The sequence below is a fragment of the Actinomadura livida genome, assembly GCF_014648675.1.
GTDB lineage: Bacteria > Actinomycetota > Actinomycetes > Streptosporangiales > Streptosporangiaceae > Spirillospora > Spirillospora livida.
The window spans coordinates 204,420-305,076 of the sequence record NZ_BMRO01000010.1 but is presented as its reverse complement, the minus strand read 5'-3'; the positions used below and the strand labels follow the sequence as shown (position 1 = coordinate 305,076).

General features: G+C 73.1%; 78 protein-coding genes and 2 tRNA genes. 35 read left to right on the top strand and 45 right to left on the bottom strand.

The window, feature by feature from the left end; all coding sequences use genetic code 11:
- Nucleotides 1-33 precede the first annotated feature (33 nt).
- Nucleotides 34-1,419 (bottom strand): cystathionine beta-synthase, encoded by a 1,386-nt coding sequence (locus tag IEZ03_RS24675; protein WP_184881188.1) that lies wholly within the window; start codon nt 1,417-1,419, stop codon nt 34-36.
- A gap of 187 nt (nt 1,420-1,606) precedes the next feature.
- Here IEZ03_RS24675 and IEZ03_RS24670 point away from each other — a divergent pair, with 187 nt between their 5' ends.
- From IEZ03_RS24670 to IEZ03_RS24660, 3 genes are all read left to right on the top strand, one after another.
- Nucleotides 1,607-2,566 (top strand): SGNH/GDSL hydrolase family protein, encoded by a 960-nt coding sequence (locus IEZ03_RS24670; protein WP_184881186.1) that lies wholly within the window; start codon nt 1,607-1,609, stop codon nt 2,564-2,566.
- 340 nt (nt 2,567-2,906) lie between these two features.
- Nucleotides 2,907-4,127, top strand: coding sequence for an acetyl-CoA C-acetyltransferase (locus IEZ03_RS24665; RefSeq protein ID WP_184881184.1), 1,221 nt, complete (start codon nt 2,907-2,909; stop codon nt 4,125-4,127).
- Between the two features lie 212 nt (nt 4,128-4,339).
- The gene (locus IEZ03_RS24660; protein WP_131878404.1) at nt 4,340-4,567 is read left to right on the top strand and encodes a DUF4287 domain-containing protein; all 228 of its coding nucleotides are present in this window, start codon (nt 4,340-4,342) and stop codon (nt 4,565-4,567) included.
- Nucleotides 4,568-4,882: 315 nt separating this feature from the next.
- Here the strand turns inward: IEZ03_RS24660 and IEZ03_RS24655 are convergent, their stop codons facing one another.
- The 4 genes from IEZ03_RS24655 to IEZ03_RS24640 all read right to left on the bottom strand — a co-directional run bounded on the left by IEZ03_RS24655 (nt 4,883) and on the right by IEZ03_RS24640 (nt 8,681).
- On the bottom strand, nt 4,883-5,752 hold the full coding sequence (locus IEZ03_RS24655; RefSeq protein ID WP_184881182.1) for a Bax inhibitor-1/YccA family protein: 870 nt from the start codon (nt 5,750-5,752) through the stop codon (nt 4,883-4,885).
- Between the two features lie 94 nt (nt 5,753-5,846).
- Nucleotides 5,847-5,919: transfer RNA gene (locus tag IEZ03_RS24650), tRNA-Leu, on the bottom strand.
- Between the two features lie 17 nt (nt 5,920-5,936).
- On the bottom strand, nt 5,937-7,250 hold the full coding sequence (locus tag IEZ03_RS24645) for a class I SAM-dependent methyltransferase (RefSeq protein ID WP_184881180.1): 1,314 nt from the start codon (nt 7,248-7,250) through the stop codon (nt 5,937-5,939).
- A gap of 69 nt (nt 7,251-7,319) precedes the next feature.
- The gene (locus tag IEZ03_RS24640) at nt 7,320-8,681 is read right to left on the bottom strand and encodes an NAD(P)/FAD-dependent oxidoreductase (protein WP_184881178.1); all 1,362 of its coding nucleotides are present in this window, start codon (nt 8,679-8,681) and stop codon (nt 7,320-7,322) included.
- A gap of 233 nt (nt 8,682-8,914) precedes the next feature.
- Between IEZ03_RS24640 and IEZ03_RS24635 the strand changes: the two genes are divergently transcribed.
- The gene (locus tag IEZ03_RS24635; RefSeq protein WP_184881175.1) at nt 8,915-9,661 is read left to right on the top strand and encodes a DUF4232 domain-containing protein; all 747 of its coding nucleotides are present in this window, start codon (nt 8,915-8,917) and stop codon (nt 9,659-9,661) included.
- Nucleotides 9,662-9,699: 38 nt separating this feature from the next.
- Here IEZ03_RS24635 and IEZ03_RS24630 read toward each other — a convergent pair whose 3' ends face one another.
- The gene (locus IEZ03_RS24630) at nt 9,700-10,527 is read right to left on the bottom strand and encodes a uracil-DNA glycosylase (RefSeq protein ID WP_184881173.1); all 828 of its coding nucleotides are present in this window, start codon (nt 10,525-10,527) and stop codon (nt 9,700-9,702) included.
- A gap of 139 nt (nt 10,528-10,666) precedes the next feature.
- Between IEZ03_RS24630 and IEZ03_RS24625 the strand changes: the two genes are divergently transcribed.
- A complete protein-coding gene (locus IEZ03_RS24625) occupies nt 10,667-11,464 on the top strand; it encodes a DUF2510 domain-containing protein (RefSeq protein WP_184881171.1) in 798 nt (265 codons plus the stop codon).
- Between the two features lie 17 nt (nt 11,465-11,481).
- On the opposite strand, the gene IEZ03_RS24620 is transcribed toward IEZ03_RS24625, so the two are convergent.
- The 4 genes from IEZ03_RS24620 to eno are packed head-to-tail and all read right to left on the bottom strand — an operon-like array spanning nt 11,482 to nt 14,787.
- The gene (locus IEZ03_RS24620) at nt 11,482-12,429 is read right to left on the bottom strand and encodes a Ppx/GppA phosphatase family protein (RefSeq protein WP_184881169.1); all 948 of its coding nucleotides are present in this window, start codon (nt 12,427-12,429) and stop codon (nt 11,482-11,484) included.
- Complete coding sequence (locus IEZ03_RS24615; protein WP_184881167.1) at nt 12,426-13,019, bottom strand: DUF501 domain-containing protein; 594 nt, start codon at nt 13,017-13,019, stop codon at nt 12,426-12,428. Before IEZ03_RS24615 ends, IEZ03_RS24620 begins: the two co-directional genes overlap by 4 nt.
- A 23-nt stretch (nt 13,020-13,042) precedes the next feature.
- On the bottom strand, nt 13,043-13,504 hold the full coding sequence (locus tag IEZ03_RS24610) for a septum formation initiator family protein (RefSeq protein WP_229808541.1): 462 nt from the start codon (nt 13,502-13,504) through the stop codon (nt 13,043-13,045).
- The gene (eno, locus tag IEZ03_RS24605; RefSeq protein ID WP_184881165.1) at nt 13,504-14,787 is read right to left on the bottom strand and encodes a phosphopyruvate hydratase; all 1,284 of its coding nucleotides are present in this window, start codon (nt 14,785-14,787) and stop codon (nt 13,504-13,506) included. The genes IEZ03_RS24610 and eno overlap by 1 nt, the downstream gene beginning before the upstream one ends.
- A 236-nt stretch (nt 14,788-15,023) precedes the next feature.
- Here eno and IEZ03_RS24600 point away from each other — a divergent pair, with 236 nt between their 5' ends.
- The gene (locus tag IEZ03_RS24600) at nt 15,024-15,962 is read left to right on the top strand and encodes a sulfite exporter TauE/SafE family protein (protein ID WP_184881163.1); all 939 of its coding nucleotides are present in this window, start codon (nt 15,024-15,026) and stop codon (nt 15,960-15,962) included.
- Nucleotides 15,963-16,101: 139 nt separating this feature from the next.
- Nucleotides 16,102-17,517, top strand: a complete 1,416-nt coding sequence (locus IEZ03_RS24595) for a sensor histidine kinase (protein WP_184881161.1) — start codon at nt 16,102-16,104, stop codon at nt 17,515-17,517.
- A 36-nt stretch (nt 17,518-17,553) separates the two neighbouring features.
- Here IEZ03_RS24595 and IEZ03_RS24590 read toward each other — a convergent pair whose 3' ends face one another.
- The 6 genes from IEZ03_RS24590 to mfd all read right to left on the bottom strand — a co-directional run bounded on the left by IEZ03_RS24590 (nt 17,554) and on the right by mfd (nt 26,785).
- The gene (locus tag IEZ03_RS24590) at nt 17,554-17,781 is read right to left on the bottom strand and encodes a hypothetical protein (RefSeq protein WP_184881159.1); all 228 of its coding nucleotides are present in this window, start codon (nt 17,779-17,781) and stop codon (nt 17,554-17,556) included.
- A 56-nt stretch (nt 17,782-17,837) separates the two neighbouring features.
- Nucleotides 17,838-18,782, bottom strand: a complete 945-nt coding sequence (locus tag IEZ03_RS24585; RefSeq protein WP_184881157.1) for an NADP-dependent oxidoreductase — start codon at nt 18,780-18,782, stop codon at nt 17,838-17,840.
- Nucleotides 18,783-18,861: 79 nt separating this feature from the next.
- Nucleotides 18,862-21,366, bottom strand: a complete 2,505-nt coding sequence (locus IEZ03_RS24580) for a penicillin-binding protein (RefSeq protein WP_229808540.1) — start codon at nt 21,364-21,366, stop codon at nt 18,862-18,864.
- An 82-nt stretch (nt 21,367-21,448) separates the two neighbouring features.
- Nucleotides 21,449-22,483, bottom strand: coding sequence for a nucleoside triphosphate pyrophosphohydrolase (gene mazG / locus IEZ03_RS24575; RefSeq protein WP_184881155.1), 1,035 nt, complete (start codon nt 22,481-22,483; stop codon nt 21,449-21,451).
- Nucleotides 22,484-22,488: 5 nt separating this feature from the next.
- The gene (locus tag IEZ03_RS24570) at nt 22,489-23,145 is read right to left on the bottom strand and encodes a hypothetical protein (RefSeq protein ID WP_184881153.1); all 657 of its coding nucleotides are present in this window, start codon (nt 23,143-23,145) and stop codon (nt 22,489-22,491) included.
- Nucleotides 23,146-23,191: 46 nt separating this feature from the next.
- Nucleotides 23,192-26,785: a transcription-repair coupling factor gene (gene mfd, locus IEZ03_RS24565; RefSeq protein WP_184881151.1), complete on the bottom strand. Its 3,594-nt coding sequence runs from the start codon at nt 26,783-26,785 to the stop codon at nt 23,192-23,194.
- Nucleotides 26,786-27,011: 226 nt separating this feature from the next.
- On the opposite strand from mfd, the gene IEZ03_RS38135 reads away from it, so the two are divergent.
- The 6 genes from IEZ03_RS38135 (at nt 27,012) to IEZ03_RS24535 (ending at nt 34,661) form a co-directional block, all read left to right on the top strand.
- Nucleotides 27,012-27,983, top strand: coding sequence for a class I SAM-dependent methyltransferase (locus IEZ03_RS38135; RefSeq protein ID WP_229808539.1), 972 nt, complete (start codon nt 27,012-27,014; stop codon nt 27,981-27,983).
- A gap of 118 nt (nt 27,984-28,101) precedes the next feature.
- Entirely contained in the window at nt 28,102-29,676 is a 1,575-nt protein-coding gene (gene cysC / locus IEZ03_RS24555) for an adenylyl-sulfate kinase (RefSeq protein ID WP_184881149.1), read from the top strand.
- Nucleotides 29,677-29,821: 145 nt separating this feature from the next.
- Nucleotides 29,822-30,799: a sulfite exporter TauE/SafE family protein gene (locus tag IEZ03_RS24550; protein WP_184881147.1), complete on the top strand. Its 978-nt coding sequence runs from the start codon at nt 29,822-29,824 to the stop codon at nt 30,797-30,799.
- On the top strand, nt 30,777-31,595 hold the full coding sequence (locus IEZ03_RS24545; protein WP_184881145.1) for a WecB/TagA/CpsF family glycosyltransferase: 819 nt from the start codon (nt 30,777-30,779) through the stop codon (nt 31,593-31,595). The genes IEZ03_RS24550 and IEZ03_RS24545 overlap by 23 nt, the downstream gene beginning before the upstream one ends.
- A gap of 167 nt (nt 31,596-31,762) precedes the next feature.
- A complete protein-coding gene (locus tag IEZ03_RS24540) occupies nt 31,763-32,974 on the top strand; it encodes a hypothetical protein (RefSeq protein ID WP_229808538.1) in 1,212 nt (403 codons plus the stop codon).
- 76 nt (nt 32,975-33,050) lie between these two features.
- A complete protein-coding gene (locus IEZ03_RS24535) occupies nt 33,051-34,661 on the top strand; it encodes a CBM96 family carbohydrate-binding protein (protein ID WP_184881141.1) in 1,611 nt (536 codons plus the stop codon).
- A 107-nt stretch (nt 34,662-34,768) separates the two neighbouring features.
- On the opposite strand, the gene IEZ03_RS24525 is transcribed toward IEZ03_RS24535, so the two are convergent.
- Nucleotides 34,769-38,503, bottom strand: coding sequence for a PKD domain-containing protein (locus tag IEZ03_RS24525; RefSeq protein ID WP_229808537.1), 3,735 nt, complete (start codon nt 38,501-38,503; stop codon nt 34,769-34,771).
- 424 nt (nt 38,504-38,927) lie between these two features.
- Between IEZ03_RS24525 and IEZ03_RS24520 the strand changes: the two genes are divergently transcribed.
- The 8 genes from IEZ03_RS24520 (at nt 38,928) to IEZ03_RS24485 (ending at nt 50,589) form a co-directional block, all read left to right on the top strand.
- On the top strand, nt 38,928-40,316 hold the full coding sequence (locus tag IEZ03_RS24520; protein ID WP_184890376.1) for a hypothetical protein: 1,389 nt from the start codon (nt 38,928-38,930) through the stop codon (nt 40,314-40,316).
- The gene (locus IEZ03_RS24515; RefSeq protein WP_184881138.1) at nt 40,313-41,551 is read left to right on the top strand and encodes a protein kinase family protein; all 1,239 of its coding nucleotides are present in this window, start codon (nt 40,313-40,315) and stop codon (nt 41,549-41,551) included. The genes IEZ03_RS24520 and IEZ03_RS24515 overlap by 4 nt, the downstream gene beginning before the upstream one ends.
- Nucleotides 41,548-42,447, top strand: coding sequence for a sulfotransferase domain-containing protein (locus IEZ03_RS24510; protein WP_184881136.1), 900 nt, complete (start codon nt 41,548-41,550; stop codon nt 42,445-42,447). The genes IEZ03_RS24515 and IEZ03_RS24510 overlap by 4 nt, the downstream gene beginning before the upstream one ends.
- A 6-nt stretch (nt 42,448-42,453) precedes the next feature.
- A complete protein-coding gene (locus IEZ03_RS24505; RefSeq protein ID WP_184881134.1) occupies nt 42,454-43,929 on the top strand; it encodes a GumC domain-containing protein in 1,476 nt (491 codons plus the stop codon).
- A gap of 89 nt (nt 43,930-44,018) precedes the next feature.
- Nucleotides 44,019-46,289 carry a tyrosine-protein kinase domain-containing protein gene (locus IEZ03_RS24500; RefSeq protein ID WP_189241234.1) on the top strand — a complete coding sequence of 757 codons (2,271 nt, stop codon included), beginning with the start codon at nt 44,019-44,021 and terminating at the stop codon, nt 46,287-46,289.
- Nucleotides 46,276-47,940, top strand: coding sequence for an MATE family efflux transporter (locus IEZ03_RS24495; protein WP_189241233.1), 1,665 nt, complete (start codon nt 46,276-46,278; stop codon nt 47,938-47,940). The genes IEZ03_RS24500 and IEZ03_RS24495 overlap by 14 nt, the downstream gene beginning before the upstream one ends.
- Nucleotides 47,927-49,258 (top strand): ParB N-terminal domain-containing protein, encoded by a 1,332-nt coding sequence (locus IEZ03_RS24490; protein WP_229808536.1) that lies wholly within the window; start codon nt 47,927-47,929, stop codon nt 49,256-49,258. Before IEZ03_RS24495 ends, IEZ03_RS24490 begins: the two co-directional genes overlap by 14 nt.
- Entirely contained in the window at nt 49,255-50,589 is a 1,335-nt protein-coding gene (locus IEZ03_RS24485; RefSeq protein ID WP_184881127.1) for an RCC1 domain-containing protein, read from the top strand. The genes IEZ03_RS24490 and IEZ03_RS24485 overlap by 4 nt, the downstream gene beginning before the upstream one ends.
- A gap of 3 nt (nt 50,590-50,592) precedes the next feature.
- On the opposite strand, the gene IEZ03_RS24480 is transcribed toward IEZ03_RS24485, so the two are convergent.
- The 11 genes from IEZ03_RS24480 to IEZ03_RS24430 all read right to left on the bottom strand — a co-directional run bounded on the left by IEZ03_RS24480 (nt 50,593) and on the right by IEZ03_RS24430 (nt 62,583).
- Nucleotides 50,593-51,495: a hypothetical protein gene (locus IEZ03_RS24480; protein ID WP_184881125.1), complete on the bottom strand. Its 903-nt coding sequence runs from the start codon at nt 51,493-51,495 to the stop codon at nt 50,593-50,595.
- Nucleotides 51,496-51,589: 94 nt separating this feature from the next.
- Nucleotides 51,590-52,486, bottom strand: a complete 897-nt coding sequence (locus IEZ03_RS24475; protein ID WP_184881124.1) for a glycosyltransferase family 2 protein — start codon at nt 52,484-52,486, stop codon at nt 51,590-51,592.
- A gap of 87 nt (nt 52,487-52,573) precedes the next feature.
- Nucleotides 52,574-53,836 carry a sulfate adenylyltransferase subunit 1 gene (locus tag IEZ03_RS24470; RefSeq protein ID WP_184890374.1) on the bottom strand — a complete coding sequence of 421 codons (1,263 nt, stop codon included), beginning with the start codon at nt 53,834-53,836 and terminating at the stop codon, nt 52,574-52,576.
- 62 nt (nt 53,837-53,898) lie between these two features.
- Nucleotides 53,899-54,816, bottom strand: coding sequence for a sulfate adenylyltransferase subunit CysD (cysD, locus tag IEZ03_RS24465; RefSeq protein ID WP_184881122.1), 918 nt, complete (start codon nt 54,814-54,816; stop codon nt 53,899-53,901).
- A 117-nt stretch (nt 54,817-54,933) separates the two neighbouring features.
- Nucleotides 54,934-55,890: a 3'(2'),5'-bisphosphate nucleotidase CysQ gene (locus tag IEZ03_RS24460; protein WP_132051972.1), complete on the bottom strand. Its 957-nt coding sequence runs from the start codon at nt 55,888-55,890 to the stop codon at nt 54,934-54,936.
- 104 nt (nt 55,891-55,994) lie between these two features.
- Nucleotides 55,995-57,470 (bottom strand): sugar transferase, encoded by a 1,476-nt coding sequence (locus tag IEZ03_RS24455; protein WP_184881120.1) that lies wholly within the window; start codon nt 57,468-57,470, stop codon nt 55,995-55,997.
- 254 nt (nt 57,471-57,724) lie between these two features.
- On the bottom strand, nt 57,725-58,294 hold the full coding sequence (pth, locus tag IEZ03_RS24450; RefSeq protein ID WP_373293676.1) for an aminoacyl-tRNA hydrolase: 570 nt from the start codon (nt 58,292-58,294) through the stop codon (nt 57,725-57,727).
- A 109-nt stretch (nt 58,295-58,403) separates the two neighbouring features.
- The gene (locus IEZ03_RS24445) at nt 58,404-59,024 is read right to left on the bottom strand and encodes a 50S ribosomal protein L25/general stress protein Ctc (RefSeq protein WP_184881117.1); all 621 of its coding nucleotides are present in this window, start codon (nt 59,022-59,024) and stop codon (nt 58,404-58,406) included.
- 759 nt (nt 59,025-59,783) lie between these two features.
- A complete protein-coding gene (locus IEZ03_RS24440) occupies nt 59,784-60,764 on the bottom strand; it encodes a ribose-phosphate diphosphokinase (RefSeq protein ID WP_184881115.1) in 981 nt (326 codons plus the stop codon).
- 141 nt (nt 60,765-60,905) lie between these two features.
- The gene (gene glmU, locus IEZ03_RS24435) at nt 60,906-62,345 is read right to left on the bottom strand and encodes a bifunctional UDP-N-acetylglucosamine diphosphorylase/glucosamine-1-phosphate N-acetyltransferase GlmU (RefSeq protein ID WP_268248557.1); all 1,440 of its coding nucleotides are present in this window, start codon (nt 62,343-62,345) and stop codon (nt 60,906-60,908) included.
- Nucleotides 62,346-62,511: 166 nt separating this feature from the next.
- Nucleotides 62,512-62,583: transfer RNA gene (locus tag IEZ03_RS24430), tRNA-Gln, on the bottom strand.
- Between the two features lie 431 nt (nt 62,584-63,014).
- On the opposite strand from IEZ03_RS24430, the gene IEZ03_RS24425 reads away from it, so the two are divergent.
- The 4 genes from IEZ03_RS24425 (at nt 63,015) to IEZ03_RS24410 (ending at nt 66,547) form a co-directional block, all read left to right on the top strand.
- Entirely contained in the window at nt 63,015-63,968 is a 954-nt protein-coding gene (locus tag IEZ03_RS24425; RefSeq protein ID WP_184881112.1) for an acyl-CoA desaturase, read from the top strand.
- A 53-nt stretch (nt 63,969-64,021) separates the two neighbouring features.
- A complete protein-coding gene (locus tag IEZ03_RS24420) occupies nt 64,022-64,768 on the top strand; it encodes a TetR/AcrR family transcriptional regulator (protein ID WP_184881110.1) in 747 nt (248 codons plus the stop codon).
- A 409-nt stretch (nt 64,769-65,177) separates the two neighbouring features.
- Nucleotides 65,178-65,990 (top strand): patatin-like phospholipase family protein, encoded by an 813-nt coding sequence (locus IEZ03_RS24415; RefSeq protein ID WP_184881108.1) that lies wholly within the window; start codon nt 65,178-65,180, stop codon nt 65,988-65,990.
- A 53-nt stretch (nt 65,991-66,043) separates the two neighbouring features.
- Nucleotides 66,044-66,547, top strand: coding sequence for a MarR family winged helix-turn-helix transcriptional regulator (locus tag IEZ03_RS24410; RefSeq protein ID WP_184881106.1), 504 nt, complete (start codon nt 66,044-66,046; stop codon nt 66,545-66,547).
- Between the two features lie 3 nt (nt 66,548-66,550).
- Here the strand turns inward: IEZ03_RS24410 and IEZ03_RS24405 are convergent, their stop codons facing one another.
- From IEZ03_RS24405 to IEZ03_RS24370, 8 genes are all read right to left on the bottom strand, one after another.
- Entirely contained in the window at nt 66,551-67,678 is a 1,128-nt protein-coding gene (locus tag IEZ03_RS24405) for an amidase (protein ID WP_184881104.1), read from the bottom strand.
- Nucleotides 67,679-67,697: 19 nt separating this feature from the next.
- Nucleotides 67,698-69,506 (bottom strand): ABC-F family ATP-binding cassette domain-containing protein, encoded by a 1,809-nt coding sequence (locus tag IEZ03_RS24400; RefSeq protein WP_184881102.1) that lies wholly within the window; start codon nt 69,504-69,506, stop codon nt 67,698-67,700.
- A 46-nt stretch (nt 69,507-69,552) separates the two neighbouring features.
- Nucleotides 69,553-69,729, bottom strand: coding sequence for a hypothetical protein (locus IEZ03_RS24395; RefSeq protein ID WP_165966247.1), 177 nt, complete (start codon nt 69,727-69,729; stop codon nt 69,553-69,555).
- Nucleotides 69,729-69,899 carry a hypothetical protein gene (locus IEZ03_RS24390; protein ID WP_184881100.1) on the bottom strand — a complete coding sequence of 57 codons (171 nt, stop codon included), beginning with the start codon at nt 69,897-69,899 and terminating at the stop codon, nt 69,729-69,731. Before IEZ03_RS24390 ends, IEZ03_RS24395 begins: the two co-directional genes overlap by 1 nt.
- Before the next feature lie 94 nt (nt 69,900-69,993).
- Entirely contained in the window at nt 69,994-70,914 is a 921-nt protein-coding gene (locus IEZ03_RS24385) for a 4-(cytidine 5'-diphospho)-2-C-methyl-D-erythritol kinase (protein WP_373293677.1), read from the bottom strand.
- Between the two features lie 151 nt (nt 70,915-71,065).
- On the bottom strand, nt 71,066-72,178 hold the full coding sequence (locus IEZ03_RS24380; RefSeq protein WP_229808535.1) for a glycoside hydrolase family 26 protein: 1,113 nt from the start codon (nt 72,176-72,178) through the stop codon (nt 71,066-71,068).
- A 66-nt stretch (nt 72,179-72,244) separates the two neighbouring features.
- Nucleotides 72,245-73,126: a 16S rRNA (adenine(1518)-N(6)/adenine(1519)-N(6))-dimethyltransferase RsmA gene (gene rsmA / locus IEZ03_RS24375; RefSeq protein WP_184881096.1), complete on the bottom strand. Its 882-nt coding sequence runs from the start codon at nt 73,124-73,126 to the stop codon at nt 72,245-72,247.
- Nucleotides 73,127-73,143: 17 nt separating this feature from the next.
- Nucleotides 73,144-74,043: a resuscitation-promoting factor gene (locus IEZ03_RS24370; RefSeq protein ID WP_229808534.1), complete on the bottom strand. Its 900-nt coding sequence runs from the start codon at nt 74,041-74,043 to the stop codon at nt 73,144-73,146.
- A gap of 98 nt (nt 74,044-74,141) precedes the next feature.
- Here IEZ03_RS24370 and IEZ03_RS24365 point away from each other — a divergent pair, with 98 nt between their 5' ends.
- Nucleotides 74,142-75,128 (top strand): hypothetical protein, encoded by a 987-nt coding sequence (locus IEZ03_RS24365; RefSeq protein WP_184881094.1) that lies wholly within the window; start codon nt 74,142-74,144, stop codon nt 75,126-75,128.
- Between the two features lie 13 nt (nt 75,129-75,141).
- Here the strand turns inward: IEZ03_RS24365 and IEZ03_RS24360 are convergent, their stop codons facing one another.
- Nucleotides 75,142-75,966: a TatD family hydrolase gene (locus IEZ03_RS24360; RefSeq protein WP_184881092.1), complete on the bottom strand. Its 825-nt coding sequence runs from the start codon at nt 75,964-75,966 to the stop codon at nt 75,142-75,144.
- Nucleotides 75,963-77,765 carry a methionine--tRNA ligase gene (metG, locus tag IEZ03_RS24355; protein ID WP_184881090.1) on the bottom strand — a complete coding sequence of 601 codons (1,803 nt, stop codon included), beginning with the start codon at nt 77,763-77,765 and terminating at the stop codon, nt 75,963-75,965. The genes IEZ03_RS24360 and metG overlap by 4 nt, the downstream gene beginning before the upstream one ends.
- A gap of 115 nt (nt 77,766-77,880) precedes the next feature.
- On the opposite strand from metG, the gene IEZ03_RS24350 reads away from it, so the two are divergent.
- Nucleotides 77,881-79,542 carry an ArnT family glycosyltransferase gene (locus IEZ03_RS24350; protein ID WP_184881088.1) on the top strand — a complete coding sequence of 554 codons (1,662 nt, stop codon included), beginning with the start codon at nt 77,881-77,883 and terminating at the stop codon, nt 79,540-79,542.
- Nucleotides 79,543-79,545: 3 nt separating this feature from the next.
- Here the strand turns inward: IEZ03_RS24350 and IEZ03_RS24345 are convergent, their stop codons facing one another.
- Both IEZ03_RS24345 and IEZ03_RS24340 read right to left on the bottom strand, forming a co-directional pair.
- Nucleotides 79,546-81,372: a hypothetical protein gene (locus tag IEZ03_RS24345; protein WP_184881086.1), complete on the bottom strand. Its 1,827-nt coding sequence runs from the start codon at nt 81,370-81,372 to the stop codon at nt 79,546-79,548.
- 82 nt (nt 81,373-81,454) lie between these two features.
- Nucleotides 81,455-82,759 carry a glycosyltransferase family 2 protein gene (locus IEZ03_RS24340; protein ID WP_229808533.1) on the bottom strand — a complete coding sequence of 435 codons (1,305 nt, stop codon included), beginning with the start codon at nt 82,757-82,759 and terminating at the stop codon, nt 81,455-81,457.
- Nucleotides 82,760-83,073: 314 nt separating this feature from the next.
- On the opposite strand from IEZ03_RS24340, the gene IEZ03_RS24335 reads away from it, so the two are divergent.
- Nucleotides 83,074-84,804 carry a glycosyltransferase family 39 protein gene (locus tag IEZ03_RS24335; RefSeq protein ID WP_229808532.1) on the top strand — a complete coding sequence of 577 codons (1,731 nt, stop codon included), beginning with the start codon at nt 83,074-83,076 and terminating at the stop codon, nt 84,802-84,804.
- 7 nt (nt 84,805-84,811) lie between these two features.
- Here the strand turns inward: IEZ03_RS24335 and IEZ03_RS24330 are convergent, their stop codons facing one another.
- Together IEZ03_RS24330 and rsmI are read right to left on the bottom strand one after the other, a co-directional pair.
- Complete coding sequence (locus tag IEZ03_RS24330) at nt 84,812-85,114, bottom strand: hypothetical protein (RefSeq protein WP_184881084.1); 303 nt, start codon at nt 85,112-85,114, stop codon at nt 84,812-84,814.
- Between the two features lie 83 nt (nt 85,115-85,197).
- Nucleotides 85,198-86,073 (bottom strand): 16S rRNA (cytidine(1402)-2'-O)-methyltransferase, encoded by an 876-nt coding sequence (gene rsmI / locus IEZ03_RS24325; RefSeq protein WP_184881082.1) that lies wholly within the window; start codon nt 86,071-86,073, stop codon nt 85,198-85,200.
- A 192-nt stretch (nt 86,074-86,265) separates the two neighbouring features.
- Between rsmI and IEZ03_RS24320 the strand changes: the two genes are divergently transcribed.
- Entirely contained in the window at nt 86,266-87,930 is a 1,665-nt protein-coding gene (locus IEZ03_RS24320) for a dolichyl-phosphate-mannose--protein mannosyltransferase (protein ID WP_184881080.1), read from the top strand.
- Between the two features lie 9 nt (nt 87,931-87,939).
- Here IEZ03_RS24320 and IEZ03_RS24315 read toward each other — a convergent pair whose 3' ends face one another.
- The gene (locus IEZ03_RS24315; protein ID WP_184881078.1) at nt 87,940-89,139 is read right to left on the bottom strand and encodes an MFS transporter; all 1,200 of its coding nucleotides are present in this window, start codon (nt 89,137-89,139) and stop codon (nt 87,940-87,942) included.
- Between the two features lie 111 nt (nt 89,140-89,250).
- Between IEZ03_RS24315 and IEZ03_RS24310 the strand changes: the two genes are divergently transcribed.
- The 3 genes from IEZ03_RS24310 to bla are packed head-to-tail and all read left to right on the top strand — an operon-like array spanning nt 89,251 to nt 92,350.
- Complete coding sequence (locus IEZ03_RS24310; RefSeq protein WP_184881076.1) at nt 89,251-90,252, top strand: LacI family DNA-binding transcriptional regulator; 1,002 nt, start codon at nt 89,251-89,253, stop codon at nt 90,250-90,252.
- 38 nt (nt 90,253-90,290) lie between these two features.
- Nucleotides 90,291-91,343 (top strand): magnesium transporter CorA family protein, encoded by a 1,053-nt coding sequence (locus IEZ03_RS24305; RefSeq protein WP_184881074.1) that lies wholly within the window; start codon nt 90,291-90,293, stop codon nt 91,341-91,343.
- Nucleotides 91,344-91,387: 44 nt separating this feature from the next.
- Complete coding sequence (gene bla, locus IEZ03_RS24300; RefSeq protein WP_184881072.1) at nt 91,388-92,350, top strand: class A beta-lactamase; 963 nt, start codon at nt 91,388-91,390, stop codon at nt 92,348-92,350.
- A 105-nt stretch (nt 92,351-92,455) separates the two neighbouring features.
- On the opposite strand, the gene IEZ03_RS24295 is transcribed toward bla, so the two are convergent.
- Entirely contained in the window at nt 92,456-94,105 is a 1,650-nt protein-coding gene (locus IEZ03_RS24295; RefSeq protein ID WP_184881070.1) for a penicillin-binding transpeptidase domain-containing protein, read from the bottom strand.
- Between the two features lie 93 nt (nt 94,106-94,198).
- On the opposite strand from IEZ03_RS24295, the gene IEZ03_RS24290 reads away from it, so the two are divergent.
- The 3 genes from IEZ03_RS24290 to IEZ03_RS24280 all read left to right on the top strand — a co-directional run bounded on the left by IEZ03_RS24290 (nt 94,199) and on the right by IEZ03_RS24280 (nt 99,116).
- Nucleotides 94,199-95,179 (top strand): LysR family transcriptional regulator, encoded by a 981-nt coding sequence (locus IEZ03_RS24290; protein ID WP_246487528.1) that lies wholly within the window; start codon nt 94,199-94,201, stop codon nt 95,177-95,179.
- A 50-nt stretch (nt 95,180-95,229) separates the two neighbouring features.
- Entirely contained in the window at nt 95,230-96,174 is a 945-nt protein-coding gene (locus IEZ03_RS24285) for a serine hydrolase (protein ID WP_184881066.1), read from the top strand.
- Nucleotides 96,175-96,302: 128 nt separating this feature from the next.
- Nucleotides 96,303-99,116: an AAA family ATPase gene (locus IEZ03_RS24280; RefSeq protein ID WP_184881064.1), complete on the top strand. Its 2,814-nt coding sequence runs from the start codon at nt 96,303-96,305 to the stop codon at nt 99,114-99,116.
- Nucleotides 99,117-99,165: 49 nt separating this feature from the next.
- On the opposite strand, the gene IEZ03_RS24275 is transcribed toward IEZ03_RS24280, so the two are convergent.
- Nucleotides 99,166-100,455 (bottom strand): amidase, encoded by a 1,290-nt coding sequence (locus tag IEZ03_RS24275; protein ID WP_221480576.1) that lies wholly within the window; start codon nt 100,453-100,455, stop codon nt 99,166-99,168.
- Nucleotides 100,456-100,657 lie beyond the last annotated feature (202 nt).

Sequence of the window (100,657 nt, the reverse complement as noted above, 5' to 3'; positions counted from 1 at the left end):
CCGGCGCCTCCCTTCTTTTGCGTCCCTACTGCGTCAGCTGGCGGCGGACAGGAAGGCGAGGAGGTCCTGGCGGGTGACGAGGCCCTTGGGCTTGCCGTCCACGAGCACCACGGCCGCGCCCGACTTCTGGAGCACGCCCACCGCCTCGCTCACCGGCTCCCCGGAACCGAGCGTCGGCAGCGGCGGGGACATGTGCCGCTCGACGGGCTCGGCCAGCTTGCCGCGCTCGCCGACGAGGATGTCGAGCAGGTCCCGCTCCCGCACCGAGCCGACCACCTCGGCGGCCATGACCGGCGGCTCCTCCTTCATCACCGGAAGCTGCGACACCTCGTACTCCCGCATGATCGAGATCGCGGTCTCCACGCTCTCGTGCGGGTGGACGTGCACGAACTCCGGCAGCGTCCGGCCCTTGCGGGTGAGCACCTCGCCCACCCGGGCCTCCTCGGTGGACGGGATGAGGAACCCGTAGTCCGCCATCCACTCGTCGTTGAAGATCTTGGTGAGGTAGCCGCGGCCGCCGTCCGGCAGCAGCACCACGATCACCGCGTCCGGCTCGGCCCGCGCGGCGACGCGCAGCGCGGCGACGACCGCCATCCCGCAGGACCCGCCGACCAGCATCGCCTCCTCGCGGGCCAGCCGCCGGGTCATGTTGAACGAGTCCTTGTCGGACACCGCGATGATCTCGTCGCAGATGTCGCGGTCGTAGGTCTCGGGCCAGATGTCCTCGCCGACGCCCTCGACCAGGTAGGGCCGGCCGGTCCCGCCGGAGTACACCGAGCCCTCGGGGTCCGCGCCGATGATCTGCACCCGGCCGCCGGAGACCTCCTTGAGGTACCGGCCGGTGCCGCTGATGGTGCCGCCGGTGCCGATGCCCGCCACGAAGTGCGTGACGCGCCCCTCGGTCTGCTCCCAGATCTCCGGCCCGGTGGTCTCGTAGTGCGACCGCGGGTTCTCCTGGTTGGTGTACTGGTTCGGCTTCCACGCGCCTGGGATCTCCGCGGCCAGCCGGTCCGACACCGAGTAGTACGAGTCGGGGTGCTCGGGCGACACCGCCGACGGGCAGACCACGACCTCCGCGCCGTACGCGCGCAGCACGTCGATCTTGTCCCTGGCGACCTTGTCCGGGCAGACGAAGACGCAGCGGTAGCCGCGCTCCTGCGCGACGATGGCGAGCCCGACCCCGGTGTTGCCGGACGTCGGCTCGACGATCGTCCCGTTCGGCCGCAGCTCGCCGGAGCGCTCGGCGGCGTCGATCATCCGCACCGCGATGCGGTCCTTCACCGAGCCGCCGGGGTTGAAGTACTCCACCTTGGCGAGCACCTGCGGCCGGCCGCCGGCCGTGCCCCCGTCGATCACCTTGCGCAGCCGAACGAGGGGGGTGTTGCCCATCAGTTCGACGAGCGAGTCGTGTACGTGCACCGCGACATCCTTGTCGGTCAGTATGCCGATCTGAGCGTTGCGCCCCTGGTCGGCCCGCGTTTCGCGCGGGTTTCCGTGGACGCGGGTCCGGTTGGACACCCGCTTCGACGTTAGCCGAGAGCGGAGGCGGCAGGCATCAACACCTGGGGCTGGGGGTAGGAACTTAATCACGGAGGGTCAGCGACGCATGTGGAGAGCATTCACGGCACGCCGCATCGCGGCGGCCGCGGCGTACGGCGGCGGCGGCATCACGGCCCTCGGCGGCCTCACCTTCGGGCTCGTCGTGGCGGAGGCCAAGCTCGCCCGCCGGCTGATCACCGCGACGCCGGGCGCCGACCCCCCGGTCGCCGACGGGCTCTACGGCGGGACGCACGGCGGCGCCCCGCTGTCCCTCGTCATGCTCGGCGACTCGACCGCCGCCGGGCTCGGCGTGCACCGCCCGGACGAGACGCCCGCCGCGCTGCTGGCCACCGGCCTGTCGGCGATCGCGGACCGGCCGGTCCGGCTGACCAACGTGGCCCGCTCCGGGTCCCGCTCGCACGCGCTGTCCGGCCAGGTCGACCGGGCCCTGCAGACCCGGCCCGACCTCGCCGTCATCATGATCGGCGGCAACGACGTGACGGGGCGCGTGCCGCCCGCCGAGTCCGTCCGCCATCTCGGCTACGCGGTCGAGCGGCTCCGCGCCGCGGGCAGCGAGGTCGTGGTCGGCACCTGCCCCGACCTCGGCACCGTCAAGCCGCTGATGCAGCCGCTCCGGTACATCGCCCGCCGCGCCAGCCGCCAGCTCGCCGCCGCCCAGACCATCGCGGTGGTGGAACGCGGCGCCCGCTCGGTGTCGCTCGGCGATCTGCTCGGCCGCGAGTTCTCCGCCGACCCGCGCTCGATGTTCAGCGAGGACCGCTACCACCCGTCCGCCCGGGGGTACGCGTCCGCGTGCGCCGCCGTCCTGCCGTCGATGGCGTCCGCGCTGGGCCTGGAACCCGAGGTGGCCGACCGGCCGGCCGACATCCTGCCGGTCTACCTGGCCGCGGCCGAGGCCGCGGAGCAGTCCGGCACCGAGGTCCGCAAGGCCCCCACCGGCCGCCGGGCGACGCTCCTGCCCCGGCGCCAGCCACCGGAACCGGACCCCGAGAAGGCCAGGACCTGACCCTGGAGGCGCCTGGGGCCGACCGCTGAGAAGAACCGGGGCTCGTCCGGTCACCGGTGACGAGCCCCGGCCGTTCTCCATGCCTGCCGGGCCGGCCATCGCCCGCGCAAGCGGCGGCCGGACCGGCGGCGCGTGGAGTCCAGGGTCGGGCACCGGCCGCCCGCCCGCATGGGGCCGATGTCACCATCGGACCGGGATTCCGCAGGTCTGTGTATCAGCCGACCACCGGTCTCACCGTCAGGACTGGGCAGGGGCACATGTACGGAGACGCGGGCGGGCGGTTAGATTTGCGGGTAACCGGTGAGTAACACCGCACGGCCGCTGAGACAGGAGACCCGCAATGCCCGAGGCAGTCATCGTCGCCACCGCGCGCTCGCCGATCGGACGCGCCTTCAAGGGGTCGCTGAAGGACATGCGGCCCGACGACCTCACGGTCCAGATGGTCACCGCCGCGATGGCCCAGGTCCCGCAGCTGGATCCGAGCCAGATCGACGACCTGCTGCTCGGCTGCGGGCTGCCCGGCGGCGAGCAGGGGTACAACATGGGCCGGGTCGTGTCCGTCCTGATGGGCTGGGACAACGTGCCCGGGGCGACCATCACCCGGTACTGCTCGTCCTCCCTGCAGACGTCCCGGATGGCGCTGCACGCGATCCGCTCGGGAGAGGCCGACGTCATCGTGTCGGCGGGCGTCGAGACCGTGAGCCGCTTCGCCAAGGGCAGCAGCGACGGCCTTCCCGACACGCAGAACCCCAAGTTCGACGAGGCGCAGGCACGCACCGCCAAGGCGGGCGAGGGCGGCGCGCCCGTGTGGCGCGACCCCCGCGAGGACGGCGCCCTGCCCGACATCTACATCGCGATGGGCCAGACCGCCGAGAACGTCGCCGGGCTGCGCGGGATCAGCCGGCAGGCGCAGGACGAGTTCGGCGTCCGCTCGCAGAACCTCGCCGAGAAGGCCCTGGCCAACGGGTTCTGGGAGAAGGACATCACCCCGGTGACGCTCCCGGACGGCTCCGTCGTGTCCAAGGACGACGGCCCGCGGCCCGGCACGACGTACGAGAAGGTCTCGCAGCTGCAGCCGGTGTTCCGGCCGGACGGGACGGTCACCGCCGGGAACTGCTGCCCGCTGAACGACGGCGCCGCCGCGGTCGTCATCATGAGCGACACCAAGGCCGCCGAGCTCGGCATCACCCCGCTGGCCCGCATCGTGTCGACCGGCGTCACCGGCCTGTCCGCCGAGATCATGGGCCTCGGCCCGGTGGAGGCGTCGCGGCGCGCGCTGGCGCTGGCCGGCATGACCATCGACGACATCGACCTCGTGGAGATCAACGAGGCGTTCGCCGCGCAGGTGCTGCCGTCCGCCGAGGACCTTGGCATCGACCTCGACAAGCTGAACGTCAACGGCGGCGCGATCGCCGTCGGCCACCCGTTCGGGATGACCGGCGCCCGGATCACCTCCACGCTCGTCAACGGCCTCAAGTTCCACGACAAGCAGTTCGGGCTGGAGACGATGTGCGTGGGCGGCGGCCAGGGCATGGCGATGATCCTGGAGCGCCTTTCCTGACGTCCTCCGGGCCGCTCGCAGGTGGTCCGTACGAATTTCCGCCGCGCGCAGCGCGGGACGGCCTTCGTGCGGGCCACCTGCGCGTTTCCGGGGATCATCCCCGTTATCGATGATCTACGTTACGTCATGGATAGGTCGGCGTTAGGGGGTTGTCACGTGCGGGTTCCTGTTGCAGAGTCAGCAGGAAGAGCCCCGCGACCTGGAGGTGCCAATTGTCACTGAACCACTCGCCGGAGACGCACAGCAAGCTGATCGCCCGCATTCCGCAAGTCACAGGACGTGACATCCCCGAGTGGTTCACCGCCATCGAGAACGGCCCGTCGTTCACCCGCTGCGAGGAACGGAGCCACTGGCTGGCCGAGGAGCACAACCTCTCCCACGGCTACGCCTCGGCACTGGTGCGCGAACACGAGCGCACCCGCCGCGCACGGCACTACTGAGCACCCGGTACTACTGAGCACCCTCGTCCCGCCCGCCGCCGGGCATCCGGCGCGGCGCCGCGGACGAACCAGCCGACCGGGCCCGCCCGCCGACCGGCCGATCCGCCGGGGCTGAGGACGGCCCGCCAGCAGAACTTCATACCGTCTCACCGGACGTGGCGGGATCCCGCCAACGGACGCCCCCGCAGTCGTGCCGCCGATCCGCGCCACGACCCTGGCGCAGAGATCCCGCACAGATCAGCCCCACGCCGTCCGGCGTGGGGCTGATCAATGTCGAGCACGCGAGCGCGTGACCTGACCGGGAAGCGCTGCCGGCTAGTCCCTGCCCGCGTAGAGGTAGCTGAGCAGGCGGAGCATCTCCAGGTAGATCCAGACGAGGCTCAGCACGAGGCCGAACGCGCAGTACCAGGCGAACTTCTCGGGGGCCTGGACGCGGATGCCCTCCTCGATGGAGTCGAAGTCCAGCAGGAGGAAGAAGCAGCCGACGAGGATCGCGACGACGCTGAACACGTAGGCGAGCGGGTTGCCGGGGTCGCGGATGCCGAGCCCGTCGTCGCTGCCGAACATGTACATCACCATGTTGATCAGCATGAGCGCGAGCAGCGCGCCGCCGGCCGCGATGGTGAACTTGACGAGCTTGGGCGTGACCCGCACGATGCGCAGCGCGTACACGGCGAGCGTGGCGGCGAACGCCAGGGCCGTGCCGATCACGGCCTGGAACACCACGCCGTGGTACAGGTCGTTGTAGGCGTGGCTGATGATGCCGACCAGCACGCCGTACACCGCGGCGAACGCCAGCACCATCGGCGCGTTGGCCTTGCGGCCGAACGTGATGAACGCCCAGATCCCGATCTGGGCGATGAGCGCCACGACGAGGACCGGGACGGTGAGGCTCGGCGGCACGAGCACCCACGCCGCCGCCGCCGTGAGCACCAGCGTGAACAGGGTCATGAAGCCGCGGACGACGACGTCGTCCATGGTCATTGGCCTGGTGGGGGCGGGCGGCGCGTAGCCCGGCCCCTGACCCGCGTACGGCGGGGCTCCGTATCCGGGGGCGCCGTATCCGGCTGCGCCCTGACCGGGTGCGCCGTACGCCGGCGCGCCGTAACCGGGCGCGCCGTATGCCGCACCTCCGGCCCGCTGGTTGAAGGCGTTGCCCCGGAACGCCGGGTTCCTGCTCTCCATAGAGCCCTCCACTTCGGCCGACCTGGCCGTCCAGTCTATGCGGGGACGGCTCTGTGTGATCAGCCGGACCTGCCGAGCGTCGGGGAGACGTCAGTGCCCCTGGTCGGACTCGAACCGACACGATGGCTCTTTTAGGGAGCCCGCCTCTGCCATTGGGCTACAGGGGCGGCGTCATCATATCGAGTCAGGGACCGGTCACGGTGGGTCCCGCGGACCGGAGTGCACCCCCCAGACCACCCGAAAACCGGCGTTTCACATGGATCTCATACCGGCCGATCCGGCCGTTCTCGCAGGCCAGCGCGGACGCGGCCAGGTAGAGCAGCCAGACCCGCGCGCGACCGGGTCCGGCCAGCTCCGCGCATTCGTCCCAGTGGTGCTGTAGGCCCGTGGCCCAGGCCCGGAGGGTGCGCGCGTGGTCCTCACGCAGAGTGGTCACGGCCAGCACCTCGAGGCCCGCGTCGTCGAGTTCGTCGGCGAGCGCGCCGAGCCGCCGGGGCTCGGCGCCGTCCGGGACCAGGTAGCCGGCGGTGATCGCGCGCCGCCCGCCGTGCGGGGCGGAACCGCCGGTCGACTCCTCCAGGACGAGCCGGCCGCCGGGCGCGAGCAGGCCGGCCAGCCGGGACGCCGGACGGCCGACGGACGCCGCGTCCGCCAGCCCGACGATCGCGTCGTAGGGGCCGTCGCCCGCCATGGCCAGGTCCCGGCCGCGGGCCTCGACGGCGGCGCCGGCCGCGGCGGCCGCCGTGCGCACGCGCTCGGCCTGCTCGGGCGTGCGGGCCAGGGCGACGACCCGGGCGCCGTGCCGGAGGGCGGCGTGCAGGGCGAACGCGCCCCAGCCGCAGTTCAGGTCGAGGATCCGGGCGCCCGGGAACAGCCCGAGCCGCTCGGCGAGGGTCTCGTGGGCGGCTGACTGGGCCGTGTCAAGGTCGGTGGCCCCGGCCCATCGCCCGGTGCCGTGCGCCAGCCCGTCCCCGAAGAGCCTGGCGAAGAAAGCGGTCGGCTCCCCCAGCGGGGCGGCGTCCCCGTTCCCGCGCTCCTCGGGCGGCGCCTTCGGCTCGGGGCCGACGGCGCCGAGGGTGACGGCGGTGCGCACGATGTCGCGCTTGTCGTCCCCGCTCAGCCGGATCGGCCCGTCGCCGGCGCCCATCACCCGCTGGACGGCGTCGAGCGCCGCGAAGACGTCCCCCTCGATGTCCAGCTCACCGGCGACGTAGGCCCGGACGAAGCCCAGCTCGCCGGGCTTCCACAGCAGCCGGCGCAGCGCCCGCCGGTGCCGGACCACGTACGCGGGGGCGGCGGCCGGGCCGATGGCGCTGCCGTCCCAGGCGCGGACCCGGATCGGCAGGTCGTCCGCGCTCGCCCGCTCCTCGCCCAGCATGATCTTGGTGAGCAGCGGGACCAGCCGGGCGGCGACGCCCGCCGCGCCGGCGGCCGCCTCCGGGGCCGGCGCGGACGGCTCCGCCCGCGTGTCGTTCCAGGTGGCGTCTCCGTCGTGCATGGTGAGGGCGCCTCCTCCGCGGGCGATGCCGCCCGGTCACGCGGTCACGGTTCCCACGGTTCGCACGGGTCACACGTCCTGGCGCCGGCCGGCCGCGAGCTCGAACTCGAACCGCGGCGCCTCCAGCTCGCCGAGCGAGACGATCTCGCGCCGGAAGAAGGAGGCGAGCGTCCAGTCGACGGTGATCCGGAACTTGCGGTTGACGGTCGGCATCCGAGAAAGATGGTAAGTGCGGTGCATGAACCAGGCGGGGAGCCCGCGCAGCTTGATCCCGTAGACGTTCGCCACGCCTTTGTGCAGGCCGAGGCTCGCCACCGAGCCGACGTAGCTGTGCGCGTACGGCTTTCGCGGCTTCCCGCGCACATCCGCCACGATGTTGTCACCGAGACGCTTGGCCTGCCTGACCGCGTGCTGGGCGTTCGGTGCCGTGAAGTCGCCGGTGTCGGTGAGGTCGGGGACGGCGGCGTTGTCGCCCGCCGCGTAGACGTGCTCCAGCCCCTCGACGGTCAGCTCGGCGGTCGTCCGGATGCGTCCCTTCTCGTCCAGCGGCAGGTCGGTCCGCTTGAGGACGGGGTGCGGTTTCACGCCGGCCGTCCACACGAGCGTCCCGGCGTCGAACTCCTCGCCGTCGCTGAGCACGATGTGCCGGCCTTCGGCGGACTTGAGGAGCGTCTCCATCTTCACCTCGATGCCGCGGCGGCGCAGCGCCTCGGCGGTCCAGCGGCCCATCTCCGGCCCCACCTCGGGCAGGATCCGGGCGGTCGCCTCGACCATCAGCCAGCGCATCTCCCCGGGGTCGATCGACGGGTACCACCTGCAGGCGTCCCGCGCCATGTCCTCCAGCTCGGCCATGGCCTCGACGCCCGCGAACCCGGCGCCGACGAACACGAACGTCAGCGCCCGCCTCCTGACCTCCTCGTCGTCCGGGTTGGACGCGGCGATGTCGAGCTGGTGCAGGACGTGGTTGCGGAGGAAGATCGCCTCTTCGATGGTCTTGAACCCGATCCCGCACTCGGCGAGGCCGGGGATCGGCAGCGTCCGCGAGATCGAGCCGAGGGCGACCACGAGCATGTCGTAGCCGATCTCCCGCTCCGGGACCCCGGCGGTCCTGGTGCCCGCGGGCTGGACCGAGACCCGCCGGGCGGCGTGGTCGATCCGCGTGACGTAGCCGTTCATGATGCGGCAGCGCCGGAGGACCTTCCGGAGCGACACCACGACATGGCGCGGCTCCAGGTTCCCGGCCGCCGCCTCGGGGAGGAACGGCTGGTAGGTCATGTACGACTGGGGGTCGATCACGGTGACGGCCACGTCGCCGCGGCGCAGCTCCGCGCGCAGCTTCTTCTGCAGCCGCAGTGCCGTGTACATGCCGACGTACCCGCCGCCGATGATCACGATGTGCTTCGCGGAGTCCGTGGAGCGTTGGGAAGGCATGTCCGGAGCGATACCCGGATATGTGGCCCGCTCACCACTTCGCCCGTTTCATGAACTTCATCGACGGGCCCGGCATCTCACCGGATGTATCACCAGAAAGACGGTGGGACAGGGCCGGACGGGGGCGTCAAGCGGCCCGGAACGGCGCGGCCGGTGGGGGACCGGCCCGCCGCCGGGTCGCTCGGCCAGGCCCTGCCCCGCCGTCCGCTGGTCTCAACGGGGGAAGGGCGAGCATGGGGACTCCGCTGCCGAAGATCATCTGGGGGCCGCTGGCCGCCGCCGCGGTCGCCACCGCGCTCGCGGGATGCGGCCCGGCCGAGAACGCCGGTCCCGCCGCGGCCGAGGCCGGCGGCCCGGCGCCGCCGGCCGGCTCGACGACCGCCGGCGCCCCCGGCTCGGGCACGGGCACGGAGCCCGGCTCTCCCGGGACGGGAGCGCCCTCGGGCACGCCGTCGGCCGTCGACGCGCCCACCACCGGCCCCCCTGGCGGCGGGAAGGCCGGCGGCCCGGGCGGTGAGGCGCCCGCCGGCGAGGCGCCCGGGGTCGCCGGAGCCGGTGCCGGAGGGCCGCGCTGCACCGGCGCCATGCTGAGCGCGAGCCTCATCAACAGGTACTTCATCGAGACGAACCGCTACGTGACGCTGGTCCTGACCAACACGTCCGGGACGACCTGCACGGTCCGCGGCTGGTCCGATCTCCAGCTGGTCAACGCCGCAGGGCTCGTCCACACGAACGTCCTGCGCCACGGCACGCCGCAGACGGTCACCCTTCCCAGCGGGGGCCGGGCCTACGAGCGGTTGTACTGGACGTCGGAAACGGCCGCGGACGAGGGCGTCCCGTGCCGGCCCACCGCGAACGCCCTGAAGATCGTCCCGCCGGACGAGACCCGGCAGCTGGAGGCGCCCTGGCTTTACGGCGCGGTCTGCCAGCACGGCGACATCTCGCTCACTCCCCTGACGGCGAACCCGACGGGCGGCTGAGCCGATGACGTGCGCTCGCGCGGCTCCCCGAGACCGCGTCAGACACGGCCGTAGTCGCGGGCGCGGGTGAGGACGGTGTCGAGCATGTCCTCGGTGACGCGGCCGGTGAAGGTGTTCTGCTGGCTCGGGTGGTAGCAGCCGAGCAGCAGCACCGGTTCGCGGTGGGCCGCCGAGGGCGGCGGCACCAGCTCGGCCTCGGCGCCGTGGCCGAACTTCGGCCTGGGCCGCGGCACCCCGTAGCCCGCCTGCTTCAGGGCCGGCCACACGCCCTGCCAGGCGAAGCCGCCGAGGCACACGATGCAGCGGACGCTCGGCGCGACCATCTCGACCTCGCGGGCCAGCCACGGCAGGCAGGTCGTGCGCTCCAGCGGCGTCGGCTTGTTGTCGGGCGGCGCGCAGCGGACCGTCGCCGCCATCCGGGCGCCGATCAGCCGCTGCCCGTCGCCCGCGTGCACGCTGGTCGGCAGGGCCGCGAGGCCCACCCGGTGCAGCGACGCGAACAGCCAGTCGCCCGACCGGTCGCCGGTGAAGATCCGGCCGGTGCGGTTGCCGCCGTGCGCGGCGGGGGCGAGCCCCACGATCAGGACCCGCGGCTCCGCCGCGCCCCATCCGGCGATGGGCCGGCCCCAGTACTCCTCGTCCGCGAACGCCCTGCGCCGCTGGACGGCGACCTTCTCCCGCCACTCCACCAGGCGGTCGCAGGCACGGCACACCGACTGCCGGGCGGACAGCTCGTCCAGGTCCGGCGCCTTGGCGGCCAGCTCGACGACGTCGCCGGTGCCGTGGGCGACGGGGGTGTCCGGGGCGGCGGGGTCCTCCGGCCACCCGGAGCCGGGCGGCACGAAGGGGGCGTTGGCGGTCGGCATACCACCGATCGTCGCACGCCACGGGCGGTGGCCGGGTTCCGCCCATACCTCTGCTTTACCGGGCCGTATCGGTACGATGCGTTCGCCGGTCGGGGAGGCGGGTGTCCGGCGGACGCCGAGGGCGAAGCGGAGGCAGGCAGTGTCGCAACCGGGCTGGTATCCAGACCCCTACGGCACGGGCAGCCTGCGCTGGTGGGACGGGCAGAGCTGGACCGAGCGCCTCAACCCCGAGCCGGCCCGCCCGCCGCGGGTGCGGCTGCCCAGGCCGGAGCGGCCGGCGCACGAGGAGCAGGCCCCGGCGGCGACCTACGCCGCCCCGCACGTCCAGCGGGCGAGCTGGGGCTCGCGGCCCGCGGTCCAGCCGCTCGGCGTGCTGGTCCACGGCCTCCACCTGCACGCCGACGACCAGATCGTCGCCTACGGGAACACCTCGCTGGCCTGGCCGCACGTGGAGTGGGTGGCGTACTGGGCGGCGCGGCGACCGGCCGGATCCGGCCAGGGCCCGGGCACCCAGTGGATCTTCCAGGCGGGCCGGTACCCGTTTCGCTCCGGCCCCCGCGTCGAGGTCGTCATCGAACCCGACGCCCTGTCCCCCGCCGCGATGGCCCCCGGCCCGGGGCAGGGCGAGCCGGAGCAGGTGTGGGGGCGGCTGATCCAGCTGTGCCAGGAGTACGCCGAGCCGCGGCTCGTGGCCGAGCTCGCCGGACGGGTCCGGGCGGGCGAGTCGATCGACGTGGCGCAGGGCCTGACGTTCCATCCGGGCGGCGTCCGCGGCAACCGGGTGTCGCTGAGCTGGTCGGCCATCGCGGGCGCGACCGTGGACAGCGGCCGGGTGTGGATCCAGCAGGCCAGCAGCTCCTCGCCGATCCTCTACGTCCCGCAGCAGAACCCGAACGCGGTCCTGATCCCGGCGCTGCTGGCCCGGCTCAGGGGATGAGGCGCTGAGCGGGCGGGTCAGAGCAGGGACCAGGCGATTCCGTCCAGGATGTCGCGCTCGCTGACGACGACCGCGCCGAACCCGTACTCCCGCATGATCCGATCCAGGATCAGCGCGCCCGCGCCGATCACGTCGACGCGCCCCGGGTGCATGACGGGGATCTCGGCGCGTTCGGCGCGGGTGGCGTGCAGCAGCCGCCGCGTCACCTCGTGCACCTGGGTGGCGGTGACCCGCGACAGGTGGATGCGGTCCGAGTCGTACTCGGGGAGGTCGAGCGCGATCCCGGCGACCGTGGTGACCGACCCGGCGAGGCCGACGAGCGTGCGCGCCTCGTCCACCGGGACGGCCTCGCGGACGGAGGCGAGCGCCGCGTCGATGTCGGCGGCGGCGCCGGAGATCTGCAGCGGCGTCGGCGGGTCGTCGCGCAGATGCCGCTCGGTCATCCGGACGCAGCCGATGTCGGTGGAGCGCGAGGCGTCGGCCGACGAGCTGCCGAGCACGAACTCGGTGGAGCCGCCGCCGATGTCGACCACCAGGTAGGGGCGGGCGGGGCGCAGCGCGGCCAGTTCCCGGGTGGCGCCGGCGAACGACAGCTCGGCCTCCTCGTCCCCGCTGATCACCTCGGGGACGACGCCGAAGATGTCGACGACGCCGCTGACGAAGTCGGCCCGGTTCTCCGCGTCGCGGGTCGCACTGGTCGCCACGACCCGCGTCTTGACCGGGCCGTGCCCGGCCCGCGCGCCGTGCCGCTCGATCAGGTCGGCGTACCCGCGCATCGCGGTGAACGTCCGCTCCAGCGCGGCGGGCGACAGCCGCCCGGTCTCGTCGACGCCCTCGCCGAGCCGGACGATCTCCATCCGGCGCTCGACGTCGGTCAGCGTCCCGCCGCCCTCGCCGGGCGCGATGTCGGCGATCAGGAGGCGGACGGAGTTGGTGCCGCAGTCGACGGCCGCGACGCGCGTCACCGGGCCTCCCCCTCGCCGCCGGTGCCGGCGGCGTCGTCAGTGTCGGCGGTGTCGGCGGTGTCGGCGGTGTCCGGCCGGACGCAGGGGCCGGACCGCCACCACTCCGCAAGCGCCTCCAGGCCCTCCCGCCCGAACGGGTTGACGCCGGGAACCGCCAGCTCGTGGGCGATGAGGGCGTGCAGGCACTTGACCCGCTCGGGCATGCCGCCCGCGCTCTGCATGCCCGCCGGCAGCGGCTCGACGCCCTCGTCGCGGGCGGCCTCGTCGCGGCGGCGCAGGTAGTCCTCGTGGGCCGCGGTGTAGGCGGCCCTCAGCTTCGGGTCGCCGGCGAGCCGGTCCTGCATCTCGCGCATGACACCGCTTCCCTCCAGGGTCCCGATGGCCGAGGCGGCCTTCGGGCAGGTCAGGTAGAACAGCGTGGGAAAGGGCGTCCCGTCCGGGAGCCTCGGGGCCGTCTCGATCACGGCGGGCAGCCCGCACGGGCAGCGGCTCGCCACCGCGCGCACGCCGCGCGGCTCCCGCCCGAGCTGGGCCGCGACCGCCGCCCTGTCAGCGTCCGCCACCGCGGCCCGGTCACCTGCTTCCTTCATCTGCGTCCCCACCCGCGGACGGGTCAGCGCGGCCTGTCGGCCGCCTCCACCGACCGCCACAGCGTCTCGTACCACGGCGGCCTGCTCGTCGGGCCGCCCTTCTGCGCCTGCCGGCCGCCGTCCCCGCCACCGTCCAGCACGATGTAGCACTTTACGGCAGGACGGCAGTAATGGAGTCTTCGCGTCGCCTCACGCTCAATGTACGACTTGTCGCCAAGTTGCTGCTTGCGTTGGGCGAGAATCTCCACCTGCCGGCGGGCCACCGCCTCCTTCTGCCGGAGCTCGGCGATCTCCTGCCGCTGCGCGATGTACTCCCGGACCGGATAGGCCAGGCTCAGCGCGATCGCGCAGACCACCACGGCGAGGATGGCGGCACGGCTGGTCAGCGCCGGGTTGCCCCGGCGCATGCCGTCCGGCCGGCCGTCCTCGCCGTCCGCGGGGCCGTCGTGGGGCCCGTCGGCGCGGCGGTCGTCGCCCCGCGCCATCAGCCCTGCGCGTCGAAGCGCGGGAACGCGGCGGCGCCGGCGTAGCGGGCGGCGTCGTCCAGCAGCTCCTCGATGCGCAGCAGCTGGTTGTACTTGGCGACCCGGTCGCTGCGCGCGGGGGCACCGGTCTTGATCTGGCCGCAGTTGGTCGCGACGGCCAGGTCGGCGATCGTGGTGTCCTCGGTCTCGCCGGACCGGTGGCTCATCATGCAGCGGTACCCGCTGGTCTGCGCGAGCGAGACCGCGTCGAGCGTCTCGCTCAGCGTGCCGATCTGGTTGACCTTGACCAGCAGGGCGTTGGCGGCGCGGGACTTGATGCCGCGGTCCAGGCGCTCGGGGTTGGTGACGAACAGGTCGTCGCCGACGATCTGGACGCGGTCGCCGACCGCGGCGGTGAGGCCCTCCCAGCCGGTCCAGTCCTCCTCGTCGAGGGGGTCCTCGATGGAGACCAGGGGGTACTCGCTGATCAGCTCGCCGTAGTAGGCGGCCATGTCGTCGGCGGTCCGCTCGACGCCCTCGAACGTGTACCGGCCGTCGGCGTGGAACTCGGTGGCGGCGACGTCCAGGGCGAGCGCGATGTCGCGGCCGGGGGTGAAGCCCGCATTGCGGATCGCCTCCATGATGAGGTCGAGCGCGTCGCGGTTGCTCGGCAGCTCGGGGGCGAACCCGCCCTCGTCGCCGAGCCCGGTGTTCAGGCCCTTGGACTTCAGCACCGACTTCAGCGCGTGGTAGGTCTCGGCACCCCAGCGCAGCGCCTCGGCGAAGGTCGCCGCGCCGATCGGCGCGACCATGAACTCCTGGATGTCGACGTTGGTGTCGGCGTGCGCGCCGCCGTTCAGGATGTTCATCATCGGGACGGGCAGCAGATGCGCGTTCGGGCCGCCCACGTAGCGGAACAGCGGCAGGCCCGCGGAGTCGGCGGCGGCCTTGGCGACCGCCAGGCTGACGCCGAGGATCGCGTTGGCGCCGAGGGCCGACTTGGCGGGCGTGCCGTCGAGGTCGATGAGCAGCTGGTCGATCAGCCGCTGGTCGGAGGCCGGGTACCCGACGAGCTTCTCGTCGATGGTCTCGTTGACGCTCTTGACCGCGTCCCGGACGCCCTTGCCCCCGTAGCGCTCCCCGCCGTCGCGCAGCTCGACGGCCTCGAACTGGCCGGTGGAGGCTCCGCTCGGCACGGCGGCGTGCGCCTCGGTCCCATCGGCGAGCAGGACCTCGACCTCGACGGTCGGATTGCCGCGGGAGTCGAGGATCTCCCGGGCGAGTACGGCCTCGATCGACGACACGGGGAACCCCCTGGTGGTGCGAGTGGTCTGTTTTCAGCGGTCTCGTGCGAGCACCGAGCCTATCCGCGCGGCCCGCGCGCCGCTCATCGGGCACGCCCGTTGCCCGGATTCGCCGCGAAGTTCCCCCGGCCGGCCGGCGGCGACTTGACGTGCACAATCCCTACATTGTCTACTAAACAAGTATCTGAACCTGATTAGTAGGAAATCCCTCCTCCTGCACCTCCCGAGGTGAACCCGTGCGAAAACTCGTCCTGCTCGCCCTTGTCGGCCTGGGCGCCCAGCTCGTCGACGGCAGTCTGGGCATGGCCTACGGCGTCACCTCGACGACGCTGCTGCTCGCCATCGGCACCAACCCGGCCGCCGCGTCCGCCACCGTCCACCTGGCCGAGATCGGGACCACGCTGGCCTCGGGCGCCTCCCACTGGAAGTTCGGCAACGTCGACTGGGGCGTCGTCGCCAAGATCGGCGTCCCCGGCAGCGTCGGCGCGTTCGCCGGCGCCACGTTCCTGTCCGGGCTCTCCACCGAGGCCGCCGGGCCGGTGATGGCGATCATCCTGCTGACGCTCGGCACCTACATCCTGGTCCGCTTCACCCTCCGGGGGATCCGCACCGACCGGCTCGGCAGCCCGCTGCGCAAGCGGTTCCTCGGCCCGCTCGGCCTCGTCGCGGGCTTCGTCGACTCCACCGGCGGCGGCGGATGGGGGCCCGTCGGCACCCCGGCCATCCTGGCCAGCGGCCGCCTGGAGCCCCGCAAGACCATCGGCTCCATCGACACCAGCGAGTTCCTCATCGCCGTGTCCGCCAGCATCGGCTTCATCATCGGCATCGGCTCCGAGGGGGTCAACTTCACCTGGGTGGCCGCGCTGCTGATCGGCGGGCTGATCGCGGCCCCGATCGCCGCCTGGCTCGTCCGGCACATCCCGCCGCGCGTCCTCGGCAGCGCGGTCGGCGGGGTCATCATCCTCACCAACACCCGCACGCTGCTGCGCAGCGACTGGATCGACGCCTCGGACGGCGTCCGGTGGATCTTCTACGTCTTCATCTACGCGATCTGGGCGGCGGCGCTGACCTACTCGATCCGGCGGCACCTGGCCGAGCGCGTCACCGAGTCGCCCGAAGACGAGGGCGGCAGCACCCCCGACGCCGGGAAGGCCGCCGCCCCCACCGCCACCTGAGGCACCACCTGACGCGCCGTCACCGGCGCGCACACCCCTCATCGTCCATGCCCGGCGGGGGCCGGGCATGGACGATCCTTTACCCGCCACCCACGGTCGTGTTTGCCCCGTTCCGGCAAGAAACCTCGGGAACCTGCAAATGCGTCCCCGGGAGGTCGTCATACGTGTCCGGCCCAGGACGGCGGGCCTGAGCCGCCGGATCTGGCGGGCGGTGCTGCGTCACCCGGAGATCCGCATCCGGGTGACGATCACGTCCGGGCTCGTCGCCCTGATCCTCTCGACGGTGCTGTGCGTCGTGCTGCTGTTCATGGTCAGGCAGCAGGCGGTCAGCGACACCGTGGTGGAGATGGCGCGCGAGGGGCGCAAGACCGCGACGCTGATCGCCACCGGTCGCCTGACGGACCGGATCGCCGCGCCCGACGGCAGTCTCCAGCAAGTGGTGGACCTGAACGGCCGCGTGCTCGCAGCCACGCCGGAGATGGCGGGGCGGCAGCCGGTCCGGTTCCCGCCGCCCGAGTCGACCGACGACCGCCGGGACGGCCGGAGCTGCGAGGTCGACGCGCCCGGCGGGGAGTGCTTCATCATCGTCGAGTACCGCGTGGGCTTCGGCCGGGGCGCGGTGTTCGTCTTCGTGCTGGAACCCGTGCCGAGCCTGCTTCCGCGGCCGCTGCCGGCGGCCCTGTTCATCCTCGGCGTCCCGGTCGTCACCGGCCTGGTCGCCTTCGCGACGTGGGTGGCGGCGAGCCGCGCGCTCCGGCCGGTCGACGCGATCCGCCGGGAACTGGACGAGATCACCGCCACCGACCTGGAGCGCCGGGTGCCGCAGCCGCCCCGCCGCGACGAGGTGGGGCTGCTCGCCGAGAGCATCAACGCGACCCTCGACCGGCTGGAGAAGGCGGTCGCGCGGCAGCGCGGGTTCGTCACCGACGTCTCGCACGAGCTGCGCAGCCCGCTCGCCGCGCTCCGGATGGAGCTGGAGCTGGCGCTGTCGGCGCCCGACGACACCGCCCCGCAGGAGACGATGCAGGCCATCCTGGACAACACCGACCGGCTCACCGCGGTGGTGGACGACCTGCTCGCACTGGCCCGCCTGGAGGCCGACCGGAACTTCGAGCGCGAGCCGGTGGACCTCACCGAGCTGACGGACCAGGAGGTGCTGACCCGTCCCCGGCGCACCCAGGTGACGGTCCTGTCGGAGGGATCGGTGACGGTCAGGGGCGGCCGCAACGAGCTGGCGCGCCTGCTGCGGAACCTGATCGACAACGCCGACCGGCACGCCGCCCGCGAGGTGACCGTGGTCCTGCGCCCGGAACCGCCCGCCACCGCGGTGGTCGAGGTCATCGACGACGGCAACGGCATCCCGCCCGAGGACCGCGAGCGGGTGTTCGAGCGCTTCACCCGGCTCGCGCAGGGCCGGCACCGCGACGCCGGCGGGACCGGCCTCGGATTGGCGATCTCGCGCGACATCGCCGAGGCGCACCGCGGCACGCTGGTGCTCACCGACCGCCCCGACGGCCAGCCCGGCGCCCGCTTCGTCCTGCGGCTGCCCCAGTGACCCGTGCCCGGCCCGCCCGCCGCGCCCGCGGGTGGGTCAGGACATGCCGAGCCGGCCGCGGAGGCGCTCGCGCTCGGACTCCAGGAGCTCGATCTGGCCCTCCAGTTCCTGGCGGGCGGCCAGGTACTGGCCGGAGTCCACGAAGTCGGTCGGGTCGTCGGACGGCGAGGGAAGCTCGGCGCGGAGCCGGTCGAGGGTCTCGTCGATCTCGCGGAGCCGGTCCCGCCCCTCGTCGTCGCCGACCTGGTTCATGCTCTGGTTCATAGGTCCTCCTTGCGGTGGCATGCCCGCGATTTTGCGGTCCTCACCCGCGCGGGGGCTCAGATGCGGATCACGGTCTTGCCGCGCGCGCCGCCGGCCCGGCTGTCGGCGAGCGCCTCCGGCGCGTCCGCCAGCGGGACCTCGCGCTCGATCGACACGCGCAGCTCGCCCGCGTCGATGAGGTCGGACAGCCGCTCCAGCATCTCGGCCGACGGCTCGGTCTCGAGGTTGATCCCGCGCAGGCCCCGGGCCTCCATCGCGTCCGGGTTCACCGACCACGTGGTGCTGACGTAGACCCCGCCGGGCCGGAGCATCTGCGCGATGCCCTCGGTGGCGCCGGTGTCGCTGACCACGTCGAGGACGGCGTCGATCCCGTCCGTGTGGACGCCGAGGACCTGCCGGTTGAGGTCGTCCTCGGTGTGGTCGACGGTCTCGTCCGCGCCGAGGCGCCGCATCGTCCCGGCCATGTCGTCCCGGGCGGTCGCGATGACCTTGGCGCCCTCGCGGGCGGCGAGCTGGACCAGGCCCTGCCCGACGCCGCCGGTCGCCCCCACGACGAGGACCGTATGCCCCGCGTCGATCTCGGCGGCCTCCACCATGGCGAGCGCGGTCATGCTCGCGGTCGGCACCGCCGCGGCCTGCGTGTACAGCATGCCCTCCGGCATCCTGGCGACCGGCCCGTCGTCGCGGGCGAGGGCGTACTCGGCGAAGGAGCCGAGGCCCCGGTCCACCTGGTCGAAGCATCCGTAGACCTGCTCGCCGTGGCGGAGCCGGGTGACGCCCTCGCCGACGTCGTCGACGACCCCGGCGCCGTCCCGGCCGAGGATCAGCGGGAACGGCGCGTCGGTGGAGTCCTTGAACATCCCGTCGGCGATCTTCCAGTCGATCGGATTGAGCCCGGCCGCGATCATCTTCACGAGGATCTCACCCGGTCCCGGCTCCGGGCGCGGCAGGTTCATCAGCGCCGGCGTGGCGCCGTATTCGGACACGGCGATGGCATGCATGACGTTTCGTCCCCCGATATTTCAACAACACCCCGCCGTTGATCTACCCGGGCTGCGGACGATCACACAGGTCAGCGCACTACGCGGGGGCCTGGCCGGCCGGATCGCCGGGTAGCGGGGGCAAAGTGGGGGTGTTCGTCGGCAGCGGGATGCCCGGCGGCCGGGTCGGGGGCCGCGGCGGGCGGTCCTCGTCGTCGTCCGCGCCGCCGCGCCCGGGGCCGCTGCTGACGCGGAGCGTGATCGTCGTCCCGGGTTCCACCGAGCCGGGGCCGGGCGACATCTCGGCCACGGTCCCCCGCTCGTACCGGCGGGACCTGACGCGCTCACCGACGCGGGCGGTGAAACCGGCGGCGCGGAGCTTGGCGACGGCCTCGTCGAGGCTCATGCCGCGCACGTCGGGCACCTTGACGCGGTCCTCGCCCGAGCCGCGGCTGAAGTAGAAGGACGGCGGCCGGTGGAACGAGGTCGCGTCCGTGCCCCGCAGCGCGCCGAGCATGCTCTGCTGCCAGATCGGCGCGGGGATCGTCGCCCCGAACACCGAGCCGTAGCAGCGGCCGTCCAGGCACAGGCTCGTCATCGGGTGCTTGTAGCCGCCGCGCGGGTCGCCGACCCACACGGCCGCGGCGAGGTCCGGGGTGTAGCCGGCGAACCAGGCCGCGGAGAAGTTGTCGACGGTGCCGGTCTTGCCGGCGGCGTCGCGGCCGAGCCCCATGCCGCGCGCCGTGCCCTTGGTCAGGACGCCGCTCAGGATGTGGTTGACGGCGTCCGCCACGCCCCGGTCGATCACCTGCTCGCACTTGCGCGGCGGGACCTTCAGCTTCTCACCGGACGCGTCGGTGATCGACTTGATGGCGATCGGCTCGCAGTACTCGCCGCGGGCGCCGAAGGCCGCGTAGGCCGCCGCCAGGCGGAGCGGGGAGACGGCGTTGAACCCGAGCGTGAACGACGGGAACTGCTCCAGCGGCTTGCCGTTCGCCTGGCGCATCCCGAGCCGCTCGGCCATCTTGACGGTGTCGCAGAGGCCGACCTCCTTCTGCAGCGCCAGGAAGTAGGTGTTCACGGAGTGCTGGGTGCCGGTGACGAGGCTGAAGCTCCGGCCGCCCTCGCCGTCGGCGGCGTTGCCCAGCGACGCCGTCGGGTCGCCGACGTTCTCGCCGTCGCAGTTGCGGAAGCCGACCGGCGTGTACTTCTCCGGCGCCATCAGCCGGCTGCCGAACGGCATGCCCTCGTCCAGGGCTGCGGCCAGGGTGAACGCCTTGAACGTGGACCCGGCCTGCATCCCGATGCTGGATCCGTGGCCGGCGTCGGCGGCGAAGTTGATCCAGGTCTTGCCGCGCTCCTCGTCCGGGCCGAGCTCGCGGCCCACGACCAGCGCCTTGATCTCACCGGTGCCGGGCTCCACCATCGCCTCGGCGGCGGCCTTGTGCGCGGAGTTCTTGGCCGGGACGTAGGAGAGCACGGCCTTCCGCGCGGCCTTCTGCGCCCTGCGGTCCAGGGTGGTGCGGATGGTGAGCCCGCCCCGCTTGAGCAGTTCCTCCCGCTCCTTCACGGTCTCGCCGAAGACCTTGTTGGCGAGGATCTCGCGCTGCACGTAGTCGCAGAAGAACGGCGCCTCGCTGGCCACGCAGCCGCTGCGCATGTTCTGGATGTCCAGCTCGATGGGCAGCTTCTTGGTCTTCTCCGCCTCCGCGTAGCCGATCATGCCGAGTTCGGCCATCCGGTTCAGCACGACGTTGCGGCGCTGCAGGGCCGCGCCGGCGTGCTGGGTCGGGTCGTAGGCGTAGGGGTAGCGGATGACGCCGGCGAGCAGCGTCGCCTCGGCGAGGTCCAGCTCGGAGGCGTGCTTGGAGAAGTAGTGCCGGGACGCGGCCTCGATGCCGTAGGCGCCGTCGCCGTAGTAGGCGATGTTCAGGTAGCGGCGCAGGATCTCGTCCTTGGGGAACCGCTTCTCGATCGCGATCGCGTACCGCAGCTCGCGGATCTTGCGCGCCGCGGAGATCTCCTTCGCCGCCTCGCGCTCCTCGGTGGAGTCGGCCTGGGTGAGCAGCAGGTTCTTCACGTACTGCTGGGTGATGCCGGAGCCGCCCTGCGTCACCTCGCCGCTGCTGACGTTGCTGGCGAGCGCCCGCAGGGTGCCCTGCACGTCGATGGCGCCGTGCTCGTAGAACCGGCTGTCCTCGATCGCGAGCACGGCCTTCCGCACAACCGGCGCGATCTTCTCCAGCGGGACGTCCACCCGGTTCTGGTAGAAGAACGTGGCGATGGTGCGGCCGTCCTCGGACAGGACCCGGGAGCGCTGCGGGACGCCCGCGGTCGAGAGCCCCTCGGGCTCGGTGAGGAACCAGTCCGCGGTGTCGCGGGCGCCGATGCCCGCGGTGCACGCCGCGGGCAGCAGCATCAGGGCGACGAGGAAGCCGGCGAGCCCGCCGAGCGTGCCCAGCCCGCGGACCGCGCGGGCCTTCTCCGCGCGGGTCGTGGACGCGCTGAAGAACCCGCGGGGGCGCCCCGGGCCGTGCACGCGCCCCGGACCGCCGGAAACGTCGTCTCCCGCGTCCGGATCGTCACTTTCAGCCCCAGCCAGCACGCGCTTAGCGTAAACGTGCGCCCCCGGCCGGGCCACCCCATCCCGGATGTCCCGGTTTATAGCACCGTGCCCGGCATGGGAATCAGGCGTGCGGCGCTCGGCGCTCCCAGGATCGGACACGATCCCGGAATACCCTCGATACCGCCCGCAACTCCGCCTCCGGATCGACGCCCCGCTCCGTCGCCTCCCGGACCAGCTCGAAGAGCCGTACGCCCAGCTCACCGCCGGCGGCCGCGGCGCCGGCCGCGTCGTCGGCCGGGACATCGCCCGGGAGATCGGCCGCGAGACCGTCCGCGAGACCGTCCGCGAGTTCGGCCGGGGCCTTCATCCGCCCGGCGCGGCGCTGCAGTTGCGCGGCCAGCGACAGCGCGGGCTGCCCCAGCGGCACGCCGTCGAGCGCCGACGCCTCCGCGCCGCCCTTCTCCGCCCGCTCGGCCGCCTTGATCTGCTCCCAGTTGGCGTTGACCTCGTCGGCGCCGGAGACCGTCACGTCCCCGAAGACGTGCGGATGGCGGCGGACGAGCTTGTCGACGATCGCGCCCGCCACGTCGTCGATGGTGAACTCCGTCCCGTCGTCGCGCTCGGCGGCCACCACCGAGTGGAACGCGACCTGCATCAGCACGTCGCCCAGTTCCTCGCGCAGCGCGCCGTAGTCGCCGGACTCGACGGTGTCGAGGACCTCGTACGCCTCCTCCAGCAGGTACGGGACCAGGGTCGCGTGCGTCTGCTTGCGGTCCCACGGGCATTCGCGGCGCAGCGTGTCCATCACCGAGACGAGGTCGAGCAGCCGCGCGCCGGGCAGGTCGTAGGACCCGTGCAGCACCTCGACGTCGACGGGGTCCTGCACGACCAGGGTGCCGATCTCCCGCATCAGCGGTTCGTCGCCGTCGGGCGCGGCCACCCACAGGACGTCCCGGTCCCGCGCGTCCGCGACCAGCCGGGACGGGTCGGGCTCCGCCACCAGTTCGGGGGCGACGCCCGCGTCGCGCAGGGACGGCAGCAGCGGATGCCCGTCCCGCAGCCGGACGGACGACGCCGACCGCAGCGCGTCCCAGGCGCGCCAGGTCAGCAGTCCCGGCGCCACCCGGTGCGTGGTCGCCAGCAGTGTCAGGCCCATGCGCGTCAGATACCCGAGTCGGGCCTGGACAGCCGCTGCTCGGCCGGGTCGATCTCGAACTTGCCCGGGTCGTAGGTCCCGTAGCGCGGGTTGACCTCGATCTCCATCCCGTCCGCGGTGCGCCGGAACAGCTCGTTCCACTGCTGCCCGGCCCGCTGCGTCGCGGGGTTCATCCGGTCGGTGAAGTCGGCCCCGAACCGCTCCATCACCGCGGACTGCGTGGCGACGAGCCGCGCCAGCTCGCGGGCGCGGTCGCGGGGCAGCCCGCTCGCGAGCGTGATCGACTCGGCCCCGCCCTGCCGGTTCAGGCTCTCCACGGCCCGGTCGACCCGGCCGCCGGTGATCTCGACCCCGGCCGCCTCGGCCACCTCGCGGGCGACCCGGAAGTTGATCAGCAGGGTGAGCGCGCCCCGCACGTCGGACTCGGAGTCGGCGCCGAGCTGCTGGGCCGGGTTCCCCGGGTTCGCGCGCATCTCGTTCGCGACCGGGTCCGCCCGGAACTGCTCGCGCCAGTCGCGGACGTCCTGGCTGAGCTCGGTGACGGTGATGCGGTCGTCGCCGACGAGGGCGGCGGTGCCCGCCTTCGGCGTGCCGCCGCAGCCGGCCAGCGCGCCGGCCGCCGCCACGGCGGCCACCGCGACCTTCACGGACTTACCGAACACGGAAGATTCCCATCTGATCGGTCGGGCTCGGGAGACGCGCCCGACACTACCGCGCGGCGGAGGCTGGTGCGGTCTCCAGGAACAGGGCCTCGACCAGGTCCGTCGCCCAGCGCAGCAGCTCCTGGTCGCGCAGCGGCCGGCCGCCGATCTGCGCGGTCTTCGGCGCGGGCACCAGCAGGGTGTCGGTCGCGGCCTTGAGGATGCTCTTCGGGTACAGCCGCTGCAGCCGGACCTGCTTGGAGTCGGGCAGGTGCACGGGCGAGAACTTGATGAAGTTGCCCTGCACCGTCACGTCGCTGAGCCCGGCCCGCCGCGCCTTCGCCCGGAACCGCGCCACCTCCAGGAGGTTCAGCACCGGCACGGGCAGCGGCCCGAACCGGTCCTTCAGCTCGTCGTGCACGGCGCCGATCTCGTCCTCGGACGTGATCGCGGCGATGCGGCGGTAGGCGTCCAGCCGGAGCCGCTCCCCCGGCACGTACTCGTGCGGCAGGTGCGCGTCGACGGGCAGCTCGACCTTCGTCTCGACGGTCTCGGGCTTCCCGCCGCCCTCCTTCAGCTCCTGGACGGCCTCCCCGACCATCCGGACGTACAGGTCGAACCCGACGCCCGCCACGTGGCCGGACTGCTCGGCGCCCAGGATGTTGCCCGCGCCGCGGATCTCCAGATCCTTCATCGCCACGTACATGCCGGCGCCGATCTCGGTGTGCTGCGCCAGCGTCGACAGCCGCTCGTGCGCGGTCTCGGTCAGCGGCTGCTCCGGCTGGTACAGGAAGTACGCGTACGCCCGCTCCCGGCCGCGCCCGACGCGCCCGCGCAACTGGTGGAGCTGCGACAGCCCGTACATGTCGGCACGGTCGACGATCAGCGTGTTGGCGTTGGGCACGTCCAGCCCGGACTCCACGATCGTCGTCGCGACGAGCACGTCGTAGTTCTTCTCCCAGAAGTCGACCATGACCTTCTCGAGCTCGTGCTCGTTCATCTGGCCGTGCGCGATGCCGATCCGCGCCTCCGGGACGAGGTTCGCCAGGTTCGCCGCGACCTTGTTGATCGAGCGGACCCGGTTGTGCACGAAGAACACCTGGCCCTCGCGCAGCAGCTCGCGGCGTATCGCGGCGGCGATCTGCTTCTCCTCGTACGGGCCGACGAACGTCAGCACGGGGTGCCGCTCCTCCGGCGGGGTCAGGATCGTCGACATCTCCCGGATGCCGGTCAGGCCCATCTCCAGCGTCCGCGGGATCGGGGTCGCCGACATCGCGAGCACGTCCACCTGCGTCCGCAGCCGCTTCAGCTCCTCCTTGTGCTCGACGCCGAACCGCTGCTCCTCGTCGATCACCACCAGGCCGAGGTTCTTGAACCGGGTCTGCGCCGACAGGATGCGGTGGGTGCCGACGACCACGTCGACGGTGCCGTCCGACAGCCCGCGCAGCGTCTCCTCGATCTCCCCGTCGGACTGGAAGCGGCTGATCGGCCTCACCGTGACCGGGAACGCCGCGAACCGCTCGCTGAACGTCGACATGTGCTGCTGCACCAGCAGCGTCGTCGGCACCAGCACCGCGACCTGCCGGCCGTCCTGGACGGCCTTGAACGCGGCGCGCACCGCGATCTCGGTCTTGCCGTAGCCGACGTCGCCGCAGATCAGCCGGTCCATCGGCACGGGCCGCTCCATGTCGGCCTTCACCTCGTCGATGGCGGCGAGCTGGTCGGGGGTCTCCACGTAGGGGAACGCGTCCTCCAGCTCCCGCTGCCACGGGGTGTCGGGGGCGAACGGGTGGCCGGGGCTCGCCATCCGCGCCGAGTACAGCCGGATCAGCTCCCCGGCGATCTGCTTGACGGCCTTGCGGGCGCGGGACTTGGCCTTCTGCCAGTCGGCGCCGCCGAGCCGGTGCAGGCTCGGCGCCTCCCCGCCGACGTACCGGGTCAGCTCCTCCAGCTGGTCGGTCGGGACGAACAGCCGGTCGCTCTTCGCGTACTCCAGGATCAGGTACTCGCGGGTGGCGCCCTGCACCGTCCGGCTGACCATCTCCACGTACCGGCCGACGCCGTGCTGCTCGTGGACGACGTAGTCGCCCGGCTTGAGCTGGAGCGGGTCGATGCCGCCGCGCCGCCGCGACGGCATCCGCCGCGCGTCCTTGGTGGACGACTTCTGCCCGGACAGGTCGGTCTCGGTCAGCACCGCCAGCCCGATCGAGTCCCAGACGAACCCGTTCTCCAGCAGCCCCGTCGCCACCGACACCAGGGACGGCTCGGGCGGCGCGGCGAGGTCGGTGAGCCGCGCGCCGAGGCCCTCCTCGCCGACGAGCTGGACGAGCCGCTCGGCGGGCCCGTGCCCGGCGGTGACCATCACGACGCGCCGGCCGCCGTCGATCCAGCCCTTGAGGTCGCCGAAGACGCGCGTGGTGTCGCCCCGGTACGCCTCCGCCGGCTGCACCCCGAGGTTCAGCGCCTCGCCTTCCTCTTCCAGGGGGGACGACCCCCCTGACCCCCCGGTGCTCGCTTCGCCGCGCATTCCAGGGTTGAGCGCTGTCACGCTCCAGCGCGGCAATCCGAGTTCGGTGCTGTGGGCCCGGACGTCGTCCAGCGAGCGGAACGCGGCGGCGCCGAGGTCGATCGGCGCCTCTCCCCCGGCGGCCGCGTTGACCCAGCTCGCCTCCAGGAACTCCTGGCTCGTCCGGACCAGCTCCGCCGCGCGGGTGCGGATCCGCTCCGGCTCGCACACCAGCAGCGCCGACCCGGCCGGCAGGAGGTCGGTCAGCAGCTCCATCTCGCCGGCGAGCACGGGCGAGAACGCCTCCATGCCCTCGACGGCGTCGCCGTCGGCGATCCGGCCGAGGATCTCGGCGAGCGCCGGGTGCTCCTCGGCGAGCGCCTTCGCCCGCTCCCGCACGGCCGCGGTCAGCGGCAGTTCCCGGCACGGCGGCGCCCACAGCCCGTCCTGCGCCACTTCGAGGGAGCGCTGGTCGGCGGCTTTGAAGTAGCGGATCTCCTCGACCGTGTCGCCCCAGAACTCGACCCGCAGCGGGTGCTCCTCGGTGGGCGGGAAGACGTCCAGGATGCCGCCGCGCACCGCGATCTCGCCGCGCTTCTCCACCAGGTCGACGCGGTGGTACCCGGCGTCCACCAGGTTCCGGACGGCGTCGTCCATGTCGGCGTCCTCGCCGGACACCAGCCGCACCGGCTCCAGGTCGGCCAGCCCGGCCACGATCGGCTGGAGGACCGCGCGGACCGGCGTCACGACGACGTCGAGCGCACCGCCCTTCCCGGCTGCCGCCCCGGCGGCGTCCAGGTGCATCGCGTTCGGGTGGACGAGGCGCCGCAGCACCGCGAGCCGCTGCCCGACGGTGTCGGAGCGCGGCGACAGCTTCTCGTGCGGCAGCGTCTCCCACGCCGGGAAGTGCGCCACCCGGTCCGGGTCGAGCAGGCTCGACAGCGCCGCGGTCAGGTCCTCCGCCTCCCGGCCGGTCGCGGTCACCGCGAGCACCGCGCCGCCGCCGTCCGCGCGGACGCGGCGGCTCAGCGCGGCGGCCAGGATCGGCCAGAGCGAGGGGGGCGCGACGACCTCGGTGTCCACGCGCGCCCCGTCGAGGGCGCGCCGCAGACCGGGGTCGGTGCACGCAAGGTCAACAAGTCCAGAAAGCGTCATTTTCGCCCGCAACTTAGCAATTCACCCCGAGGCAGGGCAGCCCGAAAACCCGGAAATCCCGCGGACCCCGGCACGGCTACCAGAGTACGCGCCCGCGGGCCGCGTCGTTCCGGCGACGGCGCGGCTCATGGACGGGACCAGGGGCGACAACGCAGCGCGACACGGCCGTCACCAAGAACTGGCAAATAGCGGACGGAGTGCGATCGTGCGATTACGCTGCGAAGTTGTGACCGATCTGCGTACACCGCCGGTAAGCGATGGCGATCTCTTCTCCGAACGCGCCCGCCAGTACGCCCTGGAGCGGCCCCTCCAGCGGATCAACGTCCTGGAGGCGGGCTGCGGCTGGGGGACGGGTCTCGACCTGGGCGACCGCGAGCACCACCTCACGGGGGTCGACCTGGAGTCCCCCGAACTGCGCGCCTACACCTGCGAGCGCCCCGACCTGGACGCCTGGCACCTGGGCGACCTGCGCACGGTCCCGCTGCCGCCGCGCTCCTACGACATCGTGCACGCCTCGTACCTCGTCGAGCGCGTCCCGCACGCCGAACTGGTGCTCGACCGGTTCGTCGCGGCGCTGAAGCCCGGCGGGCTGCTGCTCATCCACATGCGCGACCGCAACACCGCCTACGGCTTCCTCGACCGGGCGCTGCCGCGGTGGATGCACGCCTCCGGCCGCCGCCGGAAGCGCCCCCGCCCGCCCCGGGGGGCGCGCGGCGCCCACGCCCGCGTCCCCGCCCCGGGCGGTGAGGGCGCGGCGGGCTCCCCGCCCGGAACCCGCGGCGAGACCCCCGCCGAGACCCGCACCGCGCCCCGCAGTGAGCCCCGTGCCGAGGCCCGTGCCGAGGCCCGTGCCGAGGCCCGTGCCGAGGCCCGTGCCGAGCCCCGTGCCGAGCCCCGTGCCGAGGCCGCGACGCGGCGGCCGCCACGGCCGGTGGTCCGGACGGCCCCGCCCCCCGCGACCTACGACCGGATCGCGTCCCGCGCGGGCATCCAGTGGTACTGCGTGATGCGGGGGCTGGTGATCTCCGAGGAGTACACCTCCCGGCAGGCCATCGACGCGCTCGGGGCCGGAACCGGCCCCGCCGAGCTGCTCTGCCGCCTGGTGTCGGCGGTCAGCCGGGGACGCCTCACCGCGGACCACAGCGAGGTCACCTTCGTGATCCGCAAGCCCGAGAACCGCTTCGCCCGCGTCATCTGAACGGGGCCCGTACGAGGGCCGGAGGTGCGTCCACCCCCGCGGCACAGTATTTTTCCTGCGGAAACTCCAAGCACACAGGACCAGCCCGGCCTCGCGCCGGGCGGGATCGGAGATCGCGGTGACCGCCGACGCCGGCCTTCCCGACACGCTGCGCGACCTGCCCGCCTGGACCCCGGACGCGGTGGAGCTCGCCGACCTGGAGCTGATCCTGGCCGGCGTGTACCGCCCGCTGACCGGGTTCCTCGGCTCGTACGACACCGCCATGGTGATCGCCGGGGGCCGGCTGGCCGACGGCACCCCGTGGCCGGTCCCGGTCACCCTGTCGGTGCCGAAGGAGCTGACCGAGCACGAGCGGATCGTCCTGCAGGACCCGGAGGGCGTGCCGCTCGCCGTGCTGCGGGTCACCGAGGCGTGGCAGGACCCGACGACCCAGGACCTGCGCCTCGCCGGGCCGCTGGAGGCCCTCCGCGCCCCCGCGCACGGCCCCTTCCACAGCCTGCGCCGCCGCCCGGACGAAGTCGGCCCCCACGAGGGCAACGTGCTCACAGAATCCCCCGAGGGGGGACGACCCCCCACACCCCCCGGCAAAGTGCTCACAGAATCCCCCGAGGGGGGACGACCCCCCACACCCCCCGGCAAAGTGCTCGCTGTGGCAACTGGCGAGCCCCTGCACCGCAAGCAGCTCGGCCAGCTCCGGCAGGTCGCCGAGCGGCTCGGCGCCAAGGTGCTCGTACTGCCGCTGCTGGGCGGTGAGCACGACGACTCACTCGTCCGCGCCCTGCTGGCCGTCCGCCGGGAGCTTCCGGACGGCACCCAGATCATCCCGGTCCCGCTGCCCGCGCGCGGCGAGCCGAAGGACCGCGAAGTCCTGCTGCACGCGCACATCGCGGCCGCCTACGGCGCGACCCACCTGCTCGCCGACCGCGAGGTCGAGGGCCCCGCGATCCCGGTCGTCGTGCCCGAGCCGTGGGCCTACGACGCCGACGTGGAGGTGTGGCGGCCGGTCGCGCGGATCGAGCCCGACCACGTCCAGGCGGAGCTCACCCCCGAGCGCCTCGGGGAGCTGCTGGACGCCGGCGAACCCGTCCCCGACTGGTTCACCCCGCCCGCGGTCGCCGCCGAACTCGCGCTCGCGCGTCCCCCGAAGCTGTCGCGCGGCATCACGGTGTTCTTCACCGGCCTGTCCGGCTCCGGGAAGTCCACGGTCGCGCGCGGCCTCGCGGACGCCCTGGTCGAGCGCGGCGGCCGGACGGTGACGCTGCTGGACGGCGACGTCGTGCGGCGGATGCTGTCGGCCGGCCTGACGTTCTCCCGCGCCGACCGGGACCTCAACATCCGGCGGATCGGGTTCGTCGCCGCCGAGATCACCCGGCACGGCGGCACCGCCATCTGCGCGCCGATCGCGCCGTACGCGGCGACCCGCGCGGAGGTGCGCCGGATGGTGTCCGCCGTGGGCGACTTCATCCTCGTGCACGTCGCGACGCCGCTGGAGGAGTGCGAGCGCCGCGACCGCAAGGGCCTGTACGCCAAGGCGCGGGCGGGTCTCATCCCGGAGTTCACCGGCATCTCCGACCCCTACGAGGAGCCGGACGACGCCGATCTGACCCTCGACACGTCCCGGATGCCGCCGGACGAGGCGGTCGGCAAGGTCCTCGACCTCCTGGTCGAGGGCGGCTGGGTGCGGCCCGCGTAGCGGCAGACACCGCGCCGAGCGCCGGTCCCGTCCGGCACAGCCGGTCCGGCACGTCCCGTTTGTGCCTCGCCACCCGGGTTACGGACCCGGAAGTCAGGTGCCCTATCGTGGACGCGTTTCCCTACAAAGCTGGTAGGTCATGCCGATGGACTTCGATTGGACGATGGCGCTGGGCTCGTTCCTCGTCGCCATCATCGTCGGGCTGACCGGCATGGGCGGCGGCGCCCTGATGACGCCGATGCTCGTGACGTTCTTCGGGGTCAGTCCGATGGCCGCCGTGTCCAGCGACCTCGTCGCCGCCGCCGTGATGAAACCCGTAGGCAGCGCCGTCCACTACCGGCAGGGCACGATCAACATGCGGCTCGTCGGGTGGCTCTGCGCGGGCTCGGTCCCCGCCGCGTTCTCCGGCGTCCTGCTCGCGCGGGCGCTCGGCCACGGCGGCCGGGTCGAGGACGTCATCAGCATCGCGATGGGCGTCGCGCTGATGATCGCGGCCGGCGGACTCGTCCTGCGCGCCTACATGTCGCACCGGCGGCGGTCCGACCCGGCGGAGACCGAGGGGGACGGCGCGAAGGCGCCCGAGATCACGGTCCGCCCCGTGCCGACCGTGCTGGTCGGCCTCGTCGGCGGGCTCGTCGTCGGCATCACCTCGGTCGGCTCCGGCTCCCTCATCATCGTCGCGCTGCTCGCCCTCTACCCGGCGCTCAAGGCCAACCAGCTCGTCGGCACCGACCTCCTCCAGGCCGTCCCGCTGGTGTTCGCGGCCGCCATCGGCCACCTGCTCTTCGGCGACTTCCGGATGGAGGTCACCGCCGCCCTGCTCGTCGGCTCCATCCCCGGCGTCTACCTCGGCTCGAAGGTCTCCTCGCGCGCCCCGAGCGCGCTCATCCGCCACTTCCTGGTCCTGGTCCTGGTCGCCTCGTCGCTGAAGATGTTCGGCATGGAGCCCGCCCCCCTCGGGTGGACGCTCCTCGGCCTGCTCACCGCGGCGGCGGCCGGCTGGCTCGTGCTGCGCCTTCGCCGGGCCCGCGGGAGGGATACGCTGCCCTCTCGGGCCGGATCCCCCGTCGGCGCGGGCAGTCCAGGAGGGCAGGACACGAGTGGACCGACGATGGCCGCATGACCGGCCGCATGACCGATGGCCGCATGACACCGTCGACGTCCTGGGCGTGCGGGTCAGCCGCATCGACGTCGCGCAGCTCCGGTCGTTCGTCGCGGCGGCCGTCAAGGAGCGGGCGAAGCTGACGATCACCTTCGCCAACCCGGACTACGTCCGCAAGGCGCAGCGGGACCACGCGCTGCGCGACCTCATGAACGGCTTCGACCTCAACCTCCCCGACGGCTGGGGCGTCGTGCTGGCCGCGAAGGTCTTCGGGCGGCCCGTCCCCGGGCGGATGGCGAACGACGACCTCACCGACGACCTGTTCGGGCAGCCCGCCGAGGAGGGCTGGCGGGTGTTCCTGTTCGGCAACGCCCCGGGCGTCGCGGAGCAGGCCGCCGAGAACGTCCGGAAGTGGTACCCCGGCCTGGCCGTCGCCGGCACGCTGCACGGCCACTGGGCCGACGAGGACGGCCGGCTGCCCGCGAAGACCGCCGAACGGCTCGTCGCCGAGATCAACGACGCGTCCCCGGACGTCCTCCACGTCGGCCTCGGGACGCCCCTCCAGCAGCGGTTCGTCAGCGAGTACCGCGACCGCCTCACCGCGCCGGTGATCCTCACGTGCGGCGCGTACTTCGAGCACCTCGCCGAGCGCCGCGACTACTACCCGGCGTGGGTCCTGAAGCTGCGCGTCGGCTTCCTGTACCGGCTGGCCCGCGAACCGCGCCGGCTCTGGCGCCGCTACACCATCGAACTGGGCTCCTACCTGGCCCGGGTCCTCCTGCACCGCGTCCGGCACGGCAAGAACCCGGCGGCGTGAGGACGTTTCTATCGCGCGACGCTTTCCCCCGAACCGCTGCCTGAAAATCACCCATGTGGTAGGACAAGATGCCATCACCAACCCCGGCCGCACTCCGGAGTACCCCCATGCGCCCCTTCCTCGCTTGTCTCACGGCCACCTCTCTCGCGGCGTTCGCCGTGCCGGCAGTGGCGAGCGCGGCCTCGGCCGACATCGCACAGTCCAAGGTGGTCTCGGACAACCCGGTGAACAACACCCCGCACGTCCTGGACGGCACCGTCCGGACGATCGCCGTCACCGGCACCCTCGTCGTCGTCGGCGGGAACTTCACGGAGGTCCGTGAGGCGGGCAGCGGCAAGCCGGTGCTCAAGCGGAACAACCTGTTCGCCTACGACATGGGCACGGGGAAGATCAGCACGACGTTCGTCCCCAAGGTCGACGGCACCGTCCACGCGCTGCAGGCCGGGACGGGCGGCTGGGTCTACATGGCCGGGACGTTCAAGAACGTCAACGGCAGGAAGACGGGCACCGTCGCCTCGATCCGGGCGACCACGAACCAGGTGCACACCGGCTTCAAGCCCAACGTCAACTACCGCGTCACCACGATGGTGCGGCGCGGCCTCCGGCTCTACGTCGGCGGCTCGTTCACCCAGGCGGGCGGGAAGGCCCGCACCGCCCTCGCGCGGCTCGACGCGCTGACCGGCGCCGCCGACAACGGCTTCGACTTCACCATCACCAAGCCGCGGTCCGGCACCCTCAAGGTCTACCGCCTCGCCGTCGACCCCGCCGACAGCCGGGTGGTGATCAACGGGACGTTCACCCAGGTCAACGGGCAGTCCCGGCACCAGATCGCCATGATCAACACGGGTTCGGGCGCCGCGAAGCTGTCGACCTGGTCCACCCAGCGTTACGCCACCCCCTGCAACCTCTCCGCGTTCGACACCTACATGCGCGGCATGGACTTCTCCCCCGACGGCAAGTACTTCGTGGTCGTCACCACCGGCGGCCCCTACGGCACCAGCCAGCTGTGCGACACCGCCGCCCGCTGGGAGTCCGGCGCCACCGGCGCCGGCCAGGACCCGACCTGGGTCAACTGGACCGGCGGCGACACGCTGCTGTCCACCACGGTCACCGGCGCCGCCGTCTACGTCGGCGGGCACCAGCGCTGGCTCGACAACCCCAAGGGCCGCGACAACCCCGGCCCCGGCGCGGTGTCGCGGCCCGGCATCGGCGCGCTCAACCCGCAGACCGGCAAGGCGCTCGCGTGGAACCCGACGCGGACGCTCGGCCACGGCGTCGAGGCGCTCGTCGCCCACCCGAAGGGCCTGCTCGTCGGCAGCGACACCGACCAGCTCGGCCGCGAGTACCACGGCCGCATCGGGATGTTCCCCTTGGGCTGAGCCCGGTGCGTCCCGTATGAGATAAAGGGACGACGTGCGATAAGGGGCGACGACCAGCCAGTGGAAGGGGCTGCCTGTGCAACAACGCGACCCGTTCCCCGGTGGTCACCACCGGCCCGACGCGCGCCGCTCGCAGCCCGTGCCGCCGGCACGGCGCCGCGGGCGGCGGCGCGGTCCGCGTCCCTCCTTCTACTACACCTCCGCGGGCACCCTCCTGGTCGTCGGCGGCTCGGTCGGCGCGATCGCGCTGAGCGGCCCCGGACCCGACCGCGACGCCCGGACGGCGTCCGCCACCGCCGAGTCCGTCGTTCCCGCGTCGGCCGACACCTACGTGGTACGCGAGATGCCCGGCCGGGGGTTCGGTGACGCGGGGAAGATCACCGCATCGGTCTGGCCCGAGTGGCACACCGAGGCGTACGTGGCGTTCGACGTGCCGCGCAGCGCGTCCCGCATCACCGGGGCCCGCGTCGAACTGACCTTCGACCGGCCGGAGAACCGGCCCGAGGTGGTCGAGCTGCGCTCGGTGACCGGCCCCTGGAGCGAGACCGGGACGTCCTGGAGCAACCGGCCCGCCACAGGCCGCCTCGTCGCGACCGGCACCGCCCGCGGCGACAAGATCTCCTTCGAGGTCGGCTCCGTCGTGAACCGCCCCGGCCGCTACGCGTTCGCCATCACCAACCGGAACGAGTCGTCGGCGGCGTCGGTGCACTCGCGGGAGGCCGCGGACGGCGGGCCCCGCCTCGTGCTGACCACCCGTCCCGGGCGGGCCGCGCCCCCGAGCCCGTCCGCCACCGGGACGCCCGACGCGTCCGGCACCGCCCTGCCGCGGCCCGGCCCAGAGCCGACCTGGCGGGCGCCACGGCCGAGCGCGTCCGCCGAGCCCGCGAAGCGCCCCGGCGACGGCCGGACGCTCTGCGGCATCTCCCTCAATCTCAAGCCGGGCGAGACGTTCCAGCAGGCCCTCGGCCGCCTGGACGGAAGGTACGGCGGGCTGGAGACCGTCCGGCTGTTCTACCGCGGCGTCCCCCCGGCGTGGCCCGGCAACCCCGACATCGGGAAGCGCCCGCCGATCATCTCGTTCAAGCTCGCGCCCGAGGACGTCCTGGCGGGCAAGCACGACGCGGCCATGACCCGCTGGTTCGGCACCGCGCCCCGCGACCGCGACGTCTACTGGGTCTTTTACCACGAGCCCGAGGACAACATCGCCAAGGGCGAGTTCACCGCGGCCGACTACCGCGCCGCCTGGCGCCACCTGCGGGGCCTCGCCGACAAGGCCGGCAACCCGCGGCTGCACGCCACGCTCGTCCTGATGAGCTGGAGCCTCGAGGCGGAGTCCAAGCGCGACTGGCGCGACTACTACCCCGGCCGCGACGTCATCCAGGTCCTCGGGTGGGACACCTACAACCTCGGCTGGAAGAAGGGGCGCTACGACTCCCCCTCCATGATGTACGACCGGGTCGTCGCCCTCAGCAAGGAGGAGGGGCTGCCCTTCGGCGTCGCCGAGACCGGCAGCTACCTCGTCGGCGACGACAACGGCGAGAAGCGCGCCGCCTGGCTCCACGAGACCAACGCCTACCTGAAGAAGCACGGCGCGCTCTGGGTCTCCTACTTCGACCTGGACTGGGAGACGGGCGACTTCCGCCTCCTGGACGCCCCCAGCCGCAAGGCGTGGCAGGACTTCTGCTGAGCCCCGGCCACCGCTGAGCCTCGCTGCTGAGCCGCCTCCACCGCTGACAACGCGAACGTGCCCCGCCGGAAGGTTCCGGCGGGGCACGTTCGCGATCGGGGTCCGCGTCAGCCGCGGGCGAGGATGATCGTCCACATGGCGGCGCGGCTGGACGCGTTGGTCGTCGCCGTCTTGCCGCCGTAGCTGCCGCCGCCGACCGCTTCGCCGCTGTCGACGATGAGGCTGGTGATGCGGCCGCCGCCGGACCCGATGCCGGTGCCGCGGGTCGTGACACCGGCTGGAGCGGTCCACGCGGTGGTGCTGGACGACTTGTCGCCCCAGTACGTCACCGCCCAGGCACCGGCCCCGCCGACCGACGCGTCGGGGCTGGTGTGCTGGGTGACCGCGCTGGAGTCGCTGTCCTTCTCGACCGCCGCGATCGGGTCGGACGTGCTCGTGCCCGCGTATGCCAGCAGCCGGATGTCGGCCTTGGTGTAGCCGCTCAGCCCGATGTTGACCTGCTGCCCGGCGTCGCCCGCCTGCGCCACCCGCTTCCACAGGACGGACGTCGAGCTGCCGACCTCCTGGCTCTCGACCTCCGTCCAGCCCGCGGGCGGCGTCGCCACCTCGTGCTCGGCGCTGTTGAACGTCAGCACCATGATCAGTCCGTCGCCGGGCTGCACCGACGCCGGGATCTGCGCGTAGGCGGTGCTGACGTTGGCGTTGCCGCCCGTGCCGCCGCGGTAGGAGATGCCCGCCGCCTGGGCGGACGCCGCCACGACCTGCTCGGTCGTGACGGCCTCCGCGCCGCGGTCGTCGGTCACCGTGAGCTTCACCGGGTACGTGCCCGGCTCGTCGTAGGCGTGCTGCGGCGTCGCGCCCGTGCCCGTGTGCCCGTCGCCGAACTCCCACGCGTACGACTCGACGTCACCGTCCGGGTCGGTCGAGCCGGACCCGTCGAACGTGCACTCCAGGGCGTCGCAGTCGCTGGTGAAGGCGGCCGTCGGCGCCTGGTTGCCCGCCCCGCCGGCGCCGCGGGCGAGGACGATCGTCCACATGGCGGCGCGGCTGGACGCGTTGGTCGTCGCGGTCTTGCCCCCGTAGTCGCCGGTGGCGACGGCGCCGCCGCTGTCGGCGATCAGGGCGCTGATGCGGCCGCCGCCCGAGCCGACGCCGGTGCCGCGGCTCGTGACACCGGCCGGAGCCGTCCACGCGGTGGTGCTGGACGACTTGTCGCCCCAGTACGTGACCGCCCACGAGCCGCCCGCGGCGACTTCCGCGTTGGGGCTGGTGTGCTCGGTGACGGCAGTGGGGTCGCTGCCCTTGGCGACCGCCGCGATCGGGTCGGACGTGTTGGTGCCGTCGTAGGCCAGCAGCCGGATGTCGGCCTTGGTGTAGCCGCTCAGCCCGATGTTGACCTGCTGCCCGGCGTCCCCTTCCTGGGCGACCCGCTTCCACAGGACGGACGTCGAGCTGCCGACCTCCTGGCTGTCGACCTGCGTCCAGCCGGCGGGCGGCGTCGTCATCGAGTGGTCGCCGCTGCTGTAGGTCAGGATCAGGATCAGTCCGTCGCCGGGCTGCACCGACGCCGGGATCTGCGCGTAGGCGGTGCTGACGTTGGCGTTGCCGCCGACGCCGGCCCGGAAGGCGATGTCGGTCTGGTTCGGCGAGACCGTGATCTCCTGCTCCTTGACGCCCTCGCCGCCGCGGTCGTCGGTCACCGTGAGCTTCACGGTGTAGGTGCCGGGCTCGTCGTAGGTGTGCTGCGGCGTCGCGCCGGTGCCGGTCTCACCGTCGCCGAAGTCCCACGCGTACGACTCGATCGAGCCGTCGGGGTCGGCCGAGCCGGACGCGTCGAACGCGCACTCCAGAGCGTCGCAGTTGCTGGTGAAGGCGGCGTTCGGCTTCTGGTTGGGCGTCCCGGCGAACAGGAACACCGCCCGGCCGCGCCAGTCGGCGGAGCTCACCTCGGTGGAGGACCCGGACGGGACCCCGGCCTCGGAGAACGCGACGCGGTAGAGCCTGCCGTTGCCGTTGTCGACGTAGTAGAGGTGCTGGCCGTCGACGAACATCCCGCCGACGTTGCTCCAGCTCATCCCGGGCAGGTTGCCGACGGCGGTGGACTCCTGCGCGCCGACGACGTTGCTCTCCGGGGTGAACGTCCGGTAGTACAGCGCGGACTGCCCGCGCGTGTAGTAGATCCGGCCGTGCGAGAAGAACATCCCGGTGATGTTGCGGACCTGGCTGTGCCAGGTCGACATGTTGACGAGCTGGTCGGCGGTGTCGATCGCGGTGGGCGCGCCGAGCGTCGCCCCGTCGAAGGAGCGCCGTTGGAACGAGCCGTCCGAGCCGCCGTAGAACAGCTCATTGTTGATCATGAAGGCGCCGCGGGCGGACCGCCAGTCGACGCCGGCGGTGCCGTCGTCGACCTCGGCCCCGGCGGTGGTGCCGTCGAAAGAGCGGTGCTTGAGGTAGTTCTGCGCGCCGAAGCCGGTGCCGCCGGCGTAGTAGACGTTGCCGGGCAGCTCACCGGTGTGGTTCGGCGGGATCGCCTTGCCGCCGGCGAGCGGGAACAGCGCGAGCTTGGGGTGCCACTCGCCGCCGACGTTGTCGGTGTCGCTGCCGATGTAGAGGCCCTCGTCGGTGGCGAGCATGTCGAAGACGCCGACGCCCTTGTCGCGGCCGGGGTTCCAGGAGAACGGCAGGCCGCTGGCGGGGTCGAGCGCGGCGATGCCCTCGCGGGAGACGGCGCCCTCGCCGGCGCGGTCGGCGCGGAAGGGGTTGTTGGCCCAGCGGAAGTGGCCGCCGACGTAGACGGCCGTGTCGGTGATCTCGACGGCGTAGCTGGTGTCGCCGCCGGTGTAGTTCACCCAGGTGGGCTGCTGCCCGGCGCCCGTGGTGGCGCTCTCCCAGCGGACGTGGGTGTCGCACAGTTTGGGCGGCGTGCCGTAGGCGCCGGTCGTCGTCACGACGAAGAACTTGCCGTCCGGCGAGAAGTCGACGTCGCGCATGTAGGTGTCGAACGACTGGGAGCACTGGTCGCCGTAGCGGGTGGTGTCCCAGTTGGCGAGCTGCGCGCTCGCGCCGCTCAGGTCGAGCATGACGATCTGGCGCCGGGTCGCGCCGTTGACCGAGCTGAAGTTCCCGACGCCGACGAGCTTGGAGCCGTCGGGGCTGACGTCCATCTTGTAGACCTGGGTGACGCCGTCGCCGGTCTGGGTTCCGGCGAAGTTCAGGTCGAGGAAGTCGTCGCGCGCGCCGGTCTGCGGGTTCAGGGCGGCGAGGGCGGGCCGGGCGGCGCCGCCGACCGTGCTGAAGGTGCCGGCGGCGTACAGCCGGCCGCCGGCGAGCCGCAGGTCGCGCACCCTGGCGTCGAACTGCGGGTTGAACGAGGTGATCGGCGCGCCGGTCTGCGCGTTGAGCCGCGCGAGCACGAAGTGGCGGACGCCGTTGATCTCGCTGAAGTTGCCGCCGACGTAGAGCGACTGCCCGTCGGGGGCGGCGAGCAGCGCGCTGGCCTCGCCCTGGTTGAGGCTGGGCGCGAAGTCGGGGTCGATGGCGCCGGTGGCGGCGTCGAAGGCGAACAGCCGGTTGCGGGTCAGCGTCGGCTTGCCGCCGCCGGGCTCCTTGACCTGGGTGAAGGAGCCGCCCACGTAGATCTTGCCGCCGATCTTGATGATCGACTTGACGTCGCCGTCCAGGACCTGCGGAGTGTGGTCCGCCGGGTCGTCGCCGACCACGCGGCCGTGGTCGAGCTGCGAGCCCCTGTCGTCGGCGTGCGCCGGGGCGGTGACGAGGCCCGTCAGCGTCCCCAGCGCCAGGACGGCCCCCGCGGCGATGGTCCCCCACCTGCGTCTGCCCATCGACCCCTCCGTGCTATGTAGAAGCAAACCAGTCGTATCGTGCGCGTAAAGGTGACCGGCGCCGGGTAAGCGTAGCCAGTGCGCATCTACGGCCGACGTTCAGATCACTAACTTTTAGGTTTCAGCCATCGAACGGCAGCGAATCTCGGTCCCGGATGGGACGTGTCCCCGCATCCGCGGACACGTCCATCGCGTCCCGCGAGGTACGCTGCGCACCTCGGAAGGACGCTCGGCGGGCCGCGGCGGAGCACCGGCGAGCGTGGCCTGATCCGGCCAGCGCCCGGTGTCGTCCCAGGCAGGCGGCCGGACGTCCACCAACGATGCGCGTCCTTCCAGGGACGCGGGCGGTGCGTCCGGTCACCGGGCGGCGCGGTCCGCGCACCCGCCGGTGCGGTCCAGGGGAACGGAGCGGTGATTGACCGGGATGCGAGGGATCGCGGGGAACACGCCCCTCGCGACGCCGCGGCTGCTGCCGTGGCGCCTGCAGCCGGGCTGGCCGCTCAGCGTCGCCTTCCTCGCCTTCCCGCTGTGGTGGATCCTCGGCCTCGCCAACGTCGTCCTGCTGGTCATGACGGTGCCGATGGCGGTGACGCTGTGGCGGCGGCGCGGCACGCTCGTCGCGCCAAGCGGGTTCGGCGTCTGGCTGTTCTTCCTGGTCTGGGTCCTGCTGGGCGTGCTGGTGCTGTGGGCGGACGCCCCGTTCGCCGAACCCGGCGGCGGCTTCAGCAGGCTGCTGGTCTACGGCTGGCGGCTCGCCTGGTACGTCTCGTTCACCGTCGTCCTGCTGTACATCGGTAACCTCAGCGAGCGCGACCTGCCGTCCGGCCGGATCGGCAAGCTGCTCGGCTACATGTTCGTCGTGACGGCCGTGGGCGGGCTGATCGGCTCGTTCTTCCCCTCGATCCAGCTCACCTCGCCGGTCGAGATGCTGCTGCCGCGCGGGCTGGCGGAGAACTCGTTCGTCCGCGACATCGTCCATCCGAAGGTGGCCGACCTCGAATCGATCCTCGGGTTCGAGCAGTCCCGGCCGATGGCGCCGTTCGCGTACGCCAACACGTGGGGCGCCGCCTACGCGTTCTTCCTCCCCTACTTCCTGCTGACCTGGGTCCTGCGGGCCGGGACGCGCCGCCGCGTGTTCGCGTTCGTCGTCCTGGCCGCGTCCCTGTGGCCGGTCGTGTACTCGCTGAACCGGGGCCTGTGGGCGGCGCTCGGCGTGATGGGGCTGTTCGGGGTCGTCAAGCTCCTCCAGGTCGGCGGGCCGCGGGTGATCGCCTGGACGGCGGGGATGGCGGCCGTCGGCGCGATCGTCGTGGCGCTGTCGCCGCTGCCCGGCCTCGTCCAGGACCGCCTGGAGAACCCGCACAGCAACAACCGCCGCACGCTGCTCGCCGAGGAGACGACCCGCAGCGCCCTCACCGGGTCCCCGCTGGTCGGCTTCGGCTCCACCCGCAACGTGCAGGGCGACCTCGGCCAGGTGGCCGGCGGCGCGAAGGTCGGCTGCAAGGCGTGCGAGTCGCCGCCGCTCGGCACGCAGGGGCACCTGTGGCTGCTGATATTCGCCAACGGGGTGATCGGGACGATCGCGTTCTGCGCGTTCTTCACGATCCGGTTCTTCCGGCACTGGCGCGACCGCGGCGCCTACTCGCTCGCGGGCTGCGCGGTGCTGATCGCCTGCGGGCTGTTCATGATCACGTACGACATGGTGGAGGTACCGCTGTACACGGTGATGATCGCGGTCGCGCTGATGTGGCGGGCCCGGCGGGACGCCCGCGGCGGGGCCGCCTCCCACGCCGCCGTCGGAGCATCGCGATGAGCGGCGAGGACGTGCGGCGCGCCTGGACCGAGGCCGTCGAGGACCTGTGGCCGGACGCGCGCGTCGAGTCCGCCGGCCCCGGCGAGGCGGCCGGCGCCCGCCGGGAGCTGGCGTTCCTGCCGGACGCCCGGCGGCCGCGGCTGCTGGTGCCGGCCGGGCTGCCGCGGGCCGCGGCGGCCGCGCTGCGCCGCTACAGCCACGACCTCGGCCCGAAGCAGCGCGCCGCGCGCGGGGTCACCGCGGCGGCCGTCCGCACCGGGCTGCCGGAGCGGGGGCTGAAGGACCGGCTGGTGGTGACCGGCGGCGGCGCCTCCGTCGAGGACCACCTGGCCGAGCTGCTCGGCCGCCCGGTCGTCGTCAGCATCGGCCTCGGCAGCGCCCGCGCCAACCGCAAGCCGATCCTGCAGGTCCTGTCCCCGCGCGGCGAGCCGGTCGCGTTCGTCAAGGTGGGCGACACCGGCACCGCCCGCGACCTGCTCGCGGGCGAGGCCGACGCCCTGGCGTACCTGAACGCGCGGCTGCCCGGCCCCGCCGGCGAGCACGCGGACCGGCACGCCCGGCTGCACGTCCCGCGGCTGCTGCACCACGGGACGTGGCACGGGCTCGACCTGCTCGTCCTCGAACCCCTGCCGACCGGCGCGCTCGGCTGGCGCCCGCGCGGCCGGGCGCCGCTGGACGAGATGCGGACGCTGTTCGAGGTCGGCGGCGTCGAGCGGGCCGCGCTGCGCGACAGCGGCTTCTGGGACGCGCTGACCGCGAGCCCCGCGCAGGTCCTGGACGACGGGCAGCGCGACCGGTTCGGCGACGTCATCGAGACCACCGGGAAGGCGTACGGGGACCTGGCCCTCGACTTCGGCGCCTGGCACGGCGACTGGACGCCCTGGAACATGGCCTGGCACCGCGGCGTGCTGCGCCTGTGGGACTGGGAGCGGTTCGCCCGCGGCGTCCCGAACGGGTTCGACCTGCTGCACTACCGGCTGCAGGAGGCGATGCGCACCGCGTCCGGGCCGCCCTACGCGACCTGGCCGGACACCGCGCCCACCGCCCTGGAGCCGCTCGGGCTGACCGGCGCCGCCGCGCAGGCGACCGTCCGCCTGTACCTGCTGGAACTGTGCCGCCGCTACCTCCTGGCCGCGCAGGAGCCGATCGGCGGCCCGCTGCGCGCCGACACCGAGCGGCTGCTGGAACTGCTGCGCTCCCACCCGCCGCGACCCGACTCCGGGAGGAACCTTTGATCTCGCGCCGCGACGCTCCGCAGTGGGTGAAGGAGGCCGGCCGCGCGGCCACCCGCGCCGGCGGGCGGCTGACCTCCGGCGCCCGCATGCTGCCGGACTTCCTCATGGTCGGGACGCAGCGCGGCGGCACCACGTCGCTGTTCCGGGCGCTGGCCGCGCACCCGGCGACCGCCCAGCCGAACTTCCACAAGGGCGTGCACTACTTCGACGTCAACTACCCGCGCGGCCTGTCCTGGTACCGGGGGCACTTCCCGGTCCGGTCGCTCGCCGAGCGCCGCACCGCGGCGGCGGACCTGCCCGGCGCGGACGGGACGGCCCCGCTGGCGTTCGAGTCCGCCGGCTACTACATGCACCACCCGCTGGCGCCGGAGCGGATCGCGCGGGACCTGCCCGGCGTGAAGCTGATCGCGCTGCTCCGCGACCCGGTGGTGCGCGCCTACTCGGCGCACAAGCACGAGCTGGCCCGCGGGTTCGAGACCGAGCCGTTCGAGCGGGCGCTGGACCTGGAGCCGGAGCGGCTCGCCGGCGAGGTCGACAAGATCAAGGCCGACCCGGCGTACGTCAGCCACAGCCACCGGCACCACTCGTACGTGGACCGCGGCCAGTACGCCGACCAGATCGAGCGGCTGCTCGAGCTGTTCGGGCGGGAGCGGGTGCTGGTCGTGTACGCCGAGGACTTCTTCACCGAGCCGGAGCCCTGCTACGACTCGATCCTGGACTTCCTCGGCCTGCCGCGGTGGCGGCCCGCCGCGTTCGAGCGGCACAATGCCCGGCCGGGGTCCCCGCTGCCGGACCACCTGCACCGCCGCCTCGCCGACCACTACGCCCCCTACGACGACAAGCTCGCCGCGCTCCTCGGCGCCGAGCCGGCGTGGCGGCGGACGGGCGCCCGGTAGGACGGCATGAACAAGCGCACCCTCGGCCCGTCCAGCGTGCAGGCGGAACCGCCCACGGCGCCGGACTCGATCCCGGTCACCCGGTTCGTCGGCGCCGTCCGGCGGCACCTCACCGCGCTGGTGATCGCGGTGCTGGTCGGCGGAGCGCTCGGCGCCGCCAAGGTCGCGCTCACCCCCGCGACGTACACCGCGCGGATCTCGGTGCTGGCGCCGCCCGTCGCGCTGCACCCCGGCATCGACATCGGTTCGGCGCTCGACTTCAACCTGCGGAATCCGCGCGAGACCACGATGGACACCGAGGCCCAGCTCGTGTGGTCGGAGAAGGTGCTGGCCGAGCTGGCGAGGCATCCCGGTTTCGACGCCTCCTACGACGAGCTCCGCGAACGCGTCGACCTGACGGTGCCGACCGGCACCCACGTCCTGACGATCGGTGTCCGGGGCGGGACGCCGGCGGACGCCCGGCGCGGCGCCGAGGTCGTCGCCGACGCGTACCTGACGCTGCGCAAGCAGATCCTCGGCCAGCTCCAGCAGCGCAACCGCGAGGCGCTGGAGCAGAACCTCGTCCTGCTCAGGACGCAGTTGCGCGCGCTGCCTGGCAACGAGGACGAGCTGCGCCGGATCACCACCCGCACCCGCCGCCAGGCGATCGTGAAGCAGATCCGCGACGTGGAACGGCAGATCGCCGGGCTGAAGAGCAAGGAGGAGCAGCCCGGCGAGGTGCTCCGGGCGGCCGGGCTGCCCGAGCGGCGCGACGACCCGAACCGCGACATCGCGGGCGCCAGCGGCATCGGGCTCGGGCTGCTGGTCTGGCTCGGGTACGTGCTGGTGCGCGAGATGCGGCCGCGCCGCATCCGCCGGCCCGCCGACGTCCGGCTGCACAGCCGGCTGCCGATCATGGTGGAGGCGCCGACGCTCGGCGGCGGGCACCGCGAGGTCTGCCGCCGCCTGCGCAACCTGGTGTTCGACGCCGAGGCCACCACCGTGCTCGTCGTCGGCGTCCCGGCGTCCGCGGGCACCGAGCTGGCCTACGAGCTGGCCGAGCTGTGCACCGAGGGCGGCTCGGCGACGACCGTGCTGCGCATCGCCGCCGACGGGGAGGACCCCGTCGACCCGCCGCGCGCCGCCCGCGCCCGCCGCGCGTTCACCGTCCGGCTGGTGCGCAGCGACGACGACCGGCAGCTGACCCGGGCGGTCCACCGGGCCGGCCGCGAGTCGCGCATCGTGATCATCACCACTCCCGACATCAACGGCGCCGACACCATCGCCGCGGCCGCCGCCAGCGACCTGACCCTGGTCGTGGCGCAGCGCGGCCGCGCCCTGGACCGCGAGGTCGCGAGCGGTGTGCTGGCCCTCGACCAGTCCGCCAACCCCCCGCGTGGCATCGTGCTGACCGCACCCACCCTCGGCGGCCCCACACCCCGGGCCCCGAGGCGCACCGCCGACCGGACCCCACCCAGAGCCACCGCTCCCGGACGAGGTTGAGATGAACGGAACCGTCCGCGCGCAACACGCGGTTAAAGTCTTGGTGAACATTCCGCCAGTCACGACCCGGATCGATGAGGGGGAACGTCGTGGGAGCTGACCAGACGGCCGACCCGCAGGGAGGGCAGCTGCTGTCCCTGGTCCGGCGCTACACGGTGGCTTTGGTCGCGCTCGGCGTCCTCGGCGCGGGCGCCGGCATCGCGCTGGAGATCGCCGTGCCGCCCCCCTACCAGGCGACGGCGACCGTGCTGGTCAGCCCGCTGGAGGGCAACCCGTACTCCCCCGAGGGGCGCGGCGACGACCTGGTGAACCTGCAGACGGAGGCGCAGCTCGTCGGCACCGACGGAGTCGCGAAGATCGTCCAGAAGAAGCTGGGGCGCGAGCCCGAGGGCGACGTGGAGGTGTCCGTCCCGCCCAACACGCAGGTGCTCAACCTCGCCTACACCGCCTCCAGCTCGTCGAACGCGCGGGCGGGCGCGCAGGCGTTCGCCGACGCCTACCTGGAGTACCGCTCGCAGCGCGCCCAGGGCGTGGTGAACAACCAGCTCGCCAAGCTGGAGGCGCAGGCCAGCAAGGTCGAGCGGCTGCTGACGCAGACCAACCGGGAACTGGCGCTGTCCAGCGGCTCCAAGCGCGCCACGCTCCAGCAGCGCGTCACCGCCTACACCAACCAGCTCGGCGTGATCGACGAGCAGTCCAACGACATCGCCAGCACACCGATCGACCCCGGCCAGGTCATCACGCCGGCGGACGCGCCGGCGGGGCCCGGCGTCATGCGCAAGGCGCTGTACGGCGCGGGCGGCCTGTTCCTCGGGCTGCTCGCCGGGTTCGTGATCATCCTGCTGCGGGAGCGGCTGAACCAGCGGCTGCGCAACGCCGAGGCCGTCGAGGGCCTCGGCGTGCGGGCGCTGTCGACGATCCCGCCCGGCGGCCCGCCCGGCGACTCCCTCGCGCTGGTCAGCGCGCCCAAGAGCCCGGTCGGCGAGGCGTACCAGCGGCTGCGCGCCGCGGTCGTGGCGACCGCGCCGCAGACCCCGGTCGCGCTGCTGGTCGCCAGCGCCACCCCCGGCGGCAGCGCCCGGCTGGCCAGCGCCAACCTCGCGGTCTCGCTCGCCTTCGCCGGCGCCAAGACCATCATGATCGACGCGACCACCGAGGACGCCGACATGACCGGGCTGTTCGGCGCGCGGCCCGGCAAGGGGCTGTCCGACACGCTGCTGTCCGGCACCGACCCGGCGACCCTGCTGATCCACACCGACTCGCAGCTGCGGCTGCTGCCGCGCGGCCCCCGCGCCCTGGAGGCGGCGCACCGGTTCAGCGGCCCGCGCATGCGCGAGACCGTGAAGGTGCTGCGCCGCCGCAGCGAGTACCTCGTCGTCAACGCCGCGAGCCTGCACGACGCCGACGCGCAGGCGCTGTGCACGTTCATGGACGCGGTCATCCTCGTGGTGAACCAGGGCGTGACGACCCGGGAGGAGCTGCGCCAGGCGTACGTGGAGGCCGAACGCGCCGGGGTCACCGTGCTCGGCGCGCTGCTGGAGCCGCCGGAGCCGCGCGGGGGAAGGCAGGCGCGGCCGGCCCCGTCCCGCCAGGCCCGGCCGCCGCGGGACGCCGCCGAGACGCGCGCGCCCGACCCGCGCGGCAGCGGCGAGAACCGCACCGGCGGTGACGCCCACCTCGGGTGGGCCGACGACCAGCCCGGGGCCGAGGACCCCCGGCGCCCCGACCCGGCCGACGACGGCGGCTACTGGCCGACCGCGCGGCGCGACGAGGACGAGCGGTCCGCCGCCGACCCGGCGTCCCTCGTCACCCAGGCGCTGCCGCAGATCAAGCAGCCGCCGCGGTCCGCGGAGACGCGGACGGGCGCGTCCCGGCCGCCCCGGCCCGGCTCGCGGCGCGCGGCGCCCCCGGCCGGTTCGGCGCGGCGCCCCACGCCGCCGTCGCTGGAGCCGCCCTCGGGGCCGGGCAAGCCCGTCGCGCCGAAGCCCATCGCGCCGGCGGACGTCCCGCAGACCTCCCCCTCGGGGGCGACCGGATCGGCGCGGAGCCGCGCCCGCAGGGCCCGGCCGTCGGAGCCCGACCCCTCCGACCCTGCCGCGCCCGGCGATCCGGCGATCCACGACGAGCAGGCCGAGACCGACGCCGCGCTGGAGTCGGCCTCGACGCGCACGCAGGAGGACATCTCGAAGTACATGCCGCCGGAGATCCCGGACGAGCCCGCGGACGGCCCGCCCGGTGCGCCCGGTGCGTCCGGCGGGTCAGGCGGGTCCGGTGCCTCCGGTGCGTCCGGCGAGTCGGCGGACGTGGTGCCGCGCTACGGCAAGAACGCGCACAAGGCCGGGCGGCATGCCGGCCCCTGAACCGACCGCCGGCCCCAATCTGAACAAACTCGCCAGGGGCGGCGCGCTCAACCTGGTGGGCGCCGCCGTCGCGGGAGTGCAGGGCCTCGCGCTGGTCTTCCTCGTCGCGCACCTGTACTCGCAGCGCATCGCCGGCGTGTTCTTCGCCGCGACGTCGCTGTTCATCATCCTGCAGGCCGTCTCGTGGCTCGGCACGGACGCCGGGCTGCTGCGCTGGGTGCCCCGGCACCTGGCGCTCGGCGACCGCGCCGCCGCGCTGCGGACGGTGCCGGTGGCGCTGGTCCCGGTCCTCGCGACGGCGGCGGGCGCCGGGCTCCTCCTGGCGGCCACGGCGCCGTGGACGGCGGGCCAGTTCGGCGGCGGCGACCCCGGCGAGGCCGCCGCGATGGTGCGGGTGCTGGCGCTGTTCCTGCCGCTGGCCGCCGCGCACGACGTGCTGCTGGCGGCGACCCGCGGCTACGGCTCGATGCGGCCGACCGTCCTCGTCGACAAGATCCTGCGGCAGACCCTCCAGGTCGCCGGGGTGGTCGCGGCGGCGGTGCTGACCGACGGCGCGGTCTGGCTGGCGCTGGCCTGGGCGGCGCCCTACCTGCCCTGCCTGCTGATCGCCGCGACGTGGTACCGGAAGATCAGCCGCGCGGGCGGCCCCGCCGAGGCGCCCGCACCGGCGGACCCGGCGGCGGACGCGCGAACGGACGCGCCGGTGCCCGCCGGGTGGCGGCCGCTGGCGGGCGAGTTCTGGCGGTTCACCGCCCCCCGCGCGTTCGCGCAGGTCTGCCAGACGGCGTTCCAGCGCGCCGACATCGTGCTGGTCGCGGCGCTCAGCTCGCCCCGCGAGGCGGCGATCTACACCGCCGCGACCCGGTTCATCGTGATCAGCCAGCTCGTCACCCAGGCCGTGCAGAACGTCATGCAGCCCGCCGTCAGCAGGCTGCTGGCGCTCGCGGACCGGGCGGGCGCGCAGCGGATCTTCGCCGTGTGCGCGTCGTGGAACCTCGCCCTCGCCTGGCCGGTGCACCTGTCGATCGCCGTCGGCGCACCGGTCTACCTGGGGGCGTTCGGCCCCGGCTACGCGGGGTCCGGCGAGACCGTCACGGTGATCCTCGCGATGGCGATGCTGGTGGCGACCGCGACCGGCGCCCGCGACGTGATGCTGCTGATGGCGGGGCGCAGCGGGCTGAGCCTGGTCAACCAGAGCACCGCGCTCGCCGTCAACCTGGTGCTGAACGTGCTGCTCATCCCGCCGCTCGGCATCGCGGGGGCGGCGCTGGCGCGGGCGTGCGGGCTGCTCGTCCGGACGCTGCTGGCCCTCGTCCAGGTCCGCCGGATCCTCGGGATGACCCCGGCGAGCGCGGGCCTGTTCTGGGCCGGCGGCTCGGCCCTGCTGAGCTTCGGGGCGCTGCCGCTCGCGGTCCGGCTCGTGGCCGGTTCCAGCCCCGTCGCGCTCGCATGTGCCCTGGTCCCGGGCACGATCCTGTACTTTGCCCTAATGTGGGGCGGCCGGGAGCGGCTGTCCCTGACCGCCTTCGCCTCCCTGCTGCCGGGGAGGCGCGGCCGCGCCGTGCCGCCAGGCGGGCCCGATCCCGCCGGCCCCGCCGCCCCGCCGGCCGCCGAAACGACACCTGCCAGGAGCGCCCATGCCGGGAATTGACATGCCGGGAATACAGCAGGTCCGCCGCAAGTCCCGCGCGGTGCTGCGCAAGACCGGGATCGCGCCGAGCGGCCCCGTGTACGGGCGCCTGGTCGACGCCGGGCGCTCGCTGCCGATCCCGGCCGCCGCGCGCGTCGCGGTGTCCACCGCCGTGCTGCGCCGCCCGTGGAAGGTGCCCGTCCGGTTCGACCAGCTCCTCGTCGGGGCGCAGGGCGGCTGGACCGCCCGCGAGTTCGCCGACCGCACCGACGACCTGCTGTGGCCGTCCACGCCGTTCCTGGACGGCCCGCACGTCGCGCTGCTGCGGCTCGCCGACGAGGTGCCCGAGCTGAGCGACGAGCAGATCCTCGACAGCCCCTACGGGCGGCTCGGGCTGCGCTGCATCAAGGCCGGCGGGAACTACTTCGGCGGCACCGACGAGGCCGGGGTGCTCGCCGCGGCCCGCGCGTTCGTCGCCCGCCACCGCGGCGAGGAGGTGCCCGGCGCCGCGCCCCGCCCGCAGCAGAGCGGCCCGCAGGACCCGGTGCTCGTCGCGCCCGTCCGCGGCTCCGACCAGTACCAGATCCTCGACGGCCACCACCGCCTCGCGATCGCCGCGATGAGCGGGGCGGACGGTGCGAGCGTCGTCGCGAAGTGGCTGCCCGTCACCACCCCGCTGCAGGACCTCCTGCTCAAGATGAGCTGGCTCGACGGCACCCACGAGCTATACCAGCCGATCGACGCGCCCGAACTGCGGTCCGGCTGGACGACGGTCCGGCAGTGCACCGACCGGCTCGCCAAGATGGACGCGTTCCTCGCCGAGCGCGGCATCGCCGGCGGCCGCTACCTGGACGTCGCGAGCTGCTACGGCTGGTTCGTCACCCGGATGGGCGAGCGCGGCTTCGACGCGGAGGGCATCGAGCGCGACCCGCTCGCCGTCCCGCTCGGCCGCGCGGTCTACGGCCTGCCGGACGGCGCCATCGCCACCGGCGACTGCGTCGAGTTCCTCGGCGGCCACGACCCGGCCCGCTGGGACGTGGTGTCGTGCTTCAGCCTGCTGCACCACTTCGTCCTCGGCCGCGGCTCGGTGTCCGCCGAGGAGCTGATCCGGCTGCTGGACCGCGCGACCGGCCGGGTCCTGTTCTTCGACACCGGCCAGGACAACGAGGCGTGGTTCGCCGAGTCGCTGCGCGGCTGGGACCCCGCGCGCGTCGAGCGGTTCCTGCGCGAGAACACCGGCTTCGACGAGATCGTCGACCTCGGCCCCGACGACGACGCCCGGCCCCCGTACGAGGACAACTACGCCAGGCACCTGTTCGCCTGCGTCCGCTCGGCGTGACCCCCGCGCGCCGGGCGGCCGCCGCCTTGCTGGCCGTCCCCGTGCTCCTGACGGCGGCGGCCTGCGGAGAGCCGGCGTCCCCCGCGCCGCGCCCGATCCCCGCGCCGCCCGCGGCGGGGTCCGCGATCGAGCGGACGGGCGCCGTGTGGACGAGCGGCCTCAACGCCAGCGGGCAGCTCGGCCGTCCCGGCGCGGAGACCGACCCCGGGCTCGCACCGGTGACCGGCATCGGCGGGGAGGGCCGGCTCGACGGCGTGCACGCCGTCGCGGGCGGCGGTCGGCACTCGCTCGCGATCGTCGGCGCCGGCGGGGAGGTCGTCGCGTGGGGCGCCAACGACCACGGGCAGCTCGGCGACGGCACGACCCGCGACCGGAACGTTCCCGTGCCCGTCCGGGCGCCCGGCGGGGGCCGGCTGGGCGACGTCGTGGCGATCGCCGCGAACAACGACTTCTCCATGGCGCTGCGCCGCGACGGGACCGTGGTGACGTGGGGCAAGGGGTCGTCCGGGCAGCGCGGCATCGGCGAGCGCACCGCCCCGCGCCTCCCCACGACCGTGCGGGCACCGGACGGGAGCGGCCCCCTCACCGGCATCACCGCCATCGCCGCCGACGGGCACACCGAACTGGCGCTGCGCGGCGACGGGCAGGTGCTCGCGTGGGGCGCCAACGACTACGGCAACCTCGGCGACGGCACCCGCGAGGACCGGTCGCTGCCCGTCCCGGTGCGCGGTTTGAGCGGGGAGGGGCACCTCACCGGCGTCGCCCGCATCGCGGTCGCCGGGCAGCACGGGCTGGCGCTGCTGCGGGACGGGCGGGTCGCGTCATGGGGCCACAACGACCTCGGGCAGCTCGGCGACGGGACGCGCCGCGACCGGCTCGTCCCCGCCCTGGTGAAGGGCGTGCGCGGCAAGGGCGACCTCGGCGGCGTCTCCGCGATCGCGGCGGCGGAGAAGCACAACTACGCGCTGCGCGAGGACGGCACCGTCGTCGCCTGGGGCAACAACACCGCCGGGCAGCTCGGCGACGGAACGGTCGAGCTGCGCACCGAGCCCGTCCCCGTCGTGGGCCGGAGCAAGGACGAGAAGAGGCTGCGCCGTGCCGCGCAGGTGTTCGCGGGCGAGGCGTACGGCGCGGCGATCCTGGCCGACGGGACGACGCTGACGTGGGGCGCGGGCGGCAGCGGCCAGCTCGGCTCCGGGAAGCGGGCGCCCCGCAGCAGGCCCGGACCGGTGGCGGCCGCCGCCGGCACCGCTCCGGGCAAGGCCCTGTCGGCGGGGGTCGGCGAACGCCACCTCATCCTGCTGGTGAGCCCGCAGGACTCCGTGAGCTAGGAGCTAGGACTCCTTGGGCGGCTCGGGCTTGGTCTCCCCGGGCCCCGACGCCTCCGCGGGCGGCTGACCGGACGGCTGGGCGGGCGGCTGGGCACCCGGCGCGCCGGAGGCGGGGGCACCGGGCGCAGGAGTACCGGGCCCGGGAGTACCAGGAGCGGGCGTACCGGGAGCGGGGGCGCCGGGCGTGGCGGGCGTCAGGGAGCGGCGCCGCCACAGCAGGAAACCGCCGGCACCGGCCGCGGCCACGGCCACCAGGCCGCCGCCGCCGAGCAGGAACGGCATCGCGGACCCGTCGTCCTTCGGCGCGGCCTCGGGGGCGCCCTCGGCGGGCGCGGTCGGCTGCGACTCGGCGAGGGTCTTCTCCTCCCGCTGCTGCACCTCCGCAGGCGGGGTCTCCGGGGCGGGCTTGCCGTTGTTGCCGGGCAGTCCGGCCTTCGGCGGCGCGTACTTCGACTCCGGGAGCGTCTGGACGAACCTGAGCAGCGCCACGTCCGGCTTGCCGTGGCCCGCCTTCACCGCCTTGCTGTAGACGGCCTTCACCTGCCCCTCGGGCAGCGTGTTCGAGGAGACCCGGAACTGGTCGCCCGCGAGCACCGCGTACGTGCCCTTGCGGTTCAGCATGCCCGGCAGCCGCTGCAGGATCTGCCCGGCGTCGTTCCCGGCCGGGACGACCGCGACGAAGACCGGGACGGAGCGCCCCTGCGCCTGGCGGAGCAGCTCCTGCGCCCCGTCCGACTCGTAGTACTTGGCCTTCGAGTCGACGTAGTAGCCGCTTTCGGTGATGCCCTCGGCGATCGCGTCGAGGTCGACCTCCGCGGACGCGGGGGCGGCGGTCAGCCCGATCGCGGGCGCCAGCGCCAGCGTCAGCACCCCGGACGCGACGATGCGGCGGGAAGAGATGTTCACGAGAGCGGCTCCTTCTAGCACTCTGCGACGACCATTGACAGTACCGGCGTGACGTGGGGAAAGGTGGCCGAAGCCGGGAAACGGCACCGATGGGTCAGATGCCGCGGCCCCGGGTGTGCAGCGCGAGCAGGACGCGCTTGCCGGAGACGGCGCCCGACGCGACGGCGAGCGCGAACGGCACCCGCCGCTCGGCGGGGTTCGCGCGCAGCGCCCGCGCGGACCAGCGCAGCGCGTCCCGCCGCCGGCCCACGGTGGCGCACCCGAACGCGAGCTGCCCGTACACCCGCCCGGCGGCGCCCGGCACCTCGCCGATCTCCGGGTAGTGCTCCAGGAACCACTCCAGCGCCGCCACCTTCGTCTCCCACGCCTGCGCGTAGTAGGACGTGAGCCCCCACAGGACGCGGACGTACGCCTCGTCCACGTTGACGACGGGGTGGCGGCGGGCGGCGCGCAGCGCGAGGTCCCAGTCCTCGCCCTGGCTGCCGGGGATCGTCTCGTCCACCATGCCGATCTCGATGAGCGGCTCGCGGCGCGCCACGTAGGTGGACGAGTGGACGCTCATCATCCGGTCCCGGATGAGGGCGTCGTAGGTGACGCGGTCGGTCCCGGCGAGCCGGGGCAGCTCGCGGCCGTCGAAGTCGACGACGATCCCCGCGCTGCACAGCACCGCATCGGGCTCCCCCTCCAGCGCCTTCACCTGGGCGGCGAGCTTGCCGGGCAGCCACTCGTCGTCGTCGTCGCAGAAGGCGGCGAGATCGGTGCCGAGCGCCAGGATGCCGGAGTTGCGGGCCCCCGCGAGGCCCGGCTCCCTGGTGTTGGCGATCACCTCGACGCGGTCCCCGGCGAGCGACATGTCCGGCTCGGCGCGGTCGAACACGACGACGGCGCGCAACTCGCCTTCGTAGTCCTGCGCGAGGACCGACTCCAGCGCGCGGCGCAGCAGCTCCGGCCGGTTGTGGGTCGGGAGGACGACTCCCACGGATGGTGGCATCGGGGGCCTGCCTTGCTGGTCGGGAGGAACGGTGCGGGAGCCGGGGGAAACCGTGCCGCGGGGCCGCGCGGGCCCCGCGGCGTCCGGTCAGCTCGCGCCGGTGATCATTCCGGCGGCGACGGTGTTGTTGGTGGCCTCGTCGACGAGGATGAAGCCGCCGGTGTACCGGTTGCGGCCGTAGTCGTCGACGAAGAGCGGCTGCGTCACGCGCAGGGAGATGCGGCCGATCTCGTTGAGGCCGAGCTCCGTGGCCTGCTCGTCACGGTGGAGCGTGTTGACGTCCAGCCGGTAGTGCAGCTCCTTCACCAGCGCCTTCGCGGTGCGGGTGGTGTGCTTGACGATCAGTTTGGACCGCGGCGAGAGGGGGCGGTCCGGGGTCATCCAGCACACCATCGCGTCGAGGTCCTGCGCCACCTCGGGCCGGTTGTTCGGCCGCGCGATCATGTCGCCGCGGGAGATGTCGATGTCGTCGGCGAGCCGCAGCGTCACCGACATCGGCGCGAACGCCTGGTCGACCGGGCCGCGCGGCCCGTCGATGTGGGTGATCGTCGTGGTCAGCCCCGACGGCAGGTGCACCACCTCGTCGCCGGGCTTGAGGACGCCGCCCGCGACCTGCCCCGCGTAGCCGCGGTAGTCGTGCAGTTCGGGGTCCGTGGAGGCGTGCGGGCGGATCACGTACTGCACCGGGAACCGCACGTCGATCAGGTTCCGGTCCGACGCGATGTGCACGTGCTCCAGGTGGTGCAGCAGCGACGTCCCCTCGTACCACGGCATGTTCACGCTGCGTTCCACGACGTTGTCGCCGTGCAGCGCGGAGATGGGCACGAACGTCAGGTCGGTGACGTCGAGCTTGGACGCGAACGCGGTGAACTCGTCCACGATGCTCTCGTACACGTTCCGGTCGTAGTCGACGAGGTCCATCTTGTTGACCGCCACGACCAGGTGGGGCACCTGCAGCAGCGTGGCCAGGAACGCGTGCCGCCGCGACTGCTCCAGGATCCCCTTGCGGGCGTCCACCAGGATGATCGCCAGGTCGGCGGTGGACGCGCCCGTCACCATGTTGCGGGTGTACTGGATGTGCCCCGGGGTGTCGGCGATGATGAACTTGCGGCGCGGCGTCGCGAAGTAGCGGTAGGCGACATCGATCGTGATGCCCTGCTCCCGCTCGGCGCGCAGCCCGTCGGTCAGCAGTGCGAGGTTCGTGTACTCCTCGCCCCGGTCGACGCTGGTCTTCTCCACCGATTCCAGCTGGTCCTCGAAGATCGACTTCGAGTCGAACAGCAGCCGCCCGATCAGCGTCGACTTGCCGTCGTCGACGCTGCCGGCGGTCGCGAACCGCAGCAGGTCCATCGACTTGGCCGGCTCGTGGGCCCTCGCGGGCCGGTTCGTCTGCGCGGGCTCGTTGCCGGCCATCAGAAGTAGCCCTCCTTCTTGCGGTCCTCCATCGCGGCCTCGCTGGTGCGGTCATCGGCGCGGGTCTGCCCGCGCTCGGTGATCCGCGTGGCCGCGATCTCCTCGATCACCTCGTCGAGGGACGTGGCGTTCGACTTCACCGCACCGGTGCAGGACGCGTCCCCCACCGTGCGGTACCGGACGGCCGCCTCGAACTCCGGCTCGTCGTCGCCGCGGTTCGCGAACCCGGTCTGCGCGTCGAGCAGCAGCCCGTCGCGCTCGAACACCCGCCGGGTGTGCGCGAAGTAGATCGGCGGGAGCTCCAGCTCCTCGCGGCGGACGTAGTCCCAGATGTCCAGCTCGGTCCAGTTCGAGAGCGGGAAGACCCGGACGTGCTCGCCCTGCGTGATCCGGGTGTTGTACAGGTTCCACAGCTCCGGGCGCTGGTTCTTCGGGTCCCACTGCCCGAACTCGTCGCGGAACGAGACGACCCGCTCCTTGGCGCGGGCCTTCTCCTCGTCGCGGCGCGCGCCGCCGAACGCGGCGTCGAACTGGTGCTCCTCGATCGCGTCCAGCAGCGTCGTCGTCTGCAGCCGGTTGCGGGACGCGCGGCGCCCCTTCTGCTCCACGACGCGGCCGCTGTCGATCGACTCCTGCACCGACGCCACCACCAGCCGGACGCCCAGCTCGGCGACCCGGCGGTCGCGGAACTCGATCACCTCGGGGAAGTTGTGGCCGGTGTCGACGTGCATCACCGGGAAGGGGATCGCCGCGGGCCAGAACGCCTTCTCGGCGAGGCGGAGCATCACCAGGCTGTCCTTGCCGCCCGAGAACAGCAGCACCGGCCGCTCGAACTCGGCCGCCACCTCCCGGAAGATCTGGATGGACTCCGCTTCGAGGACGTCTAGCTGGGACAGCAGATAATCAGAACGCTGCATGGTCTGTGGCTTCTCTCCACGCTTCTCTGGCAGATGCAACCGGTGGCACGAGGGCGCGCCTTGCCACCGGCTCGAACGCCGGCCCGCCCCGGCGAGGCGCCGCAGGCACCGGGCGGGTCACGGCAGGTCGCCGCTCACTTCCCGGATGCCGGCTAGGAGCGTCGACGCCGACGCGGGATGACACACCAGGATATCCGGCAGCCGGGGGTCCTCCCGGTTGTACTCCAGCGCCGCCCCGTCGACCCGGGACGCGTGCGCTCCGGCGGCCAGCGCGACCGCCGCCGGGGCCGCCGAGTCCCACTCGTACTGGCCGCCGGCGTGCACGTACGCGTCGACCTCGCCGAGCAGCACCGCGGAGATCTTCGCCCCCGCCGACCCGATCGGCACCAGCTCCACGTCGAGCTCCAGCTCCTCGGCGAGCCGGCGGACGAACTCCGGCGGCCGCGTGCGGCTGACGGCGATGCGGAGCTTGCCGGCGTCCGGCGCCGGGGCGTGCAGCGGCACCTCGCGCGGCAGCGTCCTGCGGGCCGTCTCCGAACCGGCCGTCACCGGGTCGGGCTCCCCCGGGTCGGTGCGGACGAGGGAGGCGCCGCCGGTCGCGTCCGTCCGGAGCGTCAGGCCCTGCGCCGGGAGCGCCACCGCGCCCGCGGCCAGCCGCCCCCCGCCGGACGGGTCCCGCCGCCACAGCGCCACGTGGACCGCCCAGTCGCGGCGGCCCTCCTCGGAGAACTCGCGGGTGCCGTCGAGCGGGTCGATGATCCACACCCGCTCGGCGGTGCGCCGCTCGGCGTCGGCGGTGTTGCGGGTCGGGGCGCGGTCGTCGCCGCGGGACCGCTTCCCCGCGGCCGACGAGCGGCCCTCCTCGGACAGCACGGCGTCGCCGGGACAGCGCTCGGCGAGGGCGGCCATGAGGTACTCGTGCGCCCGGAGGTCGCCCGTGTCCTTCAGGGCCCGCGCGTCGGCGAATCCCAGCTCGTCCCGCACGCCGAGCAGCAGCCGGCCCGCCGTGCCGGCGAGCTCCGCCGCCAGGGCGTGGTCGTCCGCCGCCCCCTCGCGGGCGCCATTGTCCGTCATCCTTTGATCACGTTCCCGACTCGAATGGTCTGTTCGATCCACTTTCTCATGCGGGTGCACGGGGCCCTCGGATCAGGTCCCGCCTCCCGGCCGGTACGCCCCGCTCAATAGGCGCCGGAGCCGCGGAAGACCGCCGACCAGGTCTTCCACATGATCTGCAGGTCGAGCGCGAGCGTCCAGTTGTCGACGTACCGCAGGTCGAGCCGGACCGACTCCTCCCACGACAGGTCCGACCGGCCGCTCACCTGCCACAGGCCGGTCAGCCCCGGCTTCACCACCAGCCGCCGGTACACGTCGCCGCCGTACTGGGCGACCTCCTCCGGCAGCGGCGGGCGCGGGCCCACCAGCGACATCTCCCCCCGGAGCACGTTGATCAGCTGGGGCAGCTCGTCCAGCGAGTAGCGGCGCAGCCAGCGGCCCACCCGGGTGATCCGCGGGTCCTCCCGGATCTTGAAGAGCACCCCGTCGTTCTCGTTGCGCTCCAGCAGCTCGACCTTGCGCTGCTCCGCGTCCTGCACCATCGTGCGGAACTTCAGCACGGTGAACTCGCGGCCGCCGCGGCCCACCCGCGCCTGCCGGAACAGCACCGGTCCGGAGCTCGTCGTCTTGATCAGGACGGCGACGACCAGCAGCAGCGGGCTCAGCAGCACCAGGCCGGCCAGCGCGGCGGTGCGGTCGAACAGGCCCTTGAACACCTTCCGGCCGCCGTCCAGCTCGGGGTGCTCCACGTGCAGCAGCGGCAGGCCCGACACGGGGCGGATCGAGATCCGCGGGCCCGTCACGTCCATCAGCGCGGGCGCGACGACGAGCTCCACGTCGTCCCGCTCGATCTGCCACGCCAGCCGGCGCAGCGCCACCCCGTCCATCTCCGGGCACGCCAGCACCGCGACCGAGTCGGCGCCGATGCGGTCCGCGACCGCCGCGGCCTGGGAGAAGTCGCCCATCACCGGCACGCCCTCCACCTCGGCGACCGCGTCGTCACCCGACGCCAGCGCCGGGGGCAGGCACACCGCGGCGATGTCCATCCCGTGGTAGCGCTTCTGCCGCAGCACCTTGATGAGGTCCGCGACGGACGTCCGGTGCCCCACCGCGACCACGCGCCGCATGCACTCGCCGTTCCAGCGCTTCTTGTGCAGCCACTTGCGGAGGCGGTACCGCGCCATGAGGTTGAGGAACGTCCCGAGCGGGAGCGCCATCACCACGTATCCGCGCGCCACCTCGGTCTTCGTCGCGTACGCCACGATCGCGACGGTGGCGGTGAGGATGAACCCGGCGCGCAGCACCCGGTGGAACTCTTCGTAGCCCACGCCGACGTAGCGCGGCTGGTAGGCCCGGCAGAGCATCAGCGTCGGCAGCCACACCATGGGGAGCACCACCGTCAGCGCCACGTACGGGGCGTTCAGCTCGGTCGGCACGCCCGGGAACCGGAGCACGAACGCGATCACCCCGGCCGCCAGCATGCTCAGGAAGTCCAGATAGCCCGCTTTGCGGCGGTACGATCCGCTCCAGCTCTGCGACGACGAGCGCTTGGGCTCATGGCGAATCGATGACTCGGCCTGCACCTTGTCAACGACGGCCATACACCACTCACCAATCCCCTGTAACGCGCGCCCCATCAGCGCGATTCACACCGAAGACGGTTGAACGCCGCTTGAGGTTCACATACATCATGAACCTCGTCCGACCAGCATCCTACGTTCGCTTTACCGTGGTCAGGGCCCGAACCGCCGCACCGGTCCGACAAGCCCCGCGAACCCGGACGGACGCACATGAAAAGCCCAGTCAAGGGCGCTTGATCATCAATGGGATTGCCGGCTTCGGTGGCCGGATCCGGTCAACTCGCGTGGAAGACGTTCTGCGCCGCGCCGAGACCGTCCGCGAGCAACGCCTCCACCGCGTCCGCCGCACGCGCCACCTCTAGATCGAGGTCCTTCCGCTCCACCGCGGAGAAATCCTTCAGCACGAACGCCGCCGGATCCATCCGGCCCGGCGGCCGGCCCACCCCGAACCGCACCCGCAGGTAATCCCGCGACCCCAGCGACTTCGTCACCGACCGCAGACCGTTGTGACCATTGTCACCACCGCCCTGCTTCAGCCGCACCGCACCGAACGGGATGTCCAGCTCGTCATGGACGACGACGAGCCGCTCCACCGGAACCTTGTAGAAATCGCACAGCGCCTTCACCGGCCCGCCCGACACGTTCATGAACGAACGCGGCTTCGCCAGCACCGCACGCGCCCCCGCCAGCCGCCCCTCCAGGACGTCCGCCCGCGCCCGATGCGACTTGAACCTCCCGCCCGCCCGCGCCGCCAGCACGTCCAGCACCATGAAACCCGCGTTATGCCGGTTCTTCGCGTACGACGGCCCCGGATTGCCCAACCCGACGACCAGCCAGAGATCCACCCTCAACCCCTCCACGGAACGGACACGGCCCCCGCGGTGCGCACACGCACACCGCGGGGGCCGTCAAAGACGACGCCGGCCGGCTACCGGCCGCACATCGGCGCCACCGTCACTCGGCGGCGCCCTCGCCCTCGCCCACGGCACCCTCGGCCGCGGGCTCGGCGCCCTCCTCGGCCTCCGGCTCCGTCGACGCGGTCGCGTCCACGATCTGCAGGATCAGGATCTCCTCGTCCGCCGCCAGCGTCGTGCCCTCCGGCAGCTTCAGGTCCCGCGCCAGCACCTGGCTGTCGATCTCCAGGCCGCTGATGTCGACCTCGACCGACTCGGGAATGCGCGTGGCCTCCGCCTCCACGGAGATCTCGACCTCCGTCTGCGCGACCTGGCCGCCCGGCACCACATCACCGACGAGCTGCACCGGCAGGTCCACGACGACCTTCTCGCCGCGCTTCACCATCAGCAGGTCGACATGCTCCAGGAACCCCTTGATCGGGTCGCGCTGGACGTCCTTCGGCAGCGCCAGGCTCGGGCCGTCACCGAGCCCCTCGATCGTCAGCAGCACGTTCGGCGTCTTCAGCGCCAGCATCAGGTCGTGCCCCGGCAGCGAGATGTGCTGCGGGTCGGTGCCGTGACCGTAGAGGACGGCGGGCACCTTGCCGGCCCGGCGGGTGCGCCGCGCGGCACCCTTACCGAACTCGGTGCGCGGCTCGGCGGCGATGCGTACCTCGGACACGGCTGAAACTCCTTGTTGTTGCGATCCACGGCCGTCCGGCACCGGACGTCCGCTACGGACAGAGCGTTGCGATACACGCACGCCGACCAGGACGTGCGCTCCCAAAGATTCTTTGCGTTCTCCCGGGGAATGCGGCTCCACTACGACACCGCACTGACGACCCGGGCACACGCGGGTTAACAAAGTCTAGCAGTACTCATTGCAGTGCTCTTGGCGTCAGGCGCTAGCGCGCCTTCCTTCGGCGAGCACTGCGGCGCGATCGCTGCATCGCTCCGGCTCGCCCTGGGGGCTCGCTGCGCGATCAGGTTCCTTGCTTCGCTCGGAACCTGCCTTCGGACGCGATCGCAGGCGTTCCGGCCGGCGCGTGGTTGCTGTACCGGCTGGTGTCTGCGCGTGCGGCTGGCCGGCGTGGTGTCGCTCGCTGCGCTCGCTCGTTTCTCGCGGGCTCGAAACCGTGGGTGTGCCTGTCTGTGGTGCGGTCGGTTCTTGCTGGGCTTGCTCGCCTGCGGCTCGCTTTGCGTGGGCGTGCGGAGGGGTGTTCGGGCTGGGGTGCGCTTGGTACCTTTCCCGGCTCGCTCAGGCGGCGCCGCAACCACGCAGCGACCTGGACCGTCGCGATCGCGTCCGAAGGCAGGTTTCGAGCTTGCGAGAAACCTGATCGCACAGGGAGCCGCTAGGCGAGTCGGAGCGATGCAGCGATCGCACGCATTGCCCGTTGAAGGAAGGCGCTCTAGCGCCTGACGCCGAGGGCGATGCTATTTAGCTATGTCCGCCGAAGAGGCTGGTTACTGAGCCGTCGCTGAACACCTCGTTGATCGCTCGGGCTACCAGGGGGGCGATCGAGAGGACTGTCAGCTTGTCGAACTGCTTCTCCTCTGGGATGGGGAGGGTGTTGGTCAGGACCACCTCGGAGATGCGGGAGTTCTTCAGGCGGTCTACCGCGGGGCCGGAGAGGACGCCGTGGGTGGCGGCCACCACTACGCGGCTGGCGCCCTGGTCGAAGAGGGCCTCGGCGGCCTTGATGATGGTGCCGCCGGTGTCGATCATGTCGTCGACGATGACGCAGGTGCGGCCCTCCACGGCGCCGACCACGTCGAAGACCTTCACCTCGTTGGCCACGTCCGGGTCGCGCTTCTTGTGGATGATGGCCATCGGCACGCCGCCCAGGCGGTCGGACCAGCGCTCGGTCACCCGGACCCGGCCCGCGTCGGGGGCCACCACCGTGACCTGGGAGGTGTCCAGGCGGCTCTCGAAGTGGTGCGCCAATAGGTCCAGCGCGAACAGGTGGTCGACCGGGCCGTCGAAGAAGCCCTGGATCTGGGCCGTGTGCAGGTCGACGGCGATCAGGCGGTCGGCGCCGGCGGTCTTGAACAGGTCCGCCATCAGCCGGGCCGAGATCGGCTCGCGGCCCCGGTGCTTCTTGTCCTGGCGCGCGTAGCCGAAGAACGGCGCCACCACCGTGATCCGCTTGGCCGACGCGCGCTTCAGCGCGTCCACCATGATGAGCTGCTCCATGATCCACTGATTGATGGGAGCGGTGTGGCTCTGGATCACGAACGCGTCGGAACCGCGGACCGACTCCAGGAACCGCACGAACGTCTCACCGTTCGCGAAGTCGTACGCGGACGTCGGCGTCAGCTCGACATGGAGGTTGTCGGCTACTTCCTTGGCCAGGTCCGGGTGGGCTCGGCCGGTGAAGAGCATCAGCTTCTTCTGGCCACTCGCTTTGATCCCACTCACCTCTGACAACTCCCCCTCAATGGAACTTCGCTTCACGTGGGTGTTGTCCCCACTCACCGCGCACCACAAGAGTCCGGCGCACGGAAGCCTTTGTCGTCCGCCTCCCCGCCGCGCGGCGGGGCGGTCCTCGGTGGGCGCGCCCTAGGACGCGTCCTCCTCGCGTGCTCGGCGGGCCGCCTCCGCCGCGGGCGTCCCCGCCCGGCGGCGCTCGACCCACCCCTCGACGTTGCGCTGCCGGGCCCGCGCGACCGCCATGGCGCCCGGCGGGACGTCCTGGATGATCACCGAGCCGGCCGCCGTGTAGGCGCCGTCGCCCACCGTCACCGGGGCGACGATCATGTTGTCGCTGCCGACCCGGACCTGCGAGCCGATCACGCTGCGGTGCTTCTCGACACCGTCGTAGTTCACGAACACCGAGCCCGCGCCGATGTTGGAGCCGTCGCCGATCTCGGCGTCGCCCACGTACGTCAGGTGCGGCACCTTCGTGCCCTCGCCGAGGTCGGCGTTCTTGGTCTCGACATAGGCGCCGACCTTGGCCTTGCGGGCCAGCCGCGTGCCAGGCCGCAGGTACGCGTAGGGGCCGACGGTCGCCTCGGGGCCGATCTCCGCCTCCAGGCACACCGCGTTGATCACGGTCGCGTCCGCGCCCACGCGCGTGTCCGTCAGGGTGCAGCCGGGGCCGACCCGCGCGCCCTCGGCCAGGTGCGTGCGTCCATGGAGTTGTGTTCCCGGGAGGACCTCGGCGTCCGGTTCGGCTGTTACGTCCACGTCGATCCACGTGGTCGCCGGGTCGACGATCGTGACGCCGGCGCGCATGTGCGCTTCGAGGATCCGGTCGTTGAGCTGCCTTCTGGCCTGCGCGAGCTGGACCTTGTCGTTCACGCCCTGGGTCTCCACCCAATCGGCCGCGAGGTGCGCGCCGGCCCGGTGGCCGTCCCCGCGCACGATCGCCACGACGTCGGTGAGGTACTCCTCGCCGTTGGCGTTGTCGGTGGTGACGCGCTTGAGCGCGTCGGCCAGCAGGGCGCCGTCGAAGGCGTACATGCCGACGTTGATCTCGTTGACGGCGCGCTGCTCGTCGGTCGCGTCCTTGTGCTCGACGATCGCCTCGACGCTGCCGTCGGCGGCGCGGACCATCCGTCCGTACCCGGTCGCGTCCGGCATCTCGGTCGTCAGCACGGTCGCCGCGTTCCCCTCGGCCTCGTGCGTCCGGACGAGCGCCGCCAGCGTCTCGCCGCGCAGCAGGGGGTGGTCGCCGTTCGTGACGACGACGGTCCCGTCGAGGGCGCCGGTCTGCTCCAGGGCCATCCGGACGGCGTGCCCCGTCCCGCCCTGGTGCTCCTGGACGACGGGCTCGGCGTCCGGCGCGGCGTGGGAGAGGTGCTCGACGACCTGCTCGCGCCGGTGGCCGACGACGACCACGAGCCGCGCGGGCTCCAGTTCGCGCGCGGCGGCCAGCACATGGCCGAGCATGGTGCGCCCGCACAGCTCGTGCAGCACTTTGGAGGTGCGGGACTTCATCCGGGTGCCCTCGCCCGCGGCGAGAACGACGACGGCGGCCGGGCGGCTCGCAGCGCTCACAAGGAGGCTCCTCGGCATCGCGGACGGGATCGGTCGCGAGCACGCCCACCTGCGCCATCAGGGCATGACAGGTCGCAGCGCACCCGACACGGGCAGGATACCGCCCCTCTCCCGCCTGTCACCCCGCCGCCCGCCCCGGAGGCTCGGCGCGGAGGATTCCCAACAGCTCCGGCGCAAGGATTCGAACCTTGTCTAAGGGCACCAAAAACCCTTGTGCTGCCAATTACACCACGCCGGAAAGTCGCGAGGGAGCCGGAGGAGTGGCGATCCGACCGGCCCACAACCATACTCGGCCGGGCGCCGCCGAGCCCACTCCATTCCACGGAAAGGATCTTGGGCCGCACCGGTCGGCCGATATGGCCGCTTCGGTTTAGAACGCACGGTGTGGGCAACGCCTCATCATGCCACCCGGCGCGGGTGGCGCCCCGGCCCGGGCACGGAGCCGGGGCCGGTGCCGAACTTCCGGCGACCGTCGCGCGTTCGGCCAGGTGAAGGCACCTCTCGCCGCCCTGCCGCGAGGGTCCGGCGGTCGTCTGGGTAGCAAGAGAGTTTTGTGGCCTGTGAGGCAGTTTCGTACTCAATTTACCAGTCGGCCACTGTGAACCTACGGTTCCGTAGGTTACGTTGACGTAGGTAATGCCGCCTCGAGCCACAGGAAAGTGGTGACGCATGACAACGGCTCCAGCCATGGATCCCCCTCGCCCGCAACGGCGTCCAGAGATCGCGCCCGAACCCAGAGGCAATGCGGAACGCCTGCTCATCGCCGTGTTCACCGGTGTGCCGTTCCTGGCCCTGTTCGCGGTCGTTCCGCTGGCATGGGGGAGTTTCCTCGGCTGGACGGACATCGTGCTCATGGCGGTGTTCTACGTGCTGTCCGCCGGGGGGATCACGGTCGGGTACCACCGGTACTTCACCCACGGGTCCTTCAAGGCGAAGCGCGGCCTGCGGATCTTCCTGGCCGTGGCCGGGAGCCTGGCCATGGAGGGGCCCGTCATCACGTGGGTCGCCGACCACCGGCGCCACCACAAGCACTCCGACAAGGAGATGGACCCCCACTCGCCGTGGCGGTTCGGCAACGACTGGAAGGCGCTGGCCAAGGGGCTGGCCTGGGCGCACTACGGCTGGCTGTTCGACGGCGCCCGCACGTCCAAGGAGCGGTTCGCCAAGGACCTGCTGAACGACCGCGACATCAGGCGCATCCACCTGGCGTTCCCCGGGCTGGTGGCGGTGTCGCTGGCGCTGCCGGCGGTCATCGGGGGCCTGGTGACGATGTCGTGGGCCGGCTTCCTGACCGCGCTCTTCTGGGCGGGGTTCGTGCGGATCACCCTCGTCCACCACGTCACCTGGTCGATCAACTCCATCTGCCACACGTTCGGCAAGGAGGAGTTCGAGGTCCGCGACAAGTCCCGCAACGTGTGGTGGCTGGCGATCCCGTCGCTGGGCGAGTCGTGGCACAACCTGCACCACTCGGACCCGACGTGCGCGCGCCACGGCGTCCTCAAGGGGCAGGTCGACATCAGCGCGCGCATCATCTGGGCGTTCGAGAAGCTGGGCCTCGCGTACGACGTGCGGTGGCCGAACGACGACCGGCTGGCGGCCAGGCGCACCAAGCAGGCGGTTTGACCGCCACAATTGATCCCGTGACAGAACCCGCGCCCAGACCCCGCAGAAAGCGGATGACTGGCAAGGAACGACGTGAGCAGCTGCTCGAGATCGGGCGCTCGCTGTTCGCCGAACGCGGCCTGGACGGCACGTCGGTGGAGGAGATCGCCTCCGCGGCCGGTGTGTCGAAGCCCGTGGTCTACGAGCACTTCGGCGGCAAGGAAGGGCTGTACGCGGTCGTCGTCGACCGCGAGTTCGAGAGCCTGCTGCGGCTCGTCACCGAGTCCCTGAACTCCGCGATCCACTACCGGGGCAAGCTGGAGAAGGCCGCGCTGGCGCTGCTGCAGTACATCGAGGAGCATCCGGACGGCTTCCGCATCCTGGTCCGGGACTCCCACGGCGGCACGGGCACCGGCAGCTACGCGAGCCTGCTGAGCGAGATCGCCGGGGAGGTCGAGTACGTCCTCGCCCAGGAGTTCGACCGCCGCGACTACGACGACAAGTTCGCGCCCATGTACGCCCAGATGCTGGTCGGCATGGTGGCGATGACGGGCCAGTGGTGGCTGGACGTCCGCAAGCCGCGCCGCGAGGACGTGGCGGCGCACGTGGTGAACCTGGCCTGGAACGGCCTGTCCGGGCTGGAGCCGAGGCCGTCGCTGGATCCGCGCCGCCGCCGCAAGGAGCTGGAGCGCCGGAAGCAGCGCGCGGAGAAGGCCGCCGCGCGGGCGGAGAAGGCCGAGGGGAGGGCCGCGGCGAAGGCCGAGAAGGCGCACCGCCGGGGCCGCCGCGACCTGGACGGGCTCGCCGACCCGCTGACCTGACGGCCGGAGGGACGTGACAACCGGTGGCCGCCCGGAGTTCGTCCGGGTGGCCACCGGCCAGGGGTCGCCGGCTCGGGTCGCGAGGCCGGGATCTCGCCGGACGCCGCCCGCCCGTCCGAGCTGGCACACCGCAGGGGAACGAGTAGCTTCCCTCGGTGGACGGGCGGCATCCCGTCTATGGGGTTGTGGGAGCGGCGGTCCGCCTCCCGGCCGTGGCCGCGGGATGCGTCGCTCTCGCGGGTGCCGAGGGCTTCGCCGGGGACCCGGCTGAGACAGGGTCCCGTACTGCGGCTGTTTTTCTCGACATCAAGAGAGAGCATGCCCCACCCATATCTTGATGTCAAGAATTCGATCGGCCTAGGACCATTGCCGGATGCCGCGCCGCCGGGGGCGTCCCTATCGTCGTGGCATGGAACTCAGTGGAGGCGGGTGGGCGCTGGTCCTCGGGCCCGGCGGACCGGTCGGGACGGCGTGGCTGACGGGCCTCGCCGCGGGGCTGCGGCGGGCGGGCGTGGAGCCGGCGGCGGCGGACCTGATCGTGGGCACGTCGGCGGGCGCGATCGCGGGCGCGATGATCGCCACGGGACGGGAGCTGGCCGCGGTGGCGGAGCTGCCGCCCTCGGACGAGCGGCGCCCGCCGGTGGACGGGTCGGTGATGGCCGGGGTGGTCGAGATCGGGAGCACCGCCGAACTGGACCCGGACGAGGCCAGGCGGCGGATCGGGCGGCTGGCGCTGGAGGCGGAGGCGCTGCCGGAGGAGCGGCACAGGGCGAGCATGGAGTTCCTCGTGGGGACCGACGAGTGGCCCGGCCGGCGGCTCCTCGTCACCGCCGTGGACGTGGAGTCGGGCAAGCCGGTCGTGTGGGACGCGGCGAGCGGCGTCCCGCTGACCGCGGCGGTGGCGGCGAGCAGCGCCGCCCCGGGCTACGCCGAGCCCGTGACGATCAACGGCCGGCGCTACATGGACGGCGCGTTCGGCGGCGGCTCCAACGCGGGCCTGGCGCGGGGCGCCGGTGCGGTGGTGCTGGTCGAGCCGCTCCCCCAGGTGTTCGGCGACGCGGCGGCGGACGTCCGGATCGTCCCGGACGAGGGGGCGCGGGAGGCGTTCGGGGAGAACGTCGGCGACCTGGCGCGCTGGACGCCCGCCTACCGGGAGGGATTCCGGCAGGCGGCGGCCGCCGCGGAGCGGATCGGACCCGTCGCCGGGGCCCCGGGCGGGTGACGAGCCGGGGGCGCGGCCATGTTTCTCGATATCAAGACAGGTAGGGTGTCGGCATGCAGGATGAGGTCGACCGTCTGGTCGAGGCGTGGAACACCGAGCGTCCGGATCTGGACGTCCGGCCGCTGCAGGTCCTCAGCCGCGTCTCCCGGCTGGCCAGGCACCTGGACCGGGCCCGGCGCGCCGTGTTCGCGGACCACGACCTGGAGTCGTGGGAGTTCGACGTGCTCACCGCGCTGCGCCGGGCCGGAAGCCCGTACCAGCTGAGCCCCGGCCGGCTGCTGCGGGCGACGCTGGTGACGTCCGGCACCATGACCAACCGCATCGACCGGCTCGCCGCGGCGGGGCTGGTCGAGCGGCATCCCGACCCGCAGGACAAGCGCGGCGTCCTGGTCCGGCTCACCGACGCGGGCCGGACGCTCGTGGACGCCGCGTTCGCCGACCTGCTGGAGCGGGAGCAGGCGATACTGGACAGCCTCGGCCCGGGCCAGCGCGAGGTCCTCGCCGACCTGCTCCGCACCCTCCTCATCCCGTTCGACCAGACCACCGAGGGCCACTAGCCCCTAGGAAAGGGCGGCCTCCAGCGAGGCGGCGATGCCGCAGAGCCGCTCCTCGCCGCCCGCGGGGCCGATGAGCTGGACGGACGCGGGCAGATGCGAGCCCGGCAGCGGGACCGGCAGCGCGAACGCCGGCAGCCCCGCGACGTTGACCTGGCCGTTCAGCGAGGTGAGCAGCAGGTCGGAATGGTCGTCCTCGTCGGGTTCGGGGGTGACGACGGGCAGCACCGGCAGGGCGATCGCGGCGTGCCGGGCGAGGATCGCGTCGAACTCCGCCCTGATCGCCTCGCGGACGCGGGCGGCCCAGCCGAGGCGCCCGGCTTCGACGACGTCGTGCAGCTGCTGCAGCCGCCGGTGGATCCGCCCGCTCATCTTCGGCGGCTCCGTCACCAGGCGGGCGTTCTGCCGCCACCCCTCCTCGGCGACGTAGAGGCCGTTGGCCGTGGCGGCGTCGTAGTAGTACTCGGACGTCACGTCGGTGACGGGGCCGAGGCGGCGCAACGCGTCGTCGACGGCGGCGTCGATCGCGGGATCGATGTCGAAGCCGGGGGCGCCGAGGCGCAGCCGCGCGATCGTCATGGACGCGTCGTACGGCACGGGCGCGAACCCCGGCTCGATGAGGCTCATCCCGAGGACGACGGCGGCGACGTCGCGTCCCATCGGCCCGACCGTGTCCAGCGTCGGCGACAGCGGGTAGACGCCGTCGAGGGGGACGCGGCCGTTGGTGGTCTTGAGCGCCGCGATGCCGCAGCACGCCGCGGGAATCCGAACGGAGCCCGACGTGTCGGTGCCGAACGCGACGTCGGCCTCCCCGGTCGCGACGGCGACCGCGGAGCCGCTGGACGAGCCGCCCGGGACGCGGGACGGGTCCAGCGGGTTCACCGGCGTCCCCGTCCACGGGTTGACGCCGTCGGCGGCCACGCACAGCTCGTTGAGGTTCGTCTTGCCGACGACGCGGGCGCCCTGGGCGCGGGCCGAGGCGACGACGGGGGCGTCCGCCGCGGCGGGCTCGGCTCGTTCCGCGACGGCCTGGCAGCCCGCGGTGGTGGGCAGCTCCGCGACGTCGATGGCGTCCTTGACGGCGAGGCGGGGGCCGTCCCCCGGCTCGTCCGTCCTGATGATCCAGGTCGTCATCGGGCCAGCCTCCCAGACGTCAGCCGACGTCCTCCGCGAGCATCAGCCACTCCTCCTCGACCTCCGCGGCCTCGGCCTGGATCTCCTTCAGCCGGCCGTCGAGCTCCTGGAGCCTGGTGTAGTCGGTGGCGTGCGCGGCGAGCTGCTCGTGCAGCTCGGTCTCCTGCCGGGCGAGCTTCTCCAGCCGGCGTTCGAGCCGGTCGAGCTCCTTGCGGGCCTTCCAGTCCTGCCCGCCGGCCTTGGGCTTCGCCGGCGCGGGCGCGACCTTCGCCGCGGGGGTGTCCGCCCCGCCGGGACGCGCGGGCTTCGGGGCCGTGCCTGCGGCGCGGCGTTCGAGGTACTCGTCGACGCCGCCGGGCAGCATCGACACGCGGCCGTCGCCGAGCAGCGCCACGACATGGTCGGTGATGCGCTCCAGGAAGTACCGGTCGTGGCTGACGACGATCAGCGTCCCGGGCCAGCCGTCCAGGAGGTCCTCGACCTCGGTGAGCGTCTCGATGTCGAGGTCGTTGGTGGGCTCGTCCATGAGCAGGACGTTGGGTTCGCCCATGAGGAGTCGGAGGATCTGCAGGCGGCGCCGCTCGCCGCCGGACAGGTCGCCGATGGGCGTCCACTGCCGGTCGCCCTGGAAGCCGAGCCGTTCGAGGAGCTGGCTCGCGGTCCACTCGCGCTTGCCGACGGTGATGCGGCGCCGGATCTCCTCGACCGACTCCAGGACACGGCGCTCGGGGTCGAGGTCTTCAAGGTTCTGCGACAGGTGCGCGAGCTGGACGGTCTTGCCCCGCACCACCTTCCCCGACACCGGCGGCACGGACCCGTCGAGCAGCCGCAGCAGGGTGCTCTTGCCGCTGCCGTTGACGCCGACGAGGCCGACGCGGTCTCCCGGGCCGATGCGCCAGGTCATGCGGTCGAAGAGCGTGCGGCGGGCCCCGTGACCGTCCGGGCGGTCCTCCCCCACCGCGACGGTCACGTCCTCCACGTCGTAGACGGTCTTGCCGAGCCGCGCGGTCGCGAACCGGGTCAGCTCCACCGCGTCGCGCGGCGGCGGCTCGTCGGCGATCAGCGCCTGCGCGGCGTCCACCCGGAACTTCGGCTTGGACGTGCGGGCCTGCGGGCCGCGGCGCAGCCACGCCAGTTCCTTGCGCAGCAGGTTCTGCCGCTTGGCCTCGGTGGCGGCGGCGATCCGGGCGCGCTCGGCCTTGGCGAGGACGTAGGCGGAGTAGCCGCCCTCGTAGCGTTCGACGCGGCCGTCGACGACCTCCCACGTCCGCTCGGTGACCTCGTCGAGGAACCAGCGGTCGTGCGTGACGACGAGGAGCGCGACCCCGCGGGCCTTCAGGTGCCGGGCCAGCCAGGCGATGGCCTCGATGTCGAGGTGGTTCGTCGGCTCGTCCAGCAGGAGCAGGTCGGAGTCGGGGACGAGCAGCCGGGCCAGCGCGACGCGGCGGCGCTCCCCGCCGGACATGCCGGCGACCGGCGCGTCCAGGTCGAGGTCGGGGACCAGGCCGGCGAGGACGTCGCGGGCGCGGACGTCCCCCGCCCACTCGTGTTCGGCGCGGTCGCCCAGCACGACGGAGCGGACCGTCGCGCCCTCCGGGAACTCGTCCCGCTGGGACAGGAGGCCGAGCCGCAGCCCCCGCGCGTGGGTGACGCGCCCGGCGTCGGGTTCGGTCTCCCGCGCGACGACGGACACCAGGGTGCTCTTGCCGCCGCCGTTGCGGCCGACGACCCCGACGCGGTCTCCCTCGTCGAGGCCGAGCGACACGGCGTCGAGCAGCGGCTTCGGCCCGTAGGACTTGGCGACGTTCTCAAGATTGATCAGATTCACGGCGCCATCAGTCTATTTGGCTCCGGCGAGCCGATCGTGCCGGCGGTCAAGGCCCGTACGGCCCCTGCGGGCCGGGGCCCGGCGGCCCGTACCCGGGCGGTACCGATCCGGGCGGTGGGCCCTGCCGCCCGCTCCGCGAGGACGCGACCACGATGACGACCACCACGGCCGCGACGACGAGGAGGACGAGCAGGAGGACGACCAGCAGCAGCGCGAACGACATCACGACGCCTCGCTCTCGCCGCGCATCCCGAGCGGGGCCTGCGGGGGGCGGGCGGCGGTCGAACCGGGAGCGTTGCGGCGGAGGGCGCGGTCGCGGCGTACGGCCAGCAGGAGCAGCGTCGCCATCATCGCGATCGCCACGAGGCCGAGCAGCCCGGACAGGTACGTCATCGGCTCACCTCGTCTGAGGGAATCGGTGTCATGGGTACAAGACGCTCGCCGCCGGTCCGAAGTTCGCTTGTGTGACGATCGCAGCTAGCGCGGGTCACACCAGCGTCGCTCCGGGGACGGGCCCGGACGCCCGGAGCACCTGCGCGGCGACGCCCGCGCCGTCCAGGCCGTCCGCGATTCCGGCCGCGTCCTCCTCGGTCTCGGCGAGGAACGCGCAGGTGGGGCCGGACCCGGAGACCAGCGCGCCGACCGCGCCGAAGTCGCGGCCCGCGTCCAGCACCCGCTCCAGGGACGGCCGCAGGGACAGGGCCGCCTCCTGCAGGTCGTTGGTCAGCGCGGCGCCGAGGGCCTTGGCGTCGCCGGTGGCGAGCGCGGTCATCAGCTCCTCCGAGACACTCGGCCTGGGCGCGGGTTCGCCCCGCGTCTCGCGGAGCCGGTCGCATTCGGCGTAGACGGCGGGGGTGGACAGCCCGCCGTCCGCGGTCGCGAACACCCAGTGGAAGGTTCCGCGGGTGAGGGCGGAGGTGAGCTGCTCACCGCGTCCGACACCGACGGCGGTGCCGCCGAGGACGGCGAACGGCACGTCGCTCCCGATCTCCGCGCCCATCTCCATGAGGTCCTCGCGGGTGAGGACGGGGTCGTCGCGGTCGTCCCACAGCCGGGCGCACGCGACGAGCGCGGCGGCGGCGTCGGCGCTGCCGCCCGCCATGCCGCCCGCGACGGGGATGGCCTTGCGGATCCGGAGCGACACCCGCGGCTCGACGCCCAGCCGGGCGGCGACGAGCCCGGCGGCCCGGGCGGCGAGGTTGTCCCCGTCGGCGGGAACGCCCCCGACGGCCACCCGCGAGTACGGCGCGGCCTGGACGCTCACCTCCAGGCGCGCGGCGTCCGCCGCGGTGACCTCGTCGAACAGGGACACCGCGTGGAACACGTTGACGAGGTCGTGGTAGCCGTCCTCGCGGAGCGGACCCACGCCGAGCTGGAGGTTGACCTTGGCCGGGACGCGTACCGTCACTGCGTTCACGCCGAAACCCTACGGCCTAAACAGCTTTTCCGGGGGGTCTGGGGGGTCGTCCCCCCAGAAGGGCACGGGCTCTTCCGGGGGGTTTGGGGGGTCGTCCCCCCAGAAGGGCACGGGCTTTTCCGGGGGCGCGGCTTCGCGTTGATCAGCCGCCGCTGGTCACCGGGAGGTTGCGGGGGTTGAAGTACGGGGTCGTGGCGAGTTCGCGGAGCGCCGACAGGGCGTGCTTGTCGCCGGTCACCGCGAAGGCGCGGCGCCGGTCGCGGGCGTTCCTGGCCCGTTCGTCCGAGTTGAAGTAGACGACGGCCTTGACCTGCGGGTCCTGCAGCGTCTTGGACGCCTCGCGGAGCCATTCGGCACGGCGCTCGCCGTAGGACACCGGGACGCCGAACTCGGCGACCATGATGGGCTTGGGACGGTCCCGGGCCCACTGCATGAACAGCTTCAGGGACTCCGACAGGTCGCGGTAGTCGAAGTCGGAGCCGGGCTGCGCGTCGGCGCAGATCCAGTCCACGTGGTCGTCGCCGGGGTAGAACGCGCCGGCGTCGGCGCCGCCGAACCCGCGGGCGGTCGGGCACCACACCCAGGCGACGTTGTGGACCTGCTCCTGCTCGAAGACCTGCCGCAGGTGCTTCCACGCGGCGACGAAGTCCTGCGGGGAGTGGACCCGCTTCTTGGCCGCCGCCGTGTCCATGTCGCGCGACCAGCGCAGGAAGATCGGCTGGCCCAGCTGCTTGACCGCGCGGGCGCGCCGCTGGATCAGCTCGTCGTACTCGCCCTGCACGATCTTCCTGGTGTCGGCGCCGGCCCAGGTCAGCAGCAGGTAGCGGTTGCCGTCGGCGACGGACTTCTCCAGGGCGCCGGGGAAGTCGGCCGTCCAGCCCCGGTAGCTCTGCACGATGTCGAGCCGCCGCCCGAGTTCGCGTTCGAAGCCGGTGACGGGCGCCATCGCGGACTTGCCGGACGGCGAGGCCGAGGGGGACTCCGAGGGGGACGCGGAGGCTCCGCCGCCGTTCTCCCCCTCGCGGCCCTTCTTCCGCTCGCCGTCGTCGGCCGGCACCCAGGCCCCGAAGTACGCGCCCTCCTTCGGCGGGGTCGGCGCCACGCCCGCCCGCGCCGTCGTCGTGATCGTCGGTGCCGCGCCCGCGCCGCCGCCGCAGCCGGCCGCCACCGTGGCGATCATCGCCGCGGTGGCGAGCAGCGCCGTCCCCACGATCGGCAACTTCGCCCGCGCCGTGCGCGCACGCGCCCTCACCATCGACCTCCGCTCGTACCGACCCCGTGCCCCCGGGACGGATGTTCACCCCGCCGCGCCGAACCGCGCCTAGCGGGCTCCGGGATCAACTCCCCGGACTGAAGGACCATACTCGGCAATGCGGGCGAAGGCGGCCACGTCCAGAGCTTCGCCCCTCGCCCGCGGGTCGACGCCCGCGGCGCGCAGCGCCTCCTCGGCGGCGGGCGCGGACCCGGCCCAGCCCGCGAGCGCCGCGCGCAGCGTCTTGCGGCGCTGCGCGAACGCCGCGTCGACCACCGCGAACACCTGCTCGCGGGTCGCCCCGGTCGGCGGCGGCTCGCGGCGGGTGAACGCGACGAGCCCCGAGTCGACGTTCGGCGCGGGCCAGAACACCGCCCGTCCGACGGCCCCGGCCCGGCGTGCCTCACCGAACCACGCGAGCTTGACCGACGGCACGCCGTAGACCTTGCCGCCGGGCGGCGCGGCCATCCGGTCGGCGACCTCCGCCTGCACCATGACGAGCGCGGACCGCAGCGACGGCAGCGTCGCCAGCAGGTGCAGGACGACCGGCACCGCGACGTTGTAGGGCAGGTTCGCGACGAGCGCCGTGGGCGCCGGCCCCGGCAGGTCCGTGACCTTCATCGCGTCGGCGCGCACGACCTCCAGCCGGTCCGCGACGCCGGGCGCGCGCGCCGCGACCGTGGCGGGCAGTTCGGCGGCCAGCACCGCGTCGATCTCCACCGCGACGACGCGACGGACCTCGGCCACCAGCGCCAGCGTCAGCGAGCCGAGCCCGGGGCCGACCTCGAGGACGACGTCGTCAGCCGCCAGGCCGGCGGACCGGACGATCCGCCGGACGGTGTTGGCGTCGATGACGAAGTTCTGCCCGAGCGTCTTGGTCGGCCTGATGCCGAGCCGTCCGGCCAGCGCCCGCACTTCCGCCGGCCCGAGCAGGCGCGATGTCTCCCCCACGGGACAAGTGTCCCAGCTCAGGAGAACAGAAACTTCCCGCAGTTGGGCCACTGCCCCTGCCAGCGCCCGTTCACCTTGTTGTAGAGCTGCTGCGCGCGGTAGGTCTGCTCGTCCGGGCTGGCGTCGGACGGCCTGCCCGTCCCGCCGACCGACTGCCAGGTCGCCATGGAGAACTGGTAGAGGCCGTAGTACCCGGCCGGGTTCACGGCCTTCGGGTTGCCGCCGGACTCGCACTTGGCCAGCCCGGCCCAGTTCAGCCGGGCCGCCGAGCCGGTCCCCGCCGACTGCGGGCCGACCGCGAGGATCCGCGTGACGGGCTTGCGCTTCACCTTCTGCGCGAGGACCTTCTTGACCTTCCGGGTCCGGCCCTTCTTGTCCTTGCGCGGCACGTACGCCCACTTCACGATCTTGATGCCGGAGCGGCCCTCGCGCAGGACCTTCTCGCTCCACGGCGGCACGGAGTCGCTCTTCTTGCGGATCGTCTTGGCGGGCGTCTTCACGACCGTCAGCTTCGGCTTCGACAGCAGCCGCGCGATCTTCACGAGCTCCCCGGCGGGCTGGTCCGCCGCCGGCTTGACCAGGTCGTACGGGCCGAGCTTGATACCCGCCTCGTCCAGGACCTGCTGGACTGTCGTGCCGGTCGTCATCGCCTCGGTCTGCTTGCCGTCGACCACGATGACGACCTTGTGCGGCGCGGGAGGCGAACTGGCGGCCGGGTCCGCCGCGGCCACGTTGTTCTTGGCCGCCGATCCGTCGCCGCCGCAGGCCGTCGCCAGCAGTGCCACCGCCAGCAGCACGGACGCGGCGGAGGCCGCGGGAGTCCGGCGGGCGGGTTTCGATAGCGGGGGTTTCCAGAGCACGGATTTCCAGAGCACGGGGAGTTCCTCCAGGGGGCGGGCCAGGGGGTGCCCGTTCAACGGCCAGAGACTAGAGCCACCCGCCCCGCCTCCGCCACCTCAACGCCCACACGGGCCTCTGGCGGAACGCTCCGCCGGGGAGGCGCGTCGAAGGGATCATGCTCCGGGTCCGGCTGGTCGCGCTCACCCTGCTCACCGGGGCCGTTGCCGCCCTGCTGTTCTGGCCGGTCGTCATGACCTACACGCTCGTGTACGGCGAGAAGGCGACCGCGTCCGTCGAGCACTGCGAGCGGGGATCGCCCCGGCCGAAGGGGGGACGCCAGCTGACCTGTACCGGCACGTGGCGCACCGAGGGCGGCGGATCCGGCGAGGGCGAGATCTACGGCCTCGGCGACGAGGACGCCGGCACGGACGTCGCCGTGCGGATCGGCCCCATGGGGCCCTACGCAGGCGGCTTCCTCAGAAACGGGTACCTCTTCCTCACGGCGGTACCCCTCCTGTTCATGCCGTTCGTCATGTTCTGGGCGCTGCGGGTCACCCTTGCGTCCGGCCGGAGACTCGCCAAGTCCCTGCTCGCGGACCCCGCCGCCGGGACGGTGCTCATCGTCTCTGGAGACAAGGTGTTCCATGCGGACGGCCTCCCCCACGCCACGCTGGGCCCGCCCGGCCCGCCGCCGCCCGGGCACCGGCCGGTCCAGGTGCCGGGCCGCCGTCGCCGGCTGTTCGAGCGCTCCGGCTTCGACAAGGCGGCCGGAATCAACCGGGACGCGACCGAGTTCCGCGCCCTGACCGGCCCGCGCGGGCACACGCTCGCGGTCGTCGAGTACCGCTCGGCCGAGGACCTCGAACCGGAGGACGCGCTGCTGGATCCGTCCGGAGCTCCGCTGGCGCTGATCCGCAGGCTCGCCCCCGCCCCGCGCGCCTACGAGGTCCTCGACCCGGGCGGGGCGCCCATCGGCTCCGCCGCCGCCATCGGCGGCAAGTTCTCCAGCAGCCTGCGGCTGACGGACGCGCAGGGCGTCACGGCCGCGACCATCGCGCACACCGGGCGGCGGTGCGTGATCCGCGTGGAGAACACGGCGCGGCCGCTGCTCCGCGACGTCGCGATCGTCATCGCCTTCGCGACGTTCCGCACCACGGACTGACCGCCCGCGCCGGTCACCAGGGGCCGAAGACGCGTTCACCGTTCGCGGCGATCGCGGTGCACAGCTCGGCGACGTCCACGCCCTTGATCTCCGCCATCGCGCGGACCGTGTACGGGATCAGGTACGAGGCGTTCGGCTTCCCCCGGTGCGGGATCGGCGTCAGGAACGGCGCGTCGGTCTCCACGAGCAGCAGGTCGAGCGGCGCCGCCCGCAGGGCCTCGCGGAGCGGCTCGGCGTTCTTGAACGTGACGTTCCCGGCGAAGCTCATCACGTAGCCGCGCTCGGCGCAGATCTCCGCCATCCGGGCGTCGCCGGAGAAGCAGTGGAAGACGACGTTCTCCGGCGGGCCCGCCTCGTCCAGGACGGCGAGGACGTCGTCGTGGGCGTCCCGGTCGTGGATGACGAGCGCCTTGCCGGTGCGCTTGGCGATCTCGATGTGGGCGCGGAACGAGCGGTGCTGGTCGGCCTTCGGCGCCCAGTCGCGGTAGTAGTCCAGGCCGGTCTCGCCGATCGCGCGGACCTTCGGGCCGGCGGCGAGCCGCTCGACGTCGTCGAGGACGGCGTCCTCGACCCCGGTCGTCTCGTTCGGGTGGATCGCCACCGCCGCGTACACGTCGTCGAACTCGGCGGCGGCCTCCACCGCGAAGCGCGAGGACGGCAGGTCGCAGCCGATCGTGACGATGCGGGTGACGCCCGCCGCCCGCGCCGACCTGAGCTGCTCCTGCACCGGCGTGTCGACGATGTCGAGGTGGCAGTGGCTGTCGAACACGTCCACCGGGAGGCGCTCGGGAAGCGGGGGGAACGAGCGCGAGGACTGGCCGTCGCCGTCCCCGCTCACGGGCTCTCCAGCCGGGCGAGCTCCTCGTCGACGACCGACACGTCCAGCTTCTTGAACAGCGGGGTCGGCTTGGTCAGCGGGACGCCCGGCTTGACCGGCACGGACTCCCAGCGCGCTTCGGTCGCGTAGTCGCCGGTCAGGACGCGGTAGTCCGGCCCGCCCTCCTCGGAGACCGTCTTCAGCTCCGGCATGCCGCTCCACACGCCCTCGCCGCCGAGCATCTCGTACACCTGCTGCGAGGAGTACGGCAGGAACGGCGTCAGCAGCGACTTGGCGTCGTCCACGACCTGCAGCGCGGTGTGCAGGATCGACTGGACGCGGGCCGGGTCGTCCTTCAGCTTCCACGGCGCCTGGTCGGACAGGTAGCGGTTGGCGTCGCGGACGACGTCCAGCGCCTCGGTGATCGCGTTCTTGAACCGGGACCGCTCCAGCTCGGCGCCCACGGCCGCGAACGCGTTGCGGCTGCGCTCCATCAGCGCGCGGTCGGCGTCGGTGAGGTCGCCCGGCTCCGGGATCGCGCCGAAGTTCTTCGCCGCCATGTTCACCGACCGGTTGACCAGGTTGCCCCACGCGGCGACGAGCTCGTCGTTGTTGCGGCGGACGAACTCCGACCAGGTGAAGTCGGTGTCCTGGTTCTCCGGCCCGGCGACGGCGACGTAGTAGCGCAGCGCGTCCACGTCGTAGCGGGCCAGGAAGTCCTGCACGTAGATGACGACCTGGCGGGACGAGGAGAACTTCTTGCCCTCCATCGTCAGGAACTCCGACGACACGACCTCCGTCGGGAGGTTCAGCTCGCCGAGCGAGCCCGGCTTGCCGCCCCGGTCGCCCTTGCCGCTGTAGCCGAGCAGCATCGCCGGCCAGATCTCGGCGTGGAAGACGATGTTGTCCTTGCCCATGAAGTAGTAGGACAGGGCGTCCGGGTCCTGCCACCAGGCGCGCCACGCCTCCGGGTCGCCGGAGCGGCGGGCCCACTCGACGGAGGCGGAGAAGTAGCCGACGACCGCGTCGAACCACACGTACAGCTTCTTGGCCGGGTTGTCCCGCCAGCCGTCCAGCGGGATCGGGACGCCCCAGTCGAGGTCGCGGCTGATCGCGCGGGGCTGCAGGTCGTCCAGCAGGTTCAGCGCGAACTTCAGCACGTTCGGCCGCCACGCCAGCGCGCCGCCCTGCTTGCCGCGCAGGTACCGGCCGAGGACCTCGGTGAACGCGGGCAGGTCGAGCATGAAGTGCTCGGTCTCGACGAACTTCGGCTTCTCCCCGTTGATCCGCGACACCGGGTTGATCAGGTCGACGGGGTCGAGCTGGTTGCCGCAGTTGTCGCACTGGTCGCCGCGCGCGCCGTCGTACCCGCAGATCGGGCAGGTGCCCTCGATGTAGCGGTCGGGCAGCGTGCGGCCGGTGGACGGCGAGATCGCGCCCATCGTCTTCTGCGGGAAGATGTAGCCGTTGTCGTACAGGCCCTTGAAGATCTCCTGGACGACGGCGTAGTGGTTCAGCGTGGTGGTCCTGGTGAACAGGTCGTAGGACATGCCGAGGCCGTGCAGGTCCTCGGCGATGACGCCGTTGTAGCGGTCGGCGAGCTCGCGGGCCGACACGCCCTCCTTGTCGGCCTGCACCTGGATCGGCGTGCCGTGCTCGTCGGTGCCGCTGACCATCAGGACCTTGCTGCCCGCCATTCGCTGGTAGCGCGCGAACATGTCGGCGGGCAGCGCGAAACCGGAGACGTGCCCGATGTGACGGGGCCCGTTGGCGTACGGCCATGCGGGCGCGGTCAAGATGTGACGGCTTGACGAGGACATGGGATCAGGGTAGTCGCGTCGCGGGGGGCGATGTGCGCGAGTAGCCTGGTCCGGCGTCCGGCGGGCGGTCCGCCCTTCCATCAACCGCAGGCTCCTTAGAAGGCAGAAGCGAGGCATGGCCCACACCCAGGCCGACCAGCAGGCCGACCGGCAGGCCGGCGAGCAGGATGCGGGAACGACGAGGGACGCCGGCCCGGACGGGCGGCGCCGGTCCCCGGCCGCGCGGGCGGCCGCGCGGCTGCGGCGGACGCGGCGGGTGGTGTGGCTGTCCCTGCTGGTGTCGGTGTCCGCGATAGCCGTGCAGTGGGTGCTGCTGACGCCGCCGCTGTACTTCGACCCGTACTACGTGTGGCTCGCCGCGGGCTCCTGGCCCGACATCCCGCTCACGAGGTGGCCGTTCAACGAGGTCCCGCACCAGGTGACCCGGCTCGGCCTGGTGCTGCCCGCGCGGCTCGCGCAGGAGGTCCTCGGGCCCGGCGAGGCCGCCTACTTCGTCGTCGCGGCGCTCGGCGGCTGCGCGTTCTTCACCGGGACGTACCTGGTCGTCCGATCGCTGTTCGGGGACATCGCGGGGGTCGCGTCGGCGGCGGTCCTGCTCGTCCACCCCTTCTTCACGATGACCAACCCGTTCGGCCACGAGATCACCTGGTCGACCGGGGTGGTGCTGCCGGACATGCCGGGCGCCGGGCTCTTCGCACTCGGGATGGCGGGCCTGGTCGTCGCCAGCCGCCGGACCGGGCGGGCCCAGACCCGGCTGCTGCTGGCCGCCGGGGCGTGCCTCGGCGCGTCGTTCCTCGTCCGGGAGTTCCTGGCGTTCCTGTTCCTCGCCATCCCGGTGTACCTGGCGCTGCTGCGGATCCCGTGGCGCCGCAACGTCACGGTCGGCGCGCCGATGCTCGCGATCCTGGCGGCGAACCTGATCCACAACCAGCTCGTGTGGGGGACGCCCCTCGCCGGGCTCGTCTCGGCCGCCACGCACGGCGGCCAGTCGCGCGACTACGTGACGCGCGAGCTGGCGCTCCGCTCGTTCCCGCGCGCCATGCACGACTGGCACGCGCTCGGCGCCGTCTTCACGGTCGCGCTGGCGCTGACGATCGTCGGCTGGGCCGTCACCCGGGACCGGCGGCTCGCGCTCGTCCTGGTGTGGTTCTTCACCCTCGCCGTGCCGCTGACGCTGTTCTCCGGCGTCCTCGACCCGAACGACATCAAGCTGCGGGCCTGGCTCCAGCGGTACTGGTTCGCGGTGCTGCCCGCGCTCCTGGCGGGCGGGTTCGGGTCGCTGATCCTGATGTTCCGGATGCTGCCGGCCGGGCTGCTCTCCCGGATGCGGCTGCGTTCGCGTGCCGTCCGCCGGGGCGTCGTCCTCGTGGTGGCGGTCGCACTGGGCGGGACGTACGCGGTCGCCGCCGTCGGCGCCGTCCCCGACCTGCCGCGCGACAAGGCGTGGCACGAGCTGCGCGGCTACCTCGCGGAGCACCGCGAGATCACGCTGATCTGCGCCGACCGGCGGCTCGCGCAGACCCTGACCTTCTACACGCGGGACATGCGGGGCGAGCCGGTGTGGCGCGGCGAGATCCGCGACTTCCCGCACTACCTGCCGAAGGTGCCGCTGAACGCGCGGGAGGGGCCGATGCTGTACACGCGCTGGCGGGGCATGGAGTCGCAGATCGCGTCCGGCTGGCGGCCGTCCGACCACGGCTGGACGCTCAGGTGGCGCTCCTCCGACGGGATCCTCGAAATCTGGAACCCGCCGCCCGCGTCCGCAGACCCGGCCTGACGGCTAGCGGGACCAGGCGGCCCAGTCGCCGGTGTCGGTGCGGCGGCTGTCGACGACGTGCCAGCCGGGCGGGGCGCCGTGCGGCCAGGACGCGGTGGCGGGGACGTTGTCCGGCCACGCCAGGACGATGAGGTCCGCGTTCTGCGGCGGCGGCGTCCAGCGGGCGTCGAAGACGCTCCCCTCGCTCCACCACGCCCAGTAGTAGTGCGAGAGCCGGGTCGTCCACGGGACGTTCCAGTCGACGGCTATGGAGCGGTGGTCGCGCAGGTCGGCGCTTCCCCTGAGGTCGGTCTGCGCGATCGCCTCGCGCACCAGCGGGCGGGCGATGCGGTCGGTGGCGGTGACGCTCATGCCGATCCCGACGACGGCGAGGACGGCCGCGAGCACCGGCGGGCCGTGGCGCCGCGGCCGGGCGAACACCACCGCCGCGAAGAGGACGGCGAGCCCGGCGAGGGTGGCGCGCCACAGGTGGAACTCGGCCCAGTCCCAGGTGAGGAACGCCGTCTCGGGGAAGTCGTAGGCCGTGTAGGTGTACAGGCTGAGCAGGTCGCCCGCGTACCACTGGACGACGCACGCGGCGGCGAGGGTCAGCCCGGCCGCCGCGGCCGCCGCCCGCAGCAGCGCCCGCTGCGCCGCGCGCAGCAGGACCGCGACCCCCACGGCGAACAGCACGGGCGTGACGCAGGCGAGGTAGCGGCCGTAGACGTAGTTGCCGATGCGGTACTCGACCGGCAGCGCGGCCGAGGTGGCGAACGCGATGCCCGCCACGACCGCGAGGACGGCGAGGGCCAGCGCCCGTGTCCGCCCGGAGGTGCCGGGCACGGCGGACGCGGCGGCGGGCCGGATCGCGGCGAACGCGACGGCGACCAGGCCGACCGCCGCCACGCCGCCGGTGGCGACGGCCTGGTACCAGACCTGGCCGGTGCCGAGCGACATCGTCCAGGCCCAGCCGTCCTCGGTGGTGATCCGCCGGACGACGTTGGCGCCGAGGTCGTTGTCCCCGTGCGGGTACATGTGCGGCAGCAGCGACCGGTTCAGCAGCGTCGCGGCGGCCGTCCCCGCGGCGGCGGCGAGCGCCGCGAGGGAGACGCCGGGCCAGCGCCGCCACCGGCAGGCCAGCGCGGCCGCGAGCAGCCCCACGTGCGCGACCAGCAGGATCGCGCCCCGTGAATGGCAGGCGTAGGCGTACGCGACGAGCAGCGAGGCGCCCGTTCCCGCCAGGTGCAGGCGGACGGACGAGCCCCGGTCCGCGGGCGGCGGGGCGTTCAGCCACCTGTGGACGAGCAGCAGCCACCCGACGAGGATCACCGGCAGGATGGCGTCGGTCAGGACGAACTCCGAGTAGAACAGCACGCACGGCAGCACGGCGGTCACGTGCGCGAACACGTACGACCAGCGCCTGCGGACCCCGAGGCGGCGCAGCAGCAGGTAGCCGAGCGGCAGCATCAACGCGCTGACCAGCGCGTTGACCACCAGCGCGCCGCGGTAGACGGCGACCGGGCCGTCGCCGGCCAGGAGCGCGGGCAGGAGCAGCAGCGGGTATCCGCCGCGGTAGACGGTCCCGGACGACATGTCGGCGTCGGGGCCGCCGGTCAGGACCCGGGCGGCGAACAGGTAGCCGGACTCGTCGGGCGTCGCGACCGGCACCGTCTGCTCGGCGCCGAGCCAGAGCCGCACCGCGACCTGCGCCAGCCAGCCGAGGCCGAACAGCAGGGCCCAGCGGCGGCGGCCCGGCCGGGCGGGGGCGGTGCCCGGTGCGGCGGGCGCGGCCGGCGGGGGCGCGACGGCCGGGGACGGGGAATCGGCGCCCGCCGGTATTCGCGTGCTCATCGACGTACGGACCCCCGTGCAACGCTCAGCTACTTCTCGGCTTTCCCGGCGGCCCGTCCCGGCCGCCGTTCAGCTGGGGAGGCTAGGCGTCGTCGTCCTCGGGGACCGCCCTGCGGATGGCGATCTTCGCGCCCGCCGCCTCGTCGCCCTGCTCGGCGGCGCCCGCCTCGTCCTTGGCGACCTGCTGCGCGGCGGCGTCCACGACCCCGGCGGCCTCTTCGGCCGGGTCGGTGAGCGGCGGGTGCTGGCGGCGGCGGATGCCGAGGATGCTGACGAACAGAGACGCGAAGATGGCCTGGAAGCTCATCACCAGCGCGGTCGCGGCGGGGACGACGATGCGCAGCGAGTGCCGCGGGTCCAGCTCGCCGAAGCTGTTGACCCGCCAGTGCAGCAGCGACGCGACGAGACCGGCGAGGCCGGCGACGGCGAGCAGGCCGCCGAGCAGCAGTCCGCGCTCCAGGCTCCACCAGTCGATGATCTTCTGGACGCGGCGGTCGTGCGGCAGGAATCCCTCCTGCATCGCGTACACCTTCGTGAGCAGCGCGAACAGCACCGCCTGGAAGCCGATCACCAGCGCGGCGCCCGCGCCGACGAGGGTGTCGACGTCGAACGCGACCTCCCCGACCGTGACCGGGCCGGTCGACAGCGCGATCCCGGCGACCAGTCCGAGCGTCATGAATACAAGACCGGGGATGAGGAAGAGCCAACGAGGGCTGTAGAGCAGGAGGAAGCGCAGATGACGCCAGCCGTCGCGCCAGGTGTTCAGGTGCGGGGCGCGGGTGCGGCCGTCGGGCGACAGCGTCGTCGGCACCTCGCGGATGTCGTAGCCCTGCAGCGTGGCCTTGACGACCATCTCGCTGGCGAACTCCATGCCGCCGGTCTGCAGCCCGAGCCGCATGATCGAGTCCTTGTTGAAGGCGCGCAGCCCGCAGTGGAAGTCGCCGATCTTGCTGCGGAAGAACAGCCGGCCGACGAAGCTGAGCACCGGGTTGCCGAGGTAGCGGTGCAGCGGCGGCATGGCGCCCTCGGCGATGCCGCCCTTGAAGCGGTTGCCCATGACGAGGTCGGCGCCGTCGCGCAGCTCGTCCAGGAACGGGCCGAGGGTGGTGAAGTCGTAGGAGTCGTCGGCGTCCCCCATGGCGACGTACCGGCCGCGGGCGGCGGCGATCCCGCCCATCAGCGCGTTGCCGTACCCCTTGTCGATCACCGGCACGACGCGCGCCCCGGCTTCGCGGGCGAGCTGCTGGCTGCCGTCGGTGCTGCCGTTGTCGGCGATGACGACCTCGCCGTCGATGCCCTTGTCCTCGAAGAAACCGATCGTCTTGCGGACGCAGGTTTCGACCGTTTCGGCCTCGTTCAGACATGGCATCACTACGGAGAGTTCCACGCGATCTCCTTCGTTACCCCTGGTGACCGTCTGCGGCGGTGTTTTCCACTAATCTCTTTTGTTCCGCGGTGCGGCCCGTCGTCGGTTCATGATGCCTGCCGGGGACGGGTAATGATGGCCGCTCTCGTCAAGAGCACCCGTATCGTGTTGCGCACTTGCAACCGAAAGACCCTCACCGCCACGGTCGCGGGCGGCAGGCTAGGACGTCAAGCATACGGGCACAGCGGCCCGGAAAGGTTGGGTCGGCTGTGACGCGCGCCGATGAACGCAGTGCCACCGGACCGGGGGCCGGACACCACAGGGGAGGTGCGGCAGTGGCGGGCGAACCAGCAGTGGGCACGGCGCTCGGCACGGCGCCGGGCACCGTGCCGGACGGCGCCGTGCCGGACGACGCCGCGCGGGGCGGCGACGACACGGGGGACGGATCCGCGAAGGCCGCCGGCGCGGCCCGCGACACGCCCGGCGGGACGAAAGTCGCCGACAAATCGGGCACCGCAATTTCGGACGAGCCAAAAAGCACAGCACGTACCGGTCTGAAGTCCGGTTCGGGTCGCGCCCGCGGCTTGTGGACGCTCGCGCGCCGCCATCCGGTGTTCAGTGTGATCATTGCCACAGCGGCACTGCTCCGCGTCGTGGCGATGCTCGGCTACCAGCCGGTGATGTTCTTCAACGACAGTTTCGACTACCTGCACGTCGCCACCGAGCCGTATCCGCACCCTTTGCGCCCGAACGGCTACGCATTCCTGCTCCTGCTGCTCAAGCCGTTCCACAGCTTCGCGCTGGTCGCCGCCGTCCAGCACCTCATGGGCCTGGCCATGGGCGTGATGATCTACGCGCTGCTGCGGCGCAGGTTCGGGCTGCCCGGCTGGGGCGCCGCGCTGGCCGCCGCGCCGGTCCTGCTGGACGCCTACCAGCTCCAGCTCGAGCACCTGGTCCTGTCGGACACGATGTTCACCTTCCTGGTGATGAGCGCGGTCACGCTGCTGCTGTGGCACGACCGCCCCACCTGGAAGATCGCGGCCGCGGTCGGGCTGATCGTCGGGCTGTCGTGGCTGACCCGCTCGGTCGGGATGCCGGTGCTCCTCGGCGTGCTGCTGTACATGCTGGTCCGGCGCAGCGGCTGGAAGCTGATGGGCGTCACGCTGGCGGCCTGCATGCTGCCCGTCCTGACCTACATGGGCTGGTACAAGGCGGAGAGCGGCAAGTTCGCCATCACCGAGAGCAACGGGATCTTCCTGTACGCCCGGGTCTACAAGTTCGCCGACTGCCACAAGATGAAGGACCTGCCGGTCCGCGAGTACCCGCTGTGCACGTTGCCGGCGAACCGGCTGCCCAACTCGCAGGACGGCATCTGGAACGCCCAGTCGCCGCTGAACCGCTCCCCCGGCATGCGCTTCGGGCCGGACAACAACGCGCTCAGCAACGACTACGCCAAGCGGGCGATCATCTCCCAGCCCGGCGACTACCTGCGGGTGGTCGCGCACGACTTCTTCCGCGTCTTCCGGTGGGAGCGGACGGTCTTCCCCGACCCGGCGACGTACTCCCAGTACGAGTTCCGCAGGACGCCGACCAGGACGCTGCCCGACTGGCAGATGGACGCCAACTCGATCGCGTCCGCCGAGGCGCGGGCGTACGAGCGCGGCGACGCCGAGACCCGCGTGGTCGAGCCGTTCGGCGCCGTCGCCCGCGGCTACCAGGACGTCTTCTACCTGCGCGGGACGATGGTCGGCGGCATCCTGCTCATCGGCCTGGCCGGGCTGGTCCCGCTGTGGCGCCGCTTCGGCGGCCAGGCGGCGCTGCCCTGGACGCTCGCGACCGGGCTGCTGCTGGCGCCGGCGGCCACCGCCGAGTTCGACTACCGGTACGTGCTGCCCGCCGTCCCGCTGGCGGCGCTGGCCGCCGGCATGGCGTTCAGCCCGGAGGTCCGCCGCACGGTCGCCGGTTGGAAACGCGACCGGCGCCGCGCCGCCGTGTCCGATGCCCCCGCGCCACCGGTCCCGGCCGAGCAGGCCGAGACCAAGGTCCCGGAGGTCGCGGCCAAGTAGGCCCCGCTCACCAGGCGTGCATGCGGCGAAGGTGGAACACCATCGCCACGTCCTCGCCGCCGCGCGCCCGGGGCACCTCCGCGTGCGCGACCGGCCGCGACGCGAGCGCCTTGACGTTCTGGCTCTGGCAGGCGGTGCAGCACCGGTCCAGCCAGGGCGTCATGCACGGGTGCCCGCCGCGCTCGTAGACGACGGCCTCGTTCCCGTGCCCGTCGGCGCAGCGCCGGATCTCCAGCTCCTCCGTCCAGGCCGCCGAGCAGTTCAGGCACTCGAAGGCCCAGCTCTCATGGCTCGTCCAGGTAGTCCGCACGACCGATTCCCCCTCGGTCCCCCATCCGTTGCTCCCGAATGGGTTTATTCCCTGAACAAGCAGGCCGCACCGCCAGAAGCCGGTTACTTCTTCGCCTGCACTACCGCGTCGTAGACGACACGCTTGGGGACGCCGTTCTCCTTGGCGACGTCCACGATCGCCTGCTTGCGGGGCGTCCCGGCGTCCACCCGGGCGGCGACGGCGGCCGCGAGGTCGGCCGGGTCCGTCAGCCCCTCCGGCTCGGGCGCTCCCCCGACCACCAGCGTGATCTCGCCGCGAACACCCTCCTCGGCCCACGCGGCGAGTTCGCCGAGCGTCCCCCGGCGGACCTCCTCGTAGGTCTTGGTCAGCTCCCGGCACACGGCTGCGGGCCGGTCCGCGCCGAACGCGTCCGCCATGTCCGCGAGCGTGCCGCCCAGCCGCCGCGGGGACTCGAAGAACACCATCGTCCGCGCCTCACCCGCGAGCGAGGCGAGCCGCCGCGCCCGCTCACCCGCCTTGCGCGGCGGAAACCCCTCGAAGCAGAACCGGTCGGTGGGCAGCCCCGACACCACCAACGCGGCGGTAACAGCGGACGGCCCCGGCAGCACCGACACGGGCACACCTTCAACGATCGCCGCCCGCACGAGCCGGTACCCGGGATCCGACACGCCCGGCATCCCCGCATCGGTGATCACCAGGACGTCCCGCCCGCCCAGCAGCTCCCCCAGCAGCTCCTCGGCCCGGACCTTCTCGTTCTGCTCATAATGCGAAACGACCCGCCCCGAAAGCTCCACCCCGAGCTCCCCGGCCAACCGCCGCAACCGCCGAGTGTCCTCGGCGGCGATGACGTCGGCCTCCCCCAAAGCCCGGACCAACCGCCCAGAAGCATCCTCCACCCGCCCAATAGGCGCAGCCGCAAGCACCAATGTCCCCGTCACGAAAGCAATCCTCCCGCCCAACACCCCTGGCAACAACATCAGCCACCACAGCAACCCCGCACCGACCCCAACGCCTGCGATCGCGACCGAAGGCAGGTTACGAGCGAAGCGAGGAACCTGATCGCGCAGCGAGCCCCTGGGCGAGCCGGAGCGATGCAGCGATCGCGCGCAGCGCCCGCCGAAGGAAGGCGCCCCAGCGCCTGACGCCAAGGGCGCTGCAATAATCCAGAGATGACAACGGATCTGGTCCCCGCCCCGGCCGTTGGGTCTCGGCGGCGGCCGCCCCCGCTGCGGGAGTGGCTCGCGCCCCCGATCCCGGGGAGCCCGCTGCTGTCCTGGCTCGGGCCGCTGCTGGTGACGCTGTTCGCGGGTTTCCTCCGGTTCGACGGCCTGGGGACGCCGAAGGCGGTCGTCTTCGACGAGACGTACTACGCGAAGGACGCGCTGGCGCTGCTGGAGTTCGGCTGGGAGCGCAACACCGTCGAGAACGCCGACAAGATGCTGATCGCGGATCCGGACGCGAACATCTGGGCGGAGGGCGCGGCGTTCGTGGCGCATCCGCCGTTCGGCAAGTGGATGATCGCGATCGGCGAGTGGCTGTTCGGGGCGACGCCGTTCGGGTGGCGGTTCGTGCCCGCGCTGGCCGGGACGCTGTCGGTGCTGATCCTGTGCCGGCTGGCCCGCCGGATGACCGGGTCGACGCTGCTGGGCTGCGCGGCGGGGCTGCTGCTGGCGCTGGACGGGCTGCACTTCGTGACGAGCCGGGCGGCGCTGCTGGACGTCTTCGTGATGTTCTGGATCCTCGCGGGGTTCGCGTGCCTGGTGAACGACCGGGACCGCTCCCGCCGCGTCCTCGCCGAGAGGATGGAGGACGGGTACCGCTCGGCGCACGGGCCGTTCCTGGCGCACGGGTGGCGGTACGCGGCGGGCGTGTGCCTCGGGCTGGCGTGCGCGACGAAGTGGACGGGCCTGTTCTACGTCGCCGCGTTCGGGCTGATGGTCGTGCTGTGGGACTACGGCGCGCGGCGCGCGGCCGGGGTCCGGTCGCCGTTCGCGGGGACGATGCTGCTGGAGGCCGTTCCCGCGTTCGTCCAGCTCGTCGTGGTGGGGCTGGTGACGTACCTGGTGACCTGGTGGGGGTGGATCTTCCGGCCGGGCGGCTGGGGGCGCGGCGACGCGGCCGACTTCGTGCTGTGGCGGCCGTTCGAGGCCCTGCCGGACCTGTGGCGCTACCACGGGCAGATGCTCGGTTTCCACAGCGGGCTGGACGACGAGCATCCGTACCAGTCGTGGCCGTGGGACTGGCCGATCCTGCGCCGTCCGGTCGCGTTCTTCTACAACGAGCCGGAGAACGCCTGCGGGGCGGGGCGCTGCTCCCGCGAGATCCTCGGGATCGGGACGCCCGCGCTGTGGTGGGGCGCCATCGCCGCGCTCGTCGCCGTCGCGTTCATCTGGATCATGCTGCGGGACTGGCGGGCCGGGGCGGTCCTGCTCGGGTTCCTCGCCGGGTGGCTGAGCTGGTTCCCGTCGGCGTTCAACGAGCGCACGATGTTCCTGTTCTACGCGACGCCGCTGCTGCCGTTCATGGTGCTGGCGGTCGTCCTGGTGCTGGGGTACCTGATAGGGCCCGCGCCCGCCGGGGTGAAGGGCGCGCACGCGGCGGACGCCGGTGGGCTCGGCCACGGCGACTACCCGACCGATCCGGACGGGTCCGGCGCGAGCCCGGCCGCGCCGGCCGGCGGGGCGGGGACGCGGCGGCTGCTCGGTGCCGCCGCGGCGGGGGCGTTCGTGCTGGTGGTGCTGGCGAACTTCGCGTACTTCCACCCGATCCTGTCGGCTCAGACGATCCCCTACGACGACTGGCACGACCGGATCTGGTTCCAGTCCTGGGTGTGATCCGGGGCGTCAGGCGGCGGCTTCGGCGGTGACGGGCGCCGGGGCCGGGCGCAGCGTCCGGGCTCCGAGGAGGCAGAGGACCAGGGCGAGGACACCGCCCGCCCCGGCGCCGGCGAAGGCGCCGGGGACGCCTCCGACGTCCTGCCCGATGCCGGACACGAAGGAGCCGAGGGAGCCGCCCGCGCCGATCGCCGCGACGATCCAGGCGAACGCCTCGGTGACGGTCCCCTCGGGGGCGAGCCGGTCGACGAGCGCGAAGCTGCACGCCAGCACGGGCGCGAGGGAGACGCCGCTGACGAACGCGAGGACCGACATGGCGGGCAGGCCGGGCGCGAGGACGAGCGGGACGTAGCCGGCGGCGAGCGCGGCGAGCAGCCACGGCAGCCGCCGGTTCGGCTCGCCCGCCCACGGCCGGGCGCCGTAGACGAGCCCGCCGGCGAGCGCGCCGCCCGCCATGCACGCCAGCAGCAGCCCGGACGCGAGGTCGCGGCCGTAGCGTTCGGCGTAGGCGACGACGGCCACGGCGTAGACGCCGAGCGCGATCCCGGCGCAGGCGAGCGACAGCAGCAGGACCCGCATGCCCGGGGAGCGCAGCGGCCCGGCCCAGTCGGCGGCGCGCGGCTGGCCCCGCCAGCGGCGGGACGGACCGGACAGCGCGACGACCAGCGTCCCGGCGATGCCGAGCGCGCCGGTGAGCAGCAGCGCGGCCTCGGTGTTCACGACGGCCGCGGCGACGACGAGCAGCGGGCCGACGGTGAAGAGGAGCTCCTGGGCGGCGGCGTCCAGCGCGTACGCGGCGTCGACCTGCTCCTGCCCGTCCAGGACGTCCGGCCACAGGGCGCGCAGCCCGGCCTCCAACGGCGGGGTCGCGAACCCGGCGAGGACGACCGCGCCGACGGACAGCGGCAGCGGGCCGGCGCCGGTCGCGGCGAGCAGCACGAAGCCCGCGGCGGAGGCGCAGGCGGCCGGGAGCAGGACGACGGGCTGGCCGAGCCGGTCCATGGCGCGGCCGAGGACGGGCTGGCCCGCGGCCGTCGCGAGGCCGAGGATCGCGGCGAGCGTGCCGGCGAGGGGGTAGCCGCCGCCGTCCGCGCGGACGTGCAGCACGACGGCGAGCATCCCCATCCCGTTGGGGAGCCGGCCGAGGAGGGTTCCGCCGAGCAGTCGCGCGGCGAACGGCCTCCGCAGGAAGACGACATAGCCGCGCATGGGGGGACCCGCCGTTCAGTCATACGTATTACCCGTCCGGTCATACGTACCACGCCGGTGCGGTCCGGCTCTACCCTGAATTCGTCCCAGCCGCCCGCAGGGGAGGAAAATGTGTCGTTAGCCGGCCGTCCCACCAGCAAGGACGTGGCCCAGGAGGCCGGAGTCTCGCAGTCCACGGTCTCGCTCGTGCTGGGCGGCAAGTGGGCGGGCCGGGTCTCCCCCGCCACCGCGCACAGCGTCCGCGGCGCGGCCGAGCGGCTCGGGTACCGGCCCAACCAGGCGGCCCGGAACCTGCGGCTCGGCACCACCCGGACCGTGCTGCTGATGGTCCCGACGCTGAGCGCGCCGTTCTTCGGCCCCGTCTACACGGGCGCGGCGCGGGCCGCGGCCCGGCACGGCTTCGCCGTGGTCGTCTCGACCTGGCCGGACGACGCGGTCGGCCCCGCGGACAGCCCGTTCGCCGCGCCGGACGAGGCGATCGACGGGATCCTCGCGTCCTCGATGGCCGTGGAGGCGCTCGGCGGGTTCCGCGACACGCCCGCGGTCATGCTGGACAGCGGCCCCGCCGGCGAGCGCGTCCCCACGGTCGACTTCGGCGTCGCCGACGGCATGCGCGCGATCGCCGCGCACCTCGCCGGCCTCGGCCACCGCCGGATCGGGCACGTGGGCGCGGCCGTCGACCAGTGGACGTTCCACGCCCGGGGCGGCGCCCTCGCGTCCGCCGTCGCGGCCCTGCCCGGCGGCGTCCTCACCCGGGCGACCTGCGCCATCGACGTCACCTCGGCCAAGGAGGCCGCCGGACGGCTGCTGGACGCCCCGGACCGGCCGACCGCGCTCGTCTGCGACGACGACCTGATCGCCGCGGGCGCCTACAAGGCGGCGCGGGCCCGGGGCCTGGACATCCCCGCCGACCTGTCGGTCACCGGGTTCGACGACGTCCTGCTCGCGACCGCGCTGGAGCCCGAGCTGACGACCGTCCGCCTCCCCGCCGAGGAACTGGGCGCGCAGGGCATGGCGACCCTGCTCGACCTCCTGTCCGGCGGGCGCCCGAGCCCCCGCGTGCTGCCCGGCGAGCTCGTCGTCCGGGAGTCCACGGCTCCGCCGGGCGCCTGACGGCCGCCCGCACCTTCGAAGCTGGGTATGAGGGGCGCATGGCACCCCGTCCGTCCGAGAGCGGCGTCCCGTCCGAGACCGACGTCGAGGCGCACCCGGCGAACCGCATCGGCACCGCGCCGCCACGGACCCGGGCCTGGCGCCGCGGCGAACTGGAGGCGGAGGGCTTCCCCGTCACCGCGATGCGGGAGCACCTGCGGAGCCCGGACGCCGTCGTGTGGCTCGACCTGTGCGGTGCGCGCCACGAGGACCTCGGCGTCGTCGCCGACGAACTGGACCTCGACCATGTCGCGGTGGAGGACGCCGTGTCCCGGCACGAGCGGACCAAGCTCGACCGCTACCACGGGTACGCGTTCCTCAACATGTACGTCCCGGTGGTGGACGGCGGCGACCTGACGCTCCACGAGCTGTCGGCGTTCATCACCGACCGTGCGCTGGTCACCGTGCGGCAGGACCGCGGGTTCGACGTCGACGCGCTCATCCGGCGATGGGACGAGAGCGCAGGCCCCGACACCGGCGGCACCGGCGCCGGGTTCCTGCTCTACGGGCTGCTCGACCTGGTCGTCGACCTGCAACTGGACGCCGTCCAGGCGCTCGACGAGGAGGCCGACGAGGTGGAGGAGCTGGTCTTCGGCGACGCGTTCCCGGTCAAGGAGATCCAGCGGCGCAGCTACCGCCTGCGCCGGAACCTGACGGCGCTGCGGCGGGTCGCGGTGCCCATGCGGGAGGTCGTCAACACGCTGCTCCGGCGGGACGTGAAGCTCGTGGCGCCGCCGCTGACGCCCTACTTCCAGGACGTCTACGACCACACCCTGCGCGTGGCGGAATGGACGGAGGGCCTGCGCGAGCTCGTCGCCGACCTGCTCGACGCGCGGCTGGCGCTGCAGGGCAACCGGTTGAACGAGGTGATGAAGAAGGTCACCAGCTGGGCGGCGATCATCGCCGTGCCGACCGCCGTCACCGGCTTCTACGGGCAGAACCTCCCGTACCCGGGCTTCGCCGAGCACAGCGGCTTCATCGCCAGCACGGTCATCATCCTCGTCTGCAGCGGCACCCTCTACGTGGTCTTCAAACTCCGCGACTGGCTGTGAGCCGCGATTGGACAGCGGCTTCGCCGCTTTGATCTTCTTTCCGCATGAAGGGAAACGCTCCTCGGCTCCGGGCGTCGCTCGGCACCGCCGTGCTCGCCCTCGCCGCCCTCACCGCCTGCGGCGGCGACGGCACGGCCACCACGGGCGCGGAGCCGCCGGGCGGCGGCGCGTCCCGCGTCCCGGCCTCCGCCTCGCCGCCCGCGACGTCCGACCCCGAGGTGACGGAGCAGATCCGCCGCCTGGAGAGGGCGCGGGACATGCGCATCGGCGCCTACGCCATCGACACGGGCACCGGCCGGGCCGTCGGCCACCGGGCGGACGAGGCGTTCCCGTTCGCCTCGACGTTCAAGGCGATCGCGTGCGGTGCGGTCCTGCGCAAGGCCCGCAATTCCGACCCCGGGCTGCTGGACCGCGTCATCCGCTACAAGGAGAGCGACCTCAGCGCCCACTCCCCCATCACCGAGAAGCACGTGAAGACCGGCATGACCGTCGCCGACCTCTGCCACGCGACGATCACGCAGAGCGACAACACGGCGGGGAACCTCGTCCTGAAGCAGATCGGCGGCCCCGCCGGGTTCACCGCCTTCCTCCGCTCGCTGGGCGACCAGGCCACCCGCTCCGACCGCTGGGAACCCGGCCTCAACGAATGGCGACCGGGCGAAAAGCGCGACACGACCGCGCCGCGCGCCTGGGCCGGGACATTGCATGCCCTCACCGTGGGCGACGCCCTCGCGCCCGCCGACCGCAAGCGGCTGACCGGCTGGATGAAGGCCACGGTGACCGGGGACGAGCGCATCCGCGCGGGCCTGCCGGACGGCTGGACGGCCGGCGACAAGACCGGCACCGGCGGAACCTACGGCTCCGCCAACGACATCGCCATAGCCTGGCCCCCGTCCGGCGCCCCAGTGGTCATAGCGATCCTGACAACGAAGAAGACAAAGGACGCCGCCCCCGACGAGCAGGCGATAGCCCGAACAACAACAATCCTCATCCGCGCTCTCCGCTAGCGCGCCACCACCAACCGCCACCGCATTCGTTGACTTGCGGCGTGTTGTTGTTATGGCGGACCGCATAACAACAACACGCCGCAAGTCAACGGGTTTGGGTGGGGGTCAGAGGCCCCTGAGGAACTTCGCGGCGATGGGGGCGGCGGCTTCGGCTCCCGTGCCGCCGTCCTCGACTATGACGGCGAAGGCGATGTCCTTGCGGTAGCCGATGAACCAGGCGTGGGTCGGGGGCTCCTCGCCCGAGCCGAACTCCGCGGTCCCGGTCTTGCCCGCGGTCCCGGCCGGGAAGCGGACGGCGGACGCGGTGCCCTCGCTGACCACGGCGGGCATCAGGACCTGGAGGGCCTTCTCGACCGCGGGCTCCAGCTTCTTCGGCGGCACCGGCTTGCGGCCGCCGGCGTCGAGGGCCTGCGGGGCGAGGGACGCGTCGACGATGCGCGGCGAGTGCCAGGTGCCGTTCGCCGCCGCGGCCGCGACGCCCGCCATGTTGAGCGGGCTCGTCAGCACCTGGCCCTGCCCGAACGACGCCGCCGCCAGGGCGGTGTCGTCCTTGTTCTGCGGGAACGCGGCGCGGACGGCGGGGAGCCCCGCGATGATCGGGACGTTGAACCCGAACTGGCCGGCGACCTCGGTGAGCCGCTTCTCGCCGAGCTTGTCCACGGCGAGGCGCGCGAACGTGGTGTTGCACGAGTGCGCGAACGCCTCGCGGAACGGGACCTTCCCGAAGTCCTCGTCCTCGTAGTTGTGGAACGAGCGCCCGCCGATCGTGGTGGTGGCGGGGCAGCCGACGCCGGTGTTCACGCCCACCCCGTCCGCCACGAGGGCGGCGGCGGTGACGACCTTGAACGTCGAGCCGGGCGGGTACTGGCCCATCAGGGCGCGGTTGTAGCCGCCGGGCTTGTTGGCCACGGCGAGGATCTCGCCGGTGGAGGCGCGCAGCGCGACCATGGAGGCGGGCTTCTTCGCGCCGGCCAGCGCCGCACCGGCCGCGGACTGCACCTCCGGGTCGATCGTCGTCTGCACCGGCTCGCCGTCGGAGCCCTCGAAGCGCTTCAGCGTCTTCACCTCGTTGTCCTTGGCGTCGACGATCTGCACGGCGAGCCCGGGCGTCCCGGCGAGGCGGCGCTCGTACTGCCGGTGCAGGCCGTCGGTGCCGACCGCGTCGCCCTCCCGGTAGGGCGGGCCGAGCTCCTTCGCGGCCTTGGCGGACGCGGTCCCGAGCTGCCCGGCGAGCTGGCGGGCGGACCCGGACGGGGACGCGCTCAGCACGCTGCCGTCCGCGGCCAGGACGGAGGCGCGGCCGGACCAGTCGCGGGCCGTGCGCAGCCGCTGCCCCTCCTTGAGCTCCGGATGCAGCAGCGCCGGGGACCAGCGGACGCGCCATTCGCCGTCCCGCTCGACCAGTGCCATGGCGCCGTCGTAGGTGAAGGTCCGGGTGCGGGCCATCAGCAGCTCCGCCGTGTAGGCCCCCTTCACCTCGCCGTCGTCCGCGTCCCCCATGGAGGCGACGGTGAAGCGCTGGCCGGTCACGGCCAGGTCGTCCAGCATGCGGGTGAAGCGCTGCTCGAAGTCGGGCGGCGGCCGGTCGGTCAGCGCCTTCATCGCGGCCAGGTCCCTGCCGGTCCAGGCCGCGAGGAAGCGCTCCGCGGTGTCCCGCGGGTCGTCGCCGCGGCGCACGAACCACACCGCCCCCGCCCCCACGATCACGACCACCACCGCGACGGCCGCGGCGATGATCACTCGGGATCGGTGCATATCGGTCTCCCTTCCCCTCCGATCAAGGCACAAGAACATCAGGCGCACCGCGAAATGTCCAAGATTGATATCTATGTCAGAGGGATATCTCACTTGATATCGTCGCTGATCGTGAACCTGGTCGGGCATCTGCGGTGCTTCGTCGCCGTGGCCGAGGAACTGCACTTCGGCCGGGCGGCGGAGCGGCTCGGCATGGCGCAGCCGCCGCTGAGCCAGCGGGTCCAGCGGCTGGAGCGCGAACTCGGCGTGCGGCTGTTCGACCGGTCGAGCCGGAAGGTGGCGCTGACCGCGCCGGGAAGGCTACTCCTGGACGAGGCCCGTGACATCCTCACCCGCGTGGACCGCATCTACTCCGTCGCCGAGCGGGCCAGGCTCGGCGAGGTCGGGACCGTCCGCGCGGGGCTGCCGAGCGATCTCGGCGGCCCGATCGTCGCCGCGCTGATCGCCGCGTTCCGGGCGCGCCGCCCGGACCTGCGGCTCGACCTGCGGGAGACGGGGACGGCCGAGCAGGTCCGCGCGCTCGCGGAGGGCGCGCTGGACGCGGGGATCGTGCGGCACCCGTGCGACTCCCGCGGCCTGGAGTTCGGCCCGATGCTCGGACGGCCGCTCGGCGTGCTCGTGCCAGCGGCATCGGAGCTGGCCGCGTCGCCCGAGGTGCATCTCGCCGATCTCGGCGGCCGCGACCTCGTGGTCGCACCGCGCGAGGAGGCGCCCGGCGCATACGACGACCTGCTGGCGTCCTGCCGCAGGCACGGCTACGCGCCGGACGCCGTCCACGAGGCCCGGCACCCGCAGTTCGCGCTGGGGCTGGTCCTCGCGGGGACGGCCGTGGCCCTCGTCCCCCGCGTCGACGACACCGCCGGGGTGGCGTGGCGCCCGCTGGTGGGGGAGCCGCTGGCGTGGCGGACGTCGTGCATCTGGCGGCGGGCCGGCGACCCCGAGCACCTCCGCGCGATCACCGACTTCGTCGCGGTCGCGACCGCCGTCCTGCGGCGCGAGGCGGGCATGACGCCGCTGGACGCCGCGCCCGCGCGCCGTGTCGTCCCCCGGCCCTCTTCGGGGTTCCTGGCATGAGCGAAGCGAAGCGGGGGGCATGGGGGGTCGACCCCCCACAGGCGAAGCGCATGAGCGAAGCGAAGCGCGTGAGCGAAGCGAAGCGCGTGAGCGGAGCGCGCCGGGACGCCCGGGGCGAGGTCACCGAGCGGATCGAGGCGGAGTTCCGGGCGGCCGGGGTGACCGGCTGCCTGCACGTCGTGGACATGGACAGCGGGCGGGAGGTCGCCGTCCGCGCCGGCGACCCGGTCGTCCTCGCCTCGGTGTTCAAGGTGCCGCTGCTCGTCGCGTTCCACCGGCAGGCCGCGGAGGGCGTCCTCGACCCGGCCGAGCCGGTCACGCTGGGCCCGGCCGACCGCACCGCCGGGCCGACCGGGATCTCGGGGATGCTGGACGAGGTGCGGATGTCGCTCCGCGACCTGACGTTCCTGATGATCACCGTGAGCGACAACGCGGCGGCCGACGCCGTCCTCGACCGGGTCGGCCGGGACGCGGTCAACGCGGCCGCCGCCGCGCTGGGGCTCCGCGACACGGTCGTCGAAGTCAGCGGGCGCGAGCTGCACGAGTCGCTGCTCGCCGACGCGGGCGTGACCGGGTTCGCGGACGTGTGGTCCCGGCTGGATGACCCCGGCGTGGCCGCGCGGCTGCGCGCCCTCGACCCGCTCCGCACGAGCCGCAGCACCCCCCGCGACATGACCCGGCTGCTCTCGATGATCTGGCGGGACGAGGCGGCCCCGCCGGACGGGTGCGCGGCGATGCGGCGGCTCCTCGGGCTCCAGGTCTGGCCGCACCGCCTGTCGTCCGGGTTCCCGTTCGACGACGTCGTCGTCAGCGGGAAGACCGGGACGCTGCCGACGCTGCGCAACGAGGTCGGCGCGGTCGAGTACCCGGACGGGGGCCGCTACGCGGTCGCGGTCTTCACCCGGTCGCTGCTGCCCGTCGCCGTGCTGCCGCGCGCGGACGCCGTCATCGGCACCGCCGCCCGCCTGGCGGTCGAGGCGCTCCGGCGTCCCTGACCTTCGGCACCGCCCCTATACCACCGATCGGCCTGTCCGCTACACCCGATCCGCGTGACCGCCAAGCCAGCACTCCCTCGGGAAACATAAGCTGTACCCCGGCTTTGATCACTCTTGGGGAGACTTCGTTGCGGCTGCCGGAGCATCTGGAGCTACTGCTCACCGACGAGCCGGTGCTCGACGTCTACTCGTACGGCCCGTGGCGCGTCCCGGACGGGCTGTTCGAGGAGATCGCGGCGCGGATCGACGGGCTGGCGGCCGACCCGCGGGCGGCGGAGCTGACGACCGACGAGCACAAGCTGCTCACGCTGCCCGCGACGCTGGTCACCGCGGAGATCTTCGGCATCCTCGCGTTCCTGCCGGGCGGCGGCGCGATCAAGGCGGGGTCGTACTCGCAGCTCCCCGAGCGGCTGCTGCACCGGCACCTGGTGAACCCCGGCCCGCTCAGCACCCGGATGACCCGGTGGGACGCGCCGGGCGGGCGGTGGCGCCCGCCGGTCGACTGGCTGATCGAGGCGCCCGACCGGGAGCTGGCGATCGAGCTGGCCCGCGACTGCCTGTCGGTCCTGGAGGGCATCCAGCCGCTGGAGGAGCGCCGCAAGGCGCTGCTGCGGCTGTACGACGACGCGCCCGTGTGCGACGTGAACCTGCCGAAGCCGGAGCTCCGGGAGCACTGGCACGCGCATGCCGGCGACGACATCGTCACGGCGGTGCCCGAGCTGCTCGGGCCGGTCGGCTACCTGGAGTGGGTCTGCACCGGGCTGCTGGCGGCCTACGAGGTGCTGGCCGAGGCGGCGCCGCGCGACGAGAGCGTCGAGACCCACCTGATCCAGCTGCTGCTGCAGGGCAGCATGGAGCACGTCCCGGCGGAGCTGGCCGTCGCGGTGGGCGAGGAGCGGTACCACGAGCTGCGGCGGCGGTTTCCCGCCGAGCACCGCGGTTTCAAGCCGGGGGCCTGGCAGGAGCGGACGCGCGCATGGCTCGTCCGGGCGCTGGTCGCGGGCGCCGCCGACGCCTGCCGGGGCTGGCTCGACATGGCGATGCGGTTCATCGCGATCGCCCAGGGCCTGCCCGGCGACCCGTGGTTCCCGAAGGCCGAGTGGATCCCGGTCGGCCAGTTCCAGACCGACCTGCGGCGGCTGTACGCGCCGCGCCGCCGCGTCGTCAACCCGCTCACCGAGACGCTCAAGAGCGTCGGGGAACCGGCCGGGGACGCGGCCGCGCGCACCGGCGGCCGGGCCGGCGGCGGGTCGGACCGCCCCGCGGAGATCGCGACGTCGCTGGTCGGGCAGCCCGAGGTGGTCGCGGCGCTGGCCGAGCTGACCCGCGGCGAGGAGCCCGTCCGGCTGCTGATCGCCGGCCCGGACGGCACCGGCAAGCGCGACGCCGCGCAGGAGCTCGGCCGGGCGCTGGCCCTCGGCCGCGACCCGCACTGGGTCACCGACAACCTGCTCACCGGGCAGCGGCTGTCGGACGCCGTCGCCAAGCTGCACGCCGACGCCCGCGACTGCGCGGGCGACCGGCTGCTGATCATCGAGGGCCTGGACACCATCGTCGGCGACCCGGGCAACGGGGAGGCCATCGCCGCGGAGCTGCACCGGCTGCTGGCCGTGCATCCCGACCTGCACGTGGTGGCGCTGGCCGGGGCGGGCGGCGACGAGCGGATCCGCGACATCAACCCCGTCCTGCCGCAGCGGTTCCGGATCGCGCGGACCCTGCCGTTCACCGCGCAGGGCCACGCCGAGCTGTTCCGCCGCGCGCTGGAGGCCCGCGGCGCCCGCGGCACCCGGCAGGCGATCGAGGCCGCGGGCGTGCTGCTCGCCGCGACCCCGCCGATGCAGACGCTCCGCAACGCCCGCCTCGCACCCCATCTCGCCGACCTGGTCGTCGCGGCGGCCCGCGCCCGCGCCGCCGCGGCGCGCGAGGCGGCCAAGGAGGCGGCCGGCGAGGCGGCGGACGGGACCGCGCCGAAGGCGGGCCTGCTGATCCGCAAGCAGGACATCCCGGACACGCTGGACACCTCGCAGGCCACCGGCAACCCGCTCGCCGAGCTGCGCGACCTCACCGGCCTGGAGACCGTCAAGCACGAGATCGCGCTGCTCGTCGCCGGGACGCACGCGGCGCGGCTGCGCAGCGAGTCCGGGCTGACGATCACCCCGCCGACCCGGCACATGGTGTTCACCGGCAACCCCGGGACCGGCAAGACGATGGTGGCGCGGCTGCTCGGCCGCATCTACAAGCGGCTCGGCGTGCTGTCGTCCGGGCACCTGGTCGAGGCGTCCCGCGCCCACCTCGTCGGCGAGTACATCGGGCAGACCGCCCCCCGCACCCGGCGGCTGGTGGAACGCGCGCTCGGCGGCGTGCTGTTCATCGACGAGGCGTACACGCTGACGCAGTCGCCGCTGAAGGGCGACTACGGGCACGAGGCGATCGCCGAGCTGGTGAAGCTGATGGAGGACCACCGCGAGGACCTCGTGGTCATCGTGGCCGGGTACGAGCAGGAGATGGCGGAGTTCCTCGCCGCCAACCCGGGCCTCGACTCCCGCTTCCCCAAGCAGATCCACTTCCCCGACTACACCGACGACGAGCTGATCACCCTGTTCGGGCAGCTCGCCGCCGCGGACGGCTTCCGGCTCGCGCCCGGCACCGAGGACGTCCTGCTGGCGATGCTGCGCCGCGCGCCCCGCGGCCCGTCGTTCGGCAACGGGCGGCTGATGCGCAACATGCTGGACGTCGCGGTCGCGAACCAGGCCGACCGCGTCGCGTCCGCCGCGGTCGTGGCAGGCAAGGAGGGCGGCGGGGGCGGCGGGGCCGCCGGCAAGGGCGGCAAAGACCGCAAGCCCCCCAAGCCGCCCAGCAAGAAGGACCTGGTCACGCTCACGGCCGACGACCTGCCGCCCCTCCTGGACCACCCCGAGGAGTTCTTCGGCCTGTACCTGTGAGCCTGTACCGGTGAGCCTGTACCTGTGAGGCCTGTACCTGTGACGGCCCTCAGGCGACGGCGAGGTTCTCGGCCGCGTCGAACAGCAGGGACTCGGCACCCCGCCGGGTGACCAGCTGGGCGCCGACCGGGAGGCCGTGGACGGTGCCCGCCGGGACGCTCAGCGCGGGCAGGCCCAGCACGTTCCACGGGCACGTGAGGCTCACCAGCGTCGGCACGTGCGACCCGAGCGGCCCTTCCGTCTCGCCGATCTTCGGGGCGGTGATCGGGAGGGTCGGCAGCGCGAGGATGTCGTAGCGGTCGAGGAGCCCGGCGACCTCCGCCGCGAACCGCTCGCGTTCGCGGAGCGCGCGCAGGTAGCGCCAGGCGGGTGTGCGGCCCGCGCGCTCCAGGCGCTCCAGGGTCGGCGGCTGGAACAGGCCGGGCGCCTCGGCGACCCGTTCGGCGTGCACGTCGTAGGCTTCGGCGTCCTGGACGGCGCGGAAGACGGCCCTGATCCCGGGCAGGTCGATCCGCTCGGACGGCGCGTCCGGGAACAGCGCCCGGACGGCCCGCTCCACATCCGGGTCGATCTCCAGCGGTTCGATCCAGGCGACGCGGCCGTGCGGCGCGCTCTCGTCCACCGGCGACGGGACGGCCTCCGCCGGCCCGGTCAGCGCCCGGTAGGCGATGCGGCAGTCGGCCGCGGACGCGGCGATGACGCCCACAGTGTCGAACGACACCGCCAACGGGAACACCCCGCCGGCCGGGATGGCGCCGTACGACGGCTTGAACCCGGCGATCCCGCAGAACGCGGCGGGGATGCGCACCGAGCCGCCCGTGTCCGTGCCGATCGCGAGCGGGACCATGCCGGCGGCGACGGCGGCGCCGCTGCCGCTGCTGGAGCCGCCCGACATCCGCTCCCGGTCGTGCGGGTTGCGGACGGGCCCGTTCACCGCCACGTCGCCGGTGCCGCCGTAGGCGAACTCGTGCGTGCCGGTCTTGCCGACGATGACCGCGCCGGCGTCCCGGAGCATCGTCACGCAGAGCGCGTCGGCCTCGGCGACATGGCCCTCGAAGTGCGCCGACCCCATCCCGGTCGGCAGGCCCGCCACGTCGATGATGTCCTTCACCGCGACCGGGACGCCGTGCAGCGGGCCCCGGTCGTAACCGGCCGCGAGTTCCTCGCCCGCCCGCGCGGCCGCGGCCCCGGCCCCCTCGGGGTCGAGGGTCACGAAGGCGTTCAGGTCCGGGTCGACCGACTCCAGCGCGCCCGCCAGCAGCCCCGCCGGCGACTCGTCCCCGGACCGCAGACCGCGCGCGATGTCCGCCAGCGTCCGACCGCGAAAGAACCCACCCATGCCGCTCCCCTCCGGATTCGTTGACTTGCGGCGTGTTGTTGTTATGGAGCGCTCCATAACAACAACACGCCGCAAGTCAACGGCCTGTCTGTGCGTAGCATGGCAGACCGCCTGTGCCGGGCGACCTCTCGTCGCAGATGCGCGACCGTCCACCGATCGCACGAGCGATCCCGTGAACCTACGCGCTGGTAGGCGGCAGGCT

Coding starts and splice junctions, on each gene's coding strand:
- IEZ03_RS24365 (WP_184881094.1), top strand. CDS start 74,142: ATGCTCCGGGTCCGGCTGGTCGCGCTCACCCTGCTCACCGGGGCCGTT.
- IEZ03_RS24615 (WP_184881167.1), bottom strand. CDS start 13,019: ATGAAGGAAGCAGGTGACCGGGCCGCGGTGGCGGACGCTGACAGGGCG.
- rsmI (WP_184881082.1), bottom strand. CDS start 86,073: ATGTTGTTGCCAGGGGTGTTGGGCGGGAGGATTGCTTTCGTGACGGGG.
- IEZ03_RS24550 (WP_184881147.1), top strand. CDS start 29,822: ATGGACTTCGATTGGACGATGGCGCTGGGCTCGTTCCTCGTCGCCATC.
- IEZ03_RS24665 (WP_184881184.1), top strand. CDS start 2,907: ATGCCCGAGGCAGTCATCGTCGCCACCGCGCGCTCGCCGATCGGACGC.
- IEZ03_RS24275 (WP_221480576.1), bottom strand. CDS start 100,455: ATGGGTGGGTTCTTTCGCGGTCGGACGCTGGCGGACATCGCGCGCGGT.
- IEZ03_RS24520 (WP_184890376.1), top strand. CDS start 38,928: ATGCGAGGGATCGCGGGGAACACGCCCCTCGCGACGCCGCGGCTGCTG.
- IEZ03_RS24475 (WP_184881124.1), bottom strand. CDS start 52,486: ATGCCACCATCCGTGGGAGTCGTCCTCCCGACCCACAACCGGCCGGAG.
- IEZ03_RS24515 (WP_184881138.1), top strand. CDS start 40,313: ATGAGCGGCGAGGACGTGCGGCGCGCCTGGACCGAGGCCGTCGAGGAC.
- IEZ03_RS24395 (WP_165966247.1), bottom strand. CDS start 69,729: ATGTCGTTCGCGCTGCTGCTGGTCGTCCTCCTGCTCGTCCTCCTCGTC.
- mazG (WP_184881155.1), bottom strand. CDS start 22,483: ATGGGCCTGACACTGCTGGCGACCACGCACCGGGTGGCGCCGGGACTG.
- IEZ03_RS24410 (WP_184881106.1), top strand. CDS start 66,044: ATGCAGGATGAGGTCGACCGTCTGGTCGAGGCGTGGAACACCGAGCGT.
- IEZ03_RS24390 (WP_184881100.1), bottom strand. CDS start 69,899: ATGACGTACCTGTCCGGGCTGCTCGGCCTCGTGGCGATCGCGATGATG.
- IEZ03_RS24405 (WP_184881104.1), bottom strand. CDS start 67,678: ATGACGACCTGGATCATCAGGACGGACGAGCCGGGGGACGGCCCCCGC.
- IEZ03_RS24585 (WP_184881157.1), bottom strand. CDS start 18,782: ATGCATGCCATCGCCGTGTCCGAATACGGCGCCACGCCGGCGCTGATG.
- IEZ03_RS24460 (WP_132051972.1), bottom strand. CDS start 55,890: ATGACGGACAATGGCGCCCGCGAGGGGGCGGCGGACGACCACGCCCTG.
- IEZ03_RS24655 (WP_184881182.1), bottom strand. CDS start 5,752: ATGGAGAGCAGGAACCCGGCGTTCCGGGGCAACGCCTTCAACCAGCGG.
- IEZ03_RS24345 (WP_184881086.1), bottom strand. CDS start 81,372: ATGAGCACGCGAATACCGGCGGGCGCCGATTCCCCGTCCCCGGCCGTC.
- IEZ03_RS24525 (WP_229808537.1), bottom strand. CDS start 38,503: ATGGGCAGACGCAGGTGGGGGACCATCGCCGCGGGGGCCGTCCTGGCG.
- metG (WP_184881090.1), bottom strand. CDS start 77,765: ATGTCCTCGTCAAGCCGTCACATCTTGACCGCGCCCGCATGGCCGTAC.
- mfd (WP_184881151.1), bottom strand. CDS start 26,785: ATGACGCTTTCTGGACTTGTTGACCTTGCGTGCACCGACCCCGGTCTG.
- IEZ03_RS24635 (WP_184881175.1), top strand. CDS start 8,915: ATGGGGACTCCGCTGCCGAAGATCATCTGGGGGCCGCTGGCCGCCGCC.
- IEZ03_RS24380 (WP_229808535.1), bottom strand. CDS start 72,178: ATGGTGAGGGCGCGTGCGCGCACGGCGCGGGCGAAGTTGCCGATCGTG.
- IEZ03_RS24495 (WP_189241233.1), top strand. CDS start 46,276: ATGCCGGCCCCTGAACCGACCGCCGGCCCCAATCTGAACAAACTCGCC.
- IEZ03_RS24645 (WP_184881180.1), bottom strand. CDS start 7,250: ATGCACGACGGAGACGCCACCTGGAACGACACGCGGGCGGAGCCGTCC.
- IEZ03_RS24670 (WP_184881186.1), top strand. CDS start 1,607: ATGTGGAGAGCATTCACGGCACGCCGCATCGCGGCGGCCGCGGCGTAC.
- IEZ03_RS24590 (WP_184881159.1), bottom strand. CDS start 17,781: ATGAACCAGAGCATGAACCAGGTCGGCGACGACGAGGGGCGGGACCGG.
- IEZ03_RS24490 (WP_229808536.1), top strand. CDS start 47,927: ATGCCGGGAATTGACATGCCGGGAATACAGCAGGTCCGCCGCAAGTCC.
- IEZ03_RS24295 (WP_184881070.1), bottom strand. CDS start 94,105: ATGCACCGATCCCGAGTGATCATCGCCGCGGCCGTCGCGGTGGTGGTC.
- IEZ03_RS24320 (WP_184881080.1), top strand. CDS start 86,266: ATGACAACGGATCTGGTCCCCGCCCCGGCCGTTGGGTCTCGGCGGCGG.
- IEZ03_RS24350 (WP_184881088.1), top strand. CDS start 77,881: ATGGCCCACACCCAGGCCGACCAGCAGGCCGACCGGCAGGCCGGCGAG.
- IEZ03_RS24415 (WP_184881108.1), top strand. CDS start 65,178: ATGGAACTCAGTGGAGGCGGGTGGGCGCTGGTCCTCGGGCCCGGCGGA.
- IEZ03_RS24315 (WP_184881078.1), bottom strand. CDS start 89,139: ATGCGCGGCTATGTCGTCTTCCTGCGGAGGCCGTTCGCCGCGCGACTG.
- IEZ03_RS24505 (WP_184881134.1), top strand. CDS start 42,454: ATGAACAAGCGCACCCTCGGCCCGTCCAGCGTGCAGGCGGAACCGCCC.
- bla (WP_184881072.1), top strand. CDS start 91,388: ATGAAGGGAAACGCTCCTCGGCTCCGGGCGTCGCTCGGCACCGCCGTG.
- IEZ03_RS24470 (WP_184890374.1), bottom strand. CDS start 53,836: ATGGACCTGCTGCGGTTCGCGACCGCCGGCAGCGTCGACGACGGCAAG.
- cysD (WP_184881122.1), bottom strand. CDS start 54,816: ATGCAGCGTTCTGATTATCTGCTGTCCCAGCTAGACGTCCTCGAAGCG.
- IEZ03_RS24305 (WP_184881074.1), top strand. CDS start 90,291: ATGGCACCCCGTCCGTCCGAGAGCGGCGTCCCGTCCGAGACCGACGTC.
- IEZ03_RS24455 (WP_184881120.1), bottom strand. CDS start 57,470: ATGGCCGTCGTTGACAAGGTGCAGGCCGAGTCATCGATTCGCCATGAG.
- IEZ03_RS24420 (WP_184881110.1), top strand. CDS start 64,022: ATGACTGGCAAGGAACGACGTGAGCAGCTGCTCGAGATCGGGCGCTCG.
- IEZ03_RS24640 (WP_184881178.1), bottom strand. CDS start 8,681: ATGCCTTCCCAACGCTCCACGGACTCCGCGAAGCACATCGTGATCATC.
- IEZ03_RS24285 (WP_184881066.1), top strand. CDS start 95,230: ATGAGCGAAGCGAAGCGCGTGAGCGAAGCGAAGCGCGTGAGCGGAGCG.
- IEZ03_RS24610 (WP_229808541.1), bottom strand. CDS start 13,504: ATGGCGCGGGGCGACGACCGCCGCGCCGACGGGCCCCACGACGGCCCC.
- IEZ03_RS24630 (WP_184881173.1), bottom strand. CDS start 10,527: ATGCCGACCGCCAACGCCCCCTTCGTGCCGCCCGGCTCCGGGTGGCCG.
- IEZ03_RS24425 (WP_184881112.1), top strand. CDS start 63,015: ATGACAACGGCTCCAGCCATGGATCCCCCTCGCCCGCAACGGCGTCCA.
- IEZ03_RS24595 (WP_184881161.1), top strand. CDS start 16,102: ATGCGTCCCCGGGAGGTCGTCATACGTGTCCGGCCCAGGACGGCGGGC.